The following is a 115,343-nucleotide window of genomic DNA, read 5'->3' as shown; positions in this document are numbered from 1 at the left end:
CATAAATGTGTTGTGCACAGGTACCTTCATAATCCCTTTCTGCAACCAAAGACCTACTATATTTACTCTTTTTCTTTAATTACTTATAAAATCGCCACGTACAGCCACTTTCATGAGTTGACGGGACGGATATGCCGTGAGTAGGTGGTGGGGGATGAGGCATAATAAGTATTTTTTTTAGTGGAAAGGGAAATAGGAATCAGTGGTAGGTTATGAAAACAGTTATAAAGAATGAATAATTTAAATAGTTAGAAACCTATATTGCCAGTTTTTCTACACTTCATTACAATAGAGGAAGAAGATGGTTTTTATACCCAAAACCACATTACACCTCAGAAATTACCTCATTCCTTGAAATAATTCCACTTACTACTCACTATTTTTCTCCAAACAGTCACGTGCAAGTTGATAACCGTTCAAAACCGTCCCGCAAAAAAGTGACGGAAGCTATTATTATAGTTTTTCAACGACGATAAACAATAGAAATCATCCTGAAAAATGATAAGAGAGAGGTTGTCGTTATATGAATGTGATACTTGTCGATGATCACCCGTTAATAAGAAAAGGACTTTTTTCAGTTTTAGTTGGTGAAGAAGGGCTGAATATTGTAGGGGAGGCTTCGAATCGTAAGGAAGCGTTGGCCATCTTAAGGTCCAAGAAACCCGACATAGCGATTGTGGACCTATATTTAGGCGGCGAATGCGGATTGGACTTGATTGCCGAGGCGAAAAGCCAAGGCGTGGTATGCAAATTTATCGTATTGTCCTCTTCGCCAAATGAGGAAAACTTTAGGCAGGCGAAGAGGTTGGGGGTTTCCGGGTTTTTATTGAAGGAATCAGTGCTTGAAGAATTGGTACATGCCTTGCGAATGATTCGTAATGGCAGAAACTATTATGATCAAAGAATTCTTGAGGTTATTTTGAAATCCCCAAGCTCCTATTTAACAAGAGGGGAATTTGAAACGCTGACCCCTAAGGAAACAGAAGTGTTGATAGAACTTGGTAAAGGTCTATCGAATAAAGAAATCTCGGAAGTGTTATCAGTAACAGAGTACACTGTGAAAAAGCATGTTAGCCAAGTATTAGCGAAGTTGAATCTTGGGGATCGAACCCAGGCGGCTTTATATGCAAATGCGAAAGGATTAGTTCGTTACACTGTTACTGGACCTTAATTAAATATTGAATTACAATGCCAGATCCTGTTTTAAAAGGGTCTGGCATTTTTCACTTTAAATTACCGCTCCTCATTACACTTTTGTATACCAATGGAGACTAAGGTGGTAGGTCGTCTTACCACAATGAATAACACGATGTATCAAAAGAATAGTGGGAAAAGTAGACGGAATGGGGGCGAGAAGAAACAGCCTCGCTTTTATACTTAGGAATAGATGGAAAAGTGTATCTTTTCCAAACACAACGTTCGTTCAGCGAAATGAAAGGTGCTTCTCCGAAAATAGTAGGGGGTAGGTGATTATGAGAAGGATTGTATTTTTAATTGTAATGTGTTGTCTTCTTTTAATGGGCACTTCGATATATGCCCAATCCACGCAAGGAACGACTTTTTCGGACTGGTATAGGCATCAATTCCATTTACTTTCCAATCAATTAAGTGAAGAGATGAATATTTCTCTTACAACATTCGAGACATCCGTAAACACCTATCAAGAGCAGCTGCTTAAAAGAATGGAAAGTCGACTTGTGGATTACGTTCTTAATGCCTCCGAGGATGCAAATCACGATATCAAAAATTATAAAAACAACCATCTTCAGCAGTTGAATGAAACAAAAAAGTCTCTTATGGAAAAAGATCTTATTGAAATTGAAAAAGAGATGAAAAAAAGGCAAATGGAGATCGATCGTCGTACATTTGACATTTTATCAGAACTTCTTTCCGAGTATGGTTTTGACGGAATCACTAGTGATGTGAAGCTTGAAAATAATCATAACAAAACTGAGGGGGACAATTAAACATGAAGATGACATTTAAAAAGAAAATCGTTGCAGGAACAATTTCGGTTGGATTGCTATCTGGGGTGGGTCTTGCGTTTGCCAACACGGATGCTGGTGGAGCGTTGAAATCTTGGTATAGCGGCGTTTTTAATGGTGCGCAAGCCTCAGTTGCCCAAGAAGCGGACCAGTATTCTGCTGAAGAGTTTGGTAGTTTGGATGAAATGTTTGAAGGTCTGAGAGCTGGAGCAGAATTTGATGTCGATTTTACAAAGGATCGTGAAATTGGCAAAGCATCCGCCGCGATTCAAAGCGCAAGAGACTCCCATATTAGCTCATTGGGGGAGGCGGAAAATGAGATTTTGGCGGGAATGGATCTTGCTTTTAATAATGTGTACCAGGAAGGATGGCTGCAAATCCAAGCTGCTGGGAACGAGGCTACCCAAATCGCTTCTGATGATATGACTGCATTCGCGGGTGATACGGGAGCTGCGGCAATCGAAGAATTGACAACGCAATTGGATGCTGTTAAAGCTGAGGCACTTACTGGACTTGAAGAGGCAATTGTAGCTGCTAAGGCCGCAATTATGGCGGAAGTTGAAAGTGAAAAGACAATTACGGTTGCGAACTTGAAAACTGCAGTCGATTTTAAAGTCAATGAAGTCTTTAATCAAGTTGCCGATATTTTGGATGGATTAGTGGCGGAACAAGAAGCTTTAATAGAAGCAAAAGCATTGGAACTTGAAAATGAAGCGAAAGCTGCAATGGATGCGCTACTTTCGGATATCAATGACTAATTTATAGCTAAATAGGGCCTGCCCAACGCTGGCCCTACTATTATATTTGGAGGGTGTGCTGTGGATCAAAAAAGAAGAAGTAGTTTACAAAAATGTAAGTTTCTAATTGGAGCTCTTCTTTTAATCGGAATCATTGGAAGTGGTGTATCAATCACATTTGCGAATCAAGATATCCAATCATTGTTGATGAATTGGTTTGATACACAAAGGGGGCACGTACTTGATGAAATCAAGGAAGCAATTGATTTGGAACATGAGATTCAAACGGGACGCTTAAAAGAAGAGCTGCATTCGGAAATACAAATGGCAAATGAACGACTTCAAGCTTTCACAATGGAGGAAAAGGAAAGGCGAACAAGCGAATTGCGACGTTACGCCGACGAATTAATAAATGGATTCGTAAACGATAACTTGGAAAATGAAAATAGTGTAAGAGATGAATTGGATAGTATTTTCCAATCTGCAGTCAATGAAATGAACCGTGTAGTGAATGAGGGGAATATAGGTCAAACACCAATTGAGGAGCCTGAATCTCCGGAAGAGGAAGAGCCGGGGGAAGAGCCGGAACCTGAAACAGAACCAGATCCCGAACAGGATCCAGATCCAGATCCAGATTCAGACCCGAACCCAGACCCAAATCCGGAAACAGGGTCAGATTCTGATCCGAATCCAGTCCCTGTAGATCCTAACACAACCCCTGAATTTGATGAGAGGAAACGTGATGCGAAATGAATGTAAATGAACTGACAGCAAAAACAATTGAAGCTACGAAAGATAAGAAGAAGTCTCAGGATAGTGTACTCAGTTGGGTGAAATTCATTTTGCTCATCATTGGGCTTTTTCTTGTATTCCGATATGCAATTGGCATTACGGTCATTAGCGGGAACTCAATGGCTCCTACACTCGGAAACAAGGATATTATTGTGACGAATAATGTGTTTTTCACTCCTGACATAGATGATATCGTTCAATTTCGTGATGTACATGGTTTTGATGCCATTAAACGGATAATCGCTTTACCGAATGACACTGTTGAGATTGTTGATGGGGTCGTTTATGTGAATGGCGACAAAGTGAAAGAAGTTTATTCCACCGGTTTTCCGAACGATATGGAATTAGTTAAAGTCGCGGAGAACTCCTACTTTGTCATGGGAGACAACCGGACTCCTGGTGAGAGTTTGGATAGTAGAAATAGCGAATTCGGTTTCCTACCAAAAGAGCGAATTAAAGGGGAATTGGTTTTCTCTCTTTATCCACTTGGTTTTAAATAATTGTTACCCAAATTTGTATGGTGAATGAAACAACAAGATAAATCAAATGTATGCCATAAAAACCCGAATGTTGGAAGGAGGGGTACGATTAAACCTTTTGCAGTAAAGAAATGCGTTCTTTATAAAAAAAGGAGGAATGAAATTGAGGAAAAAACGTGGTCGAAGTCAGATGCGAATTTTTAGTATTGTAACGGCACTCCTTATGGTGTTTTCTATTTAACACCAGGAATGGCAACGGCGGAGCAACAGAACAAACTACATCAGTCGTTCAAAGACTCTGCTGTTAACGCTACATCAAAAGTTAGCAATGACTTAAATCAAATCTTTAAGGACGAAGAAACAGTTACATTCTTAGTTAAATTCAATGAGCAAGCAGATACAACGAAAGTAGCAAACAGGCTAGACAAGATGCAAATAAAGCTAGTCTTTCCGCAGTGACAACAGAGTTGATGGTGAGGTCTGCAGTAGTTTCCGAGCTAAAAGCAACTTCACTAGAAGCGCAAGCAAACGTTAAAGAATTCTTGGAAGGTCTCCTCTCGACAGGAGAAGTAAAAGACATTACCTCCTACTATATTGTAAACGGTATGGCTGTTACAGCAACGAAGGAAATTGCCGAGAAGATCGCTAGTTTCCCTGAAGTTGAAAAAATCCTTCCGAACGAAACGCGCGAACTATACACAGCAACGAAAACCGAAAATGCGGTTGCACCAGCATCCGGCCTTGCAAACGTTGAATGGAACGTTGAGCGAGTGAATGCGCCAGACGTGTGGGCAATGGGAATTGACGGTTCTGGAACAGTCGTTGCAAGTCTTGACACAGGTGTTCAATGGGATCACCCAGCATTGAAAGAAAAATATCGTGGCTATGATTCTTCTACGGGTCAAGTAAACCATGTGTACAACTTCTTTGATGCTACTCGTGCAGCTCGCGAAGCATCTTATGATGACCATGGGCATGGAACACACGTTACTGGAACAATGGTCGGAAGCGAGCCGAACGGTTCCAACCAAATTGGTGTTGCTCCAGGGGCGAAGTGGATTGCGGTTAAAGTATTCGATGCGGCTGGCAGTACATCAGACGCTATTTTACTAGCTGCAGCACAGTGGATTTTAGCGCCACATGATCGAGATGGAAACGTTCGTGTCGATCTTGCTCCAGATGTTGTTAATAACTCATGGGGCGGTGGTCGCGGTCTTGACGAGTGGTATCGTGACGTAGTTATTAACTGGAGAAACGCGGAAATTTTCCCTGAGTTCTCTGCAGGAAATACAACATTAACGAATCCGGGTGGACCTGGATCAATTGCAGTACCAGCAAACTATCCTGAATCGTTTGCAACTGGTGCAACAGATATCAACAACAAGGTAGCGAGTTTCTCTTTGCGCGGACCTTCGCCATATGGAGAAGTTAAGCCTGATATCATTGCTCCAGGGGTAAACATTCGCTCCTCTGTACCGGGTAGCGGTTATGAAGGTGGATGGAATGGAACTTCGATGTCTGGTCCAGCTGTCGCAGGGGTTGCGGCTTTGCTTCGCCAAGCGAATGCTACAATCACTGTCGATGAAATGGAACAGATCTTACTCAGTACTGCGGTTCCGTTAACAGATAGTCAATATCCAACAGTTCCTAATAACGGATATGGACACGGTCTTGTTGATGCGTATGCAGCAGTTTCAACAATTGCTAGTGGACTTGGAACACTTAGCGGCCAAGTTACTCAACACGGTGAAGATACTGAAGCACCAGTGTATGAGCACTCAGCGCCTCTTGAGACATATGCGGGTATGGACCTTGATTTAACAATCAAAGTGAGCGATAACATCAGTGTTTCTTCTGTTACTTTCCAATACCAAGACGCAGATGGAGCTTGGCAAACGATGGAAGCTACACGTAAATCCGGAGACTATAAGTCCGGTGTGTATGGTGTATCGGTTTCTGGTGATAAAATCGCTGGCAACGCATTCACATACAAATGGACAATGAATGACTTCGGTAATAATGAAGTGACAACTGAAGAGTATATAGTTGCTGTGAAGCAAGGAATCACAGTTGGCTATTTCGAAGACTTTGAAACAAATCCAGTCGGTTGGGCATCATTTGGAGCAAATGATACATGGGAGTGGGGTATTCCTACATCAGGGCCAAACAATGCGGCTTCTGGTGAAAAGGTATACGCTACGAATCTATCTGGTCTCTACTTGAATAACATGAACGCAACATTGGTTATGCCTCCGGTTGATTTACCTGAAGGAAATGCATATCTACAGTTTAAACATTGGCATGAGTTTGAGAAGTCTACACTTGGAACGACTTGGGATTACGGCCATATTGTAATTTCCACAGATCGTGAAAACTGGACGCGTCTACTGAAAGTTGATGGCTCTTCAGATGGTTGGGTTGACGTACAAGTCGACTTGTCTGAATATAGCGGACAACGCGTCTATCTCGGATTCAATGCATTTTCCGATGGAAGTGTAGGAAAACAAGGTTGGTATCTCGATGATGTCGCGTTAACTGATGTTGCACAACCAGCGAAAACATCAATCGGCATGCCGAAACCAGCGAAATTGACGGATGCTGAACTTGAAATGGAGAAAGAAAAAGAAGCAACTGAAAAACCAATGGATCCAAAAGATCTTGTGATTGATTTGACGAAAGAGGAAGTTGCAGCTCCGTTTGTGGACATGAACGGAAATAACCTTTCTGCATTGCCACTCGGTGCGAAAGTGACTGTTCTTGAAAACAATCGTACTGTCAATACAAATCCGGCAGACGGTTCGTACACAATGACACTTGGCGCAGGCACATACACTGTGAAAGCAGAAGCGTATGGATTCCAATCTACGGCACAAACTGTCACAATCACAGATAATGGAACAACTACTGCCAATTTCACATTGGAAGAAATCCAAAAGGGACGGCAAGTGGTAAAATCACAGATGCTGCAGGAATTCCGGTTGAAGGAGCAGTTATCATGCTTCTTGAAGATGCGAATATTACTCCTGTCGTATCAAACGCTGACGGAAGCTATTCAATCACAGCGTATTCCGGTGAATATACGATGAAAGTGATTGCAAATGGATTCCATAGTAAAGAGGAGTCTATTACAATCGGACCTAACGGGATTGTCAAAGATATTATCTTGGATCCTTTCTTCACATATCCTGGTGGAGAAATAGCGTATGACGATGGTACGGCTGAAAATGCTCGTGCATTTTATGACGCTGGAAATGGCTGGGCAGTTAAGATGTCCCTTCCGGAAGGCAAGAATTCCGCGATCGTCTCTGAAGGTATTTTCCGTTTCTGGACTTCAGAATGGCCAGTACCAGGCGGAACGAAATTTGCAGTTGAAGTTTGGGATGCAAAAGGAACAAATGGAGCGCCAGGCAAAAAACTTGCAGGCCCAATCGATGCGAATGCTAAACGGGATGGCGGGTGGACTGTCGTTGACTTGACAGAACATAACATCGCGGTTGACGGTGATTTCTACATGGTTTACATTCAGACTCATATCAACACGGCTTCACCAGGATTGGCGACGGATGAAAACGGTCCGAATGCTAAGAGAAGCTATGAGTATGTTGGCGGCGTTTGGGCTCCAGCACCTGCTGACGAAGGAAACTACATGATCCGTGCACGTGTAAACTATGAAGTCGATGGACCGGTAATCACGACTCCTGGCGCAGTAACAAACAATGCAAATGTTGTAGTTGAAGGTAAAGCATCTCCAACAACAACAATCACATTGAAGAACAATGGTAATAATGTTGGATCCGTCACAGTTGGCGAAGATGGCGCATTTGCATTCCCAATTGTTATGACTGAAGGTCAAAACGTATTCACGGCTGTTTCTTCACTGAATGGTAGAGTGACAGGTGAATCCGCACAAGTTACATTTGTGTTGGATACTGTGAAACCAGTATTGTCGATTACAAGCCCAAGAACTGGCACAAACACGAAAAGTGAAGTAGCAACTGTTACCGGTAAAGTTTCCGACGCCAACCTTAGCACCGTAACTGTCAACGGACAGAAGGCAAATGTTGCTGCGAATGGAACTTACTCAACGCGTATTCTTCTTGACGAAGGTGAGAACGTCATCACTGTAGTCGCGAAAGACGCTGCAGGTAACGAAGAAACAAAATCTGTAACTGTTTTTGCGAAATTCTCTGAACTTGAGATTTCTAACCTTACTCCGGCATCAGATCTTCATGTAGGGGTTGGCCAAACTGTAAAAATCGAGTTTGATAGCGAAGCAGGATTAGCTGCCACATTCTCAATCCACATGCCACTAACAAATCTTGGGTTGAGCAGTGAAAACGCGCTTGAGTTACCAATCAGAGAAGTCAGCCCTGGCCACTATGTAGGCTACTGGACTGTACCATCTGGCGTAGTCGCAGCAGGCGCTCGCATCGAAGTAAAAGTGAAAGACATTTACGGTAACGAAACAAGAGCATTTGCGAATGGTAAATTGTATATCAACGTGCAATGATGCATTGTAAAGGTACCTGTGCATGAAACGATTCAGATTATGCACTACAATTGCATAAAAAATAGTGAAGAAGCCGATCTGGTCAATGACCGATCGGCTTCTTTTTGAATTAATATTCACTATGTTGAATTGTCATAAATGTGTCGCGCGCAGGTACCTTTACAATCAGTTCGCAGATTTTAACTCGTTAAAAATGAAGTCCTTTGTGTCTTTAAAGCTGAATACGGTCTTAATAAGGCCGACTCCGGTGCATAATAATGGATTGTTTTTCCCTCTTTATCTTCTGGGATAACGCTTGTGATTTCAATTACTTCATTATACTTCCCAGCTGGGACTTCCATTGTTAAGCCAGTCGCAGTCATCATACCGACGGATTTGTTGGCATCGTTCTTGTCCCATTTCGGTTTGTTCGCAAGTTCGACGACAGCTGTCTCGTTATTCCCTAACGTATTGATGAGGTAGACGAGTTTAACTTCTTCGCTGCTAACTATGTATTCCTTGATTGTTTCGGTAGTCACTCCGCCTTTTTCATGGATGTATACTGAATCATTACCCTCAGAGTCGGTCGATACGTTCACTGTTTCAATTGATTCTACCGTTTGTCCTTCCGTATCGTAATGGATATACTCCCGCGTCATGCCAATAGACGGAAAGTACTCGGATATGTCAATTGCTTCGGCCGTTTTTTTATCTACCGTTTTATTGTCCGATGAGCAGCCGCTGAGAACAAAAACGAAAGCAAGCAGGGCAGCCATGAATACTAGTTGTTTTTTCAAATTAAATCCCCCTTTTCCAATCTTTATTTTAACATTGAGGCAGAAGGATGAACATACTTTTCGGATTAATAGTGCAATTGAGTAAGTATACAAACAGAAAAGACGCTATTTCGTTCAAATTCGAACAAAATAGCGTCTTTGACTGTCAGAAGGGCTCGGTTTTTGATTAACCTAAAATAAGCTGTTTCAGTTGATCGACTAATTCAGGGCGATACTTCTTACCGATTAATTCAAGTTGAATTTCATTGCCATTGATGTAAAGATTTCCTTTAAATTCGATGTCTTCAATGTCTGCGTAGGCGATTCGACCACTGTTGCTCCACATATTGTGATAGTAGATGGCTTCATTAGACAGTAGGAAACCGTCTTTGGCACTTCCGAATGCCGTATTATCGAAAAGTAGATAAGGTGTTTCTTCCGTTGAAAGTTTGGCATACGAGCCTAAAGCTCCTTTGAGCCTTTTTTGTGATTTGGTATCGTCTCTGTCGCAAGGGTAGAAGTACCCCTCTATGTTTTTATTTAAAGATTGATAGAATCCTTCAACCTTTTTTGCGAAGTTTTTTGTTTTTATCGGTTTTTCAACAATAGTTGCTGTATGAGCTATTGTCTCCAAAACGGATTCTTCGCGTGTGTCTATTACCGTCTCTTCATAGCCTATTTCTTCATTAGTTTCCGTTTCAGTTGGTTCCATTAATTCGATATTCTCAGGTTCATCGTTAATCATATCTGATAAATCAAAGATTGCATCTGCAATTGGTTCAAGTAAGTCATCCCAATAAACAGCTTCCAAAATGCTTGGTTTGCATATAACCTCTTCTCCGTTGCTCATTAATAAGACGATATGTTTGTTGTGGGACTCGCCTCTGCAGCCGACCTCTTCAATAGCTGTCAATGGGAAAGAGCGGTTATTTTCCTTTAAGTTAAGATGCAGGCGATGATTGGTTATTGCAAATCCTTTTTTTGCGGTACTCCAGATTGTGTCGTCAAAAAGAATAAGAATTTCTTCGTTCTGACTAAGTGTTACATATTCATGGATAGCATTTGCATAGGCCTTCGGATTTTCATTCGGTAGGAAAAGCTTTTCACGCACTTTCTTTTCCTTGATCGAAATGATTCTTTTCTTGATGGCGGCGTATTGATCCGATGCCGATTGCTCTTCGCGAATATTATACGTTTTGGAAATGAGAGCAACTACTTTGATAAGGAAACTGACGTAGTTAGATAACGTGTCTCGTTTAATAGATACAATCTGGATTTTATCATGATCATTGATGATGATTTCATCTTTGCTGTTTGTGATTTTTTCGATAGAACCTAATAGTATCTGCTTTGGTTTGCTAAAGGTATTTTTGTAATAAAGGTGGCGATTCGTCAATAAAATCCCGCCTTTACCGTTTCCAAATGGGCTGTCATCCATTTGGAAAATCCCCCATTCACCCTGTTCAAGTCCGTTTTCTGTCAAATGAGATAGAGCGTTTGAACATTTGGTAATCGCTTCGTCGAATAGAAGTGATAATTCTCGCTGTGCAGTTGGAAGGCTTTCCATTAATTCGTGGATAATCTCCCTAACATCACTTGATGAATGAGCGACTTCTCCAGCCTCGGCTTCGATAAGATAGTCAAAGTCGAGCCTTTTAAATTTCTCGATTCTGTTCTCTAACTCCTTGTAGATGGGTTCCAATTTTTCCTCGTCTATTCCGAAAGTAAAAGAGTGTTGTAAAATCTTTTGTTTAATAAATTCGGCGTCTTCTTCGTCTTCGATATCCGCTTGCTCGACGATATCAAAAAGTTGATTCATCTTATAATTAAAAAGCGGCACTCCGAAGTTATCGGCCATTTTCCCTAAACTACCGTCAGGATCTCCCGTAATCGAAAGGACTTTTAAATAGATTTCAAAGTCAGTCGGATCAATTTTCAATAAATCAATAAGAACTGATTTTTGTTCTTCCTCCGAAGAAATCCGCTCAATATTGGATAACAACCCTTTTTTACGTTGGTAATCGAGTTCTGTAAATTCTTCCTTCAGACCATATCCTAATTCTTCATTGATAATCTGAATAACTGGTTTGTATAAATCAAGAATATCTATGTACAGGCCATTGACTAAAGAATTGCATAACTCGGGATTCTTATAAAGCTTGCCCTTTTTAACACTATTCGCCATGGCAGAACCGATGCTTCCAATGATATTAAATGTGCCATGTAGCACACCCGTTGCCAAGTTCAGTGCACCGGCCGTAGCCATTCCTTTGACTGCCCCTTCCAGGCCAAAACCACCACCGGAAATTCTGCCGCGATATTCCCTGCGAGCCGTCCGGTACGCATTCAACTCCTTGGCGTTATCAATGATTTTTTCATACTCACCGCAGACAAAATCATAGCCATCCAATAAATTATCAATTGATATGTAGTGCTTGAAAAAAATTTCTTCATCAACCGTGTAGATCTTCCAATCCCGAAGCAGATCAGCTGTAAATTCAGCTACCTCCGCCATATAGTTCATCGCAGTATCCATTGAATGTTGAACTACATTTTCAATCGTTTTGAATTGAGCATAATCCTTTTCAAATTTGTCCGCGTACTCCATCGCCAACTGTTCGTATTGCGAACGTAATTCGTGAAATAGTATTTCCTCTGGAGAAAAGCTGATAGGTCTTTGCATGACAATGAATTCTTCCATTTCGACACACCTTTCAAATCAAAAGAGTCAATAACATGACTTTTGATTTATTATTTATATATAATAGTATATTCCTAAGATTAAAGGTGTTCAATGATATCTTTTTATGAAAAGTGGAATAAGAGTGTCTTTTTAAAAGGGATGGCGTTGTTATGTATCGCAACGTAAATGCGCTGCAATATTAATGTTTCGCATCACAATGTAAGACCCTGGCGAGATTCAACGATTGAAGTATCCTCTTCACTTCCATACACTTACAGTATGGCTAAATGAAAAGTGTGAAAGGCGTGAAGAAATGAGAATTCATTCGACGAAAAAGCTGTTTGACGAAATACCGTTTAAGCCGGAAGCGGATACGGGTGAAGAAGAAAATCCACTTTTTTCGTGGCATGCAAATTTGCTCGTCATTGATCGACGGAAAACCATTGTGCTGATGAATGACAACAACCGATACACGATTGTTTTGTATGGATTAAAAGCGAAGGACTTGAAAGTCTTGGATGGGTTGATTGTGGAAGCGATTCGGAAAACATTCAAGTCGGAGCGCTTAAGCGATGAGGTTATCGAACAATATATTAGTGCGGCAGGGGCTGTAACGTTTCATAAAACGAAAAACCGTTCACTGGTTGCAAGACTGAATAAAGCCGTTGATAATGTTTGGTTTTATTCTCGGGAAATGGACAAGGCGTTGCTAATCAATACGAATGTAAGCAAGAATGCGAGCCGGTTATTGGGCGGTGGTGGAAATTCACCATCCACTTACCCGTATAAGGAATTATTCAAGGACTTGAAATCTCTTGTTGAAGGCCCGGTTTTTAAAACAAGAGCTGCTGTCATGAAAGTCTCGATGCAATTGGGGGAACACTCCATTTGGAGAAGGCTGTTAGTACCGCTTGACACTTCATTTTATGAGATGCACCGGATTTTGCAAATTGCGTTCGACTGGCATGATTATCATTTGCATGAATTTTACTTATATGATGAATCAAAAACGGATGAACCTGAATTTGAACACTCGCCAACCTACACTTCGTATGGATACCGGCCGATGTTGAATATTGTAATGAATGAAGAGGCGGTTGCCTACTCGGGTGATGTTGAAGTGAAGTTAGAAAAGGGACTTCTGCTTACCGATTTCATTCCACCACATACTTATATGAAATATATCTACGACTATGGTGATGAATGGAAGCACGAAATTTTCATCGAAGAGATTGTGACAAGGGATGATCTCCAATCACCAGTTTGTTTAGAAGGTGAGGGAACAGCACCACCGGAAGATTGCGGAGGTGAGCCTGGATTTGATAATTTCCTGAAAATCATGAGCGATCCCTCAAATCCCGAATATGAGTCTATGAAGAGTTGGGCAAGGATGCAGTTGTACCGTGAGTTTGATATGGGATTGGTGAATGGGAGATTGAGGAGATATTAGGTTGTTAATGCTGGGTTCATTCAGGGGCTGGATGGAGAAATGGCTCAGTGTTTAATAATATGATCAGGAAAAAGCTCCGAGGAAAGGTGAATCCATATGGGGATTGAAGCAATTGAAAAAGGGCTTTATAAGTCTGATTTGGAGACCGCTACGTTTGGAATGGGTTGTTTTTGGGGACCAGAAGCCCGTTTGGAAGTTTACCAGGTGTAATTCGGACGCGGGTCGGTTATACGGGCGGGACAACGCCGTCCCCGACTTATCGGCAAATGGGCAATCATACGGAGACTGTGGAGATTGATTTTGACCCGAAGATTTTGCGGTATGAGGATGTCCTACGACACTTTTGGAGGAATCATTATCCGAATCGCGATCAATATAAAGGGCGGCAGTATTTATCTTTACTACGTTGTCATGACGATAAACAGCTTGAGCTTGCTGAGATAGTGAAGCGGGAAATGGAAGAGGAACTTGGTGAATCGATTGAAACAGATATAGCAGAGCTTACAGGCTTTACGTTAGCGGAAGAACGTCATCAGAAATATTATTTGAAGAGATATCCGAAGGCATTGGAGCAATTGGGAGGGCTTTATCGTGGGGCGGACGAGCTTTTAGACTCTACGTTTGCCGCCCGCTTGAATGGATTTGTTAAGGGTTTCCGATCTAAGGATAGTTTGCTGGAGGAGATTGCAGATTGGGAAATTGATGTGGAGGCTAAAAGGGTGTTGTCGGATCTATTCCGGCAAATGAAATGGTGACGGTAGATAAGATGAAGTGTTACTATGGGAAGTCTTCCATGTTTAATGGGAAGTTATAGCGCTTCTATGGGAAGTTCTCCGTGTTTAATGGGAAGTTATAGTGCTTCTATGGGAAGTTCTCCGTGTTTAATGGGAAGTTATAGTGCTTCTATGGGAAGTCACCCGTGTTTAATGGGAAGTTATAGCGATTCCATGGGAAGTCTTCGCCGTTCAATGGGAAGTCAAAGCGATTCTACGAGAACTAATCAAAAAAAAAAGACCCAATCAGGGTCTTTTTCCAATTTATTAAGGATTTGTCGACCAAAGTCCAGCCGATTTCAGTACGATTCTTGGATGTAGCTTTAATTGTGCAACCATTACTTCTGCAAGATCCTCAGGTTGCATGACTTTCTCAGGGTTTCCATCAGTGAGATTCCCTTCGATTGCCAAGTCAGTTGCCACTGTGCTTGGTGTTAATGCCGTCACGCGGATGTTGTGCTTTCTGACTTCAAGCATAAGTGATTCTGTGAGTCCCAATACACCAAATTTCGAAGCGCTGTATGCACTTGTAGCAGGCGCACCTTTTTGCCCAGCTGTTGAGGAGATATTGATAATATCGCCTGTTTGTCGTTCGATCATTTCTGGCAGCACTGCGCGTGTGACGTAGTACATGCCCATCAAGTTGACATCGATTATTTGTTTGAATTCCTCAGGAGTGAGTTCAAGGAACTTGCCGAATTTACCGATTCCGGCATTATTAATTAAAATATCAATTGGTCCAAGCTCCGATTTTACATGCTCGACAGCAGCGATTACGGATTCATTATCGGACACGTCTGCAGCAGCAAACGAAACTTTTACACCAAATTCACTTAGTTCTTCAGCGACCTTTTCAAGGTTGGCAGCAGTTTTCCCGATTAAACCTACGTTAATGCCTTCTTTCGCGAAGGCAATTGCTGTTGCACGACCGATTCCACGCCCAGCCCCAGTAATAATCGCATTTTTGCCAGATATATTTTGCATAATCAAATCTCCTTTCATTACATTGACATGTAGTATAACAAACAGCCACACTTCATCCTATAGAAACGATTTATGGGAAAGTTCGGTCAGAAGAAAAAAGAAGCCAAGTTTCCGATTGGAAATTGGCTCCTTCAAATCAATCCTTACTCCATAAAGTCCCATAATTCCTCATACGCTTTTTGATATGCATCATTTTTCATCGTGCCCATCCGATAGACCATTTCCGTCCCTTGGTAGAGAAGGAAGCCTTGTAAATCATAGCGTTTTGCAAACTCCAAATAGGTTTCGAAGTTTGGTAAGCCGGCTCCTATTTGATGTGGGGAATAGGTGTCAATTTCCAATGTGATGCTGCTTCCTTTGATTTGCGCTTCGAGAAAAGCTTTATGCAGCTTTGCTTTCGGATCACCGAGGTTTAGTCGGAAGGTGTTTGGCTGCAAGTATGCACCATCGAATCCGTAGTATTTCCAGTTACCGAAATTAGTCGTGCGTGCATGTGGCGCATAAATGAATTTCTTATTCAGTTTATGGATAGCTGCAGCTGTATCCGTAACTAACAGTTCGTCATCTGCATGAATTACGGTTTCATTCACCCAGTAATATCCAGTAAGTGTTAAGTTGGTCAATCCTGCGCGCTTCCACTGCTGCTCGACAGTTGAAATGTACCAGTTCACCATTTGTTTGCGATTATCGAGTGTGTTGGGCAGCTTTTTACCGTTTAGGTCAATCAAGTTACCATTGCGTTTTGGATATGGAATTCCGATATAGACTTTCGCTTTTCTATTTGCCTCCACGGCAGCTTCATTCAATGGGCGTAATGGGCCAGAAGGTGAGAAAAGTTTATCTGCAAACCATTTCCAGTCACTGTAATTCGCAAGGTTTTTAGGAGTTTCTTGAAATTCCCCATTAGGATATTGTCTACCCATAACTATAAATGTATCGAAAAAGGTCGAGTCCCCTTTGGCAAGGTAAGGTGCATAGAAGTCCTTGTCGAATGCCTCTTTTTCAGAACCGCTGTAAATCAAAACACCATTTTTATTCCCGTAGCCTTTAAGTTGACAGGCCTTTGCTCATATTTCATTAGTGAATTACTGACCGGATGAACTGTCGAACCGGCCTGGCTCACTGCATACGATATGGCGGCAGTCTCATCCGTGAAAGTTTTTAAAATGCGTCCATCTTTTTTCACACTATATTCATGTGGTTTATCGTAGACGCGTTTGAGGAATGTCGAAAACTGTGCCCGGTTAACGGCGACAGTCGGCTTAAATGTACCGTCTGAATAACCTGTCGTGATTCCATTTTCTGCAATCCCATCGATAAACTTGTAATATGGATTGCCCTTCGCCACATCTTTAAAGAAAGAAGTGCCTTTTCCGTTGTACCCATATGCAACGGCGAGCGCCTTAGCCATCTCATCGCGAGTGAGTGGCTGATTCGGGTTGAAACGGTTTCCTGTAACGGTGAAGAAACCTTTATTCGCCGCTATCATCATTTCCGAATACCCACCCATCGTCGGCTTCAAATCAGCGGGTTTTACTTGTGGCTGCTGGATAGTTGGCAGCTTTAGAGCACGCACAAGCATGACAGCCGCGTCTTTTCTCGTTAAAACAGTAAGTGGTTTGAATGAACCATCCGAAAATCCGCGTATGACTTGCTTATCCGTCAAAAAGCGAATTTCATCATGCGCCCAATGATCTGTTGGGACATCCTGAAAACTTTGAGCGGCTGCGGTATTTGCCAATAAAAAGAAGCTAAGTATGAATGCAGTAAAAAGTTTGAGTGGTTTCATTGTTTCTTCCTTTCTTGTTGCTATTTTAGTTGAAATTAGACCGCTTGCGCACAATCTTTTTTATCTCTATACATTGCCTCATCAGCTTTTTGTACTAATTCTTGGAAATTTTGTCCGTCTCCCGGATATATCGAAAATCCTATTGATGCCCTTACAGTTGGGAAACCGTCCAAGTGCTCTTCAAAAGCTTGGTGAAGATTTTTAATATATTCCGCTCTAAACCCATCTGTACAATTAGGTACAAGAATCAAGAATTCATCGCCGCCCCATCTTGCGACCAAATCCTTCTTATCAACTGACTTTTTCAGGCTTGTAGCGATTTCGGTCAACAGTTCATCGCCTTTATGGTGACCGTATGTATCGTTGATAGCTTTAAAATCATTAATATCGATTAAAATAACGCCTAACTTTTTACCATTCTTATCACATACTTTAGCGTTTCTTTGAAAAAACCGTTCAATCGTCCGCCGGTTAAAAGTATCTGTTAGAGGGTCTTTTTCAGAGAAATACTTAACCCGATCAAACTGTTTCCCACCCCACAAGGCTATGATTAAGAAAAATGTAGTTAAAATAAAAAAATCCGCTTTAAAAGGTAAATTTAGATACTGATGATAATAAAAATAACGCATTACATTAAATAAACCGACGACCCCAATCGCAATGATCCGACCATTAAATCTCAAGAATTTCACCTGTTTTCATATATTCATAAGGTATAATACCACAGAAAATATGGCTGTGTAGGAGTAAATAAGTATATTTAGGTAATGTAGGTTAATTGATGGTGGTATACGTTATAAGGTAGCCGGGACTATCCCCAAAAATAAATTCCCCTCTATATAAAACCCACTAAATTGGTCAATGCTGTTTTCAACGTTATCGTTGAAAGGAAGGTTCTTCTATTGTTTACACGGACACTGACGTTAATTTGGATATTCTTCATATTGGTCGCAGGTTGTACATATAGCGCTCATGCATTTTTGTATAATCAAGTTATTCACTTCACCCCATTATTCGACCCGACATTCGCAGATCTGTTGATCACAACCGACTTTAATTGGACGAGCAGGTTTTTTTGGATTCAGAAATTCGGCCATATGACTGCGTTTGGAATCATGTATATTTTAGTTCTCTCATCAATCCAAAAAGAAAAGAAATCATTGATCATATGTACGGTTTTTGCCTTGATTACAGAAATCATGCAGTTGTTTTTCGGGAGGAATGGAAGGTTTTATGATGTTGGGATAGATTTTATCGGGATATTTGTAAGTTTTGCGGTTTGTCATTTCCTATTAAGGGGATATATTATTACTAGGCAGAGTGAAGCGTAAACCCACTACGCCGTGGGGAAATAATTTGTAAATGATACTCCTTCTGCAAATGAAGGGGTTTTTTTATTGGGAGGGTATATTACCTTTTCATTCAAAATTCTACTATTTCCGACACTATTTGATGGTATACTATATTAATAGAAAACTAAATAGAAAGAGGAGACAAAATGAAAAATAGAGTACTGCGCAAGTTAGCGCTTTTACTGACGGTTTTTGCGCTGACGCTTTTGACCAATCATATTGCGAAAGCGAATGAGCAAGTTGTTTTTATTCCAAATAGCGCCGAAACAGGGAAAATTATTCCTGGTGGTAAAGAGAATACTTATTTGCTTCCTTTAGAAGAATCCGGGACATTGACACTCAGCGTAGATTCGCGTATCGATATTACGTTAATTACGCTGGAAGATATGTTAGGGAATATTATTTATCAAGATAAATCGTATGATGGAACGTTGCTTGAGGCTTCCAAATGGATCAAGTCGCTCGACTTGGAGAAGGGAACCTATCTTATAAAAATTAGTGACGGTGCGTATATTAAAAAAGAATCAGGTATTTTTACGGTGACGAATAAGTTTATTCCTGCTAAAAATCAGGAACTTGAGCCGAATAATGCGATTGAACTTGCAAAGGATTTAAAACTCGATGCCGAGCCCCTTCGTGGTTTCATTAGCTTGAATGATACTGCGGACTTCTTCAAAGTAGAGTTGAAGACAGCAGGTAAGCTGAAGTTGAATTTTAGCTCTTATTTAGATGAAGTGAATATTTCGTTATTCGATGGCAATGGAAAAGCATTGTTCAGTGAGCAGGTTAAAGGCGGTAAGAATGGCGAGCCTTCTAAGCTGAGTCAGCTTGCTAACTTGGAAAAAGGGACTTATTTTATCGGAGTAGAACAGGTTCGTTATAGCGATAGCACGGGAGTTTATACACTCCAAGCACTGTTCGGAACGGTAGATAATGAGACTGAACCGAAAGATAATGTTGGGCCGACACAGGCTCTTGCATTCTTAGATGTTGCGGATCGATACAAAGCAGCTGTCGATTACCTTGTGGCAAATAAAATTACACAAGGATTTTCCAAAACTGAATTTGGTGTTTATGCGAAAATTAAGCGAGTGGATGCTGCAGTCTTGGTCGTGAAGGCGTTGAATTTAGACACGACATTTGTAAAAGATGCAGGATTTAAAGATGTACCGGCACGTGCTGCGAATGCAGTAAATATACTCGTCGAAAAAGGAATTATGGAAGGCGAATCGAAAACGATTTTCGGTTCGGATGCCGAGCTAACACGAGGCGAAATGGCCTTGATTCTTTCGAAAGCTTACAAACTTGACGGAGCAGATACAACTATTCAATTCAATGATGTGTCAGACAAATATAGTGCTGCCGTAAAAGCACTTGTGAAGTACAATATCACCCAGGGAACAACTGAGACGCTATTTGGTACAAGCAACTCCATCACACGTGGAGATATGGCGATTTTCATTCACCGGGTGGAACAATTGAAAAAGTAATCAGGACAACCCCTTGCCGATGGCGAGGGGTTTTATGTTCTATGGGAAGTCATGATGCGTTAACGGGAAGTTAATGATGTTCTATGGGAAGTCATGATGCGTCAACGGGAAGTTAACGATGTTCTATGGGAAGTCATGATGCGTTAACGGGAAGTTAATGATGTTCTATGGGAAGTCATGATGCGTCAATGGGAAGTTATAGATGTTCTATGGGAAGTCATGATGCGTTAACGGGAAGTTAATGATGTTCTATGGGAAGTCATGATGCGTCAACGGGAAGTTATTGATGTTCTATGGGAAGTCATGGTGTGTCAACGGGAAGTTATAGATGTTCTATGGGAAGTCATGGTGCGTTAACGGGAAGTTATAGATGTTCTATGGGAAGTCATGGTGCGTTAACGGGAAGTTAATGATGTTCTATGGGAAGTCATGATGCGTCAACGGGAAGTTATTGATGTTCTATGGGAAGTCATGGTGTGTCAACGGGAAGTTATCGATGCTCTATGGGAAGTCACGGTGCGTTAACGGGAAGTTATCGATGTTTTATGGGAAGTCATGGTGCGTTAACGGGAAGTTATAGGTGTTCTATGGGAAGTCATGGTGTGTCAACGGGAAGTCATTATTAGCTGGCTCTTTTTTGTTTGTGGTGCTTTAGGTTGTGACTATCACCCCATGAATGGTAAACTATTATAGAATTGATAGACTCTTGAAATTATTTAGAAAGTGAATGGGGGAGAATACATGTCTGATGAAGAAAAGGTATTGTTGGATTTTCTGAAAGTTAATTCTGCGTATGAAGCGAAGGTTATTCCGGGAACGGGGACGTTTACATTTTTATCGAAACTCACGGGGATTCCGCAAGTTTGGAAGTTAGATTCAAATGGGGAGCCGGTTCAATTCATAGAGACGCATGACCGTGTTTTGAGCGTGTATCATTCGCCAACCGGTGATCGGACGGTAGTCGGGATTGACAGTAAGGGGAATGAAAAGCAGCAATTGTATATTGTGGGACCGACGGGTAAGGATCCGGAAGTTCTTGTGGAATCGAAGGATCATTTCCATTATGTTGGTGGTTGGTCGAAGGATGGTCGTTATCTTTCTTATTCCAGCAACCGTCGTCATCCTGGTCAGTTCGATGTGTTTATTATCGATGTGGAAACTCGGGAAGTGGAGCAGGTATTTACACATGATGCGAATTGCACCCCGCTTGGGTGGCTTGATAATGAATTCCTATTTGTCAGCATGATGGAGACAAATATTGATCGAATCATTTATCTCGTAAATACCCGGACAAAGAGAAAGTGCGCCTTGGCAATGAAGATGTGCTTGCTCGGATGAACTCGCCGAGGGTCGGGAATGACGAGGGATATGTCCTTACGGATACGAATGAAGATACACTTCATTTATGCAAGTTCACGCTGGATAACCCTGGACATCTTGAAAAGTTGCTTCATTGGGAGAAGTGGGATATGGAGGAAATTGCACTTTCACCTGATGGCGACTCGTTATCTTTTACACTTAATGAAGGCGGCATCACGAGGCTCGGGATTTATTACCCGAAAACCCAAACTTACGAACTGATTGATTCGCTTCCTGACGGTGTTATCGGTTCAATGTCGTGGCTGGCGAATGACTCATTTTTATTCACAATGAAAACTCCGACGAACCCGGGAGATATTTGGAAATATACAGTATCTACGAAAAAGGTGGAGCGCCAGACGTTCATCGGGCAATCGGAAACAGTCGGCGATTATTGGAGGGAGCCTGAACTTTATTCCTATAAATCCTTTGATGGTTTGGAGGTTCCTTACTTCTTCTATAACCAGGATGGCGATCAGTCAAAGCCTGCCGTAATTTACGTTCATGGCGGTCCAGAAGCGCAGTCGAGAGCCGAGTATAACCCTGTTTTGCAATATCTTGTTTACAAAGGATTCGCGGTGGCGGTTCCGAATATCCGCGGAAGCAACGGGTATGGTAGGACTTTTTTGAAATTGGATGATGCGGACAAGCGGCTTGATGCTGTGGCGGATTTGGCAAGTTTGGCGGGGGCTTTAGTTGATGCCCATCAAGTAGTGCCGGATAAAATTGGCATCATGGGTCGAAGTTACGGAGGATTCATGGTATTGTCCGCGTTGACTCAGTATCCGGATTTGTGGGCAGCGGGAGTAGATATCGTCGGTATGTCGAACTTAAAAACATTCCTAACGAATACTGGTGTATGGAGAAGGTACTTGCGCGAGTATGAGTACGGAACGCTAACAGAACATAGTGATTTCTTCGAAGAAAAACCGCGCCGATCAATCTAACGCATAAAATCACTGCCCCTTTATTAGTGTTCCATGGAAGGAATGATTCACGCGTTCCGGTCAGCGAGGCGGAGCAGATTGTTGCGGATCTGAAAAAACTGGACAGGGAAGTTGAGATGGTCATTTTCGAAGATGAAGGCCATCAGACGGAAAAGATAGAAAATCATATTACAATGCACACGAAGACAGTTGAGTTTTTTGAGCGGTATCTTTATGCGGGGCTGAAAGTTTAAGGGATTAGGCCGACCTTTATGGTTGGCTTTTTTTCATTAAAAGCATCCTGTTCATTAAAACAATAATAGGCTGCATCCAAGTTTTAAGAGCAGCCTAAGTATATTTCAATTACTGATTCATTGCCATTACCAAGGAGATTCGAAATTAATATTCTTTCAGCGATATCCTGGTTCATACTTTCTTGCAAAGTTATGTGGGTTTGATACAAGATAGATAATACCTTCTATAAGTCCTATTAAAGCCGGAATGTACGTCCAACAAAATAATAGATAGATAATCCCCATCCCCATCTACCCAAGTAAAATTTGTGGATTCCTAGTCCGCCGAAAAAGATTGCTAAAAGTCCTGCCGCTGTTTTACTTTTAGTATATCTCATATATCCACCATCATTACTAACAGCTGTGGCTGCACTTGAGCTAGAAGAGGATGAACCACCGCCAGCGTTCATAAATACCATTGGCTGTTTATTGTTCATATTATCTTCTAACCGTTCAATTTTTTTCTTATTATCGTCAAAAAGTTCATCTACACAACTTTTACAGTAATTTTTCCCTTTTAATTCAGTATTACAATTTGCACAGATGAATTTGCCACAACCAACACAAGTCCCCACTGACAATTCATCAGTATGTATATAACAATTTATCATAATTTATTCCCCCTTCAAAAATTATCCCATAGTTATAATTTATCATATCATTCAGTAATACAAAATACACTATAAATTCGGAAGAGTATGAAACAAAAAAGATGTGCGATTGTAAATTGAATTAGTATAATAGTAGAAACATCACCAAGAAATGAGGATATCGACTTGATTAAAAGACCTATGAAGCCTTTAATTGCACTACTTACACTCCTTTTTGTCATGATGCCGTTTACTCAGGCGGCAGCAGCGGAGCCGTTGGATGCGATTCGACAGCTGATTCAAGAATATTATGTTGACGAGGTTCCGGATGATGTTCTCTTAAAAGAATCAGCAAAAGAGATTGTTGATGGACTGGATCCGCATTCAATCTATATGACGAAACAGGAATATGAGGCTTTTATTAACGGAATCGAGCAGCGTATCGTTGGGATTGGCGTTGTGTTGGAGGAAAGTGATAAGGGCGTAAAGGTGATTTCGGTAATAAAGGATGGTCCCGCTTTCAAATCGGGTCTGCTTCCGGGCGATGTGATCACCAGAGTGAATGGAATATCGTTAACAGGGAAATCTGTCCAAGCCGTAGTTCCGTTGATTGGTGGAGAGGAAAATACGTCAGTCACTTTGACGATTGAACGCGGAAATAGCCTTCCAATTACAAAGACGATTAAACGTGCGGAAATCCATTTGCCGACGGTCGAATCGGAAATGCTTGGTGGGAATATCGGGTATATCCGGTTAAATAGTTTCGCGACTAATTCAGCGAAGGAGATGGCTGAGGCGATTAATACCCTTGGCGACACGGATGGTTTAATTTTAGATATCCGGAATAATGGTGGAGGCTATATTACGGCCGCACAGGAAATCGCGGGATTTTTCCCTAATGTGTCGCAGGCGTTCCAAATTCGAGAGAAAAATAAGACTCCGGCAATCTATCGTTCTGTTAATCAGGAAATAAAGATTAAGAGTCCCGTGTCATTGCTAATCAATGAATATAGTGCAAGTGCGTCGGAAATGCTTGCGGTTAATTTGAAAGAACAAAATGCTGCGAAGATTTTCGGACAAACTTCCTATGGTAAGGGCACAGCGCAATCAATGTTTGCTTTCCAGGACGGAAGCGTTTTGAAATTGACGACTGCCCGATTTTTTTCACCAAAGGGGATTGCCGTTGATAAAGTCGGTGTGACGCCAGACGTAGTGACGGCTACCAATGAAGAAGTGAATACAGCACATTATGACCAGCTTCTATATAAGTTTGCCGGCTATTCGCCATTTCCGGTAATGGAAAATGTGAAAACGACAAAGACATTTACCATTCGCATGAGCAAGGATATGGATTGGAGCCGTTTGGATGAACGTGCAATTCAATTGATTGAGCTTGGTGGAGAAGAAGCTGAAGTCCGTGTCGCCGTAAAGGACGGAAGAACAGTGGAAGTAACGCCCGTTTCACCGATGATTTCGGGTAAAGATTATTTATTGGTCGTACACCCTCTGTGGAAGGATAAGTCCGGGGTTATGATGGGAAATGGGATTTACTTGAAGGTAGTTGTTGAATAGGTGGTCAAGAAAATGGGAGGTCAACCTGGCAAGGCTTGGTTGACCTCCCGCTTTTATTATCCGATAGGTACGACGCTTAATCAAATGCTTGAAGTTCTCCGCAAAATTCACATGCTCGCCCCAAGTTCTCCTTAGTAAACGGATCACGATAATAAGCCTCAAACCCACCGCAAACAGCACATTCTACTTCATGGATGAGTTCACGTTGCCCTAAAAGTTTATCGAGTAAACTGTCAAAATTCAAATTACCCTCCCCCTGGAATTTTGTTGTTAGTTAATTTATTACAACTCATTGGGAATTATGAGGATGGTAGTATTCAAGGGCGTTATTTAATGTGTGGCGGAAAGGTAAACAGAAATATTGCAAATAGAACCCATCGTGCTTCAATTACTTGTCATTATTTTGTGAACGATATGTGAAGCTTGAGAAAATGCCTGTTAAATTAATAGTTTGTGAGATATTATTGGAGAGGTAATGATAACTGTTCTCATTGGAAGAGGTGAGGGGTTGGCTAATAGCAAAATAGTTAAGAATTTGGCGGTTATGTTACTGCTTTCTTTCTTTTTTATAGTGAATGGAACGAGCGCTTTTGCGGCTTCTTTGGATGATGGCCTTTATACGGTTGAATACGAGTTGTTGCAAGCCGATAGTGACTCCGTGTCCATTGCAAACGATTATTTTGTGAAACCTGCGTTGCTTAAAGTGAAGGACGGAGACGCATACATGCAGTTAACCGTGAATCATAGCAACTGGGTGAAGGAGTTAAAAGCGCAGAATGACGATGACTTCGTAGATGTAAATGTTATCGGTTGGGATGATGAAGCGGATTTACGCGTCGTTGAATTTAAGATTGATAGTGATCTTTCAGAGCCATTTCTGCTAAAAATGCGTGTTGAAATTGAGGAAATGGAGCCGGCTTACAACCATGCCTATACAGTCCGGGCTGCTATCAATCTTGATTCCGCTGAAATGACGGATACGGGTTGGTTAGGTGAAACCGAGTCCGAAGGCGATACAGGAAATACTTTTATTTACATAGCGATTGCAGTGGTTGCTGTTGTAGCATTCCGATTGTTGCGATCTAAGAAAAAGAACTCAAAGGAGAGTTAAAGAATGAAGAAAAATTTGATAATGCTTTTAACAGCTATTCTTGTACTGTTTACAGCAGTGCCTGCACTACCATCAGCCGCGGCTGAAGTGAATGCGCAAGACCAGCAAACATATGAACTTCCATTTACAGTACTTCAAGCAGATAAAGACGAAGTGTCGGCTGCTGGGCGACATGTGGAAAGTCCTGCACAAATCAAAATTGAGGATGGAAAGACAATTGCCTATATGACATTGTTGAATAGCCAATACTGGCAATCTATGAAAATCCAAGATGGCAATGAATTTGTTGCTGTTGAAGTTGTTAGTGAAGATGAAGAAGCAAAAACAAGACTTGTTAAGTTTGAAATTAAAGATGTTAAAAAGATACTGAGTGCGAAAGCTCATATTATCGTTACTGGAATTCCAGGAATGGGCACATATGACACAGTACATGATATCCGTTTCCAATTTGACGGAAGCAATGTACCTGCTGATAAAGAAAACGTGTCAAAGAGGAAGAAACAGATAAACCAGCAACTACTATAAAAGAAGGCAACTATACAATTGACTTCACGCCATTGCATGAAAAGGAAGATAAAGCTTCTAGCATGGCAAGACATATGGAAACAAATGCAACATTGACTGTGAAAGACGGTAAGAATATCGTTACTGTTAAATTGACGAATAATGAACAAGTTACAGGATTCCAAGTGGAACAAAACGGTGAATTCATTGATGCGAAAGTTGTAGCGGTGAATGTAGAAGAAAACATCCGCACGGTTTCATTTGAAGTGGCGGACCTTAATCAAATCATGAATGCGAAAGTGACTGTTCATGTTGCTTCAGCAAATTATACAGGTAATCATGTAGTGCGCCTTGCATTTGATACAAAAACAATCACGCCGGTAGGTGCTGAGAAAGCTCCTGTTTCATTTAAAGACATCAATAATTCTTTCGCAAAAGAATATATTGTAGCACTTGCTGAACAAGAAATCCTTAAAGGGAAAACAGCAGAAACTTTTGCTCCGGACGATAAGATTACAAGAGCTCAATTTGCAATGGTAATTGCTCGTGCCTTGAAACTTCCAACACAAGAAGCTACAGGTACATTCTCTGATGTTACTAAAGATATGAAAACGATTGTTCAAGAAATTGAAGCTGCAAACCGTGCAGGCATCGTTTTAGGGAAAAACGATGGCAAATTTAGTCCCAATGAAGAGATTACGCGTGAACAGATGGCGGCAATGATCATTCGCGCAATTGAATACAAAAATGCATCCGTTCTTAAGGATGTTAATACAAATGTAGTATTTGCAGACGCTGGTCGCATCAATGACTATGCTAAAACAGCTGTAACACTATCTGCTGGCCTTGGCATCATTGACGGAAGCACTGTAGACGGCAAGAAGGTGTTCCAACCTAAAGACAGCGCAACTCGTGCACATGCTTCTAAAATGGTCTACAAAATGCTTGAAGTAATTAAATAATTTTACATTCAATTGCCGGCGTCGCACCTACAGTGACAGCCGGCGTTGTCTGTATATGAATAAAGGAGTTTAAGATGAAAAAGAAAACACTCTTTTCGATGGTAATTGCGTTGCTGCTTGCACTATCAATTCCTATTACAGGTCAAATGCATGCAGCGGGCACGACATACGCTGATGGTGATTATACCCTTCCTTTCTCAGTCTTAAAGGCAAATTCGAATGAAGAATCGGCGACTGTTGACTATATGGTGAGTCCTGCAAAAGTGAAAATGCAGAATGGCAAGGCGACAGTAACTGTCACATTGAACAATAGTTCATGGTGGCAATACTTTAAGGTTCAGGGAAAAGATGTGCAGGTTGTGAGCGAAGCGAACGACAAACGAATCGTCAAATTTGATGTTGAAGACATTTCACAAACAGTAAACGCGAAAATTCACATCATTGTAACGGGGATTCCAGGATTAGAGGGATATGACAATAAATATGATATCCGACTTGTTTTCAACACATCTTCCATTCCACCGGCACCTGTTGAAAAGCCAGTGACGCAGCCTGCTAAGGAGACAAAACCGGAAACGAAACCGGAAACGAAGCCTGAAGCGAAACCCGAAGTGAAGAATGAAGTTAAGCCAGTGCAGAAGTCTACTGAACAGAAGACTGAAAAACCAGTCGAGAAAAAAGAAGTTTCCAAGAATGAACCAACTGTGAATAAAACCGAGACGGCAAATAAAACCGAGACTGAAAAAGACAAGAAGTCGGAGAAGCCTTTGACAAAGGAAGATGAAGTTGACTCGGAAGAATCTGATGATGTATTGAAAGACGAAGAAGATGAACTACTAACAGTGGAAGAAGAACTTGAAGAATCCGCGGATGAACTAAAAGAAGCTTCAATAGAGGAAACTGCGCAAGAAGAGGCTGTTGCAGACGAGGTTGTCGTTGAAAAGGATAGTTCGAACAAGTCCTTGTTCATCGTGCTTGTAGTGATATTCGCAGTTGTAGCAGGCGGCATTGCATTTGCAGTTATGAAGAAACGCGCTCGTAAATAAGTGCGCGCAAGGAGTTGTACAGAAATGAAAAAGGTAATCGGCTTAGTCGGATTGTTGTTCCTTGTAATTATAGCGGGCTGTTCATCTAACAACGACAAAGTTGTCGGACAGACGCCGCACGTAGGGAAGGCGATCGGATTGTTGCGACAACCGTCGCATTGACTGAAATTATGGATGCGCTTGAGATTGATTTAGTTGGCGTACCTTCGAGCTATAAAGAGTTGCCTGAAAGATATGCCGATGCGAAAGAGGTCGGCAATCCGATGAGCCCAGATATGGAGACACTTCTTTCATTGAAACCGACGGAAATCTTTTCAGTGACAACGTTGAAATATGATTTGCAAGAGATGTTTGATGAACGTGGTATCAATATGACGTATGCGAATTTAGAAAGTATCGACGCAATGCATGAAGAAATCTTGCGCATCGGTGAGAAATACGATCGCTTGCAGCAGGCAGAAGCCTTAGTAGCTCAGTTCGAGGAGAAGGTTGCTGAAATCGAAGCAGCTTCTGAAGGGAAAGAGAAGCCGACTGTATTGATTCTGCTTGGGATTCCTGGAAGTTATTTGGTTGCAACTGAGCATTCCTATATTGGTGACCTTGTGAAACGCGCTGGCGGCGTGAATGTGATTACTGGCGAGGATGTAGAGTTTTTATCCTCTAATACGGAATATTTACAGCAGTCGAATCCGGACATCATTTTGAGGGCCGCGCACGGAATGCCCGAGCAGGTAATAGATATGTTCGATAAGGAATTCAATTCGAATGATGTATGGAAGCATTTTAATGCCGTGAAGAATGGTCGTGTTTACGACCTGAAGGAGCAATTATTCGGTACGACAGGCAACTTGGCGGCGGTAGAGGCGCTTGGTGAGTTGCAGAAAATGCTTTTTCCTGAATGAAGAAGGCAGGTTGAAATATGTCTTGGTTAACTAAAAAAACGATCAGTTTTATAGCCGTTATTGCGTTGTTGGCAATTGTTTTCGTGAAATCGGCATTGACGGGAAGCATTACGGTTACGCCGTTTGAATTGATGCACGGATTGCTGACAGGTACAAATGATGACGTTGAAATCATTAAGGATCTGCGCTTCCCAAGAATTTTGATAGCGGTGTTTGCGGGTGCGGCTTTGTCGGTAGCTGGGGCGCTGCTGCAGGCGGTCATGCGCAATCCGCTTGCTGACCCCGGTATCATCGGGGTGTCTGCCGGTGCCAGTTTCATGTCCATTTTGCTCATTGCAGTTTTTCCGACATTGTTCTTTTTCGTGCCGTTATTTGCATTTTTAGGCGGGGCGCTTGCGTTTTTACTCGTCTATTCGTTGTCCTGGAAATCGGGACTTGATCCGCTACGGATGATCTTAATCGGTATTGCGATCAATGCGCTGTTCACTGGACTTAGCCAGGCGATTGGGTTTAGCGGAGGAGGGCTTACGCAGTCAATGAGCCAGGTGGCGACTTCGACGTTGACAATGAAGAAGTGGAGCGATGTAGACGTAATTATGCTCTATGGAAGTATCGGGATTTTCCTTTCCTTTTTGTTTATAAATGGTGCAATTACTTGGCGCTCGAGGATAAAACCGCAAAGAGTTTGGGAGTCAATGTGAATCTCGCAAGGTTCGTTATTGCGTTGATAGCCGTGTTGCTTGCATCTGTCGCGACGGCGGTTGCGGGTATGTTTGCGTTTGTCGGACTTCTCGTTCCGCATATCGGGAGGACGCTCGTTGGCAATGACCATAAGGTGCTCATTCCTTTTTCCGCATTGGCTGGAGCGCTTTTAGTCCTGCTTGCGGATACGCTTGGACGTGTATTGATTGCACCGAATGAAATCCCCGCATCAATCATCGTCGCGGTAATCGGTGGACCATTCCTCATATTCTTGTTGAGAAAGAGTGATCGTATTTATGGAAATTAAAGATGTCACGTTTTCCTACGATAAAAAGTTGAATACATTGCATGGTGTGAACGGCGCTATCGAAACTGGGAAAGTGACGACGATCATCGGTCCGAATGGATGCGGGAAATCAACATTGCTTGGTGTCCTGTCGAATCACCATCGCCCTCAAGAGGGGGAAATCGTTTTGGACGGCAAGTCGTTGACCGATTTCAAGCCAAAAGAACTTGCGAAAAGGCTTGCCGTCGTCCATCAGCAAAACAATGCCCCGTCCGATATGACTGTGGAGAAGCTGACAGCTTACGGCCGGATCCCTTATAAAAATCTCTTCTCTTCATCGACGAAAGAGGATGAAGAGGCGGTTGAATGGGCACTCACCAGCACCAACTTGCTTGATAAAAGGAAGACGCCGATTGACGAGTTATCCGGTGGACAGATGCAGCGCGTCTGGATCGCCATGGCGTTAACCCAGAAGACGCCCTATCTGTTTTTGGATGAACCAACGACGTATCTCGATATATATTATCAATATGAGCTGCTTGAACTCATTCGCTCGTTGAATAAACAGCACGGTATCACAATCGTCATGGTCTTGCATGATATTAACCAGGCAATCCAATTCAGCGATACAATCATCGCGATGAAAGACGGGAAGATTGCCGCGAAAGGTGCCCCTGCGGATGTTATAACTGCTGATGCGATTAATGAGATCTACGGCGTGCAAGTGGTCGTTAAGCATGATGAGCAAGCGGGGATGTATATCGTTCCAGTTGGGATTTAAGGTGAAAAAGGAAGCGAACAATATTTGGATCGCTTCCTTTTTCAATGGGATTGGACAATAAAAAAGGAACACCTGATACAGGTATTCCAAGTTGATCATTAGTTTTGGATGTTGAAAGTACTGAAAACCTTTGGCATTGTATCGCCAGATGACGTATTACCAGCCGGTGTTGCAGACGCATTGGATTGAATCGATAGCCCTAAGACAATTGCAAGTAACAGAATAGAAAGCACTTTCTTCATTATAAATCCTCCCATTTCACTATTTTTCTATAAATATTACCATAAGTATTAGCTTCACGGTAATAAATAGATGACAGCTTATATTTCCTATTGTAATAGTACCAGTCCGCTAAAGCAATGCAATACTTATGAGTTAATTTAAATTCCTGAATATCCTTAAAGTATTGAATTGCAGCTAAGGCTATTTCCTCGGATAATCCTTCTTCACTATGAAGTGATTTGTAAAACTTAAAGTGATGCAAATAGGATTGTCGACCTTCCACTTCTGATTCTTGGATTATATCTATGCCTATATTAGCCCACTTTAGCACGAGGGCTTTTTCTGCTCGCTTAGAATGTTCCATAATTAAGCATAATATCGAAATCAATTTTTCATTATCAACAACTTTGCTGTCATAACTTTTTTTGAAGTATAAAATGGCTTGTTCACTATTACCCATGATGCTGTTAAGATTGCCGATATTGTGATAGATAATACCTTTTTGATCGTCAAGATGGAATTCTTCACAAAGTTGCATTGCCTTTGAATAAGCCTCCAAGGATTCTTCGAACTGTTCATTTAGTTTTCTGGTAACTCCGATAATAATATAACATTCCAAAACTCGGTTCATTTGCAATGTTTCCATGAAATAATTAAGGGCTTTTCGTATATATTCGATAGCGACAAAAGTATTTTCATCTGAGGTATATAGAATAGCGATTACATAATAGAACTCTGCTTTTTCCCAATCCCCAAGAGGAATTTTATCCAAATCCTCTACAATTTCTTCAAAATATGATATTGCCTTCTTTCGTATACCTGAATTATAGTAAAACAATGCCTGATTCAGTAAAAATAAATACTTTTGATAAGTGTCAAAACCATCAACGGAATCACTTAAAGCTTCAATCTCCCTACTTATCTCTTCGAAGTTTTTCCCTAAAATAATTCGAAATCTTAGGGTGATCAATAAATATGTATAGTATAGGGAGTCGTTTTCAAATAACGGACTATTCTGTAGCAAGTAATCAAGTTTTTTCTCTGTAAGCTCAACACTCCTTGAAGTGATTACTAATTTATATGTTGAGAGTAGCAATTCCTTGAATTCTTTTTCAGTTTTAACATCTTTCTTCTGCAATTTCGCCGGATCTATCCCTAAACGATTAAATAACAGCTCCGCGATGTCTTCACTTGGTTCAATTAAATTTCGTTCAATCTTAGATAGGTATGAAGGCGTACAAATGCCTTTTGCAAGGACTATTTGTTTCATATCTTGACGTACACGTTCAGCACGAATCAAATGACCTATTTTCATATGCCTACCCCTCTCTTTATTATCATAGTACATTATCAGTATAAACCAAATCAAATCAATTTGAGAAATATTAATTGAAATCGGCAAAAAAATAGGCTTTTCTAACAAAAATGTCCCAACAGGAAAAACTTCAAACTGCAATCTAATCATGTTATGTTTAATACAGCAAGATTGAAGGGTATGCTATTAAGGACTTTTTGCTTACAGGTGCTGTGGATTTTTGTTTGTTACTAATGTATCTGGGTCTAATATATGAAGCATCAGAATTGAGACGATTAAAGAGGAGTGTGAAGGAATATGATGATTATGCCTACAGAAAACGAGAATACAGCAGAATTCCTGGACATCGAACTCATGGAGATGAAGTTGGAACTGCTACAATTTGTGAAGAACATGCAATCGAAGGGATTCTTGAAAACGGTTGACTATCATGAGTTGTCTAACACATTGGAAATGTAAATTAAATAAAAAATAGGAAAGGTGAAACGGATTTTGCAAAAAAGTTCCGTTTCACCTTTTTAATGTCTTGGGGCATATAATTTGATTCATATAAAAATTTCAAATACCCCGATCAAGATTAACAGTAGTCCGCCAATACGTTCCGCGTGTTTTCCGAAAAAGGTGTTTCCGATTGTATGGCCAAGCCTGACTCCGATAGCGATTGAAATGAATGAGAAGAAACCGACGGAAATTGATGTGGATAAAGGAGGAATTCCCGTAATTCCTGCACTGAATCCGATTGACAGACAATTGAGGGCCAAAATGAATCCTAAAACGACAGATTCCTTCCAATTGATGGATACAAGTTGTTTGGTTTCTTCCGTACAATTTGTTGATTTCAAGGTAACCCATAATCCGAGCCCAATCAGAAGAATGCCACCAATCAGATTGGAGAAGGAAAGCGTTAAATAGTTTGATAGGACATTTCCAGTAATAATCGAAAAATATGCAGCAGCCATCGAAATTATGGAGATGATGAGGTTGTAAATGAACGGAATACGGTTGGACCGTAAGCCGTATGCCATACTGATTCCCAAATTATCTATATTTGCAGCCACACCAATCGCAATAATAATGAACAAAAACACAATAAATCCCCCCGCGCTCTAAATGTATCTATTCATTATCTATATGGTTCGAGTGACGGGGAGGGTGGGCAATTGTTATCGGATATTGTGATATAACGCGAAAAAGCTGTTTTGAGGTCAGAAAATTGACTTCAAAACAGCTTTTTTATTCTTATAACGATTCCCTCGTTTTTTTGGCTCCAATAATCATAAGCCCAACTGAGCTTGTGATATTGAAAAGAACCGCGACAATCAGCAGGGTCATCTTTAAACCCTCCGAAAGCGAAAGTGTTAATGATAGTACAAGTGACACACTCCCAATCACTAACAGGATCAGTAAGATTGGCATTTTTGACGACATAAGGTTGTCTCCTCTTTAAGAACTGAATCTGTTCATTTCTTTATATTTATTTAATTAGTCATTTGGCGATCGGTGGCTTTAGAAGTGATTCTTTACTATTCTTTATGCATTCCCTCCACAGTATATCATAGGAATCGAGTTTCGATAAATTTACAAAGCGTATTGTACCCAATATTAAAAAGCAAAAAGCAGCCCATTGTGGCTGCTTTTTTGATGTCTAAGAAGACTAAAAATACTTCTGATTAAATTCTTTTATACCGGGAAGTATGTAATTTAAATGATATGTGGATTGCGAGTATCTATGTATACGCAAACGTTTGCGATCCATAAATTCCTTGGATACGCCAACAGTTATTGATATTCCATTTTTGAAATATACTTTGGTTCTATTTTTCTCCACAGCTTTTAATGTGAAACAATCGCTAAGAATCCAAACACAGTCACCAGTATTAGACGCGGCTGTTTGGATAAATGCCCTGTTTGTTGTTTGGCCGTTGGCTGGATAGAATCCTCCTTGTAAGGGGGTACCCTTTTTCTGTGAATGACCAAGTAGTTCTAAAGGGGTTTGCTCGGATAGAAAAATACCTTCAGGTGTGATGATCTCCGATACGGAACCATTCGAGTTTGCCCATCTTAATGCAAGTGCATCTTTGTCAAGACTCACACTTTTACAGTACATAAACGAATCCTCCTTTTTACATAAGTCTTATGTATTATAACATGTAAATTTTCTAAACAATAATAAAATTACTTCAATTTTTTCGGAATTCATAACATTACAGTATAACGTACATACATTGGCTTAATAACATTATAAATAATAATTTCTTGTTGATTTTTGACGCTTTTAACGCACATTTAATTTCAAAGATTATACCTCCCGCGAAAAATAAATGTTTCCCTATTCTTTATCAGCATCCGACAGCATAAACTGTCGATGCGGGTAACTTCAATTCGTTTGCTGACGATTTTCAAGGGCGAATGGCATATTTTATCAAAAACATTTAATTTTCTAAAAGGAATAAACGTCGTATAGTAATTGAAAAGGTCCCTTATAAGGAGGAATTGAACGTGGCTAAGAAGATTGTAGCGATAGTCCTTGCAGTTTCTGTTGTGGCATTCAGTTTTGCGATTTACGGAGGAGTTAAACCTGCTGTAGAACTGCTTGCTTCATTTGAAAAGCAATATGTGCAGCATAAAAGCGATGTCCAACTCGTGAAAATTGAGGTTGGAGAGGATCTGATAGGACAAGTTAAGAAGTAACCGGAGGAATAAAAAACGGCAAACCTAAGAAATGTCTGCCGTCTTTTGCGTTCTGTCTTGCAAGGCGGTCGGTTGCGAGGCCAATTGCAAATTACACCTTTTGGCTATTTATTCTATTAAATGAGTTATAATCACTACTCTGAGATAGAGTATGGTTTTTGTATTAATTAAAATATAAAATAGATCAAAACTTTAATGGAATGTCTATGAGATGTATGGATTATTATGATTCAGTACTGATTTTATGGCTTCTTTTATTTCTTCATATCCTGTACAACGACATATGTTTGATTGTAACCAGTTTTCAATTATATAATCATTAGCATCAGGATGAATTAGGCTAAGTGCATGACAATTCATAATAAAGCCAGATGTACAATACCCGCATTGAAAACCCCAATGCTCTAAAAATGCTTTTTGAATTGGTGCATTCTTCAACCCTTCAATTGTAGTGATTTTTTGATTTGCACTTTCACAAGTTAACATAAGACATGACTTCATTGGCCAATCGTTCACTAAAATTGTACAGGCACCACAATCACCATTTTCACATCCTGGTTTTGCCCCTGTTAGTCCTAGTTTATCACGAAGGGTGGTTAGAAGTGTTTCGGCTGACCTAACAATTACACTACTTTCCTCGTCATTGATAGTTAAATGTATATTCTGTTCCATGTTATTTCTTTTCTCCCTTAAGCTCCAAAATTGTCTCTTCCAATGTATTGTATAGGACAAATTGCCTATAATCTGCGGATCCATGTAAATCATTGAGGATCGGAGCAGGAATATTCTTGATAGCCCTCATAATTCGCTCTTCTATTGGCAACTCTTTTCTATTCAATTCTCTCTCAAAATTCGTGGAACGAAAAGGAAAATCACATAATCCGCTAATAGCTATTCTAATTTGGTCTTCTATTTTTATAGCAGAAACCGTTAGAAGAGGGTAACTGATTCGATCAATTCTCGTCTCTTTTTTACTGACAAATGGTAATTTGAGATAATTTTCAGAAACAAGAATTTGTGCGATGAACTCTCCAGGCATTAGATTGATTTTCCTATTGAAGGCTTCATGAATTGAAACTTGCCTTTGCCCATATTCTCCCCCTACTACTAACAAATCACTATCTGTAAGTAATAAAGGTAAGACTGCTTCCTTGTATTTAATATGTCCAGAGATATTTCCACCTAACGTAATTTTAACTCTAGCTGTATGATCTGCTATTCGACTACAGTTCTTACTTAACAATGGGAAATCATTCATTTCTTCGATTTTTGCTAAAGGAAGGGATGAACCCAAAACCAGTTGGTTATTCCTAAACACATATTCGTTACACTCTTTAATTTCTTTAATATCAATTACAGCCTTTGTCTCAATGCCATTTATTCTCGACATTGTAATTATTTCCGTACCGCCATTATAAAAAAGCGGTTTCTTTCCTTCTGTGTATAATTTTCGATAGATTTTAACCGCTTTTGAAATAGAAGAAGGCTTATGATATTCAAAATTAAATGGAATCAAATTTTGCCCTCCCTCTTCCTTTTCCATATTTCCTCCGGGACTAAGGGCAGTTGATTTAAAGGAATATCTGCTGCTTTAGATAGACTGTTTGCGAGTGCAGCCGGCATCCCTATTAATCCATGCTCTCCGCAACCTCTCGCGCCATATGGAGCGTTTAATTGTGGTGATTCAATAAATTCAACAACGTACTCTGGATTTTCTCCATAGCGAAATACTTTATAGGTGCGAAACTGATTATTTTGTAAAATACCAAATTCATTAAAAGAAAAAGCCTCTCTACTTGCCCAACTAAGGCCCATGCTCATTGCACCTGTTACTTGCCCTCGAGCCCCTTTAGGGTTTAATACTTTTCCGATATCAATGACTGATATAGCCTTAATAATCTTATACATATATGTTTTGGTATCAAATTCAACTTCTACAGCCTGGGCACCTACTGTCCAATCTGGTCCTGATTGGCCTTCTCCTGTTTCAGGGTTAATAGTCGTTAAATGTTGCATAATGTAACTTCCACGTCCTATTATGAGTCCTCCTATTGAATGTCCGTTCGGGTATTTATAACCATTTGCAATGTCCTTTACATGTACGAATTGTATTGGATTACTTTTCAAAAAAACCCTTTCATCCGCAACATCCAGATCTTCAGGAGAACAATGTAATACGATGGAAGCAATTCTACATAATTGCTGAATTGCATCTTCTGCTGCCTTTAAAACAGCATTTCCTACCATATTAATCGAGCTACTAGCAACAGTTTTCCAATGCTTGGGATTTACTTGCGTATCGACTTCCATCATGACATGTATTCTACTTGTATTCATTTTCATTCTTTCAGCTAAAATTTGTGCCAATACTGTTTTTGTTGCTTGTCCAATCTCTACTACACCACAACTAAGATTTATACTTCCATCTTTATTGAAAGTAATGATAGCACCAGAAGAAGCATCGGTTGGAGTTATAGATGTTTTCCAAAGACAGCTTATTCCCTTTGTTCTAATCAGTGGATCAGATAAGTGTACTTTTTGACCCTCGTCCCAGCTGATTAATTCTTTTAATCGATCGAGGCACTTAGAAAGATTGCCTATGTTACTCTGAGTAAGAAGTGTTTGTGAGGGTGTTGTATCGCCAGGTTTTAAAGCGTTTTTCATTCTCAATTCGATTGGATCCATTTGTAGCTTTTCAGCGAGAAGTTCCATTGTCCTCTCAATGGGAAAGGTAAGCTCTCCATGTCCAAACCCTCTAAAAGATGTAACATACGGGTGATTCGTATAGACACAAAAGGAATCACACCATACATTGTCTATTTTATAAGGTCCTGTACAATCCAATGCTGCGCTTTTCGTTATATCTGAGGCTTCGTCAACATAAGCACCAGAATCGAAAGAAAACATAATCTCAGCCAGCATTAATTTTCCTTCCTTAGTTGAACCAAGTTTTACTTTCGCATTTAGTCCGATATGCACAGGCGAAGTTGTCATGTCATCTTCTCTTGAATTAACTAATTTAACTAATCTTCCTTCTACGGCTTTCGAGGCTGCAAAAGCAATCAGTTCAAGCTGAACTGCAGCTTTCCCTCCAAAACCTCCTCCTACTAAAGGGGTATGAACAATTACTTCATTTTCATTAATTGAAAAATACTTGCTAATTTGTTGCTTTACTTTAAAAGGGGCTTGGCTAGAGGTGTGAATAATCACTTCTCCTGAGGGCAAGATTTCCGCTCGAACAGCACGAGTCTCCATCGCAGCATGATCAGATTGAGGTATTGAAAATTCTGCTTCTACCATTACCTCACTTTGTTCACGTCCTATTAAGATATTCCCTTTTCTGACTTTAGTTCGGTTAGCTATGTTTGTTTTTGCTTCTGGATATACTTGTTGAACTTGATAATACTCCATTAACCGTTCATGTACTAAAGTTGGTGTGCTTTTTAATGCCTCCGAAATTGAATTGACAACTGGAAGGGGCTCATACTTTACCTTGATGAATTGACAAGCATATTGTGCTTCATGTTCACTGTTAGCAACAACGATAGCAACGGCTTCTCCAAAATATCGAACTTTTTCATTGGCCAATATTGGGCGATCATGTATAATACTTCCCGTCAAAAAAGGCATATCCTGTCCAGTAATGACAGCTTTTACACCTGAACACTTTTTAGCATCTGCTGTACAAATAGATTCTATTTTGGCATGAGCATAGGAACTTGTCAGTACTTTTGCATATAACATACCAGGTGCTGTAAAATCCCCAGTATAATGAGCCGTTCCTGTAACCTTATTCATTCCTTCTTTTCTAAGAACACTCTTACCAATCACGTTTAGGATTATCTCCCTTCGAAAACATTCAAAAATATGGATTTGGTGGCATAATTTATTATTTGCGTCTTTGACTAGTTATAAACATAAATAATTTAGCATACTTTACTTTTTCAGTGCGTAGTCTTTAAACAATTCGCGAAATTCCGAGAGCGCCTGTAGTTAATTTCATTTGTTTAAAATTATCATGTGGGCATGGAAATATTTAAACTCGAAAAGCACTGTCGATAATAGTGGCGATTTAAATTGATCAAGTGTACGAATTAGGTCCTTCCGAATCAATCATGATTGATTCCACACGTCCGCATTATTGGTACAACTATACTGACAAAGAGGTCAGACTGCTTTGTGTTTCCTCAGAAGTGAAGGGTGAATAAAAGACAAGAAGCTTTGATATTCTCGTTCAAGGCTTCTTGTCTTTTTTATTTTTATCTTCTCGATGATATTCCGAAACCTGTACAACCCGTACTTTTCCAGTATGCAACTCATGATAAATTCCACGGCTGTCTGTAAATGAAACATAATGATCCCGCTCGTTTTGTACAAGTTTTTGAGCGCCTTCCATTGAGTCGGTGTGAATAAAACGTCTTATATAATGCTCTTCATCAAAGAAATATGTTATTTTAAATTCCTGCATGGGATGGGGCTCCTTTACTTACAATTTTCTACATTATTTCTTGGGAAATGAGAAACCGTTATTTTATATACCTTTCCCTCTTTAAAGTGGATTCATGCCGGATTATAAATGATGCATTCTGACAAAAAGCGACATATGGGAATAAAAAAACCGGAAGAAATAGAATTTCTCCCGGTTTAAAACACACCTTATTTTTCACATGCATAGCCATCTTTATCGCGGTCCATTTTTGCTTGGTAAGCAGGATGGCTTTGTGGAACGCCGCTTGGATATTTCTTCCGAAGTTCTGTACAGTTTTTGAAGATTTCCTTTCCTTCGGTGGTAGTGCTTAATGTTGTGTTAGGAGAAGTAGCCGGTTTAGACGCGGATCCTCCCGTTGATGCAGATACTTTCGAACTAACTGCGTCACTATTGAATCCAGAATCCGTCGCGTAGTTTTCAACCGACCAGATACCAAGCCCTTTTTTCTTTGCTACTGCTTGCGCTTCTTCGTAAGGTGTCAGATGACGTGTGTTTGGCGGATACACATACGCTACCCGAGCCAAACCTTCCGAAAGCAATGTCTCCTGAACACTTTTCCCGTCGACATAGATGTAAGCAAGCAATCTATCGTATTTATCATAACGTTCCCGACATCGAATTCGATTGATAGTTCACCGCTATTCACCAATTGCCGATTACGCTCCTTGGCTTCCTCGCCAAACGGCTGCTTGCCAAGCTGCGGGTGACTGGTTTCAGGCGTGTCAATCAATAAATATCTGACGTTTACCTCTTGCCCGTTATAGAGAATCTTAATCGTATCCCCGTCGATTGTTTTAACCAATTTGACTGGTATATGCGCTGTTGTACCCGCCGTTTCGGTCTTCTTCACGGGAGCGGGTTTAGCAGTGGTTTCCTTTTTCTCAGATGAAGCGTTAGCCACAGTGTTATTTTTTGGAGCTTCTGATTCGGTCACTATTGTTTTATCTTTTGAAATATCTTCTTTTGAAGTGTCTTCAATAGATTCATTTTCTTTTGGTGTTTCCTGATTCTTAGTTGTTTCAACCGTTGATTTTTCATTAATATCTACATCCGGTGCACTTGCGCACCCAGTTAGAATTAGCAATAATCCGACAATAACTGATAACCAAACTTTCAAATTTATAGGCCTCCAAGTATTTATAAAATCTATTCTAAACCATCAATTAGTATATCGGAAAAATAAGTAGAATGCGAGTAGAGAGTGCCTCCCCAAAATATCACAATGTCACCGCAACCAAGAAATTCCTACGACGACTCATCGATTTTCTAATTAATCCGAACCGGATTTTGTTGTATGATAGAACGTATGGTTTTAATTCGGAGAAGGATCAAAAGGAAAGGAGGGTGTCGTGGTGAAAAGCAATGAAATGATGAATGAAGTGATGAGATGTCGTCTCGATATGACACATCGGGCACGTAAGGAAATCGGGAACTGGGCAATTGACGAGAATGAGCTCTTTTCCATGCAGGAACATTTTGCTGTCTACATCGAAAAACTCCCCGCCAAACAAGAGAACATGACATTCTCCTTCTATTTCGACCCGGAAGCAAATGCACAGCTTGCCAACCACCTGAAAGAGCGGGTGGCGGTTATGGAATGCGTCTATAAAAATGAAGGTTTCCTTGCGACAAATTTCCGAGTGAAAGGTCGAAAAGAGCCTGTTCGGACGAATCGCCGGCTTGGCGTCCGCCTGAAATTCGCGGTCAACCAGCGTACGGGCAGTTCGATGCCAATCGAGTTGTATACGCGCCTTCGGGAGTTGCCTGTTGCGCAGGAACGTTCGGAATATGTTGAAAAACGCATTAAGAGCTGGGAAGGATACTTGCGGATTGAGGAGAAGAATGCGGACGTTGCTGATATAACTGCCCATTTTTCGCAGGCACACGTTAATGAATCCTTTAACCAGCTAACAATCACATGCAGTGGACTTGATGCGAAAGGTTGGGTGCAATCACGGGTTTCAGTGCGAAACTCAAAGGTTCGGGTGATGATCTCGGAAATGTGGTTGATGTGAATCGTGGAAAACGCACCGTTAAAATCGAGTTAAGCCGGAAGTATCAAGCGATAGCGCGACGAGGCTCTTTATTGCCGAAAGATGCACGGGAAATTGTTTTCAGCAATTTTGCGGAATTAAGCCAGATCCGGCGGCTGCGGAGAGGATTTAAGGATCTTCAGGACGGTTTCGCGGCAAATCCGAATTTGGAGAAAATCTTATTCGAAGAACGCCCAGTTGTCCAAATTACGAACAAGCGACTGGAGCTTGAGTTCCATCATGCGTTAAACGAATTCCAACAGGACGCTGTCATTGGCGCAATGTCGGCGAATGATTTATATGTCATTCAAGGACCTCCAGGAACAGGGAAGACAACGGTGATTTCGGAACTTTGCCATCAGTTGATGAAGGCGGGGCACCGGACGCTTGTCGCTTCTCAGTCGAATTTGGCTGTCGATAATGCGCTTGGGCGCTTGCTGTCCGATCCTGGTATCCGGATATTAAGGTATGGACGAACGGAAAGCATCGAGGAGGAAGGGAAGCGGTTCATCGAAGAGAATGTTGCCCTTCATTGGCGTGATGAAACATTGGCAGCAGTGAATGAACAGCGGGACAAACGCGATGACCGTAAACGACAAATTGAACTCGAACTGGAACAGAATAAGGTAGAGATCGAGCGTCTTAAGGCGGAATTGGAAGTTGCAGAACGGCAGATAGTCGAAAAACATGCAGCTGAAGTGGAAGCAAGTGATTTGTCGAAGCAGCTTGAACCATTGCGTCAAAGGGAAAAGGAACTAACCCGAGAACGGATTGAGATAGAGGAGCAACAGGCGGAGTTATCCCGATTGATAGAAAAACTCTTCATCGAAATACAAAGTAGTGAAAAGGCTGTAGCTGACGCTAAAATCAGTCCTGAGATTTATGAAAAAATGACGAAAACAGATCGTAGCCTGACGACACAGCGTAAAATGCTCCGCTATTTCCAAACGATTGAAGCCATTGATTATGCAGAAATGGCTTTCCGGAGGTTGAAAGAGGAGTCGGGCATAATTGAAGCGAAACGTGGACCGTTGACTCGGTTTTTGGAACAGCTGTCTTCAGTGAAGAGGCTTCAGGAGTTAGAGGAACTTTATGCAGCTCATCAAATCGAGCCATCACTTCCTGTAAAACTTGAAATCAATGCACTCCAGCGTTTACGTGTAGAAATTATTAATGGAACGTATCCGTATGCTCTTCTTGAATGGAATGAAGTGGCGGAACGTCTGTCGAACGGGATTGAATACGCGAAGAAGATTCTCAAAAAGTATTATTATCCCGTTGAAGAAGTGCGGAGCAAACAGAATGATAAATACAAGACGCCTGAAGAGATGCATGAAATGCTTGATAAAATCAGCCGTTTCTTCGTTTTGCCAGCTACTAAAAAAACATTGGCAATGCCTGCGAGCCCAGAGAAAGCTGCTTTATTGCATCGGCTTGCCGAGAATTTGGCTTATTTATATGGGAAAACTGAGGAAGTTAAAAAACATTCGGTAACTATAAAGACGTCATCTGATCGTGAGGCGGCGGGGCGATTCTCGTCGTTGAAATCAGAAATCATGGATGAAATGAGGGCTGAGCTTGCCGAATTGACGGATGTTGAGGAAAAGGCAAACCGGGAAATCCGCGAACATGTGGAACAACTACGCGGATTAAAGGATGAAAGTCTAACGCTTGCCGATCTTTTAGACGAGCATATTAATCGACATGATGTGGAAAAAATGATTGCGGAACATGAAAAGGAACTTGCTGAATTTGAGAAGCGGAAGGATTTATTCCAAAAGGCTGAACTTGCTTTAAAGGAGAACATCGAAAACAGAGAGTCTGCTGCAGATCAGTTGTCGAATTTACAGGAAACCTTGGAGGCACTTAGTAAGAATGAGTCCGAGTTGGCGATTGAGATTCAAAGATGTGAGGGTCGAATTCGGGATCTTCAGGAAATCATCGAATCTGAACCTGAAAAGCGTAAACAGGAAATCGGTGTGGAAATTGAAACAAAACAAACTACAGCTGCTGTGTTACATAAAGAGCTTGTGCAATTGCCTATTGCAGGTGCCTTGCAGGATGAATGGAGTAAGTTGTTAGGAAGTGCGAGTGAATTTGACTTGGATGAAATCCGAAAGCTGTATGTGAAGCATGCAAATGTTATCGGGACGACTTGTGTCGCTTCGGCTCGGCGTGATTTCATGGAAGACTATCCGAATTTCGATGTTGTCATCATCGATGAGGTGTCGAAAGCGACGCCTCCTGAGCTCCTACTGCCAATGCTGAAAGGGAAAAAGATTGTCCTTGTCGGGGATCATCATCAGTTGCCGCCACTTGTTGGCCGGGAAACGATGGATGAATTCATTGAGGAAATCAAGGATCTTGAAGAGAAGAATCAATTGCGCGGGATGCTGAAGGAATCGCTTTTTGAGCGGTTATTCAGAAGCTTGCCGAAGCAGAATAAGACGATGCTTGGTATTCAATATCGGATGCATGAGGAGATCATGGAGACAATCACTCCGTTTTATGTAGATGGGAATTATCGGCTACAATGCGGGTTAGAGGATTCTGACGTCGCGCGAGACCATCTACTTTCATCACGGTTCCTAAGTCGCGATGACCATCTGTTGTGGTTTGATATGCCGAATAATCCTTCCTATTTTGAGGCTCAAGTGAAGGGCGGAACGAGTCTTTATAATGAAGCGGAATTGCAAAGGGTTAGGGAGCTGCTTCTTGAAATTGAGGAAGCGACTGAAGTTGCGAAGAGCGAAGATCGACTAAAAGCAGATGCGAAGAAAAGCGTTGGTGTGATCAGTTTCTATGGTGAGCAGGTGAAGCGGATTGATCGGCTCATCGAACAGGAAATCATGCCGAAGCATTTGCATTGTAGGACTGGTACTGTTGATAAATTCCAAGGTATGGAAATGGATATTATCATTTTGAGTTTCGTTCGGAATCATAATCAGCCAAGTGGAACAATTGGATTTGCCGAGGATTACCGACGGTTGAATGTTGCGTTATCGCGTGCCAAGGAATTGCTGATCATCGTTGGCAGTTCGGAGATGTTCATGAACCGGCCGAAAAATGCGGAGACGAAGACCATGTATACAAGATTGGTGGAAAAGGTGAAATTAGGTGGAGGATTCAGGGAGTTCGATTCGGTGCTGGAAAGGAATGGGTAAATGGACGTGGAAAAACATCTTCGGAATGAAATACTAAGAGACCCGAACGTGAAACTGCTTGCCACGGAAAAATGGGCATTGCCGATTCAAGTGATTGATGTCGAATTCGAAACGGTGAAGAGGACGAAGATGGATGTCCTAATGAAGATGTTGTTAATTGCATTTAAGACTTCGGAGTTTTCTTCTGTCGAAGTTGTGAGCGACATATTGGTAGTGGAGCCGTTATTCGTCCAAGACATCACCGATCGAATGAGCCGGGCTGGATTGATTGTGAAAAATAGCGGTGTCTATTCCTTGACCGAAGCCGGAAGGCAACAATTGGATGCCGGGATTTTTGTCGAATCACCCGAGATGAGGAAGCGACAGTCTATTATAGTCCGTCGCATACCTGCTTTTTGACCGGCGAACCGGAAGATGCGGAAGGGAAGGCATACAGATATGCTGAGGAATTCCGCCATGTGAATAAAATTAGTGAAGCCGAATGGCGTGCTGCACTCGATCAGATAGATGCAACTTCTGTAGAAGGCGACGCGCAAAAGGTAGTCCATGCCATATCGTCGGTTAACGAGCTACAAAGGATTTCGGTCCCTTGCCTGGAGTTTCAATTACACCAAACTGCTGAGGACAGGTTGTTTGCGAGAGTATGGAACACGATGACGAGCCAGTGGGACGAAAAGCTTGAAGTGCAAGTCATGGAGAGGGAAATTACGGAATGGCGGGAAAAGTATTTAGGGGAATAGGAAAATGAAAAACACCCATGGTGAGAATCCATTGGGTGTTTTACTCTTTCAATTTTCGAGCCCCGCTTCTGATTCGTCCAAAGGGATCAGCTCGTAGCCTTCATACCCGTTTTCAATTAGAGGGCGATCCACATTCCGGGCCTTTTCAAATTTTCCATTCATGTAAAGTAATAGCGCACCTTCCTGAACAGCATGGAAATACTTTTTTGCCTCGCCATCCGTGAATCCGGAGTCATGCAGCATACTTCGGACATTTTTTTCTCCTGCCAGAAATCCCATGAAACGATTGAACAGATTAAACGGAGAATCCGGGTCAGATAGTGTAGCATGACGCCTGAGTTCATCCACTGCCTTTTCGTCTTTCATGACGATATACAAATCCTGCTCTTCAACGCCTTTATCCAACAGTTCTTGAATTTTGTAAATTAGGCGCTCCTGATTCGGAAAACTGCCAATGAATGTTTTTCTCATAGTTCAACCTCCTTGTCCATCGTTGTTTTCGAAAATACCCTTCTTGACGGAAAAGGAAACAATTGATTTATTTTAATAAATGGGGCAGTCTAAATAAAGTTGCGTTGTGATACGGTGTGTTTATGTTGTGATACGACGACTTTAGATTGTGATACACCGCATTGTGTTGTTCATCCTTACGTTACTCAACCCGTTTTTCTTATCCTCCAAATCACGCCTGTATTAGGCAATGCAGCCTCGTCGGAAAATAGTCCGAAATCGGCCACGTATAGAACATCTTCCTCACCGAAAACTGCATCGATTGGCCGTTCGAAACCACCGCTATTAGAGAGGGAGGCTGGAAGGCCACCTCGGTTAATGGCAAATGGAAACACTTCGCCTGTTTGCATATCAATGCGGGAAACGCGATGTCCGACAAGGGGAAGCAATCTACCACCCGTTGTTATCGGTTCGTCGGCTCCGAACTCGGCAATGTACACATCTCCGATCGGACCGAATGCAGATTTTTCATTGAAGCTGAACCCCATTGTGGCGGAGTGTGGCGGGAATACGGTTACAGGCATTGGTGGTTGCATCGGATGTTCCGCAAATAGGAATTCAGGTTGCTCTTCGTTTTCCGGCTTGAACTGTGGCATTGTCAGAGGAAGCCCACCCGTGTAATCAGGAAATCCATACCACATTCCTGGACGTATCCATTGGAATTCATCGGGGGAATTGGCAACGGGACGACTTCCACGGACATCCATTCCATGGTTCGCGGCGAATAGCCGATCATAACTATCAAAATGGATTCTGAATGGATTTCGCAAACCCCATGCGACGAGCTCTAAATCGGAGCCGTCCGGATTCGCTCGCAGAATGCTGCCGCTTGCGCGAACGATGCCGTTCACCTTTTCTCCGGGATAACTTGGAACGCCAAAAGGTGAGTATGCCCCGTATCGACTTCTTGATTGCCATCTGAAAATGTTGTAGTTGTGAAGTTTTGTCCTTTTAATGTAATGTCGCTGCCCGTGTAATCATGAAAGAACGGATGCTCTTTCACCCAGTCATTGTCTAATCCAACGACTCCACTATTGGTCGCAGTCCCTTGCCCGAAATACATTTTACCATCCCGGCCAAACACCACACGGTTATTATGGTGATCCCCGTTGCTCGGTAGCCCTTCAATAATGTCCTTTTTCGTTCCGTCAGGCAGGATCATCGTCACATAACGTCTATGCGCAACGTAAATATTGCCCTGATACACTGTAATTCCCGTCAAAGGTGGGTTAAATCCATCTGCTATGACTGAAAAGCCATTCTCCGTCTGTTTTAATACCTTTCCATTCCCATCCGCAACCCCTGAATCAGCGACAAGCATCTCGCCATTCTCCGTGAAAGTGATGTTAATGGGGGTCGTTAAATCCGTTGCAAACACATCAATTTCAAAGCCATGTGGTACTAAAATATCTTCCGGATTCAGCCTACGGGACAATGAATTAGTCGTCATTTCCTTGTTAATCAAAACGCAATGCCTCCCTTTCATACCTCTATCAATCTATTCAAGAATCGGGTAACAGGTACCTAATGTTAGGGAATATACTAAGGAGAAGAAGGCAAAAGGAGGAATGGTTTTCCGTATACTTAGATCCTTGCCCTTTATCCAAGGGCTGTTCATAAATCGATGACGTTGAAATGGTCGCAGAGTGAAAAGATGATGTTCGCTGCATTAATGTCAGCACTTGCGGCGGTGCTTCAATCGGCTGGTGGTTTTTTACCGGGTGTAGGATTTTTCATAAGTCCCTTTGCAACTGCACCGATATTTATGGCCACACTAATTTCTTTTCGATGGGGAAGTGTTTCTTATTTATTGACCATTTTCCTATTGGTTTTGATTCAACCAAGTGAATTAATGATATTCCCGTTCACAACTGGTGTTTTAGGTATCGCAGTGGGATGGGCGATACGTACTCAGGTGAACCGACTGAATGCGATTTTCATTGGCGAGATCGTCTTGTTCATTGGGATTTGTATTCCACTTTTTGTGCTTGGTTTCCCAGTGTTTGGCCCGGGAGTCTCTTCATTAAATTTGATTACGGTCCTAATGATTTTGGGTTTTTCATTATTTTACAGCTGGGTATGGATTGAATTCGGCTTGTTTTTAATACGCAGGCTGAGGCGGTTCTTAAGTTAGCATCAGATGAACACGTGACAGAAAATTGTTTAATAGAGGAGTTTGAAATTGGGAGAATCAAAAGTTCATTTGAATGGCTGGATGGATGATTATTTGACGAATCAGAACCGATTCGTTTGGACTCCGTATATGGCATTCATGAAAGAACAGCGGGAAACGAATGAGCATCTTGTCATTGTCGTCAACCGATTGGAACAGGTATGCGGGAGACTTCTTGATATCGTCAGTCGCCAACAGAATAGCCATAGGAATCGGTATTTTCAATTGCGCGACCGGATTTGGGAAGTCCAGGAAAAGCTGCATTCTGATTCCGTAAAACAAGATACGATACGTGAAGAGTTAGGCAAGCAAGGGGAGGCGGTGTTCCGTTTACGGAAAAGCCTTCAAAATCATCGGATGTCAATGCGCCAGTTCACAGTTAATCAGTTTGACGATATGCATGTGATTCTGGACATGCTTGATCGGATTGAATCTGATAACGCCAAGGTCATAGGGAAGTTGGAGGCGCAGGAAATTCAACAGTTGCAAGAAGCGGAGTCAGTGGAGAAGTCGATTGAAAAAATTTTGCATGCGAAAAAAAGTATCGGCAGATTGCTTTCCAAATTGCCGCCTACGTATCCCATTCAGCAAATCGTCGTAGAAGGCTCAGTCATTCCGGTGATAAATTTGTTAAATGTTGACGAAAAGAAGGGTTTCGCGTTTTTTACGGCTGATACCGGTGTCGTGACAGTTGCCATCGATAAATTGGATGCCATTCAGTGGTGAATATTGAAGGAAAAGCAGGCTTGCATAATGGCTTGCTTTTTTGGTTCTATAATATTTGTTGGGGTGTTCGTACAAATTCAATAAAAAAATGCACGTAAATCACCATTTCTTTTATACTTGAATTGTCGAGAAACAAGTAAACGAAAGGTGATACGTGCACATGAATTCTAACATGAATATTCCAGGATTAAAAGATGTAAACATTGAAAAGATAGAAGAGGTCGGAGAGCGGACTGCACTTCATGTTTCGCTTCCAAGGAAGCCCCACAAATGCCCTGCATGTGGGGCGATGACAACTAAGAAGATTCATGATTATCGCATTCAGAAGATCAAGCACCTCAAGTGGTTTGAACGTTTAACAGTTCTTTTTTATAAACGTCGTAGGTATGCCTGTTCATGCGGAAAGCGCTTCTCAGAGACATCCCCCTTCGTGGATAAGTATCAACGCTATACGAAAGAGTGGAATCAAGTTGTACAAGTCCGATCAGTCAAGGCGAAAACATTCAAAGAAGCAGGAGAAGTACTTGGTACCTCAGCTCGACAGTGATCCGCCGGTTCAAGGAAGTGGCGAAAAAGCAGATGAAAAGTGGTGTCCGATTACCAAAGGCCATTGCGATTGATGAATACAAGGGCGATACAGATGCCGGTACGTACCAACTGATTATTGCGGATGCAGAAACACACGAACCCCTGGATATCTTACCGAACCGAAGGAAAGAAACGATCAAGGATTATCTATGCCAATACGGGACTGACGTTGAGTTAGTGGTTATGGATATGAATCCAAGCTTTAAGGCAGCCGTAAAAAGGCTTTGGGTCGCCCCGTTATTGTCGCAGACCGTTTTCATTTTTGTCGCTATATCTACTGGGCGCTTGATGAAGTTCGGCGGAAAGTGCAGAAAGAATGGCATGCGTATGACCGCAAGAAATGTAAAAGGATGCGGCATGTGTTATATAAACGTATCGAGAAATTAACGGAAAAAAACCGTTGGTATTTAGATCGATATCTAGGCATGTCTGATGAATTGAAGAAGGCATACGAACTGAAAGAGGCGTACTGTGAGTGGTTTGATTGGGCAAAGAATGCAGAGGATTTGGTAGAAGTGAAAAACCGACTAGAAGCCTTTTACCGTAAGGTAGAGAAAGCCGGTATTCCAGCGTTTTCAAGAGCTATTCAAACGTTCAAAAACTGGCAAGTAGAGATTTTGAATAGTTTTGGATTTAAGTATTCCAACGGTTTCCTTGAGGGCATTAACAATAAAACAAAAGTGATGAAGCGCAATGCCTATGGTTTTAGGCGTTTTGATCACTTTAAAGCAAAGATCTTATTAAACATTCGATATAAAGAAATTGGAGTTCATTTAGGATAAGGAGGATTTTCTTATAACAATATTGGTATAAAAGAGATTCGTTGATTGGAGCGAAAGGCGGCGACTCCTGCCGGAATAGCATGAGCTGAAGACCCTGGACTGAGCGAAGCGAGGGAAGCGGCTGAAGCCATGCCGGCGGAAAGCGTCCGCCTGTAGTGCAAATCAACATTATTCATAGCAAAATTTAAGTTAAAGAAAGTTAAAGGGTGATGTGCAAATCACATCACCCAACATTTGATTTAGAACCGCTTTTTTTGATTCGTAAAGCGCATAAATTCGTGGAATCACGCATAAAACGCGCTAAAAACGCATAAAAAATTTTTATGAGTATTTATGTGAATTTATGAGCTTTTAGCGGAATTTATGCGTACTTCGTTCATTTTATGCATTTTTTCTTACAATTAATAAATTATTTTCTGGACAACCGTGGCGGCACCTAATCAGAGTAAGTTCACTGTAATACAGTATAGAGAACCCTTTTTCGAAGGGGTTTTTAAGGAATAGGGTGAAACATCTTATGAGTAACACAACTAGGACAAACAATGAACACATTTGCGAGTTGTAATCGACATTGCCTCCACCTCTACTTTGATATAAATAATTCGCGTACCATATGAAACAACAAACATCGTTGACTGCAACAGTACCTCCCAACTCAAAGTTTAGGCTTTTTAGGGACTTGCCATGGACAGGCAACTTATTCTAATTCCGCCTAATAGACTGTCGTCGCAGACAGCAATAAAATCTCTCTAATTTGAAATATGATATCCGAACAACCCGGGCTGAGGTAGCATCCAGCCAGCTTAATCCCTTCACTCTTATGGTTGAAAGTATCAACTTGTCAAAGTAATATCGTAAAAATGTTTGAAACTCATCTACCATTGGCAATGTGCAATCTCGTGATCTATTAGACTATCAATGCAAATTCACCCTAAACCTTAACGTGTCATCTCTGTCTCACCCCAAACGGACAGAGCGCGAAAAAGACCCGCAAAGCATGTCCAGCTTTGCGGGTCTTTCTTTCAACTTTTATTCATAATCTGTTTTCTTACGGCTTTCGTTGACAGTCGCTTCTCCGCCAACTCGTCCAAAATTCGTATCTGTTCCTTCGTGCAAATTCGAATCTTGGAAAGCCCCGGATGAATAGTTATTCGAAGAAAATTCATTCGACTCGAAATCTGAAATACGATTTGCGCCTAAATTCGGATCTGATCCTATATCCGACACACCAAAACTGTTACGGGAATAATTTGTATGAAATAGATTCACTTCGCCTTGGTCCACATATAATAGCTTCCCGCCGGTCTTAATTTCAGTATAATAATTTTCCATATCTCCTTCGGAAACACCAACCTCTTGGAGCATGCTTCGGACATGATCCTCACCAGTAAGAAAATCGATGAAACGATTGAACCAAGAATCAGGTGTTGTTTTCACATCACCATATTTCATCCCTTGAAACATTCTTATATCGTTTTCGTCCTCTGCAATCACGTAAATGTTCTCGCCTTCGAAACCTTGGGATTTTAATTGGTCTATTTTCGCCATCAATTCCGAATCGTCATGGTACATACCTACAAATTTCTTTTCCTTCATGTAGATTGCCTCCTTTTTTCGTGATGATTAATCAAATACCCGTATTGGAAAATATGAAAACATTTTTCGCTAATAGTAATGTGGATTTTTATTTCGAAATAATATGGACTTATTCATGACTCGTTGCGCCAATTCATCAATAGTAAGTTCTACATTGCGGTTCCAAATATTATAGTATAACAACGCCATGGGAGGGATGCTGTGTTAATAGATGGGGTGTTTGCTGGTGGCGGGTTGAAAGGTTTCGCTTTGGTCGGTGCGTACCAAGTGTTGGAGGAGCAAGGATATCGTTTTAAGCGATTGGCGGGAACGAGTGCCGGTGCAATTATTGCATGTTTCATAGCAGCAGGGTATTCGGGTAAGGAAATTGAGGCGATGATGCAGGAGGAAAATTTAGAGTCTCTGTTGGATCCCCGCAAGTCACTCCTTCCAATCCCTTTTATGAAATGGTTGGGATTGTATCGGCGGATGGGGCTTTATCAAGGAAAAGCTTTAGAGGATTGGTTTTTCGAAAAGCTGTCGGAGAAAGGGCTTTATACGTTTTCAGATTTGCCGCCTGGGTCATTAAAATTGGTTGCGTCGGATTTAACGCATGGCAAGATGATCGTTTTGCCGGATGATCTCGTTCATTACGGTATCGAGCCTGGGATGTTTCCAATCGCAAGAGCGCTTCGGATGAGTTGCAATATCCCTTTTTTCTTCGAGCCAGTACGTTTTAGGGCGCCAACGGGAGAAGCAATTGTTGTGGATGGCGGAGTTCTTAGCAATTTCCCGATGTGGATTTTCGACGACGCGGAAGGGAAGAAGGAACGTCCTCTAATCGGTATGAAATTGAGCTCAAACAGTAAGGAAATGGGTGGAAGGGAAATCACCAATGCACTCAACTTATTCGAAGCACTGTTCTCCACAATGAAAAACGCTCATGATGAACGATATATCTCACGTAAGCACGAGAAAGATATTATTTTCATTCCTGTTGAACAATACAGCGCCACCCAGTTCAATATGGAGGACGAACAAAAAGACGTACTCATGGAAATAGGGCGGTCACGAACGAACCAATTTCTGCAAACTTGGCCACATGCCAATGGGAGCAAGAGGAATTTTCGAGTAATATAAAAAAACGCTGGTACATATAACGTACCGGCGTTTTTTTATTTACGTCTAACTCCGGGCGCTGAAGGGGATGCCTTAATTTCTGCAAAGAGCGCAGAAATACGGCAAATCGAACCCTGCGCTGTTCGATTGGCTCGGGTCATAAGTCAAATCTGCTATGTGGCAAAAAGCGCCACGCCGCATCTTCGCCTTATGCCTGTCGCCTCTATGCAGGCGCCGCGCTTTTGTTCTTAAAGACGTTTAAAACTATGGAATTTTGATTTCCAATAACTATTGCTTAGGCTTACGATTTGTGATTGTTTACCGCCGGCATGAACGAATTTGTTATTCCCGATATAAATGCCGACATGTGAAATGCCTTTGCGGTATGTATTTTGGAAGAATACCAAGTCGCCTGGTTTTGGTTCACTCACTTTTTTAGATTGTGCGAATTGACCTAATGTGTCACGAGAAACCGATTTGCCAGATTGTTTGTAGACATATTGGACGAACCCGCTGCAATCGAATCCTTTTGTGGAAGTGCCTCCGAATCGATAAGGAATGCCTGTCAAAGACTTCGCTTTTTGAACAACTGATGCATTGTTTGCTGTTTTGGTAGCCGCACCATTCTTTGTTAATAAAGTGCTAAGTGCCCAGCCTGTTTTGCCATTCACCTTAACGTTATACCAAACTTCTTTTCCAACATTCTTTGTCCAACAACCGAAACCTCTGTACCTTTTTTCGCTAATAAAACAATTTTATTCCCAGTTCCTGCTCCGGAACGGATATTTACATTATGAGCTGTTGTATATGTGCCGTTATTTACTGATACTGATTGGGATGCCGGTGAACTAGCTTCTGCATCTCCAGTTGTAAATCCAAATGCCAATGAACCTGCTACGATTAACGATAAAGCAACTTTCTTCATGCTTTCCCCTATCTACCACTGATCTATATGGCTTTTTATTTTTATATAAGTTACTGATCACAGTAATCATTGTAAAGATTGAACATTACAGGACGGGGGCAATTAAATTACAAATATATTACAGGCGAGTTACATAGCGGAGATACATGATGTTTCTTGAGTTTGATTCATTGCAATTATCCATGATTTCAGAAAAGTATTATATTAAACCGATGTGTATCCTTTCTTTTTTCAGCACATACTATATAAGGAGTAATGAGAATTGGAGGGATTACACAATGATTCAAGTCATCTACATGATGAATGCTGCGGACGACCATAGGAGAAACGCAGAGACGATTCGCAAAACTACTGGGAAGATCAAGATAGAGGCGATGAAAGTAGAAGAAAAACGGCTGAATGGGCGATAAGATCCATTCGGTCGTTTTTTTTGTGGGAAATTGGAAAAGGGTTGCTCTCGTCTTGAGAAGCAACCCTTTGATTTATAGTAACTTTTTTAGTTGAAGTTTTGTGTTCATCTTTAGAATTCGTGATCCGAATTAAATTGAAAATGATCAATGCCGCGGTCATTTTCCACTGGATGTCTTCTATCCTTAAGCAACGCAAGCCCTGCCTACTCTTGCGTCCTTGCGACCCTTTAGCCGCGCCAGTGTGAATAAGTGTCCTCAAAAACAGTACGTAGAATGCCAAGTCAAATTATAAAGTTACTACGTTTGTTAACTGATTGATTATAGCATGGAATTGTGGATAAAGCAAGGGGAATAAAAGTATCCCCGCATTCCCATAAAAACTCCCCCAATCTTCCTATCAAAAAAAATATACTATTTTCATTGTGAAAACATTTTTTGGTATAACAGTAAATTAAATAAAAACCTTACAAGATAGTAAGTTAGCGAAATACAATTGTCATTAATTCCACCTATTCATATACTGTTTTTTATTATATAATAATAACATCATACAGAAGGAGTTGGGGATGGCTTGAAGCCTATTTCGAAATTTGCAACGAAGATTGTCGTCCTTGTTGTCTTAGTCATTGGGATTGTAGCAAGTGTCGGATGGTATGTTTCGGGTGCGAATAAGGGGATAAATGTATCGTTTTCAGAATTTGAGAAGACGATCCAGGCTCAAGATGACCAACAGTTAGCTTTAAGGGAAAAGGCTGATGGTACATTGTATTTGCAAACGGAAGGTGAACTGTACATTACACAGGTCCGTCCGCAAAGCCAATTAGCTGAACGATTAATGGAAAAATATAACCTTTCATATAAATTTGTTGATAATAGCCAATATAGTGGTTTGATCATTGGTGGTGGTTAATTATTGCGGCGTTTTTAACGCTGTTGGTCCTCCATAAAAAAGGGAAGTTGGGTGCTGGTATTTCTTCAATGAAGAATGGGGCATCTAAAGCGACTCCTCTTCCTGACATTACATTGGATGATATCGGTGGACTTCCTGAGGAAATGAAGGACGAGATTCACCAGACATTGTCAATTATTAAAGACCCAGTGCGCGCCACGCAATTAGGGATTCAGGCGCCAAAAGGGCTTTTATTATACGGGCCTCCTGGGACAGGGAAAACATTGCTTGCTCAAGCGATTGCCCATGAAATTGGGGCGACTTTCTATTCATCAAGCGGTTCCGCCTTCACGGAATTGTTTGTCGGAGTTGGTGCATCTCGTGTACGAACATTATTCCAAAATGCGCGGAAGCATCGCCCGGCAGTCATTTTCATCGATGAAGTCGATGCGCTTGCTGGTAAACGAAAAGAGCATGGTGGGGAAGAATCGGAGAAAACATTGACTGAGCTGCTTGTTCAATTGGATGGCGGCAATGACAATGAAGGGATTCTTTTCATCGCTGCGACGAACCGGAAAGATATGTTGGATGAAGCATTCCTTCGTCCAGGCCGTATCGACTATACATTCAATGTGCCGCTGCCGGATACGAATGGTCGCCGCGAAATCATTGATATTCATACGAAAGGCCGTCTGTTAGCTGATGAAGTGTATGCATCACTTGATGTATTGGCGGAAAGCACTTCCGGATTTTCGGGTGCTGAGCTTAGTTCTTTATTCGAAACGGCAAGTAAACGTGCGGTCCGTGATGGTCGCCAACAGATTGATAAGGGCGATCTCGATTTTGCGATTGACCGTACGATCCTTGGTAGTACATCACGTGCTTTGAATGATATTGACACGAAAAGAAGAGTCGCAATCCATGAATCAGGTCACGCGCTGATTGCTGCGTTAACAAAACCGGGATCTGTCCGTAAAGCGACAATTATTCCACGTGGACAAGCGCTTGGATATGTTGCCCCGATTCAGAAGGAACTTCATTTGCAGACTGCAAGTGAATTGATGGACCAAGTAAGCATGATCCTTGCGGGGGGAGTTGCCGAACGGCTTTACCTTGGCGAGCACAGCATCGGCGTCAGCGGCGATGTGCAGCAAGCGAAGGATATCATCGAACGGATGGTAGACACTGGCTTGTACCAAGATAGCTTCACGTTGACGTTTAATAAAGGCGAGAAAGAAATGAAAATGCAGGAGATTTTCGGTGAGGCAATTGGTAAAACTGAAACGCTTATCCGTGAAAATGCTGCGCAGTTTGAAGAGTTGGTCGAAGTTTTATTCCAAAAAGAAACTTTGGATGGAACTGAGATTCAAAAAATTGTGGACAGCAAAGTTGTGCAGCTTGATGAGTTAGTCGTCGTATAATTGGATAGATTAAAATCAACACTCCCAGGTTCAATTGGGAGTGTTTTTTAAATTCTCTCTGCAACTAACCTCACCCCTCCATTGGAATAAATATACTTCGAAAGCAATACATAGTAGTGGCGAAATCTTACAAAAAGTCGCATAGCCATTGGAAGTAGGCAATGTTAGTATGAATATGCAATTCTATTAATCTTGTAATGGAAGGAGCGGTTTTCTTACGATCTATGACGCGCAGCACCATAATTTTTAGTGTTGAGAGGAGAATGGTACCATGCGAAATAAGAGATGGAGAAAGCGTTTGAATAGTTTTTTGGCAGTTGGATTGGTGGCAAGTATGTTAGTGCCGTCAATACCGAATATTGCAAAGGCAGAGTCGGCTGTGTCCGATTTGTTCATTTCGGAGTACGTTGAGGGCAGCAGTTTTAATAAGGCGATTGAGCTTTATAACGGAACAAGACAGGCCGTGGATTTAAGTAAGTATTCAGTGGAGCTTTACGCGAATGGTGCGACTGTGGCGACTTCAAAACTGACGTTGTCGGGGACATTAGGTGCAAATGAGACATTTGTCATCTATCATCGCGATGCAGCTGCCGGAATTAAAAGATAAGGGTAATCTTGAAAATATGAGCGTCATCAATTTCAATGGGGATGATGCGCTTGTTCTTAAAAAAGAGGATAAGGTAATCGATTCATTTGGACAAGTCGGGGCAAGGAACAATTGGGGGACTGATGTCACACTCGTTCGAAAGGCTACGATTACAAGCGGGGATTCGGTTCCAAATGATGCGTTTAATCGGGATGATGAATGGAACGTTTATCCGAAGGACACATTCGATTATTTGGGGTCACATGAAATGGATGGCACCGAACCAGGTGAACCCGGAAACCCCGATGAATCCGGAGATATTTTAACAATAGCAGATGCGCGTTCTATGGCTCTTGGTGAAACGGTTACAATAAAAGGCATAGTTGCAGCTAACTTGAAAAACACCATTTCAATCCAGGACGAAACAGGAGGAATCGCAGTACGACCAATAAGTTTGCCTGCTTCAATTGGCGACGAAGTGACATTGACCGGCACACTTGCCGATTATCGGGGATTGCTGCAATTGGATGGTGCATCCATTGTTGAATTAAATAAGAATGCAGGAGACCCGGCACCTACAGTAATTACAGGGGCAGAAGTTGGCGAAGCGGTGGAATCACAGCTCGTCACTGTGCATAATGCAATCCTGTCAGATGTTCAAGCCGGAAGTGGCTGGGCAAATTATTTAGCGACGGACGGGCATGAATTCATCGTTCGTGATGAAACGGCATCACTCGGACTATCTGTCGGAACAACGTATGATTCGATTACAGGTATCGTTCAGCAGTTCGATAATGATTACCAGATCATCCCCCGTTCGACGGTGGATGTTGTCGTTGATAGTTCAGTCATTCAGCCGGTGATCGCGAATCCGGGCAGCGGTACATTTGTTGGTGGTGTGAAGGTTTCATTGACTACAGGAACACCTGATTCTGAAATTCTATATACATTGAACGGCATGAATCCGATTGAAAGTGGCGCAACATACGCTACGCCGATTGATGTAAGGGAAGACATGACAATCAAAGCTGTCGTGAAAACGAATGACGGCCGATATGGTGATGTGAAGACTTTCAATTACACAATTACAGAAAGTTTGCAAATCCATGATATACAAGGGGAGGGGCATGTATCTCCTTTTGACGGTCAAATCGTGGAAGGCGTCGAAGGAATTGTCACGTATAAATATGAACTGAACGGATCGGTTTATTATCATATCCAGTCACCGGACGATAAGCGCGACGGCAATTTGAACACTTCAGAAGCAATCGTCCTATATAGTGGGCGGGACGCTTGGAATCTCTCGATCGGGGACTTCGTTTCTGTAACGGGGGAAGTTAGTGAATATGCAATCGATGGATATGCGGATCGGCAGGAAACTGATTTGAAGACGACGCAGATCAATGTACGTGATGATCGTGGCGGCAATGTGCAAATCTTAGAGAGAAATGTGTCGCTTCCAACTCCATTCATTATTAATGAAAAGAATTTACCGAATGAGAAAATCGCAAGCTATCAGTTCGAAGAATTCGATCCTGCGACATATGCTGCCGATTTCTGGGAAAGCCGCGAAGCAATGCTTGTCCAGGTTGGCAATGTCAAGGCGGTAGGCCCCCAGGAGCATGGTGACCTTGTTACAGTATTTGAAAATGCCGCGACAGATACGCTAAATGGCGGAATTTTATTCAAGGAAGATGACGAGAACGCAGACCGTGTTCAATTCAGGTTGGAACCGAATGGGCCGGCACGTGATTTTGAAGTCGCGACGGGTGACCGTTTCACAGGGCCAATTACAGGTGTTGTCGGCTATTCGTTCCAAAACTATAAAATCTACGTGTCCTTGAATGAAATGCAACAAAGGCATACAAAAGGGGATGCAGTTCCTGAGAAGACAACGATTGTGAAATCGGAGGACAAGCTAACAATCGCTTCATATAACTTGGAAAACTTCTCGAACAATACAAAAACTACTTCGAATGATAAAACGAAAAAACTGGCACGGGCATTCGCAGTAGATATGCAGAGTCCGGATATTATCGGCGTGACCGAAGTGCAGGATAATAATGGCCCGGATGCAGGTGATTCGAAGGCGAATCAAAGTTATGAGCGACTAATCCAAGCGATTGTCGATGCAGGCGGTGTTAAGTATGAATACGTCAATATCGACCCGGTGAATAATGATGACGGCGGACAGCCGAATGCGAATATCCGTGTTGGATTCCTTTATAATCCAGCAAGGGTTTCATTGACGAATGGAATTCCGCATGGGGATGCGACAACAGCCGTGGGATATGAAAACGGAAAATTGACGCTAAATCCTGGACGGATTTCCCCGAATGACCAAGCATTCAACAGCAGTCGTAAGCCGTTGGCAGCGCAATTCGATTTCCAAGGGGAGTCCATTGTCGTAATTGCGAACCATTGGAACTCCAAAACGGGAGACACGCCATTATTCGGTTCGCAGCAGCCGCCGGTCTATGGAAGTGAAGTGCAGCGCAAGCAAATTGCGAAGCTCGTAGATGAGTTCATTTCCGACATTAAGGCCGATAATCCTGATGCGAATGTCGTTTCACTTGGAGATTTCAATGACTACCAATTTACAGATGCATTGAAAATCCATGAGGGTAACTTGATGACGAATTTGATCAATCAAGTCGAGATGGCTGACAGATATTCATACGTGTACCAAGGCAACTCGCAAGTGTTAGATCATATTTTAGTGTCGAATAATTTGGTTGATCAAACAGAAATTGATATTTTACACATCAATGCAGACTTCACGGATATGGCGGGACGTGCAAGCGATCATGATCCAGTCATGGTACAGATTGGTTTCGTTGCCCCTGTCGTTTGGGAGCCGGTTCCAATTAAGAAAGTGTATAACCTTGTTAATTATCATAAAAAGCAAGTGATGATTGCAGAACCAAGTGTTGCGGTCTATATGGACGCACAATCATCATTGAAGGATGGCATGTACCTGAAAGGGGACTATGCTGAGTTAACGGGCGAAGGGTTCAAGACGAATACCGTTATCTTACAGCCGAAGAAAAAGGGCTTAATCGTAGATATGAAAGGTACCGAGATGGGGCATGTAATCGTGGAAGGCAAACATCCACTCGAGATTAGAGGTGCCGAAAACATTGAGCGAATCGATTTTATTAAAGGGGCAGACCCTACTGAAGTCATCTTTTACAACTCGAAAGGGAAGCGCATCGGCGTTCCGAACGAGAACAATGCGCCAGTAATTTCGAAGCCGATCCCGAACAAGGATGCGAAAACCGGGGAGACAATTTCAATCGTACTCTCCGAGCATTTCAGTGATCCGGATGGTGATCAGCTGACGTATTCTGCAACAAAAGGGACAGTGAATAAAGGCGAACTTACACTGACACTTGAAGAAGGCAGCCATATCGTTGGGGTAACTGCAACGGACGGGGATAAGTCGGTTACAGCAAGCTTTACAGTGACTGTTATTAAAGAGGATGTTGACGTTCCTGGTGACGATTATTACAAATGCATTCGGAAAAGAAGGGCAGGCACTGAAAGATGCTCTTCACGAAATCATTTCAGATCACCGCCAGCTTTCCTATTCGGAAGTTTGGGATGCCTTAAAAGAAACCGACAAAGATCCAAATAATCCGGACAATGTCATCTTGTTCTATTCAGGCGAATCACGTTCAAAGGATCGTAACGGCGGAAATGTCGGCGATTGGAACAGAGAGCATGTTTGGGCAAAATCGCATGGCAATTTCGGTACAAGCAAAGGACCTGGGACTGATATCCATCATTTGCGTCCTACCGATGTCCAAGTGAACAGCTCACGTGGCAATCTCGATTTTGACTATGGCGGGAATGCGGTGAAAGGCTGTGATGGCTGCTTTAGAACAACAAATTCTTGGGAGCCACCTGATCGGGTAAAAGGCGATGTGGCGCGGATACTGTTCTATATGGCAACCCGTTACGAAGCCGGTGACCGTGTAGATTTGGAACTGAATGAACTGCTGAATAATGGCAGCAATCCATACCACGGTAAACTATCGGTGCTGTTAGAATGGCATGAAATGGATCCAGTCGATGCGTTTGAAATGAACCGTAATAATGTTATCGAAAAATGGCAAGGCAACCGCAATCCGTTTATCGACCATCCGGAGTGGGTTAATTCGATTTGGAAAAAAGGTAGTACTAACACAGATAATATAAGAAAAGCTTCGTAAGAAAAACGGCCTGGGGAGGTGACTTCCTGGGGCCGTTTTTTAAAATCGATATAGACGATTTAATGTTTTATGCGTGTCTGGTACGGGTTATGAGTGTCTGGGATGATTTATGAGTATTTGGAATGATTTTTGCTTTTTCCATGTCTTTATGCGTCTTTAATTAAATAATTTGGGGTAGGTGGCATTGTGCAATCCCGATAATTCGGTTACAATTTGTATGAATATTCGCCTAATATATATGTGCGTGTTCATTAGGAATGAAACTGGGAGAAGGGCAAGATATTATCCTTTAATTGTGGAGAATTGTTGTCCAGTCCGGTGGGGAAGGGATGGAATAAATTGAAGGAATTTTTGCAAACGAAGAAGAGGAAATGCTTTTATTGCTTGAAAAGCTTGTGAATATTGACTCCGGCTCATCTCATAAGGAAGGAATAGATGAAGTTGGCGGGATATTGAAGGAACTCTATGAAGAAATAGGATTTTCAGTAGAAGTAGTTCATGAGTCTGTGAGTGGAAATAATCTCGTGATCACCTATGGGGAAAATCCATCCATCATTGCTGTAGCTCATATGGATACTGTTTTCAAAGTTGGCACCGCGAAAGAAAGACCATTCACGATAGTTGGTGACCAGGCATATGGACCTGGTGTCATTGATATGAAAGGTAGCCAAGTCGCGCTTTTGTATGCGATTAAGGCGTTGAAAGAAAACAATCCGAAAGCACTTGAAAGTGTTCAAATCATATTGAATGGTGATGAAGAAACCGGATCCGAAACGTCAAGGCCGATAATTGAAAAGTATGCCAAGGGGAAAAAATATGCATTAATCATGGAGCCTGCCCGCAAGGACGGATCGTTAGTAACCGCTCGGCGTGGAGTGGGGCGTTATTCCGTTTACGTCAAAGGTAAAGCCACACACTCCGGCATCGAACCGCAAAACGGAATTAGCGCAATTGGTGAGCTCGCCCATAAGATCATTAAATTGCATGCACTGACTAATCATGACGAGGGGGTCAGTGTTAGCGTCGGTCTTATTGAAGGAGGCGAATCGGTAAACACGGTTGCCCCAACGGCTGCTGCACATGTCGACGTACGAATTAGATATGCTGAGCAAGCCGAATTAATAGACAGGAAGATTAGGGAAATCTGTTCAACATCTGATGTTCCGGGAACAAAGATTACACTCGAAGGTGGCATTAACCGTCCTCCAATGGTGAAGAATGAGCAAACGATCGAGTTGCTGGAAGTCATCAAGGAAATAGGAGACGGCTTGGGAATCAAAATCACCGATGTCTCAACCGGAGGCGGATCCGATGCGTCATTCACTTCAGCCATTGGAATTCCGACAATCGATGGGTTAGGGCCTATCGGCGGAAATACACATAGTGAGCAGGAATATTTGGAAATCCCATCACTTGTCGAAAGAACGAACTTATTGGCAGAATTGATTGGTAGACTTTCAGCGGAGGAATGATTGGATTTAGGGAGATTCCAAGAGGGGGAAGTGATCTTGGGATCTTTTTTTGTGGGAAGGAGCATGGGAGTTCCCGATTATCGCTGAAGAGTTCTCGTTAAAGTATCGTGAGTTCTCCTTTCTCGTCGAAGAGTTCTCATTAAAGTGTTAGGAGTTCTCCTTTCTCGTCGAAGAGTTCTCATTAAAGTGTTAGGAGTTCTCCTTTCTCGTAGAAGAGTTCCCATTAAAGTGTCAGGAGTTCTCCTTTATCGTTGAAGAGTTCTCATTAAAGTGCCTGGAGTTCTCCTTTATCGTTGAAAAGTTCTCATTAAAGTGCCTGGAGTTCTCCTTTCTCGTAGAAGAGTTCTCATTAAAGTGTAGGAGTTCTCCATTATCGTAGAAAAGTTCTCATTCACTATCAAAGTGTTCCCTCAAAAAAATAACCCCCTATAATCCATAGGGAGTTAAGTCCAATACTTCTTCCATTTGCTTTTTATCATAATAAAAACCTGTACGAGAAGAAGGAAAGTAAATGCCCCTGATACGTCAAGAACAACATCCTGCATTGTAGGGGTTCTTCCTCCTGTTAAGGATTGATGATATTCATCTATACCTGCGAGAATTGCGGTAAATAATAAGGCTAAGAAAAATCGGAGTACGCGGGAAGCTTTTTTCGACAGCATCCAATAAATTACGACAGCGAGGCAGCCGAAAATCAAAAAATGTGCGCTTTTTCTTAGAAGAAATTCGACAAAATGATAATAGCCCCTTTCTTCTATTGAAATGATCCTGCCCCAATAAGGGATTTGAAGTTTTTCAAGTAAGGAATGCATCGGTTGGTTTGGTAGCCATTTTTTTAGTGATGGGATAAGGGATTGTTGTTCATAGGTTTGACCGGATGAGACAAATAGAATTCCAATGATAATTAAAAACGCCACTAATTTTTTCATACATGAATTGTACCATAATTCTTTCAGATAGAAGAAAAAAACCTTCCATTTAAGAAGGTTTTTGTTGTTAGATCTGTTAGTTCAAGTTCAGTACATCATCACGGTAGTTCTTCTGCAAGTCATCTTCAAGAAAGTCGACGAATCTTTGGAGCATGGCGGATGCCTCGGCTCTTGTCAGGTGCTGCTGTGCGTTGAACCTACGATTGGCGTCCCCATGGATGATGCCGAGTTCATTTGCGACGTATGCGCTATTCCGTGCCCAAGCCGGAATGCTTCTATCATCAGCAAATTTACTATATGCGGAGGCCGGAGCCCGTCCTTCCATTCCAAGTGCCCTGACGAGAACTGCTGCTGCTTGTGCCCGTGTTAGTGGGTCGTCCGGTTTGAACAGTTCTGCTGTGAAACCGTTGATGATACCTTGGTTAACAGCGCTTTCGATATACATATATCCTTTATCTTTCGCTGATACATCTTTGAAAATGGACTTAGTGGATGTTTTTTTAGTCGTGCTTTCCGTCACCCTTGTATCGACAGCTTTTAAAACGCCAATTGTAAAATCGTAGCGTGTCATTATCTCGCCTGGCATGAACTTAACGGATGAATCATCAAATACACCGATGGAGTAAAGTTTTTCAATGGAGTCCTTAGCCCAATGATTCGTTAAGTCAAGGAACTTAGGGACGACCAATCTTTGTAGTGTAGGCGTATTTTGTTTGGAAAGATCAAAAGACCCGTTTCTAAGGTAATACGGATAGGAATACGTATATTTACTAACCATATCTGAATTTACAATGATGATATGTCCGCCTGTGAAGCTGGATAGCGTTGGATCATGCTGACGATATTCAAGTTTCTTCGTCGTGCTATCTGAAACTTTGCTTGTAACAAGTGTCGTGCCGTTATTCCCTATAATTTCGTAGTCGATGATTTGTGTTTCTGTCGCGCCCCAGAAATTTTCATATCCCACGTTCCGACCCGTCATATGAACAGTGATCAGTTCATCTGCAGCCAATGGAATTGAAGGCCGTGTTACGATATATCTTTTAGTTGCGATTAAATCCCCGGATAAAAATCGGAAGCTGCTCGATGATCGATTACTGTTGAGTGTGTAAATTGAATATCATCCAATGTGAATATCGTATTCGTTGTAGTCGTTACTTTTTCTGTATAGCTTTTTACAGTTGTCTGGGATGTTGTTTGCCCTTTATCTGTCCGATTGTCCAATGCAGTTTCGTAAACAACGTTGCGCACCAATTTGTCGCCGCTTTTACTAGTTAAATTGAAACGGTAGGTCGTTGTGATTTTATCTTTAGCGATTCGTTCTGTCACTACTGGCTTACCGCTGAATGTAATTGGGTAGCTCTCTAAAAAGAAAACTTCTTCATATGTATATTCATTCATAACGCCGCCATTATAATCGAGGGGCCTTGCTTCCACCCGATCCGTAAGTATTATGAATGAAATGAATGCGATGCATAAGAAAACTAGTAACTTGGATTTGTTGGAATTCATCATGTATGCTTGATCTCACCTTTTCCTCTTTATTTTGTAATATAAACGATGCTTGCATAGAGCTTTCCATCGATGTTGTCAGTTGCGATGAAAGCCTTATCGCCTTTCATAATGCTGACTGGATCGACAATTCGATTATTGCGAATGAAAATAGTACCTTCGTGGAAATTAACTTTTCCGGAAGACTTTAATTCAATGAATTGTTGACCTTCATTCAAAAAAGTGATTTCCTCTTGCAAGTCTTTTCCGCTGCTACGGTTAATGATGACACGTTGAACAATTTCATTCGTAAAGCTCATGCTTGTTACGAAAAAAGCATCAAACTTGGAATAGTAGCGGAACTGTGAGCTATCAAGCAGCTGGCCACCGTAATAGATTAATACATCATTAGATAATTGAAAAGTACTGTTTCTATTATAATAGGACTGGTAGCCCCATGAATAATGCGTGTATTTACTGCTGTCGCTCAACTTGATTTTCCCGATAAGGCATCTAACTGATGGATCTTTCCTTTCCGGATCGACTCTATTTCTTTTTCTTCATTTAACACTTCCACTTTGTCTATACGTGATGAACCGGTTTCGGTAAATTGAAGTCTGAGACGGTCTCCTTCTATTAGAGCGCTTAGTCCTGCTGCTCCCTTATCGTTAATAATTAATGTATGACGCTGGAAATAGTAGTTTTCCAGTCCCCCATTATCTCTTTTTATTGTAAGATATCTACCGTTTTTATCTAAATACTGTAAAGTACCGAAAATAATTCTGCTTTGTTCACTAATAGTTGCAGCTTCCGCGGAATGCATGGTACTGCCTAAAAAGAAAGCGATGACGAACAAGCTAAAGATTCTTTTAATCAATTTTAACACCTCCATAAATACTAATCCTTATTCTGTATATCGGTTGAAAGTTGTGATATTTAAGTGAAAATGAATCAAAAAAAAGAGCTTGTCCTTCATTGAAAGGATGAGCTCTTCAAGGTGCTTTGAGAGGGTTCTATGTCATGTTGTAATGAACGGCGTTGAATTTCTTTTTCCAATAATATTATAAACCCGGGACAGAGATTCAGTACGATTGCTTGTTCATAGGCTTCGACCAGTAAATCGTCCGACATTCTCGACATTGCATAGACTCCTTCATAAAAAAGTTTTTAATTGCATACGTTAAAGATTCGGTATGTATACAATATCAGAGTTTTATTTTAAGAACAATCGTTCTCTTATCCACAGTTAACCGTGGATAAGTTGTGGTTAACTTGTTTGTAAAGCTGTTAACGCGCATGGGTCAATGTGTATAACGTGGACAAAGTTATCCACAAGTAGAGAAACCGCGAAATTTGTCGAAAGATTTTTTTGAAACAGTTCAATTTTTAATGCATAAAGATAGAGACCCATTGTAATTGTATTCATGTCGCGAAATATTCTTACAAGTAAAATCCTTATGTAAATGGTTTTTGATTAAGTAGATTGGCGTATTTGATCCCAAAATTTCTCATACGTTTAAGTATCAGGGTCGTCAGGAGGTTGAGTGGTGGTAAATAAAAGAAAGTACGTTGCATTCATTTTGATGTTAGTGATTGTATTGTCCGCTTGTGGAAAAGATTCGACTAACCGAACTGCCTTAACACCGAAAAGTGCAATAGAATTGGCAACCGCTTGGGTGGAGATGGAAAACATTGTAATGGCCGGTGGTTTGTATAAGGAAAGCGAGTATACGACCTTTATGCATAAACACCTAAACTATCGCTACTTGGCAGGGCATTTGGATTCAAAGAAAAAACTGAATGCGGAAATACGGAAGTTCGTGACTAAGAAAAAAGCTAAAAGGTTCATCCGAAAAAACGGGATTATTAAGTACGAAAAGAAGTTGGCGCAGCCGGAAACTGAAGATGAAGAGGAATCACTTTTAATATGGGAAATCGCGACAGCGAGGGAAATGAAATCGAAGGGAAGAAAAATGACATTCGAATTGACAGTCCCTATCGGCGATACCCGGACTGCCGAGAAGTTTACGGTCAACTATATCTATGTGAAAAAGGCTGGCTGGCGGATTGATAAATTCAATGAATGAAGAATCAATTCTTACAGATCACATCATTGAATAAAAAATATTTTAAAAGTGTCATATTTTTAGCAAAAGGCAGACTGTCAATAATGTAAGCGGATACAAAATTAATCATAATTCACAATTGATAAATTATTTGAAAAAAGAGGGTTGACGCAAGTTATTATCCGATATATGATAGCAACAATCTATTTTGATTTGTGATTCATTTCACACACTTCTATCAAATTAATAGCTGATAGATGAATTGACAAGGAGAGATTGCCTTGAGAAGTGACATGATTAAAAAGGGGTCGACCGTGCCCCGCATCGAAGTCTGCTATATGCGACCGGTGTGAAGACCAGGGATTTGGAGAAGCCTTTCATCGGGGTTTGTAATTCATATATTGATATTATTCCAGGACATAAACATTTGAATAAATTTGCTGAAATCGTTAAAGAGGCGATTTGGGAAGCAGGCGGGGTTCCATTCGAATTCAATACGATCGGTGTCGATGATGGAATTGCGATGGGTCATATCGGAATGCGTTACTCGCTTCCGAGCCGCGAACTGATTGCCGATTCGGCGGAGACTGTTATCAATGCGCATTGGTTCGATGGTGTGTTCTACATCCCGAACTGTGACAAAATCACGCCGGGAATGCTCATGGCTGCGGTACGGACGAATGTCCCTTCCGTATTCGTCTCGGGCGGGCCGATGGAGGCGGGGTCTCTTCAACAGGGGCTCAGCTTTCCCTAACATCGGTGTTCGAAGGAGTCGGAGCATATAAATCTGGCAAGATGACTGCGGAAGAGCTTCTTGACATTGAAAACAATGCATGTCCAACATGCGGATCTTGCTCGGGAATGTTCACGGCGAACTCTATGAACTGCCTAATGGAAATGCTTGGAATGGCGTTGCCAGGCAATGGAACAATTGTCGCGACTTCGGAAGAGCGCCATAAACTGATAAAGGATGCGGCAAAGCACTTGATCCGCATGGTGAAAGAAAATGTCAAACCGCGGGACATCGTGACGAAGGAAGCCATCGATGATGCATTCGCACTCGACATGGCGATGGGCGGATCGACGAATACGGTTTTACATACATTGGCGATCGCACATGAAGCAGAAATCGAATATAGCGTACAAGACATTAATAAAGTGGCGGAACGGGTTCCGTATTTGGCGAAAATCATGCCAGCATCGGATATCTCGATGGATGACATATTCAAAGCGGGTGGCGTCAGTGCCATCATCAATGAACTTACGAAGATCCCGGCGCCATTCACCCCGATCGCATAACGATTACAGGCAAAACGATTGGTGAAGATGTGAAGGATCATCATATTACAAATGATCAAGTGATCCGTACAAAAGATAATCCATATAGTCCAGTCGGAGGTTTGTCGGTTTTATTCGGCAACATCGCACCGGACGGCGGAGTTATCAAAGTCGGTGCAGTCGACCCATCTATCAAGGAGTTTACTGGTGAAGCGATTGTCTTTGATTCCCAGGAAGCGGCGCAGGAGAACATTGATAACGGCAATGTCCGTGAAGGGCATGTCGTCGTCATCCGATATGAAGGTCCGAAAGGCGGGCCGGGAATGCCGGAAATGCTTGCTCCTACTTCTGCAATTCAAGGAAGAGGATTAGGAACGAAAGTGGCGCTCATTACGGATGGTCGATTCTCCGGAGCCTCCGTGGAATTTCCATCGGACATATTTCACCGGAAGCGGCAGAGGGCGGTCCGATTGCTTTAGTCGAAGATGGAGATATTATCGCCATTGATTTGACGAATCGAACGATTGAGTTGAAGGTAACTGACGAAGTGTTAGCGGAGCGTAAAAGTAAGCTGCAACCATTCGAGCCGAAAATCAAAAAAGGGTATTTAGCAAGATATTCAAAACTTGTTACGTCAGCCAGCACTGGCGGCGTGATGAAAATATAAAAATCGATGATGGGGTAAAAGTTGATAGATCCTTGCATTCACAGAGAGCCGGTCGTGCTGGAAGCCGGCAATGCAACTATCCGCGACATCTCCCCGGAGTGGATTGCTGAAAGTGTTAGCTAGTAGGCAGTCCCGGGCTTATGTAATATTGGGCTCGTTATCAATGAATGGACGGTTATTTTTGTTCATTCGCGAGGCGGCGGATGCTGCGAACAAGGGTGGTACCATGAAAAGCTTTTTCATCCCTTACATGAAGATAGGATTTCTTTGTGTGGGGAGAAAAGGCTTTTTTTATTTATACGTGACAGTTGATTTCCGCTACAGGCGGACGCTTTCCGGGGGGCATGGCTTCAGCTTACTACTTCCTGCTCGTAACGCTACGCTTTTACTCGCAAAAGCCGTTCTTCGTAACGGCTTTCGCTCCAATCAACGGAGCAAGCCACTTTCATAGTTGGGTTAATTAATAAAAATACAATAAAAAAGTAAGGAGGAGTTTGTTAATGAGTGCGGAAGTTCAGACGGAAGTACAAATCAAGCAAGCAGTTATGGAGATGGAGCCGGAGCCTGTGGAGCAACAAGGGATTCAACCGATGGATGGGTCAGCCGTCTTGATTCAAGGGTTGAAGGGTCAGGGTGTCGAAGTCATTTTCGGTTACCCCGGGGGTGCTGTCCTACCAATATACGACGCATTATATAAGGATCCGATTCCACATGTGCTTGCCCGTCATGAACAGGGAGCCATCCATGCGGCCGAAGGGTATGCACGAGTATCTGGAAAACCGGGAGTCGTCATTGCGACATCGGGCCCGGGCGCGACGAATCTTGTGACTGGAATCACTGATGCAATGATGGATTCATTGCCACTCGTCGTTTTCACAGGGCAGGTGGCAAGCACGGTCATCGGTACAGATGCATTCCAAGAAGCGGATATCGTTGGCATTACCCAACCGATCACGAAGCATAACTACCAAGTGCAGAATGTGGAGGACTTGCCAAGGATCATTAAGGAGGCATTCCATATTGCTTCAACAGGTCGCCGTGGTCCAGTCTTAGTTGATATTCCGAAAGACATTTCAACTGCGATGTTCGTAACTGCCGAGGATCGGAATGCCGAAGTAAATCTACCAGGCTACCAGCCAACAACAACTCCGAATTACTTACAAATACAGAAGGCAGCGGAAGCAATCGCTGTTGCTAAAAAACCACTTATCCTCGCAGGGGCCGGAGTCTTACACGGCCAGGCGATGGAAGAATTGAAGACACTATTGGAGAAGAACCGCATTCCAGTTACGAACACATTGTTAGGATTAGGCGGAATCGCGGGAGACCACGAACTGTTCCTTGGCATGGCCGGTATGCATGGGACGTATACCGCGAATATGGCGATTAGCGAATGTGATGTGCTTCTGAATATCGGCGCGCGATTCGATGATCGACTAACTGGCAATCTTAAAACGTTCGCACCAAATGCAAAAGTGATTCATATCGACATTGATCCTGCCGAGATCGGCAAGAACGTCCCAACAGAAATCCCGATTGTGGCAGACTCGAAAGAAGCTTTGAAGGCACTGCTCAATCAGGAGTTCGAAGCTCCGGATACTGCGGAGTGGTTGAACTACTTAAACGGGCTCACTGAAGAAGGTCCGTTATGGTACAACTTGGATGAACACGAACTGCTTCCGCAAGAGGCAATTCAAATGATTCACCGCATCACGAAAGGAAATGCAATTGTCACGACAGACGTCGGACAGCATCAAATGTGGGCGGCCCAATATTATTCATTGAACAACCCGGATCATTGGGTAACATCCGGAGGTCTTGGAACGATGGGATTCGGCTTCCCGGCAGCTATTGGTGCGCAAATTGCGAAACCGGAAGCGCGGGTCGTTGCTATTGTCGGAGACGGCGGATTCCAAATGACAGCACAAGAATTATCGCTTCTACAAGAGTTGAGGATTCCCGTGAAAGTCGTCATCTTGAACAACGGGGCGCTCGGAATGGTGCGTCAGTGGCAGCAGACATTTTACGATGAACGCTACTCACAGTCATTGATCCCCGTCCAACCGGATTTCGTCAAGCTTGCCGAAGCCTATGACATCAAGGGATATCGGGTTTCAAAGAAAGAGGATGCTGAAAAGATTTTTGAGGAAGCCCTTTTATCGGATGAACCAGTTCTTATCGATTGCCGAGTGAAAATGCTCGAAAACGTCTACCCGATGGTGGCGCCAGGAAAAGGTCTAAATGAAATGATTGGGGTGAAACGTGCATGAGAAGAGTCATAACAGTTACGGCTATCAATCAAAGCGGAGTGTTAAACCGGGTGACGGGATTGCTGATGAAGCGGCAATTCAATATCGAAAGCATTACCGTCGGACACACTGAACAGCCCGGAATGTCGAAAATGACATTCATCGTGCATGTGGAAGATGAACAGAAAATCGAACAGTTGGTAAAGCAACTTCAGAAGCAGATTGATGTGCTTAAAGTAAATGATATAACTGAGAAGGCAATTGTGATGCGTGAACTCGCTTTGGTGAAAGTTGTTTCCCCGCCACATGCACGTAGTGAAATCAATAGTATTATCGAGCCGTTCCGGGCGACGGTGATTGATTCTGGGAAGAATGTTGTCACGTATCAAGTGACCGGCGCACCTGAGAAGATTGAAGCTTTCATTGATCTGGTGAAACCTTATGGAATCAAGGAGTTAGCAAGGACCGGCGCAACAGCGTTCACTCGAGAGATTCAGAAGGTGAACTCACCGCAGTTATCGATTTTGAAATAAAACATAAAAATAAAACCCGAAAAACCAAAAAACCAAGGAGGAATTTACAATGGCTAAAATGTATTACAACCAGGATATCAATGAAGGACTATTACAAGGAAAGACAATCGCGGTGGTCGGATACGGTTCACAAGGCCACGCACATGCACAAAACCTGAAAGACTCAGGATTCAACGTAGTCGTCGGTGTTCGCCCGGGAAATCTTTCGATCAAGCAAAAGAAGATGGACTTGAAGTGAAAACAGTTCGCGAAGCAGCTGAACAAGCAGACATCATCATGGTTTTGCTCCCAGATGAAAGACAGAAAAAAGTATATGAAGAAGAAATCGAACCAGCACTAACAGCAGGTAAATCCCTCGTATTCGCGCATGGATTTAACGTTCATTTCAATCAAATCGTGCCGCCAGCAGATGTCGACGTATTCTTGGTCGCACCGAAAGGACCGGGGCATCTTGTGCGCAGAACGTATGAAGCGGGCGCTGGTGTACCAGCATTATTCGCTGTTCATCAAGACGTTTCCGGTCAAGCGAAGGATGTTGCTCTTGCTTATGCTAAAGGAATCGGGGCTGCACGTGCCGGAGTTCTTGAAACTTCATTCAAAGAAGAAACTGAAACAGATCTATTCGGAGAGCAAGCGGTACTTTGCGGTGGCTTGACTTCCCTCGTTAAAGCAGGCTTCGAAACATTGGTAGAAGCTGGCTATCAGCCTGAACTTGCCTATTTCGAAACAATGCATGAATTGAAACTGATCGTAGATTTGATGTATGAAGGCGGAATGTCCGGAATGCGCTATTCGATTTCGGATACGGCTGAGTGGGGAGATTTTGTATCGGGTCCACGGGTTGTCGATGCGGACACGAAAGCGCGCATGAAAGAAATTTTGACAGATATCCAGGAAGGCAAATTCGCAAAAGGATGGATTGAAGAAAATGAAAACGGTCGTCCGAATTTCAATGCATATGAAGAGTCGGAAGCGAAACATCAAATCGAAGAAGTTGGAGCAAAACTTCGCGCAATGATGCCGTTTGTGAATGAAGGTGCAAAATCCAAACAGAAAGAAGTGGTGGGCAGTGCGCAGAATTGACATCTTTGATACGACGCTACGTGATGGTGAACAGTCAGCCGGCATCAATTTGAACACGGCTGAAAAGATGGAAATCGCCCGTCAACTTGAACGGTTTGGCGCGACGGTGATAGAAGCGGGATTCCCTGCTTCTTCACCTGGTGATTTCGAGGCGGTGCAACGAATCGCGAATACAGTGAAGAACTCGACGGTAACAGGCCTTGCACGAGCAATGAAAAGTGATATCGACACATCATGGGAAGCGCTTAAAGGAGGAGAACAACCTCATCTTCATGTCTTCTTGGCAACATCGCCGATTCATATGGACTACAAATTGAAAAAGACTCCCGATCAGGTTGTCGATATTGCGGTAGAAGCCGTTAAATATGCGAAAAAATACTTTCCACTCGTTCAATGGTCAGCAGAAGACGCATTCCGTTCAGACCCGGAATTCTTGGTCCGTATTATCAATCAAGTGATCAAGGCCGGTGCAACGACGATCAATATTCCTGACACAGTCGGTTACGCAACACCTCAGGAATACGGTGCTTTATTCAAATTTTTGAAGGAGAATGTGATTGGAATTGATCGAGTGAAGCTATCCGCGCATTGTCATAATGATTTGGGAATGGCAGTTGCAAACTCAATTGCGGCAATTGAAAACGGCGCAGACCAAGTTGAAGGTACGATTAACGGGATCGGTGAACGGGCTGGAAATGCAGCACTCGAAGAAATCGCTGTAGCACTTCATATTCGGAAAGATATCTATGGTTTTGAAACTAACATCAATCTTCAGGAAATCAAACGCACAAGCCAGTTGGTTAGCCAATTGACAGGCGTCGTCATCCAACCGAATAAAGCAGTTGTCGGGAAAAATGCCTTTGCCCATGAATCCGGAATCCATCAGGACGGCATGCTGAAAAATCGGGAGACTTATGAAATCATCACTCCGGAATTGATTGGAGAAACGACGGCACCTCTTGCGCTTGGCAAACATTCGGACGCCATGCATTCAAGGATCGGGCAATAACGATGGGCTTTGAGTTGAACGATCAGCAGTTGAATGAAGCCTTTGCGGAGTTTAAGAAGTTAGCAGATCGCAAAAAGGAAATTACAGAAGATGATCTATTCGTCCTCTTCACTGGAAAGCAAATCGAAAGTGCGGACGCATCCATCTACGAATTGACGAATGTGCAAGTGCAATACGGAACTTCGAATGTACCGACAGCAACTGTCGCGGCAGACGTACCTTCCGGAGAAAACGTCGTCGTTGCAACTACTGGTGCTGGTTCCGTCGAAGCAATCTTCAATGCATTGGAACTGCTTGTGAAAGGGCATGTCAATATATTGGATTACCGCGTCACATCTATCGGCAAAGGACGTGATGCCCTCGGGGAGGCAGTCGTTAATCTACGATTTAACGGAGAAACGTATACAGGGCGCGATATTTCGCAGGACGTGTTGGAAGCGTCGGCTAAAGCATACTTGAATGCTATTAATAGAAAGTTAGTGAAGGATCAGGCGTTGTTGAAGGTGAAGGAAATGGTTGGGCAGTGAGTTTATGAGTGATTGTGGGAATTTATGCGTGATTGAGTGGCTTTATGCGTAAGTTTTAGGATTTATAATTAATTCCGCCGTTTTATGCGTTTCTGCAGAGATTTATGAGTAATTGTTTCTACCAACTACTAATTTCCGTTGATTGAAGCGTAAGGCGGCGACTCCAGCGGGAATAGCATGAGCTGAAGACCCCGCAGGAGCGTAGCGACGAGGAGGCTGAAGCCATGCCCGCGGAAAGCGTCCGCCTGAAGCGAAAATCAACAGTATTTTATACGTTTTTGAGACTGAATATTTTGTAAGTTAATGACAACAAAGGGGAGAATTGCTATGGAAAAAAGAGTGGCTGTATTACAAGGTGATGGAATTGGACCAGAAGTGACTGAAGCTGCAGTGCGAGTACTCGAGGTGGTTGCGAGAAGGTTTAATCATACATTCCATTTCAACTACGGTTCTATAGGTGGGGAAGCGATTGATAAGTTCAACAATCCACTTCCTGAAGAGACGATTGCTCTCTGCGAATCAAGTGATGCAGTCCTCTTAGGGGCAGTCGGGGGACCTAAATGGGACCAAAATCCATCTGATTTGCGACCTGAAAAAGGACTGCTTGCTATCCGAAAGCATTTTGATTTATTCGCAAACCTAAGGCCCGTGAAGGCTGTCCCTTCCTTGCTGCATGCTTCACCTTTAAAAGAAGAAGTCGTTCGTGACGTTGACATGGTAATCGTCCGAGAGTTGACAGGAGGCCTTTATTTTGGGCAACCGAGTCGGAAAACCGAATCGACCGCAGTCGATACACTCGTCTATACACGTGAGGAAATCGAGCGGATCGTCGATAAAGCGTTTGAACTTGCCCGCTTGCGGAAAGGAAAAGTGACATCCGTTGATAAGGCGAATGTACTTCAATCCAGTAAGCTTTGGCGGGAAGTCGTCGAGGAAAAACGAAAAAGTTATCCGGACATCGAAGTCGAGCATCAATTAGTCGATTCGGCAGCGATGAAATTAATTACAAATCCAGCTGCTTTCGATGTAGTCGTCACTGAAAATATGTTTGGTGATATTTTAAGTGATGAAGCATCCGTTATTACGGGATCACTTGGTTTATTGCCATCCGCAAGTGTCCGTTCCGACGGTTTTGGTCTATACGAGCCGGTACATGGATCTGCTCCGGATGTAGCCGGAAAAGGAGTTGCGAATCCAGTTGCTGCAATTTTGTCTGCTGCGATGATGCTTCGCTACTCATTCGGCATGGAGACGGAAGCGGCAGCGATTGAAAAAGCGGTTAACACAGTGTTTGAAGAAGGACATTTCACAGCGGATTTGAAGGGCGAACTTGACCGGTTTCATTCGACGAAAGAATGGACGGATAAGGTGATTAATGAACTGGACCTTCAGTTCGTTTCCAATAGCATTATGTTTTCTTACGTTTAATTTTATTCAGCCGGAATTCTTCACATAAGTGAATGGAAACATGTAGAAATATTTATGGCATAGTTGGGATTTAAAACACGGCAGAATAAAATAGCCTCCGGCGGATGTCACAGATTTTTGAAGGAGTTTATCGAGCAAGTTCGATAAAAATCTGGACGCAATTACGCCAAGGCGTAATTGATTGGAAGGGAAGGAGAAGCGCAATGGCCAAAACAATTATTGAAAAGATTTGGGATCAGCATATTGTCTATGAAGAACAGGGGAAGCCGGATTTGCTCTACATCGACCTTCATTTATTGCATGAAGTGACTTCTCCTCAGGCATTTGAAGGGTTGCGGATTGCGGGCCGGAAAGTGCGTCGTCCCGATCTATGTTTCGCAACGATGGATCATAATGTGCCGACCCGAAACTTACCGACTATCAACGACCCAATCGCGAAAAAGCAGATTACAACTTTGGAAAAGAACTGTACAGAATTCGGCATTCCACTTGCGGATATGGAGCATCCAGATCAGGGAATCGTTCATATTATCGGCCCAGAGCTTGGATTAACGCAGCCCGGCAAGACAATTGTCTGCGGGGATAGCCATACGTCAACGCATGGGCATTCGGTGCAATCGCGTTCGGTATCGGTACGAGTGAAGTTGAACATGTCCTTTCGACACAGACGTTATGGCAATCAAAACCGAAAACGATGGAAATCCACATTAATGGAAAGTTAGGTTATGGCGTTACCGCGAAGGACGTCATCCTTGCAATCATCGCGAAATTTGGAATCGACGTCGGTACAGGACATATCGTCGAATACACAGGTGAAGCGATTCGTGCAATGTCGATGGAAGAACGGATGACCATTTGCAATATGTCCATCGAAGCTGGGGCAAAAGCGGGCTTGATCAGCCCGGATGAAACGACGATCGACTATTTACGAGGCCGCCGACATGTCCCGAAGGTGAGGCGTTTGAGGAGGCAACGGAAAAATGGTTCGCTTTGGCAACGGATGAAGGAGCAGTTTATGATACTGTCCTTGAAGTGAATGCTGAAGAAATCGAGCCGTTTGTCACGTGGGGAACGAATCCTTCCATGGGATCGGGAATCAGCGCAACTGTTCCGACAGTAGCGGATTTCGTGAATGAATCCGATAAAGAGGCTTTGAAAAAAGCGCTTACCTACATGGGGCTTGAACAGGGGACGCCGCTATCTTTAATTGCAGTACAGCATGTATTCATCGGGTCTTGCACAAATGCCAGATTAAGCGATTTGCGGAATGCGGCAGAAGTGATTGCGGGACAAAAAGTGCATCCGGATGTCACGGCAATCGTCGTTCCAGGTTCCCGAACAGTGAAAAGGCAGGCGGAAGAGGAAGGTTTGGATAAAGTATTCCTTGAAGCAGGCTTTGAATGGCGCGAATCAGGCTGCAGCATGTGTCTTGCTATGAATGATGATGTCGTTCCAGCAGGCGAGAGATGTGCATCGACGTCGAATCGTAATTTTGAAGGCAGGCAAGGTGCGGATCAAGAACACATTTGATGAGCCCAGCTATGGCAGCCGCTGCCGCAATTACAGGTCATTTCACGGACGTGCGTACGATGAAACTTGCTCACGCATAAAGAAAGGATGATTTCATGGAACCGATTAATGAAGTGCAAAGCGTCATGACTCCACTTGACCGGAAAAATGTCGATACCGACCAGATCATTTCAAAGGAATTCCTTAAACGGATTGAACGGACCGGCTTCGGAAAATACCTTTTTATCATTGGAGAATTAACGCGGATGGCACGGAAAATAAAGATTTCGTTTTAAACGATGAACGTTTCAAGGGCTCAAAAATCCTCGTTGCCCAAGAGAATTTTGGCTGCGGTTCTTCAAGAGAGCACGCGCCGTGGGCTATTTTAGACTATGGATTCGAAGTTGTCATTGCACCGTCATTCGCGGATATTTTCCATAATAACTGCTTTAAAAACGGTTTACTTCCAATCCGACTTAAGGTGGATGAAATCGAAGAGTTGTTAACAAAAGGAAAATCCAAGCCATATGCTTTGGAAATTAATCTTGAGCAGCAAACTGTTACAGGTGAAGACGGGAAAGCCTATACGTTTGATATCGATCCATACTATAAGCAAATGTTGTTGAACGGCTGGGATGAAATCGCTTTGACCTTCCAATACGAAGAACAAATTTCGGAGTATGAAAAAAAGCATGCTTGATCATAAGACTGTAAACAAAATCGGGAGGGATGATTTTGTTTACAGTTTTTTTATTTGTGCTTATACGGTGGACTTCCCATAGAACGCCTCCGACTTCCCATAGAACACGGCGGACTTCCCGTAGAACGCTACCGACTTCCCGTAGAACACGATTGACTTCCCATAGAACACGGCGGACTTCCCGTAGAACACGATTGACTTCCCATAGAACACGGCGGACTTCCCATAGAACGCCTCCGACTTCCCATAGACCCCCTATTTGCCCGTACCCTGCCCTAACTTTCACCTTCTATAACCATTAGGGCATTTTCACAGCCTGATTTGTTACTTTCCTACTGTACCACAACAATCGAACGTGAAATACATTACTATATAACAGAATACAACGTAAATCACTGAAAGGTGTGGAATGGATTCATGAATCGTATTGAACAGGTAAAGCAGTTGGAGAATAGCTGGCGTGAGGATGGCAGATGGGCGGGAATTGAACGGGGCTATAGTGGGGAAGAGGTTGTGAAGCTCCGTGGTTCAGTTCAAATTGAACAGACATTGGCGAAAAAGGTGCGGAACGGCTTTGGAAATCACTGCATGAAGAGGATTTCATTAATGCGTTGGGCGCATTGACGGGGAATCAGGCTGTCCAGCAGGTGAAGGCTGGTCTTCAGGCAATTTACTTAAGCGGTTGGCAAGTGGCTGCGGATGCTAATATGGCGGGCCATATGTATCCCGATCAGAGCCTTTACCCGGTAAATAGTGTGCCGAATGTTGTGAAGCGCATCAATCAGGCGCTGCAACGTGCTGATCAAATCGATCATGTTGAGGGTAGAGAAGACGGATTTGATTGGTTTGCACCGATTGTGGCGGATGCGGAAGCCGGATTCGGCGGTCCGTTGAATGTGTTCGAATTAATGAAGGCGATGATTGAGGCGGGGGCGGCTGGTGTTCATTTTGAAGATCAGCTTGCTTCGGAAAAGAAATGTGGTCATCTTGGTGGGAAGGTGTTGCTTCCTACGCAAAATGCTGTCCGAAATTTGATATCCGCGAGGCTTGCTGCGGATGTGTTAGGTGTATCGACAGTCATCATTGCACGTACTGATGCGGATGCTGCGGACTTGATTACAAGTGATATTGACGAACGAGATCATACATTCATCACAGGGGAACGCACTCCGGAAGGATTTTTCCGGACGAAAGCTGGTATCGATCAGGCAATTGCTCGGGGCCTTGCCTATGCGCCATATGCCGATCTCATCTGGTGTGAAACATCCACTCCTGATCTCCAAGAAGCTAAGCGGTTTGCGGATGCGATCCATGAGAAATTTCCAGGGAAGATGCTTGCTTATAATTGCTCCCCTTCATTTAACTGGAAGGCGAATCTCAATGAAGAAACAATTGAAAAGTTCCAGCGTGAATTAGGCAAGATGGGGTACAAATTCCAATTCGTCACACTCGCAGGCTTCCATTCATTGAACCATAGCATGTTCGAGTTGGCGCATAGATATAAAGACCACGGAATGGCGGCGTACTCGAAGTTGCAGGAAGCGGAATTTGCGAATGAATCGAAAGGGTACACAGCGACCCGCCATCAGCGTGAAGTCGGTACAGGGTATTTCGACGAAGTGGCTCAAGTCATTTCAGGTGGCACTTCTTCTACAACTGCCATGAAGGGTTCAACTGAGAAAGCGCAGTTTATTTAATTAGCGAAAGGATGGTCGAACTGGCTTCTAAAAAAGTACGTTTCAATATCGATGTTGTCGGTGAAATGACTGCTTGGACGGAAGAAATCCTGACTCCGGAAGCGTTGGAATTCCTATATAGTCTGCATGATACGTTCAATGGAAGACGAAAGGAACTGTTGGATAAACGGAAACAACGCCAACAGCTCCTTAATGAAGGACAGAAGCTTGATTACCTTGAGGAAACGAAGCATATCCGGGAGGGGGATTGGAGTGTTGCACCGATCCCCATGATTTGCAGGATCGGCGGGTCGAAATTACAGGACCAGTGGATCGAAAAATGATCATCAATGCACTAAATTCGGGGGCGAAAGCTTTCATGGCGGACTTTGAGGATGCGACTTCTCCGACCTGGTCGAATATGATCAATGGGCAAGTCAATCTGAAAGATGCTGTCAGGCGGACAATTGAGTTTGAACAGCCGTCGAATGGAAAGACCTATTCATTGAATGACGAGACTGCTGTTTTACTCGTTAGGACGCGCGGACTGCATTTGGATGAAAAGCATCTTTTAATCGACGGTGAACCGATGGCAGGAGGGCTTTTCGATTTTGGACTCTACTTTTTTCATAATGCGAATGAGTTAATCGCAAAAGGGACGGCACCGTATTTTTATTTACCGAAGCTTGAAAGCCATTTGGAGGCAAGGTTTTGGAATGAAGTATTCCTTTTCGCGCAGGAAAGGCTTGAAATTCCGGTCGGGACGATACGTGCAACGGTATTGATCGAAACAATTACCGCTGCTTTTGAAATGGATGAAATCCTTTATGAATTGCGGGATCATGCAGCGGGGCTGAATTGTGGCCGCTGGGATTATATTTTTAGCTTCATTAAAAGACTTCGGAACGAGCTGGATGTAATTCTGCCAGATCGAGGGCAAGTGATGATGACATCACCATTCATGCGGGCTTATACACAGCTTTGCATCCAAACATGCCATAAGCGCAATGCTTTTGCTCTTGGAGGGATGGCCGCACAAATTCCGATTCGGAATAATCCTGAGGCGAATGAAGAAGCGTTCAGGAAAGTTGCAGAAGATAAACGCTGGGAAGTGACGGACGGACATGATGGGACGTGGGTTGCTCACCCGGGACTTGTCGCTATTGCGATGAAGGAATTCGACAAGCAAATGGAAGGGCCGAATCAGGTGCATCGGAAGCGTGAGGACGTTAAAGTGACGGCTGCAGATCTGCTTGAAGTGCCGACGGGGACGATTACAGAGGATGGATTGCGGATGAATTGCAGTGTCGGCGTTCAATATATTGCATCTTGGTTGAACGGAAATGGCGCTGTACCAATCAATCATCTGATGGAGGATGCTGCAACCGCTGAAATTTCTCGTTCCCAAGTTTGGCAATGGATTCGCCATCCAGAAGGGAAGCTTGAAGATGGAAGGGAAATCACTGTTGATTTATTCCATGAAGTTTTTGAAGAGGAAATGAGTAAGTTGAAAGCGTCGATTGGGGAAAAGGAATTTCGCTTTGGAAAGTATAAAGAAGCGAGCGAGTTGTTTGTTAAGTTGACGTTGCAAGAGGAGTTCGAAGAGTTTTTGACGCTTCCGGGATATGGGATTTTACATTAAAAGGAGGGATTCAATATGGAAACTCAAACAAAGTCAGCAAAGACCTGTGTGGAATGTGGGTGTGAAATTGTAGAGCAAGTGGAGTCTCTACTATATGAATGTGAGCGTTGCATCGGCAAGTATCTAGAATGATAAGAAGCCCGTTCCCGTTGTACATGGAAACGGGCTTTTGAAGTCAAGTCCTTAATCTTGTGTAAATTCCCTTTTAATGTTTTCATGGATTTCTTTCAACAAAATATATTAGGTAATACTGGATACGCCTACAATCTAACTGCTCGCAACTTTACTTGGAGAGGCGGGCATGATAGCCTTGGCGGGAAAAGCCAGCCCCATCGGCTGGATTTCCTGGCTTTGGACTCATGCCCGCAGAGGCTCCATGTCAAGTTGCATGACGATCAATTAAGTCTTACGACTTTTTATCTGTAAACAATCTTTTATTCCAGTATTTGTTTCCATCCACATAACTGATGAGCACGGCGCCAATTAATCTGAAAGCGGATTGGGTGTTGGGAAAGATCCGAATTACACGTTCTCTCCTGCGAATCTCCTCGTTTAACCTCTCGACACCGTTTGTGCTTCTAATAGACTTACGATGGGCAATCGGAAAGTTGATATATTGAATAGAATCCTCGAAGCCCTCATCGAGAATTCCCAATGCCTTTTGGTACTTGGAGTTGCCTTCGTACTTTTCAAAGAAAAGCCCTTTCAGATTCCGTACAGTATCCATATCTTCTGCGGCAAATATGCTTTTTAGGAGGCTAATCGCTTCCTGGTTGTCCTTCTTTGGAAAGGCTTCGACAATATTGCGTTTGAAATGAACATTGCATCGCTGCCAAGAAGTACCCACGAAATCTTGTTGAATTGCCTTTTTAAGACCTTCATGTGCATCGGAAACGACCAGTTTAGGTGATTGAAGACCTCTTGAAATAAGGTGTTGGAAAAAAGCAGACCAACTCTTGAAACTTTCATTATGATCCACTTTCAAACCAAGAATTTCTCGACGACCCTCTTTATCAACTCCAAGGGCGAGGTAGACAGCTTTATAAAACCACACGATTGTACTCCCTTACTTTAATGTACATGGCGTCCACAAATAAATAAGGAAAGTAGCTTGTATTCAAAGGTCGGTTAGCCCATTCGTTGACAATAGGATCTAACTTCGCCGTCAAGGATGAGACGAATGATTTTGAAACACTCTTACCACATAACTGTTCCACAACCTTTGTGACCTTACGTGTCGATACGCCATTCACTACCATCTCAAGCATAGAGAGGACAAGTGCCTGGTCGCATCTTGCGTATCTTTCAAAAACGGAAGGAGCGAAATCACCTTGGCGTGTGCGGGGGACCTTCAATGTGATTTTTCCGATACTCATGGTTAAATCTCGTTCGTAGTATCCGTTACGATAGTCAATACGGTCGACGGAACGCTCATAGGAAGCCGCCTTTAAGTACTCATCCCGCTCCATTTCCATGTATTCATTCAGAACGAGAACGATTGTGGATTTGACGACAGCATCAATGTTTGAATTCATTACAGAGTCTTTTAAAATATCCATATCTAGGTTAAAATTAAGTTGGGCCATTTTCCATTCCTCCAAATGTTTATCGTGGTTGAAAACATTTTATCACAAGGGATGGAAAAGGCCTTTTCCTATTTACACAATTATATGGACTTAATCGCTTTTGAGGTACACAGGGTCCATTGTTCCGTGTTCAAGGTCCATTAATCTCGTTTAGGGTCCATTGTTCCGTGTACAAGGTCCATTAATCTCGTCCAGGGTCCATTGTTCCATCTGCAAGGCCCATTATTCCGCAATCAGGTTCCATTAATCCATCATGGATCCACTATTTAAGTCTATAATAAGAGGGTACTGACGACCATATAGCGAATGAATGAATTAGAGCATAAAATAGGGAGGATGCAGTATGCGAAATGAAGAAATGCTTTTAATACCGGGACCGACTCCAGTTATTGACTCGATCTATGATGCTATGGCAAGTGAGACAAGGGGTCACACGGATCCGAGGTTTGTCGAGATTTATAAGCGTTCAGTCGAGAGGACACGCGAAATGTTCAAGACGGATGGTGAGGTGTTCGTCGTTTCCGGTTCCGGAACGATTGGGATGGAAATGGCTCTTGTCAATACGGTAGCTGCGGGCGAACGTTTATTGATTATCAGCCATGGCTATTTCGGGACCGGTTCATTCAATTGGGGAAGGCATTTGGCATTGAGATGGATGTTCTTCAGGCTGAATGGGGAAAACAGGTTTCGCCGGATGAAGTGGAACGGACACTATCGGAGCATACATACAAGGCGGTGACAATCACTCATGCTGATACGTCAACCGGTGTAGCGGCCGATTTGGATGCGTTAGTTCCGATTATTAAAAAACATGGTGCTCTTGTCATTTTGGATGGCGTCTGTGCGACGGCTGCAATGGAAGAGGATATGAGCAAAGAATATGGCAGTCCAAATAACAAGATTGACGTCATTCTGACCGGCTCACAAAAGGCGATTGGCGTTCCTCCGGGATTGGCGATTGTTGCTTTCAATCAAACCGCCCTAAACGCACGTGAAGAAATGGAGCATATTCCAGCATATTATTGCGATATTAAAAACTGGATCCCAATCATGCATGATCCTTCGAAATACTTTGCGACGCCTCCAGTGAACCTGATCTATGCTTATGATGAAGGCATGAAATTGGTCATGGAGGAAGGTTTAGAAAAACGATACGCAAGACATTCTGCATTCGGAAAAGGCGTTCGAGGTGCACTTCGTGAATATGGAATGACGCCATTGGCGGAGGAAGATGTTGCTGCATCTACATTGAGCTGTATCCTTTATCCTGACAGTGTGAATGACGCGGAATTCCGTAGTGTATTGGGGAAAAAGGAGTAATCGTCGCGGGTTCCTTGGCACATTTAGCCGGCAAAGCGTTCCGAATCGGGCATATGGGGAACACGACGGAGGAAATGCTTATTTCAGCAATCGGAAAAATTGGCGAAACGCTGAATGAAATCGGTCATACTGTGATAATTGAAAATGCTGTAAAACGCTTCAAAGAAGAAGTTTCCGCGGGCGTATAATTGAGAAAAGCCATCCTATTCGCAAGTTGAATAGGATGTTTTTTTATTTCATACCTTCTAAAATTCCTTCAACCTTATCCGGAACATCTGTAAAAACTCCATCCACCCCAAGTTCAATCATGCGCCGAATCGCTTCTTCCTCGTTCACGGTATACGGATGAAGATGCAGTTTCTCGCCGTGCACAAGCTTCACAAACTCCGCTGTTACAAGGTTTTCGTTGATACCGATGCCTGATGCATACGTAGCAATTTTCCGCAATTTCCTTTTTGTTGGTATCGTTTCATTTTTGACCGAATACAGTTGTATAAGTGGAATAGATGGCTCCAATTTATGCACCTTTTTCAATGAATCCGCATCGAATGATTGCAAAATCACTTGTGGAACCGTTCCTTTATCGAATAAAAGCCCGTAATCTCTCAGTTGCTTAAGTAATACCTCTTCTATACCGGGATAAGATTGTGGAGATTTAATTTCAATATAATAATTAACTTCGTCACGGAAATGCGAAAAGATCTCTTCCGTACTGACTATGCGTATTAGGTCAGTTTCGGACGGAAAAAAGACCGGTATTGGTCCTTTAAAAGTAGATTCTCTCGGTACTAATTTCAACTCATTGAAGGTAATATCTTTAATCGCTTTTTTACTATCTAACCCATCAATAAAACTGTCGTGAATGGAAACAAGTTCCCCATCTTTTGTCATATGTACATCAAGTTCAATGTAGTCGGCGCGCATCTTTACTGCCAATTCATAGGCCAGTAATGAATGCTCCGGTGCGTATGCCGAGGCGCCGCGGTGTGCGATGATCAGGAAATCGTCATCAGGCAACTTGGCAGGTTGGGGGGAACATGCTGATAGGAGGGCAAGAAGGATGACGAGGAATAGTTTATTCATAGTTTTGCCCTCCTAAATCGTAATGTGTCTAACAATTATTTAAAAAATAGCGGAAAGGAAGGAATTCGCTTCGATGAAACGAGTGGAACTGATTGATGTCTCTAAATCATACGATAAGCAGGTCGATGTTATTTCAAATATAAACGTAACGATTGAACCGGGCGAGTTTTTTGTATTGGTTGGACCGTCGGGCTGCGGAAAAAGTACAATGCTGCGAATGATTGCGGGTCTTGAGGAGATTACGGGTGGAACTCTTAAAATTGGTGACACGGTAGCGAATCATTTAACGCCGAATAAACGGGACCTTTCAATGGTGTTCCAAAACTACGCCCTGCTTCCACATATATCCGTACAGCAAAATATTACGTTCGGTCTTGACGTGAAACGTATGAAGAAAGAGGATCAGCGAAAGAAAGCGGCTGATGTAGCGGAAATGCTTGGATTGACGGACTACCTTGACCGGAAACCCCGTGAACTTTCCGGGGGGCAACGCCAACGTGTCGCGCTTGCCAGAGCTATCGTCAATGAAAAACCAATTTGTCTAATGGATGAACCGTTGTCCAATCTCGATGCAAAACTGCGTGCGCAAATGCGTTCGGAAATTAGAAGAATCCAAAGAAGCCTTGGTATTACGATGATCTACGTCACCCACGACCAAGTGGAAGCGATGACAATGGGGGACCGGATCATGATCTTGCATGAAGGGAAAATCCAGCAGATTGGAAAGCCGATTGATATTTACAATTATCCCGCCAATCCATTCGTTGCGACATTCATTGGTTCTCCTCCGATGAATTTGGCTAAAGCTGAATTTAATGAAGCGGATCAACAACTTGTATTAGGGGATAAATTCAAGATAAGTGTCCCAGTAGAGGAAATCGGGAAACTTCCCCGAACGTCCATGACAGTCGGTCTGAGACCGGAAAATCTTTACCGAAGACATCTGACAAAAAGGAAGGCGACGTCTTCGAGGTTGAAGTGACAAATGTAGAAATCTTGGGTAATGAAACGATCTTTTCATTTAAATTGGGCAAGGAGGAATGGATGGCGAAATGGAGCGGTCAATGGCATATCGACATCGGCGACCGTCTGTCTGTCCACATAGATTTTGAATCATTATCCATATTCGAGGAGAAAAGCGGCGAATTAATCAAGAAAACAATCGATTACGGAAATTATGTTGCGAATAAAGAGGTGTCGTCATGACATTTTGGAGGAAATCAGTCGATGGACGGACCGCGATTCTTTATCTACTTCCATCTGTCATTCTATTTTCTGTTTTCGTATTCTATCCGATGTTCCGTACTATCTATTTAAGTTTTTTCCTGACGGATCAGAATGGGACTCCTGCCATCAATGTCGGTTTCGAAAACTATCTCTATTTGTTAGGCTCGTCGGAATTCCAAAACAGTATGAAAGCAACTGGGTTATTCGTTTTTTATACCGTACCACTCACAATCATTTTAGCCCTTTTCTTTGCCTTATTGGCGAATGAAAAATTAAAAGGAGTCGGTTTCTTCAGGACGATGTACTCTTCAACGATGGGAATTTCGGTGGCAGCTTCCTCTGTCATTTGGTTATTCATGTTTAATCCAAGTATTGGCATGTTCAACCGTTTACTTAGCCTCTTTACTATTCAACAGGTTCAGTGGCTTTTAGATCCGGAGTGGGCATTGATTTCTGTTTCGATTTCAACGATTTGGATGAATATCGGTTTTTCCTTCCTTATTTTATTAGGCGGACTACAGAACATAGATGAACATCTTTACGAGAGTGCAAGAATAGATGGCGCGGGTTATCTTTACCGATTAAGAAGGATTACATTGCCGATGCTGTCGCCGACATTATTCTTTATTATTACGATTTCACTGATCAATTCGTTTCAGACATTTGGGCAAATCGATATTTTGACGAAGGGCGGACCTTCACAGTCAACGAACTTGATCGTGTATTCGATTTACCGTGAGGCGTTTATTAATTACCAGTTCGGGACCGCAAGTGCTCAGGCCGTTATTTTATTCATCATCATCCTTGTTGTCACAATCCTTCAGTTCAAGTTGGGCGAGAGGAGAGTGCATTATCAATGAGAATGGGCCTTTTGTCGAAGATATGGATCTATTTCCTATTGCTTGTGACGTCAGCATTCGTTTTCTTTCCCGTACTGTATGCCTTCCTTATTTCATTCATGACGGGGCCGGAGATAATTCAGGGGAAGTTTTTGCCGGAGTCCATAAGTTTTGAAAACTACATTAAAGTGTTCAGTCGACTACCTTGATGAATTATTTGCTGAACAGCTTCATTGTCTCTGCAAGTGTGATGCTTGGCCAACTGCTTGTTTGCAGTTTGGCGGCGTATGCGTTTGTGTTTTTAAAATTCAAAGGACGGGATTTCATTTTCTTCCTGTTCATCTCAACGATGATGATTCCATGGGAGGCGACGATGATTCCGAACGTCTTCACGATTCGGAAGTTAGATTGGTTCAATACGTATCAAGGGTTAACAGTGCCGTTTTTCGCTCTTGCATTCGGTACGTTCCTGCTACGTCAGCATTACTTGACGATACCGAAGGAATTGCACGAAGCATCTCAAATTGCGGGTCTGAGCCGGTTCGTGTTTTTCTGGCGGGTCGTCCTACCGGTTTCGAAAACAAGTCTTGTCACATTAGGTGCCTATGGCTTCCTAACGACTTGGAATATGTATTTATGGCCTTTGCTCATTACGACAAACAAGTCAGTTCGGACGGTGCAAATCGGTTTGAAGCAGCTACAGTCCCAGGAAATTGCGACAGAATGGGGGGTGGTCATGGCCGGAGTTATTGTAGTCATTATACCGACGCTAATTTTGCTGTTCCTTGGACAGAAGCAATTGCAAAAAGGGTTATCCCAAGGTGCTTTGAAATGATTAGTTTAACTAACAAATCAAAAGGGGTGCTTGAATTGAGGAAAATGGTTAAGTCATCTTTGTTTTGGATGCTGATTTTGACAGTTGCGATTTTGACAGCCTGTTCAAATAGCGATTCGAAAACCGATGAATCATCGTCTTCTACGAATAATTCATCTTCCAGTTCGGAAGGGAATAACGAGACCAATGCCACGGTGGAAGAAAAGGTCACAATCGAGTTCTGGCATGCGATGTCGGGAACTGGTCAGGAATCAATTGAGAAAATCGTAAAAGGGTTCAATGAATCCCAGGATAAATACGAAGTAATAGCGGAGTTCCAAGGTTCTTATGAGGAATCCTTGACGAAGCTGCGAGGGGTTGGCGGTACAAAGGATGCTCCTGCGATCACGCAAGTATTTGAAGTCGGTACGAAATATATGATCGACAGTGGCTACATCGAACCAATGCAGAAATTCATCGACAAGGATAATTACGATCTTTCCCAGTTGGAAGGGAACATCCTGAATTATTATAAGGTGGACGGCGAACTTTATTCCATGCCGTTCAATTCGTCAACGCCGGTCATGATTTATAATAAAGACGCATTTAGAGCTGCTGGATTGGATCCGGAAAAAGCGCCGGAAACGTTCGCAGAGGTAATTGACGTTGCTGCGAAACTGAAAACTGCTGATATGTATGGCTTCTCCATGCTGACATACGGCTGGTTCTTCGAACAACTTGTTGCGACGCAAGGCGGACTGTATGTGAATGAAGACAATGGTAGATCGGGTGACGCAACGGAAGCTTTATTCAACGGGCCTGAAGGGCTGAACGTATTCCGCTTCCTCGATACGATGAATAAAGCAGGCACATTTGGCAACTTCGGTACGCTTTGGGATGATATCCGTTCGGCGTTTGCAACGGAGAAAGTAGCAATGTATATGGATTCCTCCGCGGGTGTTGCTGGCGCCATCAAAAACGCACCTTTCGAAGTCGGTGTAGCGTATATTCCGCATGCGGATGAGGTGAAACGGAATGGCGTCGTCATCGGGGGTGCATCTTTGTGGATGTCAAAAGGGATAGCGGAAGAAAAACAGGAAGCAGCTTGGGAGTTCATGAAATACTTGGCGACGCCTGAAGTCCAAGCAAAATGGCATCTCGACACAGGCTACTTCGCCATCAACCCGAAAGCTTATGATGAACAGAATGTAAAAGACAAGTGGGCAGAATTCCCGCAATTCAAAGTGACTGTCGACCAGCTTCAGGATACGGTACCAGGCCTCGCCACACAAGGCGCGCTTATCTCCGTTTTCCCGGAATCAAGACAGCAAATTGTAACGGCTTTAGAGGAGCTCTACCAAGGAAAGGATCCTCAGGAAGTGCTTGATAAAGCTGCAGAAGGAACTAATCGGGCGATGGAAATTGCCAATAAGACGAAAAAGTAACTGACGGAACCCCTATTTGTGAGAATAGGGGTTTTTGGTGTGCAATTACCAGAAACTATTGAACTGTGTAAATAGTATGGTAGAATATGGTTGATGATTTCAAAAAATAAAAAAAATTATAGTATGGAAATAAAGGAGGGGAAGCTGCGGTGAATCGATATTATTTAAAGCATGAATTTTTAATCACAGCAAGAAGCAGACGGACGATTCCTTTTGTTTTCTTCATCACCATTTTTATTGTTTAGCTATTGTTTTATTATATGGCCGTATGCGGATACGAAGGAAGCCTTTAATAAAAAGGAGACAGAGGAGTACTTAACTTATTTGAAAGAACAGCAAAATCTATGGGAAAGTATCGGGAATACCGGTCTTGTTTTTAATAGGAGAAGCATTGATGTTTATTTTCAGATAGGTAATCCTGTTTATGCAAAAAATGACTATAATTATAATTTATTTTTGGCAATGTCGCAGTCTTTTGAAGATCGAAACTTCGAGCGCATGCTTCAATTAAGAGTTTTTTATTTACAAAATAATCCAAGTGAGTATTTAGAGGATCGCTTTCTATTTCCGAAAGCGCCATCTCCTAGAAAAGATCGAGAGCATGCGTATTACCAAACGATGATGAAGTATGAGGATTATCTCAAAAAGGATCACCCCGTTACTTTCGGTTTGATGTATGAGAAAACTGGGTTGCAAACATTGCAGAATCTCCTTCAAAACTACGGGATTTACTTCCTATTATTTTGTGTCATTTATTTTAGTAGTGATATTCTTTCAAGGGATCGAAAACATCAGGCGATCCTCCAGGGCCTACCATTATCTTGGTATCGTCAACTGAATTTGAAATCACTGTCGGCATTTCTTTATTCAATGGCATTCATTGGTAGCGTGATTGTTGTTGGAGTGCTCCTCATGACGATTCAGTTCGGATTTGGGTATTTCGATTTGAATGTTCCGATCATGATTAAGCAAGAAACGTTCGCACCCGAGGATTACAGTGTCATTTCAATTGCGGCTTATTTAGGGAAGACACTCGTTGTCCTACCGTTGTTAGTCATCCTATTCGTACGGTTGAATGTCGTTTTAAGCTTACTTTTTAAAAATGAATGGATTGTCTTATTTTTAAGCAGTTTGTTACTGTTCTCAGAACGACTTTATTTTACGCGCTCGACAAGGGAATTATTCGGCAAGGACATTAGCCTATTTCCGCAGACTTATTTTGATTTCGGAAAAATCATTAATGGGGAAAAGAATTTTTTGTTGAACACGGAAACCATTACCTATGCAAAGGGCATCATCGTCCTATTTATTACATATCTCGTCATCGAGGTCATTCTGTATTTCGTTTCCCTTATCATTAATAAACGCCGATTCTATCTAACAAGTTAAAAGCGGGAAAGGAGGAAGGACAAAATGTTCCGGAAATATTTACTGTTTGAAACGAAGTTATTATTATTAAGTAAAAAAAATTGGTTGTTAGGACTTGCGTTAATTCTCTTTTTTCCACTTTATTATTCACATTATAGTCAATTGGAAATTGTGGATATTCAAGATGAGATAACCGAAAACTCGGAGCAATTCTATGAGATTTTCGATTCATTTCCTGCTTCTGTTTGGCAAACTCAAGAAGGCAAAGAAACCTACGCAAATTTATTAGAACAAGTAGGATTGATATTCTGGCAAAGGCTTTACTTAAGTAAAGAGGTAAAGGTAAACAACCCTGAGAGTTTTTTTAGTGCAGGACCTAATTTTCATAAGTTTTTTGATGCAGGACTTAGGCTGAATGAGTTGCGTCTAGAATTGCATCAAAAAGGAAATAAAGGGATTCGGCGGGATCATATTGTCCCAGTTGATGAAATACTCAAAGAAAATGCGCTCTACCAGTATCACAAAGAGCATGAACTCTCCCTCGTCCAGGATCCATTTAAAGCGAGCAATTTTATAAAGGCCGCATTGAATTTCATAAGTGGAACGTTGTTTTGCATTCTCGTATTGTTAGTGGGAAGTAGCATGCTTGTGAATGATCAACTTCATCCTTCCGTCTTATTCGGGTTCCCGATTTCGTTCATGGGGAAAGCAATTAGTAAGGTAGGCGTCCATTTTGTTCAAATTATGCTTTTTCTCTGTGTAGCTATATTGATAGGCAGTTATTATGTAGCGGGAAAAGCGGGATGGGGAGATTTTAGAACTCCTGTACTCATTTATCAAGACGCAGATTTTATCGCAATATCCATGCTGCGCTATTTGTTTTACATGCTCGTAGCATTTGGTTTAATTGCCCTATTACTTTTATTCACGTTCCTATTAGTTAATCTCGTGACGAAAAACTTGTACGCCGCAATTGTCATTATCCTATTTGTATTGCTGTCTCCACAACTTCTTCAAGCTGCCGGAGTGGAGACAAATTGGCTCTACCCACTAAAATTCATTGATATCAGCGCTGTTTTAAGCGGGGATGCAGCTAAAGAATATGGGATTGAAAAACTTGATTTCAAGCATGCGTATAGTTGGCTTGTCGTTCTTAATTTGATTGTGATTGCAATTTTATATGGTAGGAATAAGCTCATGCATATTCGAAAAGTTGAAACCATCCCATTAAAATATAGTTGAAAGGTTAGGGGAAGATGATGATAAAATTATCAAATGTAACGATAGCCTATAATGATAAAATCGTGTTGGATTCATTGGATTTAACAGCGAGTAAAGGGGAAATCATCGGAGTTGCGGCACCGAATGGAACAGGTAAGACGACGATGTTCAATGTAATGGCGAATTTTGTGAAACCCGATTCCGGACATGTGTTTTTTGATGGGAAATATACGTACCGCAATGAGAAAGAAGAATTGCACATTCACCGGATGTTGGCGACATTCCCGAACAAAAGGATCTATTTGAGGAATTATCCGGCGTCGATCACATGAAACTTTACGCAAATATGTGGAAAGGGTCGACGAAGCATATACGTTCAATCATCGACCGTCTTCACATGGGACATTATGTGAAACGGAAAGTCCGCACGTATTCATTAGGGATGCGACAACGATTATGCTTCGCGATGATGATGGCAGCCGACACGCCTATTATGTTGATGGATGAAGTCATGAATGGTCTAGATGTCGAGAATGTTGCTCTCATATCAGAATGTTTAATGGAAATGAAGCAGGATAAGCTCATATTTGTCGCATCGCACTTGTTGTCAAACTTGGACCTTTACGCCGATCGAGTTCTTTTTTTGAAAGACGGAAAGTTTGTTCACGAACAGAAATTTACGGATGAAAATGAGGACTTCCTTAAAGTGGAAGTAAGTTTCGAACAGTATGAAACGCTTCAAGCAGTGTTAGGTTTGCCTGCAGGCCATATGTTTATAGCCAATTATTTATTATGCATTCCATTAGGTGGAATGAGTGAGTCAGAACAAACGAAATGGATGGCGCAGATGCTCAAATATAATAATGAAATGACAATCGGGCCATTGGGGACGGTGGAATATTATGAAAAATATTATGCTAAGTCGGTTTAAAGCCAAGGGGATAATAATTGGAATTTTTGTTAGCATTCTTGTTTTGTCTGGTTGTCATAATTTACAAGGAAAGAAGTCGGAAATGATAAGCGTATATGCCGACAATTTCGAAATAAGCGGAACTACAAGAGATACAATCACTGGAAAAATTCATCCCACAATTTTTACCACAGTGGATCGAAGTAATAAAGGGGCGAAAAAAACGTACGGACCGATGCCTACAAAAAAGGGAGCTAAGGTAACTATCGAGGCTGGGAGGTACGTATTGACTGGTAATCCATCAGGGAATATTTATATTTACGATAAAGATGATAACTTGCTCGTTCGAGAAATCGTAGGGGATAAAGCCGGGGGTGCCTACATTAACGGCTGACATCGATTCAACGTTTTCGATTGTATTTGACGGTGGATATAATACGGTAACGATACAACCTGTAAAGACAGAGCTTTCCACAGAGCTGACTACAGGCATATGGGATGTCGGGTTGGATATTGAACCGGGGGACTATACAATAAGCATCCCAGCTGGATATGGCTTTGTACAAATTTTAGAAGAAGATAAAGACCCTCGCCTATTTGAATTGATGGCAGGTGGATTAACAAACTCCAAAAGTCTGGTTCAGTTGAAAGAAGGGCAAAAGGTGCGTGTGTCAAAAGTTGCGGTTGTTTACTTTGAACCGGTAAGTGAATGAGATGGTGGAAGTGATGTTGGGGTCCAGTGGCTGAAATGGCTGCTGGGCTTTTTAAATTGGAAATGCCCGCAAACAGGTGAAGTGCCCTTGGAATAGCAACTTTCGTAGTTAAGTTATTAGAAACTATTGAACTATTAATTTATATATGTATAGTAAGATGTAATGGAAAAATTTGAAAAAATGAACAAACTTTTTATATACAAATAAGGGAGGGGGAGCTGAGATGAATCGAAATTATTTAAAGCATGAATTTTTAATTACAGCAAGAAGCAGACGTACGATTCCATTTGTTTTCTTCATCGCTGTTTTATTGTTTTGTTTTTGTTTAATTTTATGGCCGTATGCGAATACGAAGGAAGCATTTAATAAAAAGGAGACAGAGGAGTATCTAACTTATTTGGGAGACCAGCAAAAACTATGGAGAAGTATCGGTAATACCGGCATTGTTTTTGAGTGGATTAGTGTTAACTATTATCGTCAGGATGGTCATCCCGTTTATGCGGCGAATGCCCGTAATTATGAATTGTTTTCTGGAATGCTGAAGTCTTTTGAGGATCGTGATTTTGCACGCCTGCTCAATTTAAGGACATTTTATTTGTTACATAATCCAGATGAATATTTAGAAGACAGGTATTTATTTCAGACCGTACCATTTCCTAGTAAGGATCGGAAGCATGCATATTACCAAACGATGATGAAGTATGAGGATTATCACAATAAGGATTACCCAGTGACTTTTGGGTTGATGTATGAGAAAACCGGGTTGCAAACATTACAGAATTTCCTTCAAAACTATGGGGTTTACTTCCTATTATTTTGTGTCATTTATTTTAGCAGCGATATTCTTGCAAGGGATCGAAAACATCAGGCTGTTCTTCAAGGCTTGCCATTATCTTGGTATCGCCAACTGAATTTGAAATCATTGTCTGCATTCCTTTATTCAATGGCGTTCATTATTAGTTTTATCGTTGTCGGAGTGTTAGCCATGACAATTCAGTTTGGGTTCGGATATTTCGATTTGAATGTTCCCATCATGATTCAGCAAAAAACGTTTACACCCGATGACTATAGTGTCATTTCTTTAGGTTCCTATTTAGGAAAGACACTCGTCATCATACCGCTATTAGTCATCCTATTCGTACGGTTAAATATCGTTTTAAGCCTGATTTTTAAAAATGAATGGATAGTCCTTTTCACAAGCAGTTTGCTATTGTTCTCTGAACGTCTTTATTTTAGTCGTTCGACAAAAGAATTGTTCGGCATGGACATCAGCCTGTTTCCACAAACTTATTTTGATTTTGGAAAAATCATTGATGGGGAAAAGAATTTTTTATTGAACACAGAAACGATTACCTATGCAAAGGGTATTCTCGTGATACTTATTACATACCTCGTCATCGAGGTCATGCTGTATATCGTTTCCCTTATCATTAATAAACGCCGATTCTATTTAGCCAATTAAAAGTGGGAGAGGGGGAAGGACAAGTATATGTTCTGGAAATATTTATTATTTGAAACAAAGTTATTACTATTAAATAAGAAAAATTGGTTATTAGGAATTGCACTGATCCTCTTTTTCCGCTTTATTATTCATATTATAGTCAATTGGATTTGGTTGACGTAAGGGATGAAATGGATGAAGAAGTCGATAAACTTCATAAGGCTTTCGATAAATTTCCAGGTTCTGTTTGGCAAACTGAAGAAGGAAAAGAAATTCGCGGCATTTTGATACAACAATCTTCATTGCTAAGCCAGCAAAGGTATGCGTTATGGAAAGATGATGATTTTCATGAGTTTTTTGATGCCGGTCTAGAGTTGAATGAATTGCGTCTTGAGATGCATCGACGAGGGAATAAAGGGATACAAAAGGAGTATATTATTCCAGTTGACGAAATACTAAAAGAAAATGCTCTTTACCGGTATCACAAAGAGCATGAACTTCCCTTCATCCAAAATCAGTTTAAGGCGAGCAATTACATACCCGCCGCATTGCCTCTTATAAGCGGAGTCATGTTCTGCCTGTTCGTATTGTTAGCGGGAAGTACTATGCTTGTAAATGATCAACAGCATCCTTCTGTCGTGTACGGGTTTCCCATTTCCTTTATGCAAAAAGCGGCTAATAAAGTAGGGGTTCATCTCGTGCAAGTAATGTTCTTTCTTTCTGCAAGTATATTGATAGGCGGTTATTATGTATCTAGAAAAACAGGGTGGGGAGACTTTAGAACTCCTGTAGTCATTTATCAGAACGCAGATTATATTGCAGTATCGATGCTACGTTATTTGTTACTCATGTCCATCGCATTTGGTTTGATTGCTCTATTGCTGTTATTTGCTTTCCTGTTAATTAATATCGTGACAAAAAACTTGTACGCGACAATTTTGATTCTATTATTTGTGTTGCTGTCTCCTCAACTTCTGTTGGTTGCCGGAGTAGAAACGAATTGGCTATATCCACTGGAAATTATTGATATCGGTGCCGTTTTAAGCGGGGAAGCTGCTAAGGAATTCGGCATAGAAAAACTTGATTTCAAGCATGCTTTTAGTTGGCTTGTGGTCCTGAATTTGATTATCATCTCCGTTTTATATGGAAGAAATAAGTTAGCCCAAATTCAAAAAGTGGAAACAGTACCAATAAAATCGAGTTGAAAGGTTAGGGACGGTGGAATATTATGAGAAGCATTATGCAAAATCGGTTTGATGCCAAGGGAGTATTAATTGGGATTTTTATTTGCATGTTAGTCTTATCCGGTTGTCATAATTTACAAGGAACCAAGTCGGAAAAAAGAATCGTATATGCAGACAACTATGAAATTACTGGAACTACAAAAGATGAAATGATTGGAAAGGTTCATCCGGCAATTTTCACGACGGTCGATCGAAGTAATATAGAAGCAAAAAGAACGTTTGGACCGATGCCGACAAAAAGGGGAGCAATGCTAAAAATCGAAACAGGAAGATATAAAATGACTGGCCATCCATCAGGGAATATTTATATTTACGATAAAGATAATAACTTGCTCGTTCAGGAAATCGTGGGAGAAAAAGCCGGCGTGCCTACTTTAACCGTTGATATCGATTCAACGTATTCGATTCTTTTTGACGGTGGTTATAATACAGTAACCATCGAACCTGTAGGAACAATGCTTTCCACAGAGTTGACCGCGGGTATATGGGATGTCGGGTTGGACATTGAACCGGGGGATTATACAATCAGCATCCCTGATGGATATGGATTTGTACAAATTTTGGAACAAGGAGCAGACCCTCGCCTTTTTGAATTGATGGGAAGCGAATTGAAAAGCTCCAAAAGTAGAGTTCAGTTGCAAGAAGGGCAGAAGGTGCGTGTGTCGAGAGTTTCGGTTGTTTACTTTGAACCGGTAAGTGAATGAGGTGGTGGATGTGATGATAGAGTCCAGTGGCTGAGAATGGCTGCTGGGCTTTTTTATGGATTGTTTTATTTACAACGCGGAGGGGGGGTTCTCGTTTATGTGGAAGGAGTTCTCCTTTAATAGCGAAGAGTTCTCGTTCATGCTGTAAGAGTTCTCCTTTAACAGTGAGGAGTTCTCGTTCATGCTGTAGGAGTTCTCCTTTAACAGCGAAGAGTTCTCGTTTATGCTGTAAGAGTTCTCCTTTAACAGTGAAGAGTTCTCGTTCATGCTGTAAGAGTTCTCCTTTAACAGCGAAGAGTTCTCGTTCATGCTGTAAGAGTTCTCCTTTAATAGCGAAGAGTTCTCGTTCTCACAGAAAGAGTTCTCATTAAGGCACTCAGCTGTTCATTCCTTCGATTAAAAGAAAGTTTTCAGGGAACTGTAATAGGGAGACTAATCGAAGGAGTTGTTCAACATGAAAGACAACCGTTTCCAAACAAATACCGATAAGGAAGACAACGGATTTACGGGAATGCCTAATGCGAAATTTCCCGATTTTGAACCTGAACAAGACGGCAAGAAACAAGTAATGCAATTTCAAAATTCCACGGAAGCAAGGAAAAAGCCATGTACAAATGACAAAAAATAACAACAGAAAAGAAAAGCTATACACATCGTCCATCGATGCGTATAGCTTTTTTGATTTAATCAATAATTAGTGCAAATTTTATAGATAAGCCCTAATGAGTACTTCCGTAAAGCAATTCCCTGGAGTATAGTGGAAATATATGTTCTTTTATATGAAGGCAGACAGGGGATAGTTAGTTGAGAAGAATCATTATGCTGATCTTAATTACGGGGTGTTTTTTAACGGGGTGTTCGCAAAAGGAAAAGATTATTGTTCCGGATGATTTTGCTGCAATTCAAGCGAATCCGCTGGAGATTGAGTTGCAAATGGAATACTCGGAAATCACGGTCGGTATGATCGGTGACATTCTTTTACATCATCCCTTATATACATACGACAACTATGATGCTTCATTTAGTGCCGTCAAGGATAAAATGACAGGAATCGATTTTCTGATAGCCAATCAGGAATCATTGCCGGGTGGTGTGGAGTTAGGGTTGTCTGGCTATCCGCGGTTTAATAGTCCGAAACATATTATCCGAGATTTAAAAGCGAATGGCGTAGATTTGCTGTCCATCGCGAATAACCATACGATGGATAAATCGGAACGCGGGCTATTGAATGCAATCAATTACATGAATGAATACGGGATGCCTTACATTGGCGCCTATGAATCCGCCGAGGATCGGAATGAAAAGCGAATTTTTGACGTGAAAGGAATTCGCGTTGGTGTTTTAAATTACACATATGGTCTGAATGGGTTGCCTGTTCCGAGAGGGAAAGATTATATGGTTTCATTGATTGATAGGGAACAGATGGAGATTGATATACGGGAAATAAGAAAAGAGACGGATGTAACGGTCGTTTCAATCCATTGGGGAAATGAATATGCATTGCAGCCTTCTGAGTACCAGCAGGAACTTGCCGACTGGCTTGCTGCACAACAAGTGGATATAGTTTTTGGCCATCACCCACATGTTCTTCAACCGTATGCTGAAATTGGCAAGACAAAGATCTTTTATTCATTGGGCAACTTTTACTCAGCCCAGCAATTTGATTCCACATATATCGGCGGAATTGCTGAAGTGACCGTTTCTAAGGGGCAATATGCGGCAAGGAGTTTTGTCGAAGTGGGGAATTCAACATTCTATCCGACGGCTGTTGTTCGCGATGAGAATAGAAGATTTGTAGTTGTTCCTCTACAGGAGGATGGGGTTGGGTTCGATGCGCAGTGGGTGGAGATGCATGTTGGTCTACCGAAGTGAATTTAAAGCAAAATCACTCACTTTTAGCCATTAAATCTTACAGAAAAACGCAGAGGTTTTAACATCATCTGCGTTTTCAGCTTTTATTAACTTGTTCTTTCACTAAAGCACCCGATTCTTTACGATTTTTTCAACTTCAGGAATTGAGTTAATCCACTATTGATAAACGCACGTTAATGGAAGATACTTTAATCTTCATGATTTCATAGACATGGCAAGTTGCATCACCAGCCGTACAGGAGTCGCTGGGTTTTCCATTTGATTGACATCTCCAACAAAAAACATGTCCTTTTCGGGATAGTAAAATGCAAAGGAACCTGTTGAACCGGAATGGCCAACTACCTCACCTTTTCCCATGAATAGTGTTGCAAACCCATTTAGTGGAATTCTCATATATCCAGGACCGTAATGAATGGGAAGCATAGAAACCTGCAACCTGTTGTTTACTTGTAGGTCTTGAAAAACAAAAGTTGTAAATAACTTTCCTTTAAAGAAAGCCTTGATAAAGACCATTAAATCATGAGCCGTAGAAATACATCCGCCACTCGCGCGAACGCTCCTTAGTAATTTTGGACGGTGTACGGCAGTGTCCTTATAATAAAGATGCGGGATGAAATCTTCTTCATCTACAGGAAGATACGTATCTTTTAGTCCTAACGGATCGAAAATTAATTGTCTAAACACGTCTTCCAATGATGAATTCGTAACGATTTCAATTACTTTTCCAAGGAGTTCAAAGTTTATATTTGCGTAATGAGCTCTTTTTCCCATATCCGGTGCAAAATGTGGCTTGATGTCCTTTGTCTTTAGTAGGGTTTCATTAAAATCAATTTGCACATCATCGAAAAATATCGCACGTTTTTTCGACTTGTTGCTACCTTCCTCAATCCCATCCCGCAATCCACTTGTATGAAACAATAAGTTCGAGAGGGTAAGTCTATTAGAATAATCGCGACCTTTGTAAACATGAAGGTTCTTTAATGTATCTTTTTTTAAATAGCTTGTTAGTTCATCATCTAATGTAAGTTTACCCTGCTCTCTCAACATAAAAATACAACAGGTTGTGAACAGCTTTGTGATACTTGCAATAAAGAATGGTGTATCTGTATGCTTATCCCCGTGCCCAAAACTGTATGAAACATCGCCATTGGAGTTTTCAACTAGAAGAACAGATTCATGTATGTGCTTTTTCTTTGTGATGTTGTCGAAAACTTTTCGGAACTTTTGTTCTTGAATTTCCATATGGCTAACCTCCCCCTTGTTATATTAGCGATTTTGACTAATACCATTGAACTACATGTTAATTTTAACACTAAATTCTATAATCCTCAAAATATTTGAAAAAGATAAAGGGGATGAGGACAACACTCGGTTCATCTTAAATAGATAATGACATTCAAAAATTAAAACTTTATCGGTAATGCTGACCCTCTAGGAATAGCCTAAAAACTTCGTAATTGCCATACAAAAAAAGAACGAATTCTTATGCGAATTCGTCCTCTGGGATTCCCCACTTTTTTCTATTATTTTGAAAGTCTATTAATAAATAGTTTAAATTCATTTGAAGTTACATTTTTAGTTGTGCCATAAGTTCCATCAGTATAGCCTGAAGTTAACTCATTAACGTAGAGTGTGTTGATGTAGTCATTTGCCCAGTTTGATGTTGAGACGTCCGTGAAAGGGGTGGTCCCAGATACGATTGGGATGTCAAATGCCCCGACCAAAACTTTTGCCAGCTCACTTCTTGTCAAATAGTCATCCGGCATGAACTGTCCTGCTGAATTTCCAGAGAAGATTTTAGCTTCTGCGACTGCAGCAATATCATCATATTGTGGATGTGACGTTGAAATATCAGTGAATGTGACTTCGTTTGTAGTACTTGAAAGATCCAATTCCTTTACAAGGATTTCAGCTATTTCAGCTCTTGTAGCGTATTGTACTTGGGAGATGGATGCAATTTGTGTTTCTGCCGAGAAATCTTTCACTCGACGTGCTCCAATATATCGTTTTCCCCAATATGCAGGGTCGTTGATGGAAGAAATCATTACGCCTCTACTTGTTGAAGCATGAATGAATTTGCTGGATCCGATATAGATTCCGACATGTGAAACTCCGCGTCCTGATGTGTTGAAGAATACAAGATCACCAGTTTGCAAATTACTTTTTGAGACGGCTTTTCCAGTGGAATATTGTTGATCTGTAGATCTTGGAATCGAAACCCCTTCTTTTTCCAATACGAATTGTGTATATCCCGAACAATCGAATCCGGAAGTTGTCGTCCCACCATATCTATAAGGCGTTCCCATATGAGCTTTTGCGCTCGTTATAAGAGATGCAGACGTGCTTGCAGAGGCCGTGGATTGGGCGGACGTTGAGATTAATAGGCATGCAAAAACCGCAAATACAAGTCTTTTCATATGTTTCTCAATTTCCCCTTTCGCACATTTCTATAGGTGTGCTTTGTCTGTGAACTCATCCTAACACTTTTAAACCCCTGTTTTGGTTACAGTCACATTACGTTAGGATTACAGCTGACAAAGTACACTAAAAACCCCTATTACCAACGTTTTTAGAGGCAAATAAATTTATGGAATCAATTAAAATAGCTTTTTCGACATAATAATATAGAAAAACTGTAATTCTATTAAGCTTCCTGTAATATGCCAGTAATAATGTTGGAAAAGATATGCAAATTACTCAGAGATTTGTTGTATATGGTATAATTGTCGATAATTCATCGTGAAAACTGACTATGGAATTTAAAGATGGGATGAAAATAGATGCAAAAAATAATGATATTCAGCAATATGTACCCGACTCAAAAACACCCGACATACGGTATTTTTGTGAAGAATCAAGTGGAGCTTCTGCGATCCAAAGGCTTGGATGTAGAGATTATTGCAATTACAGATCCTGCTAAAGGAAAAATAGCGAATTTGAAGAAATACCTCATCTGGTTTATGAGGTCAATGATGCACATGTTGGGGGATAACCGTAGGACTACATTGACACATGCCCATTATGCCTTTCCAACAGGCGTTCTTTCTTTGATAGGAAAAAAGCTGTTTCGTTTGCCATATGTCGTCACAGTACATGGCGGAGACATCGACAAAATGGCAGCCAAGAATGAAAAGATTCGGTCAGCTACGAAGAAAATTCTTCAAGGCGCGGACGCTGTCATCGTAGTAGGGGAACGACTGAAAAAGGATATCGTCGAGGGATTTGGTGTGGACCAAGGGCGTGTCCACGTGATGAGCATGGGGGTTGATACAGAAGTGTTCAAGCCGATGCCAAAATCTGAAGCAAGACAAGAACTCGATATTCCGGAGAGTGAAAAAACGCTTTTATTCGTCGGAAATATGATTGAGGCAAAAGGCGTTCTTGACCTAGTGGACGCTTTCAAAGTTATCCAAGAAAAGTATCCTGATGCAAAACTCCATATGATTGGGTCTGATAAAGATGAGGCATTCATGCGTATTTTTGCCAAGCGTTTGCTTGATAATGATGTACGAATCATTCATCATCTGCCAATGCCGCAAAAGGAAATTGCCAAATGGATAGCGGCGGCCGATGTTTTCGTCCTCCCTTCCCATCATGAGGGGTTCGGTCTCGTGGCACTCGAAGCAATGTCAGTAGGTACACCTGTTGTCGGCACGGATGTTGGCGGGCTATCCTATCTCCTCGCGGAAGGAGCAGGAATATTAGTTGAACCGAAAAATCCACAATCACTTGCAGAAGGCATAGTACAGGCTTTATCCGAATCAGGGGAAAACAGAAGTAGTGTGATGCAGAGTACTGCTGCGAGCCACTCCTATGATGTTATCTCAAAACGATTAATGAAGATTTATGAAGAGATTGAAAAGACAAGAAAAAAGAAATCCTAAAGCCGGAAAAATCCGGCTTTTTTTCTTTGCCAAGGTAAGCTATTCTTTATATAGAAGGTAGACGGTGATTGGAGAGATTATGATGTTGATCAATAAACAAATCGGAGAGTGGTTCGACCACTTCCATAAACATCCTGAAATCAGTTGGAAGGAAGTCGAAACGACTAAAAAGATAGCAGAAATCCTTACGGAAATGAATGTGAAACATCATACATTCGATGACGTAACAGGTGTCGTGGCGGAAATCGGTGAAGGGGATCGAATTATTGCCGTTCGTGCCGATATTGACGCCCTATGGCAAGAGGTTGATGGCGTTTTTCGCGCTAACCATTCTTGCGGACATGACGCAAATATTTCGATGGTGATAGGTGCGCTCGCTTATTTGAAGGAACAGGAACTCGGAGGACGCATCCGCTTTATCTTCCAACCTGCAGAGGAAAAGGGCAATGGTGCTATTTCGATGATCGAGAGAGGAGCAGTTGACGGAGTATCCATCTGTTCGGCGTTCATCTCCGACCAAAAGAAGAAATTCCGTTCGGGAAAGTATCACCCGCCATTCATCATGGGGCGGCGATTTTCCTCGAAGCAAAAGTGAGTGGAGAGGATGCTCATGGGGCGCGTCCACAGCAGGGAAGAAATGCGCTCGATCCGATATTTGCCATTGCGTCATTTATTAAAACAATACACTTTTCACCGTACGAAGCCTATTCAGCAAAATTGACTAAGATCCAAGCGGGTGGGAAAGTTTGAATATCATCCCCGGTAACGCAGTGTTTGCAATCGATGTACGGGCACAGTCTAATTCCGTTTTAAAAGCATTGAGGGAACGAATCGACACAGGTATCCAAACGATAGCAGACTTGCATAATGTTAAAATCGAGGTGAATTGGTCAGATTACACACCTGCTGCGGAAGTGTCGGAAGAGGCGTCAGCATTGGCGAGGGACGGAATATTGGAAGCGGTCGGTGAAGAGGGGTATGCACCTGCTATCATCACGTCCGGTAGCGATGACTTCCATTTCTATACGATTCATCGTCCGGAGATAAAGGCGGCGATGATCGGGGTGGGGGCGGACCTCGGTCCGGGACTCCATCATCCGAATATGACGTTTAATCATGATGCGCTTGATGTTGGCGCAAGGGTGTTAGCTACGACATTGGCGAAGGCTTCGTGTTTGGATTAATTAATAATGAAAAAAGCCGCCACACTTGAAAGTAAGTGTGGCGGCTTTTTATTAATTTGCACAAGATCCATTTTCCCGTGTCCAGGGTCCATTCTTTTTCACAAAGGCCCATTCTTCCGCGTTCAGGGTCCATTCTTTTTCACAAAGGCCCATTCTCCCGCGTTCAGGGTCCATTCTTTTTCACAAAGGCCCATTCTTCCACGCTCAAGGTCCATTCCACGTTCACATAAAGAAATTCTCTTCTCCAATTCGATCATACAATCCGCTCTTTTTAAACATTGCGAGCTTCTGCTTTGGCAATTTCTTTATGATGATTTTCACATTCTTTTTCTTCGCCTCACCCAATAATGTGAATAGCGCGGCCTCGCCCGTGGCGTCAATCATTGAGAGATGTTCAAAATCCAAAATGATCGTACCAGTTCCTTTCGAGAGTATACCTGGCATTTTATCCTCAAACGTCTTTGCACTGCCGAAAAATAAAGGACCATCAAAGATAAACTTTGTCACATCTTCCCGAATTTATGAATTTCTACATCGGAAAGTTTACCCACTGAAATGTTCAGTTTGCCACTCATTTTCCGCAAGAATGACAATGCTGCTAAAAGGATACCGATTTGTACGGCAACAGTCAGATTGATGAAAATCGTTAGCAAGAATGTTGTGACGAGTACGATTGAATCGCTTGATCGAACGGATAAAATATGAACAAATGACTTCCTTGCGCTCATATTCCAAGCGACAAACATTAGAATTGGAGCCATCGCTGCCAATGGAATATAAGAAGCGTAAGGCGCGAACAGTAATAGGAATAATAGCACGAATACACTTTGAACGATGCCGGAAACAGGGCCGACTGCACCGGAACGGATATTGGTCGCTGTCCGGGCGATTGCCCCGGTTGCCGGAATGCCGCCGAATAATGGTGAAACGATATTGGCGATTCCCTGACCGAATAATTCACGCTTGGAATCATGCTTCGGTCCTTCTTTCATTCCATCCGCAACAACCGCGGACAATAGCGATTCGATTGCGCCCAATGCGGCAATGATTAGTGCCGGCTGCCATAAGTTCAATAACTTTGTAAGTGTAATCTGGGGAAAATGGAAACCCGGTAACGTTTGCGGAATTCCGCCGAATGCCGTACCGATTGTCTCTACTTTTCCTGGAAATAAAAGGACAGATATAATCGTCGGGATTAAAAGCGCTACAAGCAACACCGGCAACTTTGGAGCTAATTTTGGCAATATGAAAATTATAGAAAGGCCGATGACCGCTGTAAGGACTGCAAAAATATTAATTGTATGAAGGTGTTTCGCCACATCAATCATATTCTCATGGAAGAATTCCTTGCTTTCCAATCCTGACAGTCCGAGGAAATTCCCGAACTGGCCTGTGAATATAATGATTGCTATTCCTGAAGTGAACCCAATCGTGACGGATCGGGGCACGAAATGAATTAGATTGCTGACACCTAAGTAGCTCATAATGACAAGGAAAATACCTGCAAGAAAACCGGCAATCAAAAGATCCTCATAGCCGTACTGAAGAACGATTGCCAGAAGAATGGGGATGAACGCGCCGGTAGGTCCCGCGATTTGAAAACGCGAACCTCCAAATAACGCAACGAGGAACCCTGCAATGATTGTTGTGTACAATCCATATTCGGGTTTAACACCTGAAGCAATTGCAAAAGCCATCCCTAGTGGAATGGCTACGATACCTACAGTGATCCCTGAAAGTAAATCTTTCCGAAATCCAGCTGCATTATAATCAACAAACCGCTGATCTTTGAACAATTTGGTCCCTTCTTCCACCGTATTTTTATAAAATACATTCTATCTTTATTATAAGTCAAAAGTAATAGGTTGACAAGGGGGCCAGCCGCCGATTTTAAAAACTGCCACTCTTCATGACAGTGTGGCAGTTCCTAACTCTAATTCCTTCAATATAATTTCCTCATAGCCCAACTTACGAACGAGCTGCGTAATATGTGGCTGTTCGACACGTGCATCTTGCAATGCTTTTTCTTGTGCGAACGCATCACGGGTTGAACCGTCAAAAAGCATTTGCCCCTTGCTGAATATGATTGTCCTACCAAATGTATCTGCAACAAAATCCATGTCATGCAAAATGCAAATGACGAGTTTTCCTTTTTCATACAATGAATGGATGATTTCCTTTACTTTCGACTTGCCTTTAGAATCCTGTCCCATTGTCGGTTCGTCGAAAATGACGATATCTGTATCCATTGCAAGAATGGATGCCATTGCAACCATTTTACGTTCCGCGAGGCTAAGATCATATGGATTTTCTTCCTCTTTACCAGTTAGCCCTACAAGTTCAAGCATAGCTTTGGCATTGGCTAATGCAGTTTCTTTGGATTGGCCAATATTCAATGGACCAAACATCACTTCATCAAGCACTTTATTTTTAAAAATCTGGTCGTTCGGATTCTGGAAGATGAGACCGATATGCCTTGCCAATTTTGCGGCTGTTGAATCAGAAGTACGAGTGCCATTGACGTGGATTTCACCTTGTCGTGGGTTCAACAATCCCTTCAATAATTTCACAAACGTCGTTTTCCCAGCCCCGTTTTGGCCGATAATTGCGATAGGTTCGCCGCTCAACGTAACGTTCAAACCTTTAATGACATCATCCTCTTTACCATATCCGAAGTGGAGATTGCGGACGATTAATTCAGAAGTCTTTTGCGTACACTCAATGGGCTCTTCGTCGGCTTGAAATTGCAAATCCAGTTCCGTAGGCATCTCTTCCAATGTAGTCGGGTAAAGTCCCGTCTTTTCATTCCTCAAACCAAGAGCACGAGCAACCTTAACATACATAGGCGGTTCTACACCATAACTATCCAGATCGTCTCTGGAAAAGACTTCTGAAGGGGCTCCATCCTGGATTAACTTCCCTTCATGCATTAATAAAATCCGATCCGCATACGCGGCTAATTTCTCAAGTTTCTGTTCTACCATAATGATTGTCATTCCGCCCTCTGCAAGCTTTTCGACAACGCGGAACACTTCCTCGGCACCTTCGGGATCTAATTGTGAAGTCGGTTCGTCAAGGATGAGAATATCTGGATACATGGCAATGACACTTGCAATCGCCACCCGTTGCATTTGTCCCCCCACAATGAAAACGGGTTTTTATTCTGCAAATGATCAATATCAAGCAACTGCATCGTTTTTTCAATTCGCTTACGCATTTCATCACGTGGGACGCCATAATTCTCTAACCCGAATGCGATTTCATCATAGACCGTGAACTTGGCCCCGGTCATCTGGGAGAATGGGTTTTCAAAAACAAGTCCTACTTTTGCCGCGATATCGCTTATTTCATGCGATAAAATATCCATATCGCCAATTAAAACATCACCGCCATAAGCCCCTTTGAAAAAGTGGGGGACAAAGTCCGCAGAGTGCATAACATAATGTCGACTTGCCAGCTGTATTCATACCTGCAATCCCTATGAATTCTCCTTTTTGCACAGAAAATGAAACATCGTTCAACGCTAAATTGGAGCTATCAGGGTACTTATACTTCAAATTCCTAACGGTTAATGCATTCATAGAACGAACCTCCAAACGATTACAGATATAAAAATGACTGTCATTAAAATTTTCAACGACAGGCTATGACGATAGATTTCAGTTTCACGTAAATACGTTCTCTTTCCTTTTGCATTGAAACCACGTATTTCAAGCGCGATGGATCGCTCACGTGTTTCATTCAATGAATTTAAGACGACTGGTCCTAAAAGGGGAATGAACGATTTGAATCGTAACCATAATGTACCTTCTGTTTCCATGCCGCGGGCCCGTTGAGCATCTGTAATTTTACCGGTTAACGAGACCATTTGAGGAATGATTTGTAGTACGGAAAGCAGTACGTAGCCGAATCTTGGAGACAATCCTTTATGTAGCAACGCGTTAACTAAGTCATCCGGCTTCGTCGTTAAGATAAGAACTCCGAAAGCAGCGACCATATTGATAACGCGGAGGGCGATTAGAAATGCAATTGAAAAGCCTTCCTTATAGATGGAAATGGGACCAACTTCAAAGAGGACCGTAGCTCTGCTAGGATGAAAAAATCCTTGGACAATGATAATGGAAATGATCAATAGAAAACTAACACCAATAACCGGCAAAATGTATTTAAACACTTTGCCGGTAAGTAAAATAATGAATGTCGTTAAAAGGATCATTAAAACGGGTAGGTGGTTTGAAAGGATGTACGTCAATGTGATGGAAAAAAATGCGAATAATAGCTTTGTTAGTGGATCGACCGTATGAATCGGTGATTCCTTTTTCACATATAGAGTCATGTTGTTCATTTCAAAACCTCCTACATTCATTGATTAAAGCCGTTCAATTTCACCTGTATTGTCGTACATGTTTTTTACGTTTTTCGGTAACCCTTTAAAGATTAGGAAACTGAGTAGTACAGTAACGACTTTGTCCGGGACATCGACAACAACGCTATCCGCGAAGGATGCAAGCCAAAGGGGCATATCTTTTGCAAGCATTGTAGCGAATAATGCATCTCCCCAAACGTTTCCAGTCGTCCCTTCCCAGAACATGATGTTAAGTGGTGTTGATACTATTGCGGCAATGAAACCGACGACCAGACCAAGGACGATTGCTTTACCAGCATTCGAAATCCAACCTTTGTACGCCATGATTCCCGCGATTAACCCGATGACGGCTGAGGTGATCGCATAAACAAAAGAAACGGGACTTGTCGTAAATCCATAGACAACGTTATTTACAATACCTGATAGGGCGCCGACAATTGGACCCGCTAACATACTGGATAAGACGGTCCCAATGGAATCGACCCATAATGGCAGTTTAAGCAAGTCTGCAAATAATTTTCCTAAGTAATTGATACCGACCGCTGCTGGGATTAGGACTAACGCAGCAGTTGAGAGTTTAAATGACCACATACTTTTGCTCTTCATTCTCTTTTCTCCTTTGTAATCATGATAGTTGTCAAGACACATGTTAATACTAATCTATAATTAGGAATTAAGGAAGACGTTTTTGAAAAAAAAAAGACTAAGATCACCATTTGGGAGAAAATTCTTAGTCGTAAATTATATAGTTCTGCATTAGCCTATTAAAATTGGTATTCCTTCAATACGTTTTCAAGTTTCAATGCAAGTCCGATATTGCCTTTTACCTTTAATTTTCCCATCATAAATGACGCTGTCGAATTCAAGTTGCCGGCAAGCAATTTCTTGAAATCCCCAACTCTCATTTTTAAGGAGCAATCAACCTCGCCTGGATCCCCATTGATGATTTCGGCTTGACCGTCAGCGAATTTAAGTCCATACACGCCACCTTCATCCCCGGTTAATTCCAAAGAATAAGTTGTGTTCATCTCTTCGATGGGACCACGGTTTTCATTCAATTGATTGTCGATTTCAGTCCAAATTTCTTCCATGCTCATTTTTAGTAGATCCATACCAAACACCATCCCTTGAGTATAAGTGAGTGATTATTCATTCACTATACCATACACGTAACTTTCTGATAAGTATTTATGAATAAAAAAGCCTCGGGCATCATAGACCCGAGGCTTGAAAATTACCTTCCGATCGGCCAATCAAATGGCAATGATCCAGGAGGGGAGTGTTTTATAATATCAATTACTGGAATCGTATACGCGAATAGAATAAGAGCGATTGTGATTCCAATCCATAAATACCAGTTTTCAAGTATTTTAGGTGTCGGTTCTGCATCGACTTCCTCTTCAGCAACCGGGAATTCCTGAACTCCTTTTGGTGCGAAAAATGCAAGTTGGATGAAGATGTAAATCATTAGGATGATGCCGATGAAAAGAATCGTACCACCAACCGCCTGAGCTATTTGATAGCTGATCCATGATTCAACTTGTTCGCCTCCCATATAATTCGAGAAGTTGGAACGACGTGGACCGCCAAGGAGACCTTGGATATGCATGGCCGTCGACATAATTGTCATACCGACCGTCCAAATAATCGTTTGGACAATCCCTAATTTATTCAACTTTGGAGTCAATCTACGACCTGTCAAATGTGGAACAAGCCAGTATGCCATACCGAAATACGTTAGAATAACAGTTGTTGCAACAGTTAAGTGGAAATGCCCTGTAACCCAGATTGTATTATGAATAAGTGCGTTCATTTGGTGAGATGCGTTGACGATACCGCCTGCGCCACCCGGGATGAAAGCGACCATTCCGATGAACGGAGCAAGGAAACGTACATCTTTCCATGGTAAATGCTTTAACCAGCCGAATAGCCCTTTGTGACCTAATTTACGTCCTCTTGTTTCAAACGTACCGAAAATCGAGAAAGCTGTCATCAATGAAGGAATAACAACCATGAATGTTAGGACAACTTGGATGAATTTCCATGTTGGTCAATACCTGGTTCCGTTAATTGGTGATGGAACCCAACCGGAATCGAGAACAATAGTAATAGGATGAATGCCATTCTTGCAAGAGAATCACTGAATAACTTTCCACCAATAATTTTCGGGAGGATTGCATACCATGCCATGTAAGCAGGAAGCAACCAGAAATAAACAAGTGGGTGACCGAAATACCAGAATAATGTACGGCTAAGCAAGACATTGATCGTTGCAGCATATCCGAGTGACCAAGGGATGAATTGGACCAATACAGAAGTTGCTACACCAAGTGATGCGATAAACCACATTGCCATATTGATAGTGACCATGAATGCAAGCAATGGAGATTTCTGACCAGGATTGGCTTTTTTCCATACGTATAGCTGACGGAAATTAACGAATACAGCAATCCAGCTTCCGACTATAACCAATGCAAGACCAACGTAAAACGCAGGATGTGCCCGAAGTGGAGCATAGAATGTGTATAAAACATTCGCTTGACCGACTAAAATCGTAATTGCAGCCATAATTGTACCGACGAGCATTGTCCAGAACGCGATCCATGCCCATTTTTGCTGTTTTTCAGAGATGCCGACTGTTTTTCCATAAGCGCAAATTGGAAGCCGATGATGAAAAATGTTGTCATTACGAGACCTAAAATGACGCCGTGCACCGTTAGGATCGTGTAATAATTGATGCCGAACGGCAATTGAAATTGCCCTGACCTTGAAAGTGTCTGTAAAAGACCCATGAGGCCGCCAATAAGAAGCGATGCAAATGTCACATGCATGTATGACATGTAAAGACGGGATTCCTTCTTCGAGAAATTATAGTTTTTCAGCATCATTCATACACCTCCACGATTGCGAACATCTGATGATGACCGACTCCGCAATATTCATTACATACAACCGTGAACTCTCCTGCATTTTTCATGACAGTTTCAAGCCTACTCACGTGGCCCGGTTCTACCATCATGTTGACGTTCGTTCCTGCAACTTGGAATCCGTGAACGACGTCTTTAGTAGTAACCTGGAAAAGTACAGTGGAACCTTTTGGTACACGGATTCGTTTAACTGCTTTTCCGTCCGCGTCTGTTCCAAAATCATAGTTGAATGCTGAAGCAACGAGGTTAACAGTGTATTTTCCGTCCGCTACTTCACGAAGACCGAGGTTCTCTGGTTTAAATGCTTCATGTGCTTCGACATTTTGTGGATCGATAGTTTCAATATGGCTCTGCGGGTGTGTCCCTTTCCAGAATGCAGCAAATCCGATAACAAGTAAGAAAATGACGAGTGAAGCCATTCCGAATGTGAGCCAAATCTTTTCATATTTATGCAAATGCATCGATTTTCCTCCTAACTGATTTTATTATCTTGATAAAAACAACGCATAAGAGCCAAACCATAAAACAAGGATAAAGACACCAAGAAGCATGACGGATATAAAAGTACCTTTTAGATTAATTTCAGATTCTTTTTGTGTTGGCTGATTCTGCTTTTTATTTTTGTTAGTCATAGATTTCCACCCCCTACGCAGAAATTCGTTTTGCTCGTTGATACTTTCATCATAGACGCACGCCAAAAAGAAGGAATTAGGGAAATCCCTATGTATCTCGTATAGTGAAAAAGTTTCACACTTTGTACAAATGGAATTCAAAAAGTTGCCATAGTTATGGTATAGTGGTTTAAATTCGTGGGAGGAAGGAAAAGGAAGTCGTAGAGTGGTTCCAAAGGTTGAAAGTTGACCATACTGTTTCTGGAAATTACAATAAATAGGTAACAGCAAATTTATAATGAAAGTCGGTTGAGAACAAATGGTAAACTACAAACTTATTCAAGTTGAAAATCCTGAAAAGGGTGCTGATCAATTTTATCAGTTGATAAAAGAAGAACTTGAAAACGATCGACTTCATGTCCTTGGTTTAGCGACAGGAAGTACGATGATCCCTGTATATAAAAAGTTGACTGAATCCCAATTGGATTTTTCAAATGTAACGACGTTTAACTTAGATGAATATGTTGGCCTACAAGCCACAAGTCCGAATAGCTATGCGTTTTTTATGAACGATCATTTGTTTAGCAAAAAAGAATTCAAAGAAACGAATATTCCTAATGGGATGGCAGAAAACCTGGAAGAAGAGTGCAAGCGATATGAAGAGGCTTTGCAAAAAGCAGGTCTTGACATTCAATTATTGGGTGTAGGAGAAAATGGCCATATCGCATTCAATGAGCCGGGAACTTCTGCTGATTCTGTCACTCATGTTGCAGAATTGACTGACTCTACATTAGGTGTCAATAGCCAATACTTCGAAAACGATGAAAAAATCCCGAACACTGCACTGACAATGGGAATCGCATCGATTCTTAGTGCGAAGAAATTAGTGCTTCTTGCATTCGGAGAGAAGAAGCGTCCGGCGATTACAAAGTTCCTTGAGGGCAAAGTGGATCCTGACTGGACAATTACTTATTTACATGATCATAAAGATGTTACGATTATTACAGATTTAACTATCTAATTCTAACAGTAAAGCCGCATCTCCCCGTGGAGAATGCGGCTTTTTAGGCTTTTTAATCAAATATGACAAGCGTGTTGCAAATGTAAGTTTACATTATTTTTTGTAACTATACTGTTACGTAATTGTAATATAGGACGAGCATAGTTCATGGTAAAGTTATCTTAGATGATTATTCAGATAAATATAAAAAAACCTGGGGAACATATGAGAATCTTAACACGCATGCAAAAGCATTGTGCTATTTTTGCATTGTCATTTCTATTACTCGTCTCACCTTTCACTGGTCAAGCTGAAGCATCATCAATTGATTCAGCTGCGATATCACAAACGGCCACAAGTCTTAAAGGAATCAGATATGTATACGGCGGAACTACAAAAGCCGGTTTTGATTGCTCAGGCTATGTTCATTTCGTATTCAAGCAGCATGGAGTCAATCTATCTCGTTCGTCTTCAGCTCAGTACGCAACAGGAACAAAAGTTGAGAAAAGCGATCTTGTTGTTGGCGATTTGGTTTTCTTTAACACAACTGGCAAAGGCGTTTCGCATGTCGGCATCTATATCGGTGATGGAAAGTTTGCGCATGCTTCATCTTCCAAAGGCGTTCGTGTTGATAAGCTTAATGACCCGGCTTATTGGGGCAAAAAATATGTAGGCGCTAAACGCATTACTGGTGTCACAGATGTCGCGTCTAAATAATATATAACTAAACTTACCTATACGGCAGGTTCCTACGCGGAATCTGCTTTTTGTTTTGCTTACTAATATTGATTGCTTCGGTGAAAGAACGAGCGCATATGCGAAAGAACGAGCGGTTATGCGAAAGAACGAGCGGTTATACGAAAGAACGAGCGGTTATGCGAAAGAACGAGCGGTTATGCGAAAGAACGAGCGGTTATAGGAAAGAACGAGCGGTTATAGGAAAGAACGAGCGAATCGATAGCATAACAAACGGGTGAAGGAATATTTTCCTTCACCCGCTGTCATAGAGGGCAAATCAGACTGCCCTTTCTCTATAATTATTGCTCTGGTACACGAATAACCCACTTTGTGAAATCTGGATCCTCTTTTTGAACCATTTCCTTCGGATAGATGAACGTCCACGGTTTTGAAGTGTTTGCTTTCACTTCAAGCGGCGACAAATTGAACGAGCCGCGTGCTACGAGGTCACCTGTTGCGTCCAATAGCTCAAGTGGCAGCTTTTCAATGCTGATCTGCTTTGAATGACCGTTACGGATGAAGAGGGAGACTGCAATGCTGCCGTCATCCTGTTTCTTCACTTGGAAGCCCGCAAAGTTCACTTCACGAGGTTTTAACTTCGGCATCCGTTCAACGACTTTTTCAAGTGCGTCTTTCTGTTCAGCCGAGAGCCCATCTTCCCATGCTTGTTCAAGTTCAAGTTTATGTGGCACCATGGATTGTACGTTGAAAGCAAGCTTCCAATTCTCCTTAGGCGGTTCTTCCATGAATGTATTTTGCTTGGTGAAAACGAATACCCAAGGTCGTGCACTACGAGCCTGGATTTCACCTAATTCACTTAAATTGAATTCCTGGGAAGCAATCACTTCACCTTTATCATCCAATAAAAGCAATTCGACAGGTCCCATTGAAATCGCCTGATCCAGTGATGATCTGAAAAACGCCTTAACCAACCAGCTGCCGTCCGCTTTTTCGACATCGATATCGACGCCAGCGAGGGAAATCTGGTTTGGTTTTAATGGTTCAAGTTCATTGGATAGGAAACGGAATACATATTCCTGCTCTTGAGACAAAGCCCATTCTGGATGAAATGATAATTGCGTTTCGATATCATCCGTTTCATCAGATTGGACAGCGTTCTCTAAAATTTCCCCTGAATTGACAGTGCTGTCTGCCCCTGTTTTTTCAGTTTTCTTGAACATGGAAAAAAGTTTCATGATTCA

General features: G+C 42.0%; 97 protein-coding genes and 21 pseudogenes (1 of these 118 only partly in view). 71 read left to right on the top strand and 47 right to left on the bottom strand.

The window, feature by feature from the left end:
* The first annotated feature begins 523 nt into the window (after positions 1–523).
* The 6 genes and pseudogenes from QNH10_RS18815 to QNH10_RS21295 all read left to right on the top strand — a co-directional run bounded on the left by QNH10_RS18815 (position 524) and on the right by QNH10_RS21295 (position 8,503).
* Entirely contained in the window at positions 524–1,171 is a 648-nt protein-coding gene (locus QNH10_RS18815) for a response regulator (RefSeq protein WP_283732783.1), read from the top strand.
* A gap of 301 nt (positions 1,172–1,472) precedes the next feature.
* Positions 1,473–1,967: a hypothetical protein gene (locus QNH10_RS18810; RefSeq protein ID WP_283732782.1), complete on the top strand. Its 495-nt coding sequence runs from the start codon at positions 1,473–1,475 to the stop codon at positions 1,965–1,967.
* 2 nt (positions 1,968–1,969) lie between these two features.
* Positions 1,970–2,743 carry a hypothetical protein gene (locus QNH10_RS18805; RefSeq protein ID WP_283732781.1) on the top strand — a complete coding sequence of 258 codons (774 nt, stop codon included), beginning with the start codon at positions 1,970–1,972 and terminating at the stop codon, positions 2,741–2,743.
* Positions 2,744–2,803: 60 nt separating this feature from the next.
* Positions 2,804–3,475: a hypothetical protein gene (locus QNH10_RS18800; RefSeq protein ID WP_283732780.1), complete on the top strand. Its 672-nt coding sequence runs from the start codon at positions 2,804–2,806 to the stop codon at positions 3,473–3,475.
* Complete coding sequence (lepB, locus tag QNH10_RS18795) at positions 3,472–4,014, top strand: signal peptidase I (RefSeq protein WP_283732779.1); 543 nt, start codon at positions 3,472–3,474, stop codon at positions 4,012–4,014. Before QNH10_RS18800 ends, lepB begins: the two co-directional genes overlap by 4 nt.
* 136 nt (positions 4,015–4,150) lie before the next feature.
* Positions 4,151–8,503: pseudogene (locus QNH10_RS21295) on the top strand (S8 family serine peptidase).
* A gap of 179 nt (positions 8,504–8,682) precedes the next feature.
* On the opposite strand, the gene QNH10_RS18785 reads toward QNH10_RS21295, so the two are convergent.
* On the bottom strand, positions 8,683–9,279 hold the full coding sequence (locus tag QNH10_RS18785) for a hypothetical protein (protein WP_283732778.1): 597 nt from the start codon (positions 9,277–9,279) through the stop codon (positions 8,683–8,685).
* A gap of 166 nt (positions 9,280–9,445) precedes the next feature.
* Positions 9,446–11,959 (bottom strand): hypothetical protein, encoded by a 2,514-nt coding sequence (locus tag QNH10_RS18780; RefSeq protein ID WP_283732777.1) that lies wholly within the window; start codon positions 11,957–11,959, stop codon positions 9,446–9,448.
* 295 nt (positions 11,960–12,254) lie between these two features.
* Between QNH10_RS18780 and QNH10_RS18775 the strand changes: the two genes are divergently transcribed.
* Entirely contained in the window at positions 12,255–13,391 is a 1,137-nt protein-coding gene (locus QNH10_RS18775; protein WP_283732776.1) for a plasmid pRiA4b ORF-3 family protein, read from the top strand.
* Positions 13,392–13,487: 96 nt separating this feature from the next.
* Positions 13,488–14,146: pseudogene (gene msrA / locus QNH10_RS18770) on the top strand (peptide-methionine (S)-S-oxide reductase MsrA).
* 285 nt (positions 14,147–14,431) lie between these two features.
* Here msrA and QNH10_RS18765 read toward each other — a convergent pair.
* The 4 genes from QNH10_RS18765 to QNH10_RS18750 all read right to left on the bottom strand — a co-directional run bounded on the left by QNH10_RS18765 (position 14,432) and on the right by QNH10_RS18750 (position 17,620).
* Positions 14,432–15,148, bottom strand: coding sequence for a 3-ketoacyl-ACP reductase (locus QNH10_RS18765; protein ID WP_283732775.1), 717 nt, complete (start codon positions 15,146–15,148; stop codon positions 14,432–14,434).
* Between the two features lie 143 nt (positions 15,149–15,291).
* Positions 15,292–16,170: a DUF4855 domain-containing protein gene (locus tag QNH10_RS18760; RefSeq protein WP_283732774.1), complete on the bottom strand. Its 879-nt coding sequence runs from the start codon at positions 16,168–16,170 to the stop codon at positions 15,292–15,294.
* Positions 16,167–16,937 (bottom strand): S-layer homology domain-containing protein, encoded by a 771-nt coding sequence (locus QNH10_RS18755; protein ID WP_283732773.1) that lies wholly within the window; start codon positions 16,935–16,937, stop codon positions 16,167–16,169. The genes QNH10_RS18760 and QNH10_RS18755 overlap by 4 nt, the downstream gene beginning before the upstream one ends.
* Positions 16,938–16,972: 35 nt before the next feature.
* A complete protein-coding gene (locus QNH10_RS18750; RefSeq protein ID WP_283732772.1) occupies positions 16,973–17,620 on the bottom strand; it encodes a GGDEF domain-containing protein in 648 nt (215 codons plus the stop codon).
* Between the two features lie 219 nt (positions 17,621–17,839).
* Here QNH10_RS18750 and QNH10_RS18745 point away from each other — a divergent pair, with 219 nt between their 5' ends.
* From QNH10_RS18745 to QNH10_RS18725, 5 genes are all read left to right on the top strand, one after another.
* Positions 17,840–18,268 (top strand): VanZ family protein, encoded by a 429-nt coding sequence (locus QNH10_RS18745; protein WP_283732771.1) that lies wholly within the window; start codon positions 17,840–17,842, stop codon positions 18,266–18,268.
* 167 nt (positions 18,269–18,435) lie between these two features.
* A complete protein-coding gene (locus tag QNH10_RS18740) occupies positions 18,436–19,779 on the top strand; it encodes an S-layer homology domain-containing protein (RefSeq protein WP_283732770.1) in 1,344 nt (447 codons plus the stop codon).
* 741 nt (positions 19,780–20,520) lie between these two features.
* Complete coding sequence (locus tag QNH10_RS18735; RefSeq protein WP_283732769.1) at positions 20,521–21,117, top strand: TolB family protein; 597 nt, start codon at positions 20,521–20,523, stop codon at positions 21,115–21,117.
* Positions 21,081–22,085, top strand: coding sequence for a S9 family peptidase (locus tag QNH10_RS18730; RefSeq protein ID WP_283732768.1), 1,005 nt, complete (start codon positions 21,081–21,083; stop codon positions 22,083–22,085). The genes QNH10_RS18735 and QNH10_RS18730 overlap by 37 nt, the downstream gene beginning before the upstream one ends.
* Before the next feature lie 26 nt (positions 22,086–22,111).
* Positions 22,112–22,318: an alpha/beta hydrolase family protein gene (locus QNH10_RS18725; RefSeq protein ID WP_283732767.1), complete on the top strand. Its 207-nt coding sequence runs from the start codon at positions 22,112–22,114 to the stop codon at positions 22,316–22,318.
* 156 nt (positions 22,319–22,474) lie between these two features.
* On the opposite strand, the pseudogene QNH10_RS18720 reads toward QNH10_RS18725, so the two are convergent.
* Positions 22,475–22,695: pseudogene (locus QNH10_RS18720) on the bottom strand (TM2 domain-containing protein).
* Between the two features lie 438 nt (positions 22,696–23,133).
* Here QNH10_RS18720 and QNH10_RS18715 point away from each other — a divergent pair.
* Positions 23,134–24,519 (top strand): S41 family peptidase, encoded by a 1,386-nt coding sequence (locus QNH10_RS18715; protein WP_283732766.1) that lies wholly within the window; start codon positions 23,134–23,136, stop codon positions 24,517–24,519.
* 76 nt (positions 24,520–24,595) lie between these two features.
* On the opposite strand, the gene QNH10_RS18710 is transcribed toward QNH10_RS18715, so the two are convergent.
* A complete protein-coding gene (locus tag QNH10_RS18710; protein ID WP_283732765.1) occupies positions 24,596–24,763 on the bottom strand; it encodes an acyltransferase in 168 nt (55 codons plus the stop codon).
* A gap of 264 nt (positions 24,764–25,027) precedes the next feature.
* On the opposite strand from QNH10_RS18710, the gene QNH10_RS18705 reads away from it, so the two are divergent.
* The 7 genes and pseudogenes from QNH10_RS18705 (at position 25,028) to QNH10_RS18675 (ending at position 30,813) form a co-directional block, all read left to right on the top strand.
* Positions 25,028–25,630 carry an NEAT domain-containing protein gene (locus QNH10_RS18705; RefSeq protein ID WP_283732764.1) on the top strand — a complete coding sequence of 201 codons (603 nt, stop codon included), beginning with the start codon at positions 25,028–25,030 and terminating at the stop codon, positions 25,628–25,630.
* Between the two features lie 3 nt (positions 25,631–25,633).
* A complete protein-coding gene (locus tag QNH10_RS18700; protein WP_283732763.1) occupies positions 25,634–26,155 on the top strand; it encodes an NEAT domain-containing protein in 522 nt (173 codons plus the stop codon).
* 32 nt (positions 26,156–26,187) lie between these two features.
* Entirely contained in the window at positions 26,188–27,096 is a 909-nt protein-coding gene (locus QNH10_RS18695) for an S-layer homology domain-containing protein (RefSeq protein ID WP_283732762.1), read from the top strand.
* A gap of 74 nt (positions 27,097–27,170) precedes the next feature.
* A complete protein-coding gene (locus QNH10_RS18690; RefSeq protein ID WP_283732761.1) occupies positions 27,171–28,142 on the top strand; it encodes an NEAT domain-containing protein in 972 nt (323 codons plus the stop codon).
* 24 nt (positions 28,143–28,166) lie between these two features.
* Positions 28,167–29,044, top strand: a pseudogene (gene isdE, locus QNH10_RS18685) (heme ABC transporter substrate-binding protein IsdE).
* Between the two features lie 17 nt (positions 29,045–29,061).
* Positions 29,062–30,053, top strand: a pseudogene (locus tag QNH10_RS18680) (FecCD family ABC transporter permease).
* Positions 30,043–30,813, top strand: coding sequence for an ABC transporter ATP-binding protein (locus QNH10_RS18675; RefSeq protein WP_283732760.1), 771 nt, complete (start codon positions 30,043–30,045; stop codon positions 30,811–30,813). The pseudogene QNH10_RS18680 and the gene QNH10_RS18675 overlap by 11 nt, the downstream one beginning before the upstream one ends.
* Before the next feature lie 98 nt (positions 30,814–30,911).
* Here QNH10_RS18675 and QNH10_RS18670 read toward each other — a convergent pair whose 3' ends face one another.
* Complete coding sequence (locus tag QNH10_RS18670) at positions 30,912–31,055, bottom strand: hypothetical protein (RefSeq protein WP_283732759.1); 144 nt, start codon at positions 31,053–31,055, stop codon at positions 30,912–30,914.
* Positions 31,055–32,491 (bottom strand): tetratricopeptide repeat protein, encoded by a 1,437-nt coding sequence (locus QNH10_RS18665; RefSeq protein ID WP_283732758.1) that lies wholly within the window; start codon positions 32,489–32,491, stop codon positions 31,055–31,057. The genes QNH10_RS18670 and QNH10_RS18665 overlap by 1 nt, the downstream gene beginning before the upstream one ends.
* A gap of 156 nt (positions 32,492–32,647) precedes the next feature.
* On the opposite strand from QNH10_RS18665, the gene QNH10_RS18660 reads away from it, so the two are divergent.
* Entirely contained in the window at positions 32,648–32,809 is a 162-nt protein-coding gene (locus QNH10_RS18660; RefSeq protein WP_283732757.1) for a hypothetical protein, read from the top strand.
* Positions 32,810–32,895: 86 nt separating this feature from the next.
* Here QNH10_RS18660 and QNH10_RS18655 read toward each other — a convergent pair whose 3' ends face one another.
* From QNH10_RS18655 to QNH10_RS18645, 3 genes are all read right to left on the bottom strand, one after another.
* Positions 32,896–33,438: a manganese efflux pump MntP gene (locus QNH10_RS18655; RefSeq protein ID WP_283732756.1), complete on the bottom strand. Its 543-nt coding sequence runs from the start codon at positions 33,436–33,438 to the stop codon at positions 32,896–32,898.
* A 151-nt stretch (positions 33,439–33,589) separates the two neighbouring features.
* Positions 33,590–33,778 carry a hypothetical protein gene (locus QNH10_RS18650; protein WP_283732755.1) on the bottom strand — a complete coding sequence of 63 codons (189 nt, stop codon included), beginning with the start codon at positions 33,776–33,778 and terminating at the stop codon, positions 33,590–33,592.
* 226 nt (positions 33,779–34,004) lie between these two features.
* Entirely contained in the window at positions 34,005–34,457 is a 453-nt protein-coding gene (locus tag QNH10_RS18645) for a competence protein ComK (RefSeq protein WP_283732754.1), read from the bottom strand.
* Positions 34,458–34,849: 392 nt separating this feature from the next.
* Here QNH10_RS18645 and QNH10_RS18640 point away from each other — a divergent pair, with 392 nt between their 5' ends.
* Positions 34,850–35,041, top strand: a complete 192-nt coding sequence (locus tag QNH10_RS18640) for a hypothetical protein (protein WP_283732753.1) — start codon at positions 34,850–34,852, stop codon at positions 35,039–35,041.
* 204 nt (positions 35,042–35,245) lie between these two features.
* Here the strand turns inward: QNH10_RS18640 and QNH10_RS18635 are convergent, their stop codons facing one another.
* From QNH10_RS18635 to QNH10_RS18615, 5 genes and pseudogenes are all read right to left on the bottom strand, one after another.
* Positions 35,246–35,713 carry a (2Fe-2S)-binding protein gene (locus tag QNH10_RS18635; RefSeq protein WP_283732752.1) on the bottom strand — a complete coding sequence of 156 codons (468 nt, stop codon included), beginning with the start codon at positions 35,711–35,713 and terminating at the stop codon, positions 35,246–35,248.
* 1 nt (position 35,714) lies between these two features.
* Complete coding sequence (locus tag QNH10_RS18630; protein WP_317940255.1) at positions 35,715–36,584, bottom strand: FAD binding domain-containing protein; 870 nt, start codon at positions 36,582–36,584, stop codon at positions 35,715–35,717.
* On the bottom strand, positions 36,554–38,839 hold the full coding sequence (locus QNH10_RS18625; RefSeq protein WP_283734693.1) for a xanthine dehydrogenase family protein molybdopterin-binding subunit: 2,286 nt from the start codon (positions 38,837–38,839) through the stop codon (positions 36,554–36,556). The genes QNH10_RS18630 and QNH10_RS18625 overlap by 31 nt, the downstream gene beginning before the upstream one ends.
* 436 nt (positions 38,840–39,275) lie before the next feature.
* Positions 39,276–39,509, bottom strand: a complete 234-nt coding sequence (locus QNH10_RS18620) for a hypothetical protein (RefSeq protein WP_283732751.1) — start codon at positions 39,507–39,509, stop codon at positions 39,276–39,278.
* Positions 39,510–39,697: 188 nt separating this feature from the next.
* A pseudogene (locus QNH10_RS18615) lies at positions 39,698–40,647 on the bottom strand (thermonuclease family protein).
* A gap of 235 nt (positions 40,648–40,882) precedes the next feature.
* On the opposite strand from QNH10_RS18615, the gene QNH10_RS18610 reads away from it, so the two are divergent.
* Genes QNH10_RS18610 through QNH10_RS18595 form a run of 4 tightly spaced genes read left to right on the top strand, consistent with a single transcriptional unit; the run spans position 40,883 to position 45,467 of the window.
* Entirely contained in the window at positions 40,883–41,545 is a 663-nt protein-coding gene (locus tag QNH10_RS18610) for a hypothetical protein (protein ID WP_283732750.1), read from the top strand.
* The gene (locus tag QNH10_RS18605) at positions 41,473–44,727 is read left to right on the top strand and encodes an AAA domain-containing protein (protein WP_283732749.1); all 3,255 of its coding nucleotides are present in this window, start codon (positions 41,473–41,475) and stop codon (positions 44,725–44,727) included. Before QNH10_RS18610 ends, QNH10_RS18605 begins: the two co-directional genes overlap by 73 nt.
* Positions 44,728–45,126, top strand: a complete 399-nt coding sequence (locus QNH10_RS18600; RefSeq protein ID WP_283732748.1) for a hypothetical protein — start codon at positions 44,728–44,730, stop codon at positions 45,124–45,126.
* Entirely contained in the window at positions 45,123–45,467 is a 345-nt protein-coding gene (locus QNH10_RS18595) for a hypothetical protein (protein WP_283732747.1), read from the top strand. The genes QNH10_RS18600 and QNH10_RS18595 overlap by 4 nt, the downstream gene beginning before the upstream one ends.
* Positions 45,468–45,515: 48 nt before the next feature.
* Here QNH10_RS18595 and QNH10_RS18590 read toward each other — a convergent pair whose 3' ends face one another.
* The 3 genes from QNH10_RS18590 to QNH10_RS18580 all read right to left on the bottom strand — a co-directional run bounded on the left by QNH10_RS18590 (position 45,516) and on the right by QNH10_RS18580 (position 47,442).
* A complete protein-coding gene (locus tag QNH10_RS18590) occupies positions 45,516–45,938 on the bottom strand; it encodes a YflT domain-containing protein (protein WP_283732746.1) in 423 nt (140 codons plus the stop codon).
* 185 nt (positions 45,939–46,123) lie between these two features.
* Positions 46,124–46,828 (bottom strand): PQQ-dependent sugar dehydrogenase, encoded by a 705-nt coding sequence (locus QNH10_RS18585; protein ID WP_283732745.1) that lies wholly within the window; start codon positions 46,826–46,828, stop codon positions 46,124–46,126.
* A complete protein-coding gene (locus QNH10_RS18580; protein WP_283732744.1) occupies positions 46,825–47,442 on the bottom strand; it encodes a PQQ-dependent sugar dehydrogenase family protein in 618 nt (205 codons plus the stop codon). The genes QNH10_RS18585 and QNH10_RS18580 overlap by 4 nt, the downstream gene beginning before the upstream one ends.
* Positions 47,443–47,601: 159 nt before the next feature.
* Here QNH10_RS18580 and QNH10_RS18575 point away from each other — a divergent pair, with 159 nt between their 5' ends.
* From QNH10_RS18575 to QNH10_RS18565, 3 genes and pseudogenes are all read left to right on the top strand, one after another.
* Positions 47,602–48,111, top strand: coding sequence for a YybS family protein (locus QNH10_RS18575; RefSeq protein ID WP_283732743.1), 510 nt, complete (start codon positions 47,602–47,604; stop codon positions 48,109–48,111).
* 48 nt (positions 48,112–48,159) lie between these two features.
* On the top strand, positions 48,160–48,876 hold the full coding sequence (locus QNH10_RS18570; protein ID WP_283732742.1) for a hypothetical protein: 717 nt from the start codon (positions 48,160–48,162) through the stop codon (positions 48,874–48,876).
* 154 nt (positions 48,877–49,030) lie between these two features.
* Positions 49,031–50,246 (top strand): annotated as a pseudogene (locus QNH10_RS18565) (ISL3 family transposase).
* Between the two features lie 1,029 nt (positions 50,247–51,275).
* Here QNH10_RS18565 and QNH10_RS18560 read toward each other — a convergent pair.
* On the bottom strand, positions 51,276–51,842 hold the full coding sequence (locus tag QNH10_RS18560) for a YflT domain-containing protein (protein WP_283732741.1): 567 nt from the start codon (positions 51,840–51,842) through the stop codon (positions 51,276–51,278).
* 201 nt (positions 51,843–52,043) lie between these two features.
* Between QNH10_RS18560 and QNH10_RS18555 the strand changes: the two genes are divergently transcribed.
* Complete coding sequence (locus tag QNH10_RS18555) at positions 52,044–52,961, top strand: patatin-like phospholipase family protein (protein WP_283732740.1); 918 nt, start codon at positions 52,044–52,046, stop codon at positions 52,959–52,961.
* A gap of 227 nt (positions 52,962–53,188) precedes the next feature.
* Here QNH10_RS18555 and QNH10_RS18550 read toward each other — a convergent pair whose 3' ends face one another.
* Together QNH10_RS18550 and QNH10_RS18545 are read right to left on the bottom strand one after the other, a co-directional pair.
* Positions 53,189–53,611, bottom strand: coding sequence for a C40 family peptidase (locus tag QNH10_RS18550; protein WP_283732739.1), 423 nt, complete (start codon positions 53,609–53,611; stop codon positions 53,189–53,191).
* Positions 53,608–53,865, bottom strand: a complete 258-nt coding sequence (locus QNH10_RS18545) for an SH3 domain-containing protein (protein WP_283732738.1) — start codon at positions 53,863–53,865, stop codon at positions 53,608–53,610. The genes QNH10_RS18550 and QNH10_RS18545 overlap by 4 nt, the downstream gene beginning before the upstream one ends.
* Positions 53,866–54,143: 278 nt before the next feature.
* Here QNH10_RS18545 and QNH10_RS18540 point away from each other — a divergent pair, with 278 nt between their 5' ends.
* From QNH10_RS18540 to QNH10_RS18515, 7 genes are all read left to right on the top strand, one after another.
* Positions 54,144–54,275, top strand: a complete 132-nt coding sequence (locus QNH10_RS18540) for a hypothetical protein (RefSeq protein ID WP_283732737.1) — start codon at positions 54,144–54,146, stop codon at positions 54,273–54,275.
* 571 nt (positions 54,276–54,846) lie between these two features.
* The gene (locus QNH10_RS20870; protein ID WP_347177926.1) at positions 54,847–55,185 is read left to right on the top strand and encodes a hypothetical protein; all 339 of its coding nucleotides are present in this window, start codon (positions 54,847–54,849) and stop codon (positions 55,183–55,185) included.
* A gap of 68 nt (positions 55,186–55,253) precedes the next feature.
* Positions 55,254–56,585, top strand: coding sequence for an AAA family ATPase (locus QNH10_RS18535; protein ID WP_347177925.1), 1,332 nt, complete (start codon positions 55,254–55,256; stop codon positions 56,583–56,585).
* 271 nt (positions 56,586–56,856) lie between these two features.
* Complete coding sequence (locus tag QNH10_RS18530) at positions 56,857–57,192, top strand: lamin tail domain-containing protein (RefSeq protein ID WP_283732736.1); 336 nt, start codon at positions 56,857–56,859, stop codon at positions 57,190–57,192.
* Entirely contained in the window at positions 57,140–60,808 is a 3,669-nt protein-coding gene (locus QNH10_RS18525) for a DUF8508 domain-containing protein (protein ID WP_283734692.1), read from the top strand. The genes QNH10_RS18530 and QNH10_RS18525 overlap by 53 nt, the downstream gene beginning before the upstream one ends.
* The gene (locus QNH10_RS18520) at positions 60,711–61,385 is read left to right on the top strand and encodes an endonuclease I family protein (RefSeq protein ID WP_283734691.1); all 675 of its coding nucleotides are present in this window, start codon (positions 60,711–60,713) and stop codon (positions 61,383–61,385) included. Before QNH10_RS18525 ends, QNH10_RS18520 begins: the two co-directional genes overlap by 98 nt.
* 371 nt (positions 61,386–61,756) lie before the next feature.
* Entirely contained in the window at positions 61,757–62,857 is a 1,101-nt protein-coding gene (locus tag QNH10_RS18515; protein WP_283732735.1) for a M20 family metallopeptidase, read from the top strand.
* Positions 62,858–63,300: 443 nt separating this feature from the next.
* On the opposite strand, the gene QNH10_RS18510 is transcribed toward QNH10_RS18515, so the two are convergent.
* The 6 genes from QNH10_RS18510 to QNH10_RS18485 all read right to left on the bottom strand — a co-directional run bounded on the left by QNH10_RS18510 (position 63,301) and on the right by QNH10_RS18485 (position 66,408).
* Positions 63,301–63,786 (bottom strand): VanZ family protein, encoded by a 486-nt coding sequence (locus QNH10_RS18510; RefSeq protein WP_283732734.1) that lies wholly within the window; start codon positions 63,784–63,786, stop codon positions 63,301–63,303.
* Positions 63,787–63,862: 76 nt separating this feature from the next.
* A complete protein-coding gene (locus tag QNH10_RS18505) occupies positions 63,863–64,753 on the bottom strand; it encodes an S-layer homology domain-containing protein (RefSeq protein WP_283732733.1) in 891 nt (296 codons plus the stop codon).
* 86 nt (positions 64,754–64,839) lie between these two features.
* Positions 64,840–65,301, bottom strand: coding sequence for a hypothetical protein (locus QNH10_RS18500; protein WP_283732732.1), 462 nt, complete (start codon positions 65,299–65,301; stop codon positions 64,840–64,842).
* Positions 65,302–65,327: 26 nt separating this feature from the next.
* Complete coding sequence (locus tag QNH10_RS18495) at positions 65,328–65,768, bottom strand: hypothetical protein (protein ID WP_283732731.1); 441 nt, start codon at positions 65,766–65,768, stop codon at positions 65,328–65,330.
* The gene (locus tag QNH10_RS18490) at positions 65,765–66,154 is read right to left on the bottom strand and encodes a hypothetical protein (protein WP_283732730.1); all 390 of its coding nucleotides are present in this window, start codon (positions 66,152–66,154) and stop codon (positions 65,765–65,767) included. The genes QNH10_RS18495 and QNH10_RS18490 overlap by 4 nt, the downstream gene beginning before the upstream one ends.
* A 95-nt stretch (positions 66,155–66,249) precedes the next feature.
* Positions 66,250–66,408, bottom strand: a complete 159-nt coding sequence (locus QNH10_RS18485) for a sporulation histidine kinase inhibitor Sda (protein ID WP_381426414.1) — start codon at positions 66,406–66,408, stop codon at positions 66,250–66,252.
* Positions 66,409–66,824: 416 nt separating this feature from the next.
* Here QNH10_RS18485 and QNH10_RS18480 point away from each other — a divergent pair, with 416 nt between their 5' ends.
* From QNH10_RS18480 to QNH10_RS21290, 12 genes and pseudogenes are all read left to right on the top strand, one after another.
* A complete protein-coding gene (locus tag QNH10_RS18480; RefSeq protein ID WP_283732728.1) occupies positions 66,825–67,364 on the top strand; it encodes a DL-endopeptidase inhibitor IseA family protein in 540 nt (179 codons plus the stop codon).
* Between the two features lie 260 nt (positions 67,365–67,624).
* A pseudogene (gene ilvD, locus QNH10_RS18475) lies at positions 67,625–69,288 on the top strand (dihydroxy-acid dehydratase).
* A 545-nt stretch (positions 69,289–69,833) separates the two neighbouring features.
* A complete protein-coding gene (ilvB, locus tag QNH10_RS18470; RefSeq protein WP_283734690.1) occupies positions 69,834–71,558 on the top strand; it encodes an acetolactate synthase large subunit in 1,725 nt (574 codons plus the stop codon).
* On the top strand, positions 71,555–72,070 hold the full coding sequence (gene ilvN / locus QNH10_RS18465) for an acetolactate synthase small subunit (RefSeq protein ID WP_283732727.1): 516 nt from the start codon (positions 71,555–71,557) through the stop codon (positions 72,068–72,070). Before ilvB ends, ilvN begins: the two co-directional genes overlap by 4 nt.
* A gap of 49 nt (positions 72,071–72,119) precedes the next feature.
* Positions 72,120–73,153: pseudogene (gene ilvC, locus QNH10_RS18460) on the top strand (ketol-acid reductoisomerase).
* Positions 73,140–74,689 (top strand): annotated as a pseudogene (locus QNH10_RS18455) (2-isopropylmalate synthase). The pseudogenes ilvC and QNH10_RS18455 overlap by 14 nt, the downstream one beginning before the upstream one ends.
* 327 nt (positions 74,690–75,016) lie before the next feature.
* Positions 75,017–76,117 (top strand): 3-isopropylmalate dehydrogenase, encoded by a 1,101-nt coding sequence (gene leuB, locus QNH10_RS18450; RefSeq protein ID WP_283732726.1) that lies wholly within the window; start codon positions 75,017–75,019, stop codon positions 76,115–76,117.
* Between the two features lie 104 nt (positions 76,118–76,221).
* Positions 76,222–77,647: pseudogene (gene leuC / locus QNH10_RS18445) on the top strand (3-isopropylmalate dehydratase large subunit).
* 95 nt (positions 77,648–77,742) lie between these two features.
* Positions 77,743–78,326: pseudogene (gene leuD / locus QNH10_RS18440) on the top strand (3-isopropylmalate dehydratase small subunit).
* A 417-nt stretch (positions 78,327–78,743) separates the two neighbouring features.
* Positions 78,744–80,023, top strand: a pseudogene (gene aceA, locus QNH10_RS18435) (isocitrate lyase).
* A gap of 11 nt (positions 80,024–80,034) precedes the next feature.
* A pseudogene (aceB, locus tag QNH10_RS18430) lies at positions 80,035–81,644 on the top strand (malate synthase A).
* A gap of 15 nt (positions 81,645–81,659) precedes the next feature.
* The gene (locus QNH10_RS21290) at positions 81,660–81,776 is read left to right on the top strand and encodes a YhfH family protein (RefSeq protein WP_283732725.1); all 117 of its coding nucleotides are present in this window, start codon (positions 81,660–81,662) and stop codon (positions 81,774–81,776) included.
* A gap of 274 nt (positions 81,777–82,050) precedes the next feature.
* Here QNH10_RS21290 and QNH10_RS18420 read toward each other — a convergent pair.
* Positions 82,051–83,230, bottom strand: a pseudogene (locus QNH10_RS18420) (IS256 family transposase).
* 343 nt (positions 83,231–83,573) lie between these two features.
* Between QNH10_RS18420 and QNH10_RS20865 the strand changes: the two are divergent.
* Genes QNH10_RS20865 through QNH10_RS20855 form a run of 3 tightly spaced genes read left to right on the top strand, consistent with a single transcriptional unit; the run spans position 83,574 to position 84,738 of the window.
* Positions 83,574–83,969, top strand: coding sequence for a pyridoxal-phosphate-dependent aminotransferase family protein (locus tag QNH10_RS20865; protein WP_347177924.1), 396 nt, complete (start codon positions 83,574–83,576; stop codon positions 83,967–83,969).
* Entirely contained in the window at positions 83,882–84,550 is a 669-nt protein-coding gene (locus QNH10_RS20860) for a pyridoxal-phosphate-dependent aminotransferase family protein (protein WP_347177923.1), read from the top strand. The genes QNH10_RS20865 and QNH10_RS20860 overlap by 88 nt, the downstream gene beginning before the upstream one ends.
* Positions 84,551–84,564: 14 nt before the next feature.
* Complete coding sequence (locus QNH10_RS20855) at positions 84,565–84,738, top strand: hypothetical protein (RefSeq protein WP_347177922.1); 174 nt, start codon at positions 84,565–84,567, stop codon at positions 84,736–84,738.
* A 43-nt stretch (positions 84,739–84,781) separates the two neighbouring features.
* Here the strand turns inward: QNH10_RS20855 and QNH10_RS18410 are convergent, their stop codons facing one another.
* Entirely contained in the window at positions 84,782–85,633 is an 852-nt protein-coding gene (locus tag QNH10_RS18410) for a glycerophosphodiester phosphodiesterase family protein (RefSeq protein WP_283732724.1), read from the bottom strand.
* 73 nt (positions 85,634–85,706) lie between these two features.
* Between QNH10_RS18410 and QNH10_RS18405 the strand changes: the two are divergent.
* The 12 genes and pseudogenes from QNH10_RS18405 to QNH10_RS18345 all read left to right on the top strand — a co-directional run bounded on the left by QNH10_RS18405 (position 85,707) and on the right by QNH10_RS18345 (position 97,559).
* Positions 85,707–86,839: pseudogene (locus tag QNH10_RS18405) on the top strand (ABC transporter ATP-binding protein).
* Complete coding sequence (locus QNH10_RS18400) at positions 86,836–87,720, top strand: carbohydrate ABC transporter permease (RefSeq protein ID WP_283732723.1); 885 nt, start codon at positions 86,836–86,838, stop codon at positions 87,718–87,720. Before QNH10_RS18405 ends, QNH10_RS18400 begins: the two are co-directional and overlap by 4 nt.
* 2 nt (positions 87,721–87,722) lie before the next feature.
* Positions 87,723–88,534: pseudogene (locus tag QNH10_RS18395) on the top strand (carbohydrate ABC transporter permease).
* 44 nt (positions 88,535–88,578) lie between these two features.
* Positions 88,579–89,958 (top strand): ABC transporter substrate-binding protein, encoded by a 1,380-nt coding sequence (locus tag QNH10_RS18390; RefSeq protein WP_283734689.1) that lies wholly within the window; start codon positions 88,579–88,581, stop codon positions 89,956–89,958.
* Positions 89,959–90,171: 213 nt separating this feature from the next.
* Positions 90,172–91,347, top strand: coding sequence for a hypothetical protein (locus QNH10_RS18385; protein ID WP_283732722.1), 1,176 nt, complete (start codon positions 90,172–90,174; stop codon positions 91,345–91,347).
* A 24-nt stretch (positions 91,348–91,371) separates the two neighbouring features.
* On the top strand, positions 91,372–92,568 hold the full coding sequence (locus QNH10_RS18380) for a hypothetical protein (protein ID WP_283732721.1): 1,197 nt from the start codon (positions 91,372–91,374) through the stop codon (positions 92,566–92,568).
* Positions 92,569–92,582: 14 nt separating this feature from the next.
* Positions 92,583–93,478 (top strand): annotated as a pseudogene (locus tag QNH10_RS18370) (ATP-binding cassette domain-containing protein).
* Entirely contained in the window at positions 93,450–93,851 is a 402-nt protein-coding gene (locus tag QNH10_RS18365; RefSeq protein ID WP_283732718.1) for a hypothetical protein, read from the top strand. Before QNH10_RS18370 ends, QNH10_RS18365 begins: the two are co-directional and overlap by 29 nt.
* Positions 93,832–94,170, top strand: a complete 339-nt coding sequence (locus QNH10_RS18360; RefSeq protein ID WP_283732717.1) for a hypothetical protein — start codon at positions 93,832–93,834, stop codon at positions 94,168–94,170. The genes QNH10_RS18365 and QNH10_RS18360 overlap by 20 nt, the downstream gene beginning before the upstream one ends.
* A 223-nt stretch (positions 94,171–94,393) precedes the next feature.
* Positions 94,394–95,632: a hypothetical protein gene (locus tag QNH10_RS18355; protein WP_283732716.1), complete on the top strand. Its 1,239-nt coding sequence runs from the start codon at positions 94,394–94,396 to the stop codon at positions 95,630–95,632.
* 170 nt (positions 95,633–95,802) lie between these two features.
* Positions 95,803–96,816 carry a hypothetical protein gene (locus QNH10_RS18350; RefSeq protein ID WP_283732715.1) on the top strand — a complete coding sequence of 338 codons (1,014 nt, stop codon included), beginning with the start codon at positions 95,803–95,805 and terminating at the stop codon, positions 96,814–96,816.
* A 23-nt stretch (positions 96,817–96,839) separates the two neighbouring features.
* Positions 96,840–97,559: a hypothetical protein gene (locus tag QNH10_RS18345; protein ID WP_283732714.1), complete on the top strand. Its 720-nt coding sequence runs from the start codon at positions 96,840–96,842 to the stop codon at positions 97,557–97,559.
* A gap of 69 nt (positions 97,560–97,628) precedes the next feature.
* Here the strand turns inward: QNH10_RS18345 and QNH10_RS18340 are convergent, their stop codons facing one another.
* Positions 97,629–97,868 carry a hypothetical protein gene (locus QNH10_RS18340; RefSeq protein WP_283732713.1) on the bottom strand — a complete coding sequence of 80 codons (240 nt, stop codon included), beginning with the start codon at positions 97,866–97,868 and terminating at the stop codon, positions 97,629–97,631.
* A gap of 145 nt (positions 97,869–98,013) precedes the next feature.
* Here QNH10_RS18340 and QNH10_RS18335 point away from each other — a divergent pair, with 145 nt between their 5' ends.
* Both QNH10_RS18335 and QNH10_RS18330 read left to right on the top strand, forming a co-directional pair.
* On the top strand, positions 98,014–98,187 hold the full coding sequence (locus QNH10_RS18335; RefSeq protein WP_283732712.1) for a hypothetical protein: 174 nt from the start codon (positions 98,014–98,016) through the stop codon (positions 98,185–98,187).
* A gap of 176 nt (positions 98,188–98,363) precedes the next feature.
* Complete coding sequence (locus QNH10_RS18330) at positions 98,364–99,431, top strand: CapA family protein (protein ID WP_283732711.1); 1,068 nt, start codon at positions 98,364–98,366, stop codon at positions 99,429–99,431.
* Between the two features lie 195 nt (positions 99,432–99,626).
* On the opposite strand, the gene QNH10_RS18325 is transcribed toward QNH10_RS18330, so the two are convergent.
* Both QNH10_RS18325 and QNH10_RS18320 read right to left on the bottom strand, forming a co-directional pair.
* Complete coding sequence (locus QNH10_RS18325; protein WP_283732710.1) at positions 99,627–100,673, bottom strand: serine hydrolase domain-containing protein; 1,047 nt, start codon at positions 100,671–100,673, stop codon at positions 99,627–99,629.
* Positions 100,674–100,954: 281 nt separating this feature from the next.
* Positions 100,955–101,848 (bottom strand): C40 family peptidase, encoded by an 894-nt coding sequence (locus QNH10_RS18320; protein WP_283732709.1) that lies wholly within the window; start codon positions 101,846–101,848, stop codon positions 100,955–100,957.
* Between the two features lie 363 nt (positions 101,849–102,211).
* Between QNH10_RS18320 and QNH10_RS18315 the strand changes: the two genes are divergently transcribed.
* Together QNH10_RS18315 and QNH10_RS18310 are read left to right on the top strand one after the other, a co-directional pair.
* Positions 102,212–103,315 (top strand): glycosyltransferase, encoded by a 1,104-nt coding sequence (locus tag QNH10_RS18315; RefSeq protein WP_283732708.1) that lies wholly within the window; start codon positions 102,212–102,214, stop codon positions 103,313–103,315.
* A gap of 82 nt (positions 103,316–103,397) precedes the next feature.
* Positions 103,398–104,499 (top strand): annotated as a pseudogene (locus tag QNH10_RS18310) (amidohydrolase).
* Positions 104,500–104,721: 222 nt separating this feature from the next.
* On the opposite strand, the pseudogene QNH10_RS18300 reads toward QNH10_RS18310, so the two are convergent.
* The 10 genes and pseudogenes from QNH10_RS18300 to QNH10_RS18255 form a co-directional block, all read right to left on the bottom strand.
* Positions 104,722–106,295: pseudogene (locus QNH10_RS18300) on the bottom strand (SulP family inorganic anion transporter).
* A 111-nt stretch (positions 106,296–106,406) separates the two neighbouring features.
* A complete protein-coding gene (locus tag QNH10_RS18295; RefSeq protein ID WP_283732705.1) occupies positions 106,407–107,630 on the bottom strand; it encodes an ATP-binding cassette domain-containing protein in 1,224 nt (407 codons plus the stop codon).
* On the bottom strand, positions 107,552–107,935 hold the full coding sequence (locus QNH10_RS18290; protein ID WP_283734716.1) for an ATP-binding cassette domain-containing protein: 384 nt from the start codon (positions 107,933–107,935) through the stop codon (positions 107,552–107,554). The genes QNH10_RS18295 and QNH10_RS18290 overlap by 79 nt, the downstream gene beginning before the upstream one ends.
* The gene (locus tag QNH10_RS18285) at positions 107,883–108,080 is read right to left on the bottom strand and encodes an ATP-binding cassette domain-containing protein (protein WP_283732704.1); all 198 of its coding nucleotides are present in this window, start codon (positions 108,078–108,080) and stop codon (positions 107,883–107,885) included. The genes QNH10_RS18290 and QNH10_RS18285 overlap by 53 nt, the downstream gene beginning before the upstream one ends.
* Positions 108,077–108,844: an energy-coupling factor transporter transmembrane component T family protein gene (locus tag QNH10_RS18280; protein ID WP_283732703.1), complete on the bottom strand. Its 768-nt coding sequence runs from the start codon at positions 108,842–108,844 to the stop codon at positions 108,077–108,079. Before QNH10_RS18280 ends, QNH10_RS18285 begins: the two co-directional genes overlap by 4 nt.
* 24 nt (positions 108,845–108,868) lie before the next feature.
* Positions 108,869–109,471, bottom strand: coding sequence for an ECF transporter S component (locus tag QNH10_RS18275; protein WP_283732702.1), 603 nt, complete (start codon positions 109,469–109,471; stop codon positions 108,869–108,871).
* 158 nt (positions 109,472–109,629) lie between these two features.
* A complete protein-coding gene (locus tag QNH10_RS18270) occupies positions 109,630–109,977 on the bottom strand; it encodes an SCP2 sterol-binding domain-containing protein (RefSeq protein ID WP_283732701.1) in 348 nt (115 codons plus the stop codon).
* A gap of 122 nt (positions 109,978–110,099) precedes the next feature.
* Positions 110,100–111,753 (bottom strand): annotated as a pseudogene (locus tag QNH10_RS18265) (b(o/a)3-type cytochrome-c oxidase subunit 1).
* A complete protein-coding gene (locus QNH10_RS18260; protein WP_283732700.1) occupies positions 111,750–112,253 on the bottom strand; it encodes a cytochrome c oxidase subunit II in 504 nt (167 codons plus the stop codon). Before QNH10_RS18260 ends, QNH10_RS18265 begins: the two are co-directional and overlap by 4 nt.
* Positions 112,254–112,277: 24 nt before the next feature.
* On the bottom strand, positions 112,278–112,424 hold the full coding sequence (locus QNH10_RS18255) for a cytochrome c oxidase subunit 2A (protein WP_283732699.1): 147 nt from the start codon (positions 112,422–112,424) through the stop codon (positions 112,278–112,280).
* Positions 112,425–112,722: 298 nt separating this feature from the next.
* Between QNH10_RS18255 and nagB the strand changes: the two genes are divergently transcribed.
* Both nagB and QNH10_RS18245 read left to right on the top strand, forming a co-directional pair.
* Positions 112,723–113,424 (top strand): glucosamine-6-phosphate deaminase, encoded by a 702-nt coding sequence (gene nagB / locus QNH10_RS18250; protein ID WP_283732698.1) that lies wholly within the window; start codon positions 112,723–112,725, stop codon positions 113,422–113,424.
* Between the two features lie 204 nt (positions 113,425–113,628).
* On the top strand, positions 113,629–114,120 hold the full coding sequence (locus QNH10_RS18245) for a C40 family peptidase (protein WP_283732697.1): 492 nt from the start codon (positions 113,629–113,631) through the stop codon (positions 114,118–114,120).
* 320 nt (positions 114,121–114,440) lie between these two features.
* Here the strand turns inward: QNH10_RS18245 and QNH10_RS18240 are convergent, their stop codons facing one another.
* Both QNH10_RS18240 and secA2 read right to left on the bottom strand, forming a co-directional pair.
* Positions 114,441–115,337 (bottom strand): accessory Sec system S-layer assembly protein, encoded by an 897-nt coding sequence (locus QNH10_RS18240; protein ID WP_283732696.1) that lies wholly within the window; start codon positions 115,335–115,337, stop codon positions 114,441–114,443.
* Positions 115,334–115,343, bottom strand: the final stretch of a protein-coding gene (secA2, locus tag QNH10_RS18235; RefSeq protein WP_283732695.1) for an accessory Sec system translocase SecA2. It continues 2,357 nt past the right edge of the window; only the last 10 of its 2,367 coding nucleotides appear in the window; the start codon falls outside the window, past its right edge; it ends in the stop codon at positions 115,334–115,336. The genes QNH10_RS18240 and secA2 overlap by 4 nt, the downstream gene beginning before the upstream one ends.

This window comes from Sporosarcina thermotolerans (genome assembly GCF_030067815.1).
Classification (GTDB): Bacteria; Bacillota; Bacilli; order Bacillales_A; family Planococcaceae; genus Sporosarcina; species Sporosarcina thermotolerans.
Note: the sequence above shows the minus strand (reverse complement) of the source record. Positions and strands in the feature narration are given on the sequence as shown.

What these genes read in the sequence shown, in the direction of transcription:
- QNH10_RS18380 (WP_283732721.1), top strand. Translation starts at nt 91,372, where the DNA reads ATGTTCCGGAAATATTTACTGTTTGAAACGAAGTTATTATTATTAAGT.
- QNH10_RS18515 (WP_283732735.1), top strand. Translation starts at nt 61,757, where the DNA reads ATGCTTTTATTGCTTGAAAAGCTTGTGAATATTGACTCCGGCTCATCT.
- QNH10_RS18700 (WP_283732763.1), top strand. Translation starts at nt 25,634, where the DNA reads ATGAAGAAAAATTTGATAATGCTTTTAACAGCTATTCTTGTACTGTTT.
- QNH10_RS21290 (WP_283732725.1), top strand. Translation starts at nt 81,660, where the DNA reads ATGGAAACTCAAACAAAGTCAGCAAAGACCTGTGTGGAATGTGGGTGT.
- QNH10_RS18365 (WP_283732718.1), top strand. Translation starts at nt 93,450, where the DNA reads ATGAAAAATATTATGCTAAGTCGGTTTAAAGCCAAGGGGATAATAATT.
- QNH10_RS18650 (WP_283732755.1), bottom strand. Translation starts at nt 33,778, where the DNA reads ATGTCGTCAAAAATGCCAATCTTACTGATCCTGTTAGTGATTGGGAGT.
- QNH10_RS18500 (WP_283732732.1), bottom strand. Translation starts at nt 65,301, where the DNA reads ATGATGAATTCCAACAAATCCAAGTTACTAGTTTTCTTATGCATCGCA.
- QNH10_RS18645 (WP_283732754.1), bottom strand. Translation starts at nt 34,457, where the DNA reads ATGTACTGTAAAAGTGTGAGTCTTGACAAAGATGCACTTGCATTAAGA.
- QNH10_RS18620 (WP_283732751.1), bottom strand. Translation starts at nt 39,509, where the DNA reads ATGCAGGAATTTAAAATAACATATTTCTTTGATGAAGAGCATTATATA.
- QNH10_RS18410 (WP_283732724.1), bottom strand. Translation starts at nt 85,633, where the DNA reads ATGAATAAACTATTCCTCGTCATCCTTCTTGCCCTCCTATCAGCATGT.
- ilvB (WP_283734690.1), top strand. Translation starts at nt 69,834, where the DNA reads ATGGAGATGGAGCCGGAGCCTGTGGAGCAACAAGGGATTCAACCGATG.
- QNH10_RS18350 (WP_283732715.1), top strand. Translation starts at nt 95,803, where the DNA reads ATGGATGAAGAAGTCGATAAACTTCATAAGGCTTTCGATAAATTTCCA.
- QNH10_RS18295 (WP_283732705.1), bottom strand. Translation starts at nt 107,630, where the DNA reads ATGCAACGGGTGGCGATTGCAAGTGTCATTGCCATGTATCCAGATATT.
- QNH10_RS18540 (WP_283732737.1), top strand. Translation starts at nt 54,144, where the DNA reads ATGATTCAAGTCATCTACATGATGAATGCTGCGGACGACCATAGGAGA.
- QNH10_RS18660 (WP_283732757.1), top strand. Translation starts at nt 32,648, where the DNA reads ATGATGATTATGCCTACAGAAAACGAGAATACAGCAGAATTCCTGGAC.
- QNH10_RS18635 (WP_283732752.1), bottom strand. Translation starts at nt 35,713, where the DNA reads ATGGAACAGAATATACATTTAACTATCAATGACGAGGAAAGTAGTGTA.
- QNH10_RS18810 (WP_283732782.1), top strand. Translation starts at nt 1,473, where the DNA reads ATGAGAAGGATTGTATTTTTAATTGTAATGTGTTGTCTTCTTTTAATG.
- QNH10_RS18765 (WP_283732775.1), bottom strand. Translation starts at nt 15,148, where the DNA reads ATGCAAAATATATCTGGCAAAAATGCGATTATTACTGGGGCTGGGCGT.
- QNH10_RS18260 (WP_283732700.1), bottom strand. Translation starts at nt 112,253, where the DNA reads ATGCATTTGCATAAATATGAAAAGATTTGGCTCACATTCGGAATGGCT.
- QNH10_RS18245 (WP_283732697.1), top strand. Translation starts at nt 113,629, where the DNA reads ATGAGAATCTTAACACGCATGCAAAAGCATTGTGCTATTTTTGCATTG.
- QNH10_RS18400 (WP_283732723.1), top strand. Translation starts at nt 86,836, where the DNA reads ATGACATTTTGGAGGAAATCAGTCGATGGACGGACCGCGATTCTTTAT.
- QNH10_RS18275 (WP_283732702.1), bottom strand. Translation starts at nt 109,471, where the DNA reads ATGAAGAGCAAAAGTATGTGGTCATTTAAACTCTCAACTGCTGCGTTA.
- QNH10_RS18755 (WP_283732773.1), bottom strand. Translation starts at nt 16,937, where the DNA reads ATGAAACCACTCAAACTTTTTACTGCATTCATACTTAGCTTCTTTTTA.
- QNH10_RS18285 (WP_283732704.1), bottom strand. Translation starts at nt 108,080, where the DNA reads ATGAATGCATTAACCGTTAGGAATTTGAAGTATAAGTACCCTGATAGC.
- QNH10_RS18670 (WP_283732759.1), bottom strand. Translation starts at nt 31,055, where the DNA reads ATGAAGAAAGTGCTTTCTATTCTGTTACTTGCAATTGTCTTAGGGCTA.
- QNH10_RS18545 (WP_283732738.1), bottom strand. Translation starts at nt 53,865, where the DNA reads ATGAAGAAAGTTGCTTTATCGTTAATCGTAGCAGGTTCATTGGCATTT.
- QNH10_RS18535 (WP_347177925.1), top strand. Translation starts at nt 55,254, where the DNA reads ATGAAGAATGGGGCATCTAAAGCGACTCCTCTTCCTGACATTACATTG.
- QNH10_RS18815 (WP_283732783.1), top strand. Translation starts at nt 524, where the DNA reads ATGAATGTGATACTTGTCGATGATCACCCGTTAATAAGAAAAGGACTT.
- nagB (WP_283732698.1), top strand. Translation starts at nt 112,723, where the DNA reads ATGGTAAACTACAAACTTATTCAAGTTGAAAATCCTGAAAAGGGTGCT.
- QNH10_RS18270 (WP_283732701.1), bottom strand. Translation starts at nt 109,977, where the DNA reads ATGGATCTACTAAAAATGAGCATGGAAGAAATTTGGACTGAAATCGAC.
- QNH10_RS18280 (WP_283732703.1), bottom strand. Translation starts at nt 108,844, where the DNA reads ATGAACAACATGACTCTATATGTGAAAAAGGAATCACCGATTCATACG.
- QNH10_RS18315 (WP_283732708.1), top strand. Translation starts at nt 102,212, where the DNA reads ATGCAAAAAATAATGATATTCAGCAATATGTACCCGACTCAAAAACAC.
- QNH10_RS18325 (WP_283732710.1), bottom strand. Translation starts at nt 100,673, where the DNA reads ATGGAAATTCAAGAACAAAAGTTCCGAAAAGTTTTCGACAACATCACA.
- QNH10_RS18320 (WP_283732709.1), bottom strand. Translation starts at nt 101,848, where the DNA reads ATGAAAAGACTTGTATTTGCGGTTTTTGCATGCCTATTAATCTCAACG.
- QNH10_RS18390 (WP_283734689.1), top strand. Translation starts at nt 88,579, where the DNA reads ATGGTTAAGTCATCTTTGTTTTGGATGCTGATTTTGACAGTTGCGATT.
- QNH10_RS18485 (WP_381426414.1), bottom strand. Translation starts at nt 66,408, where the DNA reads ATGTCGGACGATTTACTGGTCGAAGCCTATGAACAAGCAATCGTACTG.
- QNH10_RS18240 (WP_283732696.1), bottom strand. Translation starts at nt 115,337, where the DNA reads ATGAAACTTTTTTCCATGTTCAAGAAAACTGAAAAAACAGGGGCAGAC.
- leuB (WP_283732726.1), top strand. Translation starts at nt 75,017, where the DNA reads ATGGAAAAAAGAGTGGCTGTATTACAAGGTGATGGAATTGGACCAGAA.
- QNH10_RS18345 (WP_283732714.1), top strand. Translation starts at nt 96,840, where the DNA reads ATGAGAAGCATTATGCAAAATCGGTTTGATGCCAAGGGAGTATTAATT.
- QNH10_RS20860 (WP_347177923.1), top strand. Translation starts at nt 83,882, where the DNA reads ATGGATGTTCTTCAGGCTGAATGGGGAAAACAGGTTTCGCCGGATGAA.
- QNH10_RS18805 (WP_283732781.1), top strand. Translation starts at nt 1,970, where the DNA reads ATGAAGATGACATTTAAAAAGAAAATCGTTGCAGGAACAATTTCGGTT.
- QNH10_RS18780 (WP_283732777.1), bottom strand. Translation starts at nt 11,959, where the DNA reads ATGGAAGAATTCATTGTCATGCAAAGACCTATCAGCTTTTCTCCAGAG.
- QNH10_RS18630 (WP_317940255.1), bottom strand. Translation starts at nt 36,584, where the DNA reads ATGGAAAAGGAAGAGGGAGGGCAAAATTTGATTCCATTTAATTTTGAA.
- QNH10_RS18690 (WP_283732761.1), top strand. Translation starts at nt 27,171, where the DNA reads ATGAAAAAGAAAACACTCTTTTCGATGGTAATTGCGTTGCTGCTTGCA.
- QNH10_RS18575 (WP_283732743.1), top strand. Translation starts at nt 47,602, where the DNA reads ATGACGTTGAAATGGTCGCAGAGTGAAAAGATGATGTTCGCTGCATTA.
- QNH10_RS18560 (WP_283732741.1), bottom strand. Translation starts at nt 51,842, where the DNA reads ATGAAGGAAAAGAAATTTGTAGGTATGTACCATGACGATTCGGAATTG.
- QNH10_RS20865 (WP_347177924.1), top strand. Translation starts at nt 83,574, where the DNA reads ATGCGAAATGAAGAAATGCTTTTAATACCGGGACCGACTCCAGTTATT.
- QNH10_RS18590 (WP_283732746.1), bottom strand. Translation starts at nt 45,938, where the DNA reads ATGAGAAAAACATTCATTGGCAGTTTTCCGAATCAGGAGCGCCTAATT.
- QNH10_RS18355 (WP_283732716.1), top strand. Translation starts at nt 94,394, where the DNA reads ATGAATCGAAATTATTTAAAGCATGAATTTTTAATTACAGCAAGAAGC.
- QNH10_RS18775 (WP_283732776.1), top strand. Translation starts at nt 12,255, where the DNA reads ATGAGAATTCATTCGACGAAAAAGCTGTTTGACGAAATACCGTTTAAG.
- QNH10_RS18675 (WP_283732760.1), top strand. Translation starts at nt 30,043, where the DNA reads ATGGAAATTAAAGATGTCACGTTTTCCTACGATAAAAAGTTGAATACA.
- QNH10_RS18335 (WP_283732712.1), top strand. Translation starts at nt 98,014, where the DNA reads ATGAAAGACAACCGTTTCCAAACAAATACCGATAAGGAAGACAACGGA.
- QNH10_RS18735 (WP_283732769.1), top strand. Translation starts at nt 20,521, where the DNA reads ATGTCTGATGAAGAAAAGGTATTGTTGGATTTTCTGAAAGTTAATTCT.
- QNH10_RS18530 (WP_283732736.1), top strand. Translation starts at nt 56,857, where the DNA reads ATGCGAAATAAGAGATGGAGAAAGCGTTTGAATAGTTTTTTGGCAGTT.
- ilvN (WP_283732727.1), top strand. Translation starts at nt 71,555, where the DNA reads ATGAGAAGAGTCATAACAGTTACGGCTATCAATCAAAGCGGAGTGTTA.
- lepB (WP_283732779.1), top strand. Translation starts at nt 3,472, where the DNA reads ATGAATGTAAATGAACTGACAGCAAAAACAATTGAAGCTACGAAAGAT.
- QNH10_RS18525 (WP_283734692.1), top strand. Translation starts at nt 57,140, where the DNA reads ATGAGACATTTGTCATCTATCATCGCGATGCAGCTGCCGGAATTAAAA.
- QNH10_RS18255 (WP_283732699.1), bottom strand. Translation starts at nt 112,424, where the DNA reads ATGACTAACAAAAATAAAAAGCAGAATCAGCCAACACAAAAAGAATCT.
- QNH10_RS18290 (WP_283734716.1), bottom strand. Translation starts at nt 107,935, where the DNA reads ATGCACTCTGCGGACTTTGTCCCCCACTTTTTCAAAGGGGCTTATGGC.
- QNH10_RS18740 (WP_283732770.1), top strand. Translation starts at nt 18,436, where the DNA reads ATGAAAAATAGAGTACTGCGCAAGTTAGCGCTTTTACTGACGGTTTTT.
- QNH10_RS18600 (WP_283732748.1), top strand. Translation starts at nt 44,728, where the DNA reads ATGGACGTGGAAAAACATCTTCGGAATGAAATACTAAGAGACCCGAAC.
- QNH10_RS18510 (WP_283732734.1), bottom strand. Translation starts at nt 63,786, where the DNA reads ATGAAAAAATTAGTGGCGTTTTTAATTATCATTGGAATTCTATTTGTC.
- QNH10_RS18625 (WP_283734693.1), bottom strand. Translation starts at nt 38,839, where the DNA reads ATGAATAAGGTTACAGGAACGGCTCATTATACTGGGGATTTTACAGCA.
- QNH10_RS18340 (WP_283732713.1), bottom strand. Translation starts at nt 97,868, where the DNA reads ATGAACGAGAACTCTTCGCTGTTAAAGGAGAACTCTTACAGCATGAAC.